General features: G+C 74.2%; 101 protein-coding genes and 1 pseudogene (1 of these 102 running past the window's edge). 51 read left to right on the top strand and 51 right to left on the bottom strand.

Annotation, left to right across the window (positions count from 1 at the left end; genetic code table 11):
* On the bottom strand, positions 1–59 hold the 5' end (the start) of the coding sequence (locus VM95_RS00515) for an alpha/beta fold hydrolase (protein WP_078859487.1). Its footprint begins 946 nt before the window's first position; only the first 59 of its 1,005 coding nucleotides appear in the window; the start codon lies at positions 57–59; the stop codon falls past the left edge of the window.
* Positions 60–579: 520 nt separating this feature from the next.
* Here VM95_RS00515 and VM95_RS00510 point away from each other — a divergent pair.
* From VM95_RS00510 to VM95_RS00500, 3 genes are all read left to right on the top strand, one after another.
* The gene (locus tag VM95_RS00510) at positions 580–1,509 is read left to right on the top strand and encodes a Gfo/Idh/MocA family protein (protein WP_045691898.1); all 930 of its coding nucleotides are present in this window, start codon (positions 580–582) and stop codon (positions 1,507–1,509) included.
* A gap of 266 nt (positions 1,510–1,775) precedes the next feature.
* Positions 1,776–3,656: an endonuclease/exonuclease/phosphatase family protein gene (locus VM95_RS00505; RefSeq protein WP_244178557.1), complete on the top strand. Its 1,881-nt coding sequence runs from the start codon at positions 1,776–1,778 to the stop codon at positions 3,654–3,656.
* Between the two features lie 70 nt (positions 3,657–3,726).
* Entirely contained in the window at positions 3,727–4,242 is a 516-nt protein-coding gene (locus VM95_RS00500; protein WP_045691897.1) for a GNAT family N-acetyltransferase, read from the top strand.
* A gap of 15 nt (positions 4,243–4,257) precedes the next feature.
* Here the strand turns inward: VM95_RS00500 and VM95_RS00495 are convergent, their stop codons facing one another.
* From VM95_RS00495 to VM95_RS00475, 5 genes are all read right to left on the bottom strand, one after another.
* On the bottom strand, positions 4,258–6,618 hold the full coding sequence (locus tag VM95_RS00495; RefSeq protein ID WP_045691896.1) for an ATP-binding cassette domain-containing protein: 2,361 nt from the start codon (positions 6,616–6,618) through the stop codon (positions 4,258–4,260).
* A gap of 165 nt (positions 6,619–6,783) precedes the next feature.
* Positions 6,784–7,197, bottom strand: a complete 414-nt coding sequence (locus VM95_RS00490; protein ID WP_045691895.1) for a VOC family protein — start codon at positions 7,195–7,197, stop codon at positions 6,784–6,786.
* An 84-nt stretch (positions 7,198–7,281) separates the two neighbouring features.
* Entirely contained in the window at positions 7,282–8,025 is a 744-nt protein-coding gene (locus VM95_RS00485) for a class I SAM-dependent methyltransferase (protein WP_045691894.1), read from the bottom strand.
* A gap of 141 nt (positions 8,026–8,166) precedes the next feature.
* The gene (locus tag VM95_RS00480; protein ID WP_045691893.1) at positions 8,167–8,661 is read right to left on the bottom strand and encodes a GNAT family N-acetyltransferase; all 495 of its coding nucleotides are present in this window, start codon (positions 8,659–8,661) and stop codon (positions 8,167–8,169) included.
* 70 nt (positions 8,662–8,731) lie between these two features.
* Positions 8,732–9,091, bottom strand: coding sequence for a hypothetical protein (locus tag VM95_RS00475; RefSeq protein WP_045691892.1), 360 nt, complete (start codon positions 9,089–9,091; stop codon positions 8,732–8,734).
* Between the two features lie 161 nt (positions 9,092–9,252).
* Here VM95_RS00475 and VM95_RS00470 point away from each other — a divergent pair, with 161 nt between their 5' ends.
* Genes VM95_RS00470 through VM95_RS00455 form a run of 4 tightly spaced genes read left to right on the top strand, consistent with a single transcriptional unit; the run spans position 9,253 to position 15,752 of the window.
* Complete coding sequence (locus VM95_RS00470) at positions 9,253–10,992, top strand: acyclic terpene utilization AtuA family protein (RefSeq protein WP_045691891.1); 1,740 nt, start codon at positions 9,253–9,255, stop codon at positions 10,990–10,992.
* Positions 10,989–12,587, top strand: coding sequence for an acyl-CoA carboxylase subunit beta (locus VM95_RS00465; protein ID WP_045691890.1), 1,599 nt, complete (start codon positions 10,989–10,991; stop codon positions 12,585–12,587). The genes VM95_RS00470 and VM95_RS00465 overlap by 4 nt, the downstream gene beginning before the upstream one ends.
* 11 nt (positions 12,588–12,598) lie before the next feature.
* Positions 12,599–14,566: an ATP-binding protein gene (locus VM95_RS00460; RefSeq protein WP_045691889.1), complete on the top strand. Its 1,968-nt coding sequence runs from the start codon at positions 12,599–12,601 to the stop codon at positions 14,564–14,566.
* A gap of 13 nt (positions 14,567–14,579) precedes the next feature.
* Entirely contained in the window at positions 14,580–15,752 is a 1,173-nt protein-coding gene (locus VM95_RS00455) for an acyl-CoA dehydrogenase family protein (protein WP_045691888.1), read from the top strand.
* 52 nt (positions 15,753–15,804) lie between these two features.
* Here the strand turns inward: VM95_RS00455 and VM95_RS00450 are convergent, their stop codons facing one another.
* Together VM95_RS00450 and VM95_RS00445 are read right to left on the bottom strand one after the other, a co-directional pair.
* Positions 15,805–16,509 (bottom strand): class F sortase, encoded by a 705-nt coding sequence (locus VM95_RS00450; protein WP_045691887.1) that lies wholly within the window; start codon positions 16,507–16,509, stop codon positions 15,805–15,807.
* Positions 16,496–17,218: a hypothetical protein gene (locus VM95_RS00445; protein ID WP_052707060.1), complete on the bottom strand. Its 723-nt coding sequence runs from the start codon at positions 17,216–17,218 to the stop codon at positions 16,496–16,498. Before VM95_RS00445 ends, VM95_RS00450 begins: the two co-directional genes overlap by 14 nt.
* Positions 17,219–17,454: 236 nt before the next feature.
* On the opposite strand from VM95_RS00445, the gene VM95_RS00440 reads away from it, so the two are divergent.
* From VM95_RS00440 to VM95_RS00430, 3 genes are all read left to right on the top strand, one after another.
* Entirely contained in the window at positions 17,455–19,056 is a 1,602-nt protein-coding gene (locus tag VM95_RS00440) for a 4-coumarate--CoA ligase family protein (RefSeq protein WP_045691886.1), read from the top strand.
* An 89-nt stretch (positions 19,057–19,145) separates the two neighbouring features.
* Positions 19,146–19,766: a TetR/AcrR family transcriptional regulator gene (locus tag VM95_RS00435; RefSeq protein ID WP_045691885.1), complete on the top strand. Its 621-nt coding sequence runs from the start codon at positions 19,146–19,148 to the stop codon at positions 19,764–19,766.
* 147 nt (positions 19,767–19,913) lie between these two features.
* Positions 19,914–22,379, top strand: a complete 2,466-nt coding sequence (locus VM95_RS00430) for a SpoIIE family protein phosphatase (RefSeq protein WP_078859486.1) — start codon at positions 19,914–19,916, stop codon at positions 22,377–22,379.
* A gap of 48 nt (positions 22,380–22,427) precedes the next feature.
* On the opposite strand, the gene VM95_RS00425 is transcribed toward VM95_RS00430, so the two are convergent.
* The 6 genes from VM95_RS00425 to VM95_RS00400 all read right to left on the bottom strand — a co-directional run bounded on the left by VM95_RS00425 (position 22,428) and on the right by VM95_RS00400 (position 28,113).
* Positions 22,428–23,987 (bottom strand): MFS transporter, encoded by a 1,560-nt coding sequence (locus VM95_RS00425; protein WP_045691883.1) that lies wholly within the window; start codon positions 23,985–23,987, stop codon positions 22,428–22,430.
* A complete protein-coding gene (locus tag VM95_RS00420) occupies positions 23,984–24,613 on the bottom strand; it encodes a TetR/AcrR family transcriptional regulator (protein ID WP_078859485.1) in 630 nt (209 codons plus the stop codon). The genes VM95_RS00425 and VM95_RS00420 overlap by 4 nt, the downstream gene beginning before the upstream one ends.
* Positions 24,614–24,767: 154 nt before the next feature.
* Complete coding sequence (locus VM95_RS41140; protein ID WP_052706523.1) at positions 24,768–25,160, bottom strand: cell division protein SepF; 393 nt, start codon at positions 25,158–25,160, stop codon at positions 24,768–24,770.
* A gap of 292 nt (positions 25,161–25,452) precedes the next feature.
* Positions 25,453–25,968, bottom strand: a complete 516-nt coding sequence (locus VM95_RS00410) for a DinB family protein (RefSeq protein WP_045691882.1) — start codon at positions 25,966–25,968, stop codon at positions 25,453–25,455.
* A gap of 75 nt (positions 25,969–26,043) precedes the next feature.
* A complete protein-coding gene (locus VM95_RS00405) occupies positions 26,044–26,778 on the bottom strand; it encodes a TVP38/TMEM64 family protein (protein WP_078859484.1) in 735 nt (244 codons plus the stop codon).
* Positions 26,779–26,859: 81 nt separating this feature from the next.
* A complete protein-coding gene (locus tag VM95_RS00400) occupies positions 26,860–28,113 on the bottom strand; it encodes an MFS transporter (protein ID WP_045691881.1) in 1,254 nt (417 codons plus the stop codon).
* 122 nt (positions 28,114–28,235) lie between these two features.
* Between VM95_RS00400 and VM95_RS00395 the strand changes: the two genes are divergently transcribed.
* From VM95_RS00395 to VM95_RS00335, 13 genes are all read left to right on the top strand, one after another.
* Positions 28,236–29,429 carry an ROK family transcriptional regulator gene (locus VM95_RS00395; RefSeq protein ID WP_045691880.1) on the top strand — a complete coding sequence of 398 codons (1,194 nt, stop codon included), beginning with the start codon at positions 28,236–28,238 and terminating at the stop codon, positions 29,427–29,429.
* Positions 29,430–29,548: 119 nt separating this feature from the next.
* Positions 29,549–29,965, top strand: a complete 417-nt coding sequence (locus VM95_RS00390) for a TOBE domain-containing protein (protein ID WP_208615374.1) — start codon at positions 29,549–29,551, stop codon at positions 29,963–29,965.
* An 85-nt stretch (positions 29,966–30,050) separates the two neighbouring features.
* Entirely contained in the window at positions 30,051–30,494 is a 444-nt protein-coding gene (locus tag VM95_RS00385) for a hypothetical protein (protein ID WP_045691879.1), read from the top strand.
* On the top strand, positions 30,491–31,231 hold the full coding sequence (locus VM95_RS00380) for a glycerophosphodiester phosphodiesterase (protein WP_045691878.1): 741 nt from the start codon (positions 30,491–30,493) through the stop codon (positions 31,229–31,231). The genes VM95_RS00385 and VM95_RS00380 overlap by 4 nt, the downstream gene beginning before the upstream one ends.
* 23 nt (positions 31,232–31,254) lie before the next feature.
* Entirely contained in the window at positions 31,255–32,457 is a 1,203-nt protein-coding gene (locus tag VM95_RS00375; RefSeq protein WP_244178556.1) for a winged helix DNA-binding domain-containing protein, read from the top strand.
* A complete protein-coding gene (locus VM95_RS00370; protein ID WP_045691877.1) occupies positions 32,436–33,320 on the top strand; it encodes a Vgb family protein in 885 nt (294 codons plus the stop codon). The genes VM95_RS00375 and VM95_RS00370 overlap by 22 nt, the downstream gene beginning before the upstream one ends.
* Positions 33,321–33,524: 204 nt before the next feature.
* A complete protein-coding gene (gene ctaD, locus VM95_RS00365) occupies positions 33,525–35,330 on the top strand; it encodes an aa3-type cytochrome oxidase subunit I (protein WP_482258397.1) in 1,806 nt (601 codons plus the stop codon).
* A gap of 125 nt (positions 35,331–35,455) precedes the next feature.
* A complete protein-coding gene (locus VM95_RS00360) occupies positions 35,456–35,989 on the top strand; it encodes a hypothetical protein (protein ID WP_045691875.1) in 534 nt (177 codons plus the stop codon).
* A 120-nt stretch (positions 35,990–36,109) separates the two neighbouring features.
* Positions 36,110–36,826, top strand: coding sequence for a response regulator (locus tag VM95_RS00355; RefSeq protein ID WP_045691874.1), 717 nt, complete (start codon positions 36,110–36,112; stop codon positions 36,824–36,826).
* A gap of 92 nt (positions 36,827–36,918) precedes the next feature.
* Complete coding sequence (locus VM95_RS00350; RefSeq protein ID WP_063773423.1) at positions 36,919–37,398, top strand: pyridoxamine 5'-phosphate oxidase family protein; 480 nt, start codon at positions 36,919–36,921, stop codon at positions 37,396–37,398.
* Positions 37,395–39,203, top strand: a complete 1,809-nt coding sequence (locus VM95_RS45550; RefSeq protein ID WP_425265264.1) for a methyltransferase domain-containing protein — start codon at positions 37,395–37,397, stop codon at positions 39,201–39,203. The genes VM95_RS00350 and VM95_RS45550 overlap by 4 nt, the downstream gene beginning before the upstream one ends.
* Positions 39,204–39,319: 116 nt before the next feature.
* Positions 39,320–39,859, top strand: a complete 540-nt coding sequence (locus VM95_RS00340) for a GNAT family N-acetyltransferase (protein ID WP_045692034.1) — start codon at positions 39,320–39,322, stop codon at positions 39,857–39,859.
* A 236-nt stretch (positions 39,860–40,095) separates the two neighbouring features.
* The gene (locus VM95_RS00335; RefSeq protein WP_045691873.1) at positions 40,096–40,965 is read left to right on the top strand and encodes a universal stress protein; all 870 of its coding nucleotides are present in this window, start codon (positions 40,096–40,098) and stop codon (positions 40,963–40,965) included.
* Between the two features lie 177 nt (positions 40,966–41,142).
* On the opposite strand, the gene VM95_RS00330 is transcribed toward VM95_RS00335, so the two are convergent.
* Both VM95_RS00330 and VM95_RS00325 read right to left on the bottom strand, forming a co-directional pair.
* Positions 41,143–41,676, bottom strand: a complete 534-nt coding sequence (locus tag VM95_RS00330) for a cupin domain-containing protein (RefSeq protein ID WP_045691872.1) — start codon at positions 41,674–41,676, stop codon at positions 41,143–41,145.
* Between the two features lie 62 nt (positions 41,677–41,738).
* Complete coding sequence (locus tag VM95_RS00325) at positions 41,739–42,656, bottom strand: LysR family transcriptional regulator (protein ID WP_045691871.1); 918 nt, start codon at positions 42,654–42,656, stop codon at positions 41,739–41,741.
* Between the two features lie 65 nt (positions 42,657–42,721).
* Here VM95_RS00325 and VM95_RS00320 point away from each other — a divergent pair, with 65 nt between their 5' ends.
* Positions 42,722–43,504 (top strand): NAD(P)-dependent oxidoreductase, encoded by a 783-nt coding sequence (locus tag VM95_RS00320; protein ID WP_045691870.1) that lies wholly within the window; start codon positions 42,722–42,724, stop codon positions 43,502–43,504.
* 103 nt (positions 43,505–43,607) lie between these two features.
* On the opposite strand, the gene VM95_RS00315 is transcribed toward VM95_RS00320, so the two are convergent.
* The 4 genes from VM95_RS00315 to VM95_RS00300 form a co-directional block, all read right to left on the bottom strand.
* Complete coding sequence (locus VM95_RS00315) at positions 43,608–44,096, bottom strand: copper chaperone PCu(A)C (protein WP_052707059.1); 489 nt, start codon at positions 44,094–44,096, stop codon at positions 43,608–43,610.
* A complete protein-coding gene (locus tag VM95_RS00310) occupies positions 44,093–46,468 on the bottom strand; it encodes a heavy metal translocating P-type ATPase (RefSeq protein ID WP_063773422.1) in 2,376 nt (791 codons plus the stop codon). The genes VM95_RS00315 and VM95_RS00310 overlap by 4 nt, the downstream gene beginning before the upstream one ends.
* Positions 46,465–46,644: a hypothetical protein gene (locus VM95_RS00305; protein WP_045691869.1), complete on the bottom strand. Its 180-nt coding sequence runs from the start codon at positions 46,642–46,644 to the stop codon at positions 46,465–46,467. Before VM95_RS00305 ends, VM95_RS00310 begins: the two co-directional genes overlap by 4 nt.
* A 75-nt stretch (positions 46,645–46,719) precedes the next feature.
* Positions 46,720–47,127: a hypothetical protein gene (locus VM95_RS00300; RefSeq protein ID WP_045692031.1), complete on the bottom strand. Its 408-nt coding sequence runs from the start codon at positions 47,125–47,127 to the stop codon at positions 46,720–46,722.
* Between the two features lie 104 nt (positions 47,128–47,231).
* Here VM95_RS00300 and VM95_RS00295 point away from each other — a divergent pair, with 104 nt between their 5' ends.
* Both VM95_RS00295 and VM95_RS00290 read left to right on the top strand, forming a co-directional pair.
* Complete coding sequence (locus VM95_RS00295) at positions 47,232–47,483, top strand: ribosomal protein L7/L12 (RefSeq protein ID WP_045691868.1); 252 nt, start codon at positions 47,232–47,234, stop codon at positions 47,481–47,483.
* Between the two features lie 7 nt (positions 47,484–47,490).
* Positions 47,491–47,889, top strand: a complete 399-nt coding sequence (locus VM95_RS00290) for a GNAT family N-acetyltransferase (RefSeq protein WP_078859483.1) — start codon at positions 47,491–47,493, stop codon at positions 47,887–47,889.
* Positions 47,890–47,916: 27 nt separating this feature from the next.
* Here the strand turns inward: VM95_RS00290 and VM95_RS00285 are convergent, their stop codons facing one another.
* From VM95_RS00285 to VM95_RS00275, 3 genes are all read right to left on the bottom strand, one after another.
* On the bottom strand, positions 47,917–48,924 hold the full coding sequence (locus VM95_RS00285; RefSeq protein ID WP_045691867.1) for a hypothetical protein: 1,008 nt from the start codon (positions 48,922–48,924) through the stop codon (positions 47,917–47,919).
* A gap of 83 nt (positions 48,925–49,007) precedes the next feature.
* Positions 49,008–50,489 (bottom strand): FAD-dependent monooxygenase, encoded by a 1,482-nt coding sequence (locus tag VM95_RS00280; protein ID WP_045691866.1) that lies wholly within the window; start codon positions 50,487–50,489, stop codon positions 49,008–49,010.
* Positions 50,486–51,115: a PadR family transcriptional regulator gene (locus tag VM95_RS00275; protein WP_045691865.1), complete on the bottom strand. Its 630-nt coding sequence runs from the start codon at positions 51,113–51,115 to the stop codon at positions 50,486–50,488. Before VM95_RS00275 ends, VM95_RS00280 begins: the two co-directional genes overlap by 4 nt.
* Before the next feature lie 385 nt (positions 51,116–51,500).
* Between VM95_RS00275 and VM95_RS45040 the strand changes: the two genes are divergently transcribed.
* A complete protein-coding gene (locus tag VM95_RS45040; protein ID WP_279616806.1) occupies positions 51,501–51,632 on the top strand; it encodes a hypothetical protein in 132 nt (43 codons plus the stop codon).
* Between the two features lie 28 nt (positions 51,633–51,660).
* On the opposite strand, the gene VM95_RS00265 is transcribed toward VM95_RS45040, so the two are convergent.
* Both VM95_RS00265 and VM95_RS00260 read right to left on the bottom strand, forming a co-directional pair.
* Positions 51,661–52,086, bottom strand: coding sequence for a PPOX class F420-dependent oxidoreductase (locus tag VM95_RS00265; RefSeq protein WP_045691864.1), 426 nt, complete (start codon positions 52,084–52,086; stop codon positions 51,661–51,663).
* 27 nt (positions 52,087–52,113) lie between these two features.
* Entirely contained in the window at positions 52,114–53,445 is a 1,332-nt protein-coding gene (locus VM95_RS00260; protein ID WP_425265263.1) for a D-alanyl-D-alanine carboxypeptidase family protein, read from the bottom strand.
* Between the two features lie 152 nt (positions 53,446–53,597).
* On the opposite strand from VM95_RS00260, the gene VM95_RS00255 reads away from it, so the two are divergent.
* A complete protein-coding gene (locus VM95_RS00255; RefSeq protein ID WP_045691863.1) occupies positions 53,598–53,795 on the top strand; it encodes a hypothetical protein in 198 nt (65 codons plus the stop codon).
* Between the two features lie 4 nt (positions 53,796–53,799).
* On the opposite strand, the gene VM95_RS00250 is transcribed toward VM95_RS00255, so the two are convergent.
* Positions 53,800–54,510: a TetR/AcrR family transcriptional regulator gene (locus tag VM95_RS00250; protein WP_045691862.1), complete on the bottom strand. Its 711-nt coding sequence runs from the start codon at positions 54,508–54,510 to the stop codon at positions 53,800–53,802.
* A 551-nt stretch (positions 54,511–55,061) separates the two neighbouring features.
* Between VM95_RS00250 and VM95_RS00245 the strand changes: the two genes are divergently transcribed.
* Together VM95_RS00245 and VM95_RS00240 are read left to right on the top strand one after the other, a co-directional pair.
* Complete coding sequence (locus VM95_RS00245) at positions 55,062–58,556, top strand: S8 family serine peptidase (RefSeq protein ID WP_107072816.1); 3,495 nt, start codon at positions 55,062–55,064, stop codon at positions 58,554–58,556.
* A gap of 141 nt (positions 58,557–58,697) precedes the next feature.
* Positions 58,698–59,666 carry an alpha/beta fold hydrolase gene (locus VM95_RS00240; protein ID WP_045691860.1) on the top strand — a complete coding sequence of 323 codons (969 nt, stop codon included), beginning with the start codon at positions 58,698–58,700 and terminating at the stop codon, positions 59,664–59,666.
* A 55-nt stretch (positions 59,667–59,721) separates the two neighbouring features.
* Here VM95_RS00240 and VM95_RS00235 read toward each other — a convergent pair whose 3' ends face one another.
* Positions 59,722–60,006: a nuclear transport factor 2 family protein gene (locus VM95_RS00235; protein ID WP_052707057.1), complete on the bottom strand. Its 285-nt coding sequence runs from the start codon at positions 60,004–60,006 to the stop codon at positions 59,722–59,724.
* Between the two features lie 178 nt (positions 60,007–60,184).
* Between VM95_RS00235 and VM95_RS00230 the strand changes: the two genes are divergently transcribed.
* On the top strand, positions 60,185–60,751 hold the full coding sequence (locus VM95_RS00230; protein WP_045691859.1) for a Uma2 family endonuclease: 567 nt from the start codon (positions 60,185–60,187) through the stop codon (positions 60,749–60,751).
* Between the two features lie 45 nt (positions 60,752–60,796).
* Here VM95_RS00230 and VM95_RS00225 read toward each other — a convergent pair whose 3' ends face one another.
* From VM95_RS00225 to VM95_RS00215, 3 genes are all read right to left on the bottom strand, one after another.
* Positions 60,797–62,290 carry a vWA domain-containing protein gene (locus VM95_RS00225; RefSeq protein ID WP_078859480.1) on the bottom strand — a complete coding sequence of 498 codons (1,494 nt, stop codon included), beginning with the start codon at positions 62,288–62,290 and terminating at the stop codon, positions 60,797–60,799.
* On the bottom strand, positions 62,287–63,171 hold the full coding sequence (locus tag VM95_RS00220; protein ID WP_045691858.1) for an AAA family ATPase: 885 nt from the start codon (positions 63,169–63,171) through the stop codon (positions 62,287–62,289). The genes VM95_RS00225 and VM95_RS00220 overlap by 4 nt, the downstream gene beginning before the upstream one ends.
* A gap of 181 nt (positions 63,172–63,352) precedes the next feature.
* On the bottom strand, positions 63,353–64,024 hold the full coding sequence (locus VM95_RS00215; protein WP_045691857.1) for a hypothetical protein: 672 nt from the start codon (positions 64,022–64,024) through the stop codon (positions 63,353–63,355).
* A gap of 473 nt (positions 64,025–64,497) precedes the next feature.
* Between VM95_RS00215 and VM95_RS00210 the strand changes: the two genes are divergently transcribed.
* The 3 genes from VM95_RS00210 (at position 64,498) to VM95_RS00200 (ending at position 66,595) form a co-directional block, all read left to right on the top strand.
* A complete protein-coding gene (locus VM95_RS00210; protein WP_078859479.1) occupies positions 64,498–65,265 on the top strand; it encodes a TetR/AcrR family transcriptional regulator in 768 nt (255 codons plus the stop codon).
* 140 nt (positions 65,266–65,405) lie between these two features.
* Positions 65,406–66,062 carry a DUF6230 family protein gene (locus VM95_RS00205; RefSeq protein WP_045691856.1) on the top strand — a complete coding sequence of 219 codons (657 nt, stop codon included), beginning with the start codon at positions 65,406–65,408 and terminating at the stop codon, positions 66,060–66,062.
* Between the two features lie 2 nt (positions 66,063–66,064).
* Positions 66,065–66,595: a DUF6114 domain-containing protein gene (locus VM95_RS00200; protein WP_279616805.1), complete on the top strand. Its 531-nt coding sequence runs from the start codon at positions 66,065–66,067 to the stop codon at positions 66,593–66,595.
* Between the two features lie 95 nt (positions 66,596–66,690).
* On the opposite strand, the gene VM95_RS00195 is transcribed toward VM95_RS00200, so the two are convergent.
* Entirely contained in the window at positions 66,691–67,800 is a 1,110-nt protein-coding gene (locus VM95_RS00195) for an NAD(P)-dependent alcohol dehydrogenase (protein WP_078859478.1), read from the bottom strand.
* A 143-nt stretch (positions 67,801–67,943) separates the two neighbouring features.
* Between VM95_RS00195 and VM95_RS00190 the strand changes: the two genes are divergently transcribed.
* Positions 67,944–68,843 carry a helix-turn-helix domain-containing protein gene (locus tag VM95_RS00190; protein WP_052707073.1) on the top strand — a complete coding sequence of 300 codons (900 nt, stop codon included), beginning with the start codon at positions 67,944–67,946 and terminating at the stop codon, positions 68,841–68,843.
* A gap of 122 nt (positions 68,844–68,965) precedes the next feature.
* Positions 68,966–70,174, top strand: coding sequence for a globin domain-containing protein (locus VM95_RS00185; protein ID WP_045691855.1), 1,209 nt, complete (start codon positions 68,966–68,968; stop codon positions 70,172–70,174).
* Positions 70,175–70,181: 7 nt separating this feature from the next.
* Here the strand turns inward: VM95_RS00185 and VM95_RS00180 are convergent, their stop codons facing one another.
* Positions 70,182–71,585, bottom strand: coding sequence for a selenium-binding protein SBP56-related protein (locus tag VM95_RS00180; protein ID WP_045691854.1), 1,404 nt, complete (start codon positions 71,583–71,585; stop codon positions 70,182–70,184).
* Positions 71,586–71,817: 232 nt separating this feature from the next.
* On the opposite strand from VM95_RS00180, the gene VM95_RS00175 reads away from it, so the two are divergent.
* From VM95_RS00175 to VM95_RS00145, 7 genes are all read left to right on the top strand, one after another.
* Positions 71,818–72,795, top strand: coding sequence for an alpha/beta hydrolase (locus VM95_RS00175; RefSeq protein ID WP_052707056.1), 978 nt, complete (start codon positions 71,818–71,820; stop codon positions 72,793–72,795).
* A 65-nt stretch (positions 72,796–72,860) separates the two neighbouring features.
* Entirely contained in the window at positions 72,861–73,667 is an 807-nt protein-coding gene (locus VM95_RS00170; RefSeq protein ID WP_045692021.1) for a spermidine synthase, read from the top strand.
* Between the two features lie 141 nt (positions 73,668–73,808).
* On the top strand, positions 73,809–74,621 hold the full coding sequence (locus tag VM95_RS00165) for a class I SAM-dependent methyltransferase (protein ID WP_045691853.1): 813 nt from the start codon (positions 73,809–73,811) through the stop codon (positions 74,619–74,621).
* A gap of 205 nt (positions 74,622–74,826) precedes the next feature.
* Positions 74,827–75,480, top strand: a complete 654-nt coding sequence (locus VM95_RS00160) for a DedA family protein (RefSeq protein ID WP_045691852.1) — start codon at positions 74,827–74,829, stop codon at positions 75,478–75,480.
* Positions 75,481–75,580: 100 nt separating this feature from the next.
* Complete coding sequence (locus tag VM95_RS00155; protein ID WP_078859477.1) at positions 75,581–76,306, top strand: O-methyltransferase; 726 nt, start codon at positions 75,581–75,583, stop codon at positions 76,304–76,306.
* A gap of 41 nt (positions 76,307–76,347) precedes the next feature.
* Positions 76,348–77,247: a Gfo/Idh/MocA family protein gene (locus tag VM95_RS00150; RefSeq protein WP_045691851.1), complete on the top strand. Its 900-nt coding sequence runs from the start codon at positions 76,348–76,350 to the stop codon at positions 77,245–77,247.
* A gap of 79 nt (positions 77,248–77,326) precedes the next feature.
* Complete coding sequence (locus tag VM95_RS00145) at positions 77,327–77,971, top strand: hypothetical protein (RefSeq protein ID WP_045691850.1); 645 nt, start codon at positions 77,327–77,329, stop codon at positions 77,969–77,971.
* Between the two features lie 18 nt (positions 77,972–77,989).
* Here VM95_RS00145 and VM95_RS00140 read toward each other — a convergent pair whose 3' ends face one another.
* From VM95_RS00140 to VM95_RS00115, 6 genes are all read right to left on the bottom strand, one after another.
* Entirely contained in the window at positions 77,990–79,099 is a 1,110-nt protein-coding gene (locus tag VM95_RS00140; protein WP_045691849.1) for a hypothetical protein, read from the bottom strand.
* A gap of 88 nt (positions 79,100–79,187) precedes the next feature.
* A complete protein-coding gene (locus tag VM95_RS00135; RefSeq protein WP_045691848.1) occupies positions 79,188–80,396 on the bottom strand; it encodes an aminotransferase class V-fold PLP-dependent enzyme in 1,209 nt (402 codons plus the stop codon).
* Positions 80,397–80,408: 12 nt separating this feature from the next.
* Complete coding sequence (locus tag VM95_RS00130) at positions 80,409–81,737, bottom strand: pyridoxal-phosphate dependent enzyme (RefSeq protein ID WP_045691847.1); 1,329 nt, start codon at positions 81,735–81,737, stop codon at positions 80,409–80,411.
* Positions 81,734–83,221: a Y4yA family PLP-dependent enzyme gene (locus VM95_RS00125; protein WP_045691846.1), complete on the bottom strand. Its 1,488-nt coding sequence runs from the start codon at positions 83,219–83,221 to the stop codon at positions 81,734–81,736. Before VM95_RS00125 ends, VM95_RS00130 begins: the two co-directional genes overlap by 4 nt.
* 182 nt (positions 83,222–83,403) lie before the next feature.
* Positions 83,404–84,162 carry a class I SAM-dependent methyltransferase gene (locus tag VM95_RS00120; protein WP_045691845.1) on the bottom strand — a complete coding sequence of 253 codons (759 nt, stop codon included), beginning with the start codon at positions 84,160–84,162 and terminating at the stop codon, positions 83,404–83,406.
* 175 nt (positions 84,163–84,337) lie between these two features.
* Positions 84,338–84,829 carry a hypothetical protein gene (locus tag VM95_RS00115; RefSeq protein ID WP_045691844.1) on the bottom strand — a complete coding sequence of 164 codons (492 nt, stop codon included), beginning with the start codon at positions 84,827–84,829 and terminating at the stop codon, positions 84,338–84,340.
* A gap of 114 nt (positions 84,830–84,943) precedes the next feature.
* On the opposite strand from VM95_RS00115, the gene VM95_RS00110 reads away from it, so the two are divergent.
* Positions 84,944–86,200, top strand: a complete 1,257-nt coding sequence (locus tag VM95_RS00110; RefSeq protein WP_244178555.1) for a cytochrome P450 family protein — start codon at positions 84,944–84,946, stop codon at positions 86,198–86,200.
* Between the two features lie 48 nt (positions 86,201–86,248).
* Here the strand turns inward: VM95_RS00110 and VM95_RS00105 are convergent.
* Both VM95_RS00105 and VM95_RS38420 read right to left on the bottom strand, forming a co-directional pair.
* Positions 86,249–86,656: pseudogene (locus tag VM95_RS00105) on the bottom strand (bifunctional ornithine acetyltransferase/N-acetylglutamate synthase); the annotation flags it as partial.
* Between the two features lie 247 nt (positions 86,657–86,903).
* A complete protein-coding gene (locus VM95_RS38420; protein ID WP_157881949.1) occupies positions 86,904–92,318 on the bottom strand; it encodes a glycosyl hydrolase family 18 protein in 5,415 nt (1,804 codons plus the stop codon).
* A 320-nt stretch (positions 92,319–92,638) separates the two neighbouring features.
* Here VM95_RS38420 and VM95_RS00095 point away from each other — a divergent pair, with 320 nt between their 5' ends.
* Complete coding sequence (locus tag VM95_RS00095) at positions 92,639–94,465, top strand: serine/threonine protein kinase (protein ID WP_052707053.1); 1,827 nt, start codon at positions 92,639–92,641, stop codon at positions 94,463–94,465.
* A gap of 103 nt (positions 94,466–94,568) precedes the next feature.
* Here the strand turns inward: VM95_RS00095 and VM95_RS00090 are convergent, their stop codons facing one another.
* A complete protein-coding gene (locus tag VM95_RS00090) occupies positions 94,569–97,706 on the bottom strand; it encodes an AfsR/SARP family transcriptional regulator (protein ID WP_167352880.1) in 3,138 nt (1,045 codons plus the stop codon).
* 492 nt (positions 97,707–98,198) lie between these two features.
* Between VM95_RS00090 and VM95_RS00085 the strand changes: the two genes are divergently transcribed.
* Together VM95_RS00085 and VM95_RS00080 are read left to right on the top strand one after the other, a co-directional pair.
* Positions 98,199–98,441, top strand: coding sequence for a DUF397 domain-containing protein (locus tag VM95_RS00085; RefSeq protein ID WP_045691842.1), 243 nt, complete (start codon positions 98,199–98,201; stop codon positions 98,439–98,441).
* A 94-nt stretch (positions 98,442–98,535) separates the two neighbouring features.
* Positions 98,536–99,480 carry a helix-turn-helix domain-containing protein gene (locus tag VM95_RS00080; RefSeq protein WP_052706316.1) on the top strand — a complete coding sequence of 315 codons (945 nt, stop codon included), beginning with the start codon at positions 98,536–98,538 and terminating at the stop codon, positions 99,478–99,480.
* 88 nt (positions 99,481–99,568) lie between these two features.
* On the opposite strand, the gene VM95_RS00075 is transcribed toward VM95_RS00080, so the two are convergent.
* The 4 genes from VM95_RS00075 to VM95_RS00055 form a co-directional block, all read right to left on the bottom strand.
* Complete coding sequence (locus tag VM95_RS00075) at positions 99,569–100,402, bottom strand: SAM-dependent methyltransferase (RefSeq protein WP_045691841.1); 834 nt, start codon at positions 100,400–100,402, stop codon at positions 99,569–99,571.
* 188 nt (positions 100,403–100,590) lie between these two features.
* The gene (locus VM95_RS38415; protein WP_157881948.1) at positions 100,591–101,034 is read right to left on the bottom strand and encodes a hypothetical protein; all 444 of its coding nucleotides are present in this window, start codon (positions 101,032–101,034) and stop codon (positions 100,591–100,593) included.
* A gap of 630 nt (positions 101,035–101,664) precedes the next feature.
* Positions 101,665–101,886 (bottom strand): hypothetical protein, encoded by a 222-nt coding sequence (locus tag VM95_RS00060; protein ID WP_157881947.1) that lies wholly within the window; start codon positions 101,884–101,886, stop codon positions 101,665–101,667.
* A 589-nt stretch (positions 101,887–102,475) separates the two neighbouring features.
* Positions 102,476–103,021 carry an MOSC domain-containing protein gene (locus VM95_RS00055; RefSeq protein ID WP_045691838.1) on the bottom strand — a complete coding sequence of 182 codons (546 nt, stop codon included), beginning with the start codon at positions 103,019–103,021 and terminating at the stop codon, positions 102,476–102,478.
* A 157-nt stretch (positions 103,022–103,178) separates the two neighbouring features.
* On the opposite strand from VM95_RS00055, the gene VM95_RS00050 reads away from it, so the two are divergent.
* Positions 103,179–104,156 carry a GlxA family transcriptional regulator gene (locus VM95_RS00050; RefSeq protein WP_045691837.1) on the top strand — a complete coding sequence of 326 codons (978 nt, stop codon included), beginning with the start codon at positions 103,179–103,181 and terminating at the stop codon, positions 104,154–104,156.
* Between the two features lies 1 nt (position 104,157).
* On the top strand, positions 104,158–104,892 hold the full coding sequence (locus VM95_RS00045) for an SDR family NAD(P)-dependent oxidoreductase (RefSeq protein ID WP_045691836.1): 735 nt from the start codon (positions 104,158–104,160) through the stop codon (positions 104,890–104,892).
* A gap of 18 nt (positions 104,893–104,910) precedes the next feature.
* On the opposite strand, the gene VM95_RS00040 is transcribed toward VM95_RS00045, so the two are convergent.
* On the bottom strand, positions 104,911–105,276 hold the full coding sequence (locus VM95_RS00040; RefSeq protein ID WP_045691835.1) for an antibiotic biosynthesis monooxygenase family protein: 366 nt from the start codon (positions 105,274–105,276) through the stop codon (positions 104,911–104,913).
* A gap of 141 nt (positions 105,277–105,417) precedes the next feature.
* Complete coding sequence (locus VM95_RS00035; protein WP_045691834.1) at positions 105,418–106,860, bottom strand: hypothetical protein; 1,443 nt, start codon at positions 106,858–106,860, stop codon at positions 105,418–105,420.
* Between the two features lie 445 nt (positions 106,861–107,305).
* Here VM95_RS00035 and VM95_RS00030 point away from each other — a divergent pair, with 445 nt between their 5' ends.
* Both VM95_RS00030 and VM95_RS00025 read left to right on the top strand, forming a co-directional pair.
* Positions 107,306–107,722, top strand: coding sequence for a hypothetical protein (locus tag VM95_RS00030; RefSeq protein ID WP_045691833.1), 417 nt, complete (start codon positions 107,306–107,308; stop codon positions 107,720–107,722).
* A complete protein-coding gene (locus VM95_RS00025; RefSeq protein ID WP_045691832.1) occupies positions 107,719–109,770 on the top strand; it encodes a P-loop NTPase family protein in 2,052 nt (683 codons plus the stop codon). The genes VM95_RS00030 and VM95_RS00025 overlap by 4 nt, the downstream gene beginning before the upstream one ends.
* A 10-nt stretch (positions 109,771–109,780) precedes the next feature.
* Here VM95_RS00025 and VM95_RS00020 read toward each other — a convergent pair whose 3' ends face one another.
* The 4 genes from VM95_RS00020 to VM95_RS00005 form a co-directional block, all read right to left on the bottom strand.
* On the bottom strand, positions 109,781–110,896 hold the full coding sequence (locus tag VM95_RS00020) for a threonine aldolase family protein (RefSeq protein ID WP_045691831.1): 1,116 nt from the start codon (positions 110,894–110,896) through the stop codon (positions 109,781–109,783).
* A 132-nt stretch (positions 110,897–111,028) separates the two neighbouring features.
* Positions 111,029–111,376 carry a hypothetical protein gene (locus VM95_RS00015; RefSeq protein ID WP_045691830.1) on the bottom strand — a complete coding sequence of 116 codons (348 nt, stop codon included), beginning with the start codon at positions 111,374–111,376 and terminating at the stop codon, positions 111,029–111,031.
* A 120-nt stretch (positions 111,377–111,496) separates the two neighbouring features.
* Entirely contained in the window at positions 111,497–111,958 is a 462-nt protein-coding gene (locus VM95_RS00010; RefSeq protein WP_045691829.1) for an I66 family serine proteinase inhibitor, read from the bottom strand.
* A gap of 105 nt (positions 111,959–112,063) precedes the next feature.
* Entirely contained in the window at positions 112,064–112,525 is a 462-nt protein-coding gene (locus tag VM95_RS00005) for an I66 family serine proteinase inhibitor (RefSeq protein WP_045691828.1), read from the bottom strand.
* Between the last annotated feature and the right edge of the window lie 364 nt (positions 112,526–112,889).

Here is a 112,889-nt window from a genome sequence, read left to right as displayed (position 1 = left end):
CGCGACGTTCCGCCGGCCTTCGCGTCGTCCCTGCGGGCACCGCGCTGCTCCTCGGCCATGGACGGCCACCTCCGTGGGTGTCGAGTGAAGCTCTTCGTGTACGGGGTTCGCACGGGAAGGAACTTACGCCTCTTAACTGACCCACCGTCACGAGGGGGTGGCCGGGGCCGGATCCGGCAGCGGGGAGCGCGCCCCCTTGGAGGGTTTCCGCGATGCGGGCCCTCGCCCGGTAGCGTTCCGTGGAGATGACATGTACGCTGCGTGTCGCTGGTTGAACAGCATGCGGGCCCGGTCGCCGCTCCGTGGGGGGAGTCGCGTCCAGGCCCGGCGCCAGCCAGGGGTCCGGTTGTGCTTCGTGGGGGAGCCACAGCCGGACCCTTCAGCAGCGCTGTCGACGGTATGCCCCGCCGGGCGGGGCTCCAGTCGTGACAACCGTCCAGCAGGGCGCCGGTTCCGGACGCGTTCGTCCAATGTCCTTCCCCCGCGGCCCCGCGGTGGGGCGGGGAGTGGTGAACGGGGACGGGAGCCCGGTGCATAGGGTGGGGGTGACGGTTCCGGCGCGTACCAGTGGAGAATCCGATGAGTTCGACCCCTGCTCCTGACGGCCTGCTCCCGGTCGGGGTGATCGGTCTCGGCGACATCGCGCAGAAGGCGTACCTGCCGGTGTTCGGCGCGCTGCCGGGCCTCGACCTGCGGCTGATGACGCGGGACGCGGCGAAGCTCGACCGGATCGGCGAGGCGTACCGGGTCGGCCCGGAGCGCCGGTTCACCGACCTGGGGGAGCTGATCGGCAGCGGGATCCGGGCGGCGTTCGTGCACGCCGCCACCGGCCAGCACGTGCCGATCGTCGAGCGGCTGCTCTCCGCCGGGGTGGACGTCTACGTCGACAAGCCGCTCGACTACACCGTGGACGGCGCCCGCCGGCTGGTGGACCTGGCCGACCGGACGGGCCGTTCGCTGATGGTGGGCTTTAACCGGCGGCACGCGCCCGGCTACGCGCAGGCCCTGGAGCGGCCGCGCGACCTGATCGTGCTGCAGAAGAACCGCGAGGGCCTGCCGGAGGCGGCCCGCTCGCTGGTCTTCGACGACTTCATCCACGTCGTCGACACCCTGCGCTTCCTCGTCCCCGGCGAGATCGAGCACTTCGACGTCCGCTCCCGGGTGCGGGACGGCCTGGTGGAGCACGTGGTGCTGACCCTGGCCGGCGAGGGCTTCACCGCGCTGGGCGTCATGAACCGGGTCTCCGGTTCGACGGAGGAGGTGCTGGAGGTCTCCGGCGGCGAGTCCAAGCGCGAGGTGCGCAACCTGGCCGAGGTGATCGACCACCGGGGCCAGCCGACCGTGCGCCGGCGCGGGGACTGGGTGTCGGTCGCCCGGCAGCGCGGGATCGAGCAGTGCGTGCTCGGGTTCCTGGGCGCCGTCCGCGACGGGAAGACCGTCGACGCGCACGACGCGCTGCGCACCCACGAGCTGTGCGAGCTGATCGTGGAGCGGATCGAGGGGAACTGAGCGCGGGGCGGGCCGAGAAGGCTGGGAGGTTCCTGGGCGGTTCGGGGAAATCCTGGGAGCCGCCTGGGAGTTGACGAAACGTCATGGCACCTGCCGGGAACCGGGAGTTCACCGACGGGGTCTTGTCGGGGCATTTTCTACGCGCGTATCTTGAGGGCTCGGCGGGGGTCGGCAGACGTCTCCCGTCCTTCTCTACGCGAGTAGCGCGCGCTCGGCGCGCGCCGCCTGTCGACGTAGCCCGTAGCCGAATCAGGAGCCATGCCCCGGTGACCACCGCTGCCGCACCCCGCCCCCGCAGAGCCGCCCTGCTGCGCGCCGCCGTCCTCCCGGCCGCCCTCGCCGCCTCCCTGGTGCTCGTCCCGCTGCCGGCCGCGTACGCCGCCGGCCCCGCGGCCGCCGTGCCGCCCGCGCCGACCGAGGCCGGCCCGCTGCGCATCCACGACATCCAGGGCACCACCCGGACGTCCCCGCAGGCCGGCAAGCCCGTCACCGGTGTGCCCGGCACCGTCACCGGCGTCCGCGCGTACGGCAGCGCCAAGGGCTTCTGGATGCAGGACCCGAACCCGGACGCCGACCCGGCGACCAGCGAGGGCATCTTCGTCTACACCGGCGCCGCCCCCACCGTGCGGGTCGGCGACTCGGTGCTGGTCAGCGGCAAGGTCACCGAGTACTACCCGAACTACGGCGGCGGCTCCCAGTCCGTCACCGAACTCACCGGCCCCGCCGTCACGGTGCTCTCCTCCGGCAACCCGCTGCCCGCCCCCGTGGTCGTGGACACCCGGAACATCCCCGGCACCTACACCCCGCTGGCCGGCCCGGACGGCACCATCGACCAGGTGCGGCTGAACCCGGAGAAGTACGCCCTGGACTTCTACGAGTCGCTGGAGGGCATGCTCGTCCAGGTCCGGGACGCCCGCGTCGTCCAGGCGACCGACAAGTACAACGAGCTGTGGGTCGCCGCCGACCGGCAGGACCAGCGCAGCAAGCGCGGCGGCGTGCTGTACGAGTCGTACCGCGAGCCCAACGTCGGCCGCCTGATGGTGCAGCAGCAGGCCCCGGCCTCGCAGCAGCCCTTCCCGGTGGCCAACGTCGGCGACGAGCTGACCGGCGCCACCACCGGCCCGCTGGACTACAACCAGTTCGGCGGCTACACCCTCGTCGCCGGCAGCGTCGGCGCGCTGCGCGACAACCACCTCCAGCGCGAGGTCACCGCCCAGGCGACCGACCGCGAACTCACCGTCGCCACCTACAACGTGGAGAACCTGGCCGCCACCAACCCGGACGCCAAGTTCGCCGCGCTGGCCCAGGGCGTCGTCACCAACCTGCGCTCGCCCGACATCGTCGCCCTGGAGGAGATCCAGGACGACAACGGCAGCAAGAACGACGGCACCGTCGGCGCGAGCCGGACCATCGCCCGGTTCGTCGACGCCGTCAAGGCCGCCGGCGGCCCCGCGTACGAGTGGCGCTCGATCGACCCGCAGGACGGCAAGGACGGCGGCGAGCCCGGCGGCAACATCCGGCAGGTCTTCCTGTTCAACCCGCAGCGCGTCTCCTTCACCGACATCCCCGGCGGCACCGCCACCACCGCGGTCGCCGTCACGGGCACCGGCGCCGCCACCGCGCTGACCGCCTCGCCCGGCCGGATCGAGCCGACCGACGAGGCCTGGACCGACAGCCGCAAGCCGCTGGTCGGCCAGTTCACCTTCCGCGGCCGGACGGTCTTCGTGATCGCCAACCACTTCAACAGCAAGGGCGGCGACCAGGGCATCGACAGCCGCTTCCAGGCCCCGACCCGCAGCTCCGAGGTGCAGCGGATCAAGCAGGCCACCGTCGAGCAGGCCTTCGTCGGCAAGCTGCTCGCCGCCGACCAGGAGGCCCGGATCGTCGCGGTCGGCGACTACAACGACTACCAGTTCTCGCCCGCCCTCGCCGCGCTCACCAAGGGCGGCGTGCTGCGCGACCTGGTGAACGAGCTGCCGGAGACCGAGCAGTACTCGTACGTCTACCAGGGCAACTCGCAGGTGCTGGACCACATCCTGGTCAGCCCCGAGCTCGGCTACGCCAAGTACGACGTGGTGCACATCAACGCCGAGTTCGCCCAGCAGGCCAGCGACCACGACCCGCAGGTGGTCCGCCTGAAGCCCTGACCCGACCTGCGGATATGCTGCTCCCGCCGCCGGTGGCCGCCGGCGGCGGGAGCGACACGGGGGCGGGAACATGCGGTACCGGATCGAGCGGATCGGCGCTGAGGACTGGCAGCGGCTGCGGGACGTCCGGCTGGCCCAGCTCCTCGACACGCCGATGGCGTTCGTCGAGACCCACGCGACCGCGCTCGGGCACCCCGAGGAGGAGTGGCGCACCCGGGCCGCCGAGGTGAACGGGCCCGGCCGGGTCGGTCTGGTGGCGGTGGACGGCGAGGGCGGCGACGAGTGGGTCGGCACGATGCTCACGCTCCCGCACCCCGAGGAGCCCACGAGCACGGTGCTGATCGGCGTCTGGGTGGCCCCGGAGCACCGCGGCCGCGAGCTCGGCGTGACGGACCTGCTGTTCGACGCCGTCGTCGAGTGGGCCCGGGCCGAGGGCAAGAAGACGATGGTGCTCCGGGTGCACGAGGCCAACGACCGCGCCGCCGCGTTCTACCGGCGGCGCGGCTTCACCTTCACCGGACATGCGGCGCCGTTCGTGCTGGACCCGACGACGAGCACGCTGCGGATGGTCCTTCCGCTGGACTGACGCACCCGGGGCGCCTCAGCCGACGTAGGCGGCCAGGTGCTCCCCGGTCAGCGTCGAGCGCGCCGCGACCAGCTCGGCCGGCGTGCCCTCGAAGACCACCCGGCCGCCGTCGTGCCCGGCGCCCGGCCCCAGGTCGATGATCCAGTCCGCGTGCGCCATCACCGCCAGGTGGTGCTCGATCACGATCACCGACTTGCCGGAGTCCACCAGCCTGTCCAGCAGGCCGAGCAGCTGCTCGACGTCGGCCAGGTGCAGGCCGGTGGTCGGCTCGTCCAGCACGTACACCCCGCCCTTGTCCGCCATGTGGGTGGCCAGCTTCAGCCGCTGCCGCTCCCCGCCGGACAGCGTGGTGAGCGGCTGCCCGAGGCTCAGGTAGCCGAGGCCGACGTCGGCGAGCCGCCGGAGGATCCGGTGCGCGGCCGGCAGGCGGGCCTCGCCGGCGCCGAAGAACTCCTCGGCCTCGGCCACCGGCATCGCCAGCACCTCGCTGATGTCCCGCCCGCCGAGCCGGTACTCCAGCACCGAGGCCTGGTAGCGGCGGCCCTCGCAGTCCTCGCAGGTGGTGGCCACGCCGGCCATCATCGCCAGGTCGGTGTAGACCACGCCCGCGCCGTTGCAGGTCGGGCAGGCGCCCTCGGAGTTGGCGCTGAACAGGGCGGGCTTCACGCCGTTGGCCTTGGCGAAGGCCTTGCGGATCGGGTCGAGCAGGCCGGTGTAGGTGGCCGGGTTGCTGCGCCGGGAGCCCTTGATCGGGCTCTGGTCGACGGAGACCACGCCCTCGTCCGCAGGGATCGAGCCGTGGATCAGCGAGCTCTTCCCGGAGCCCGCCACGCCCGTGACCACGGTCAGCACCCCGAGCGGCACGTCCACGTCCACGTCCCGCAGGTTGTGCGCGTTCGCGCCGCGGATCGCCAGCGCGCCGGTCGGCTTGCGCACGCTCGCGCGCAGCGCCGTCCGGTCGGCCAGGTGGCGGCCGGTGACGGTGCCGCTGGCGCGCAGCCCCTCCACCGTGCCCTCGAAGCACACCGCGCCGCCCGCCGTGCCGGCGCCCGGGCCGAGGTCGACCACGTGGTCGGCGATCGCGATGGTCTGCGGCTTGTGCTCGACCACCAGCACGGTGTTGCCCTTGTCGCGCAGGCGCAGCAGCAGGTCGTTCATCCGGCTGATGTCGTGCGGGTGCAGGCCGGTGGTCGGCTCGTCGAAGACGTACGTGGTGTCGGTGAGCGAGGAGCCGAGGTGGCGGATCATCTTGACGCGCTGCGCCTCGCCGCCGGACAGGGTGCCGGAGGGGCGGTCGAGCGAGAGGTAGCCGAGGCCGATCTCGACGAAGGAGTCGAGGGTGTGCCGCAGGGTGGCGAGCAGCGGCGCCACCGAGGGCTCGTCCAGCTCCCGTACCCAGGCGGCCAGATCGCTGATCTGCAGGGCGCAGGCGTCGGCGATGCTGATTCCGGCGATCTTCGACGAGCGGGCGGCCGCGCTGAGCCTGGTGCCCTCGCAGTCGGGGCAGGCGGTGAAGGTGACGGCGCGCTCGACGAAGGCCCGGATGTGCGGCTGGAGGGCGTCCTTGTCCTTGGCGAGCATGGACTTCTGGAGCTTGGGGATCAGGCCCTCGTAGGTGAGGTTGACGTTGTTGATCCGGACCTTGGTCGGCTCGCGGTACAGGAAGTCCTGCAGCTCCTTCTTCGTGTACCTGCGGATCGGCTTGTCCGGGTCGAGGAAGCCCGAGTTGGCGTACACGCCGACCGTCCACCAGCTGTCCGTCTTCCAGCCGGGGATGGTGATCGCGCCCTCGTTGAGGGACTTGCTGTCGTCGAACAGCTGGGCCAGGTCGATGTCGGAGACGGTGCCGCGGCCCTCGCAGCGCGGGCACATGCCGCCGGTGATGCTGAAGCTGCGCCGCTCCTTGACGGTCTTGCCGCCGCGCTCGACGGTGACGGCGCCGGCGCCGCTGATCGAGGGGACGTTGAAGGAGAAGGCCTTGGGGGAGCCGATGTGCGGGGTGCCGAGGCGGCTGAACAGGATGCGCAGCATCGCGTTGGCGTCGGTGGCGGTGCCGACGGTGGAGCGCGGGTCGGCGCCCATCCGCTGCTGGTCGACGATGATCGCGGTGGTCAGGCCCTCCAGGACGTCCACCTCGGGGCGGGCCAGGGCGGGCATGAAGCCCTGGACGAAGGCGCTGTAGGTCTCGTTGATCAGCCGCTGGGACTCGGCGGCGATGGTGTCGAAGACCAGCGAGCTCTTGCCCGAGCCGGAGACGCCGGTGAAGACCGTGAGCCGGCGCTTGGGGAGGTCGACGTCGACGTCCTTCAGGTTGTTCTCGCGGGCGCCGTGCACCCGGATCAGGTCGTGGCTGTCGGCGACGTGCGGGTCGGCCATCGGTGTCTTCGCTCCCTGGCTGTCGGGCGGGCTCGGCGGTGCTGGGCGGTGCTCGGCGGTGCTGGGCGGTGCTGGGCGGTGCTCGGCGGTGTTCTGCGGTGCTCTGCTGGCTGTGCGGGGGGGGGCGGGCCCGCCCCGGGGGTGTCCCGGGGCGGGCCCGGCGGGTCAGCGCACCTCGTTGAAGCGGACCATGTTGCCCGCCGGGTCGCGGAAGGCGCAGTCGCGGACGCCGTACGGCTGCTGGGTCGGCTCCTGGACGAGCTCGGCGCCGCCGGACTTCAGCCGGTCGAACACGCCGTCCAGGTCGGCGGTGGCGAGCACCACGCGGGCGTACGTCCCCTTGGCCATCATCTCGGTGATCGTACGCCGTTCCTCCTCGGTGATGCCCGGGTCGGCGAACGGCGGCTCCAGTACCAGCGAGACGTCGGGCTGCCCGGCGGGGCCGAGGGTGATCCAGCGCATCGGGCCGCCGCCGACGTCCTGGCGGACCTCGAAGCCGAGCAGGTCGCGGTAGAAGGCGAGCGAGGCCTCGGGGTCGGTGTGCGGGAGGAAGGTCCAGTGGATGGTGATCTCGTTCATGACTGCCACGCTAGGCCCGCCCCCCGCGCGGGCGCTTCTCGAAAACTGATCGGTTCGGTCGGCGTCGGCGTCGGCCTCCGGCGCTCAGGCCCGGCAGCGCAGCATCTCCAGCGGCGGGTGCGCCAGCAGGTCCGCCCAGAAGCCCTCGCCGTAGGCGCGCAGGCCCTCCTCGGACACCCGCAGCGGGACCCACTCCAGGGCGCGGAACCCGGCCGCCCGCAAGGACGCCTCGTAGACCTCGCGGCGCGGCGCCGCGCCGACGATGGTGATCGGCCGCGGGTCGAGGAGGGCGGTGACCCGCACCCGCGGACCGGTCTCGCTCTCCTCGCCGGTCGGCTCGCAGCGGAAGCCGTACGCCTCCAGGGACGGACAGTCGAAGCCGTAGTCGGGCTTCTGGGCGAGCACGAAGAACTCCCCGCCCGGCACCAGGCTCCGGTGGATGTTGCGGCACATCCGCTCCATCGCGGCGACGTCCTCGGCGTAGTTCAGGCACTGCACCGCCAGCGCGAGGTCGAACTGCCGGCCGAGCAGCCGCAGTTCGGCCACGTCGCCGACCTCGTAGGAGATCCCCAGCGGTTCCTGCCGCTCGATGTTCCGTGCGGCGGCGACCATCTCGCCGGAGATGTCGACGCCCAGCACCTCGGTGGCGCCGCGCCGCTTGAACTCCCGGCTGTAGAAGCCCGTTCCGCACGCCAGGTCCAGGACGGACCTGCCGCGCACGTCCCCGACCAGGCCGAGGAAGCTCGGCACCTCCCCGTACCGCGTCAGCGGCAGGGCCTTGAAGCCCTCGAACGCCTCGCCGATCCCGTCGTACTGCTGCACCGCCATGGCGACGACCTCCCCACGCCTGTGGCCACGCCGCCCGGATGCGCCGCGGCCTCCACCGGGGAGTCTTCCGCAGCCTGACGGACCGTCGTACTGGCGGAAGCCACAAGCGGGGTGAGGGCGTTCGGGCCGACGCCGGGGGGATCAGACGGCGGGCAGGGCCTGCCAGTCCTCCCAGGTGATGTCGCGCCCCAGGCAACGCGGCTTCTGGAACGGCCAGTCGGCGGCGATCCACTGCGGCACGAGCGCGTCCAGCGCCCGCTCCACCTCGCTGCCGACGAGCTCGGCCACCACCCACCAGGACACCTCGGCGTCCGCGCCGGCCCGCTCCGGCGGGTCGATGTAGACGCAGCCGCGGATCGCCGTCTCCGCGCGGTCGAGCAGGACGTAGTTGAAGGACTGGTGGGCGGCGATCTCCTGCTCGTGCCGCAGCAGGTCGGCCCGGTTCGCCTCGTACGTGATCGTCTCCGCGGGCCAGCCCCAGGCCGGGCCGAAGATGCTCCACAGGTGCTCGCGCGAGCCCATCACGGCCGGGTAGTCGAGCGGCGCGTCGGCCTCGCGGATCGGCCGCAGGTGGTGGGCGCCGTCCGGCAGCGGGACGCGGAGGGGGTGGACGAAGTCAGCGGGCAGCCAGGTCATGGCGCCGAGGCTAGCGGCGGCCGGGCCGTGGGCGCACGGAATTATCGGCCGGGGGCCCGGGCGGCGCCCGCTACCAGACCCACGTCCCCGTGCCGCCGTCCGTCAGCCGTGCCGCCTCGGGGCCGGGCCGCGAGGCCTCGTCCAGCGGGACGGTGAAGCGGTGCTCGCCGAGGTCCAGGACCAGGAACCGGCCCGGCGCCAGCTCGCAGGCGTCGACGACCTCGCCGACGTAGCAGCGCAGCAGCTCCACCGACCCGGGCGAGGGGAACCGCCACCCCCGGCAGCCGTACCGCCCGAAGGGGGCGCTCGACGCCCGCAGCACGGGCCCGTCGAAGTGCAGCTCGACGTGGTCGCGCCCGAAGCGCACCGCGCTCACCTCCCGGCCGAGCAGCAGCCGGAGCGGGTCCTTCGCGTCGTCGACGGTCGTCACGCGCCCATGATCCCGGACGGCGCGCGGCGCCGGGCAGGCGGGGGTGTGGGTGGGATGGAGAAACAAGCAGGCATGATTGCTTTTTTCTTCGGGCGGTGCCAGGCTGCTGCGCGACGGCGCGCGTTCCGGCGGGCCGCCAACTCTCGGGCAGGGGAGGCGCATTGGAGCGCGAACGGGCGGGCTTGCGGATCGGCAACGCCTCGGGCTTCTACGGGGACCGGTTCGCGGCGGTGCGGGAGATGCTCACCGGCGGCCCGCTGGACGTGCTCACCGGGGACTACCTGGCCGAGCTGACCATGCTCATCCTGGCCCGGGACCGGCTGAAGGACCCGTCGCTCGGGTACGCCCGGACCTTCCTGCGCCAGATGGAGGAGTGCCTGGGCCTGGCGCACGAGCGCGGGGTGCGGATCGTGGTGAACGCCGGCGGCCTCAACCCGGCCCGACTCGCCGACGAACTGCGGCAGTTGGCCGACCGGCTGGGCATCGGGGCGGCCGTGGCGCACGTGGAGGGCGACGACCTGCTCCCGCGCCGCGCCGAACTCGGGCTGCCCGAGGGCCTGCTGGCCGCCAACGCCTACCTCGGCGCGTTCGGCATCGCCGCCTGCCTGGACGGCGGCGCCGACGTGGTCGTCACCGGGCGGGTCACCGACGCCGCGCTGGTCGCCGGCCCCGGGATCGCCCGCTTCGGCTGGACGCCCGCCGACCTCGACGCCCTGGCCGGGGCGGTCGTCGCCGGGCACGTCCTGGAGTGCGGGGCCCAGGCCACCGGCGGCAACTACGCCTTCTTCCGCGAGCACGACGTCACCCGCCCCGGCTTCCCGATCGCCGAGCTGCACCCGGACGGCTCCAGCGTGATCACCAAGCACCCGGGCACCGGCGGGGCCGTCACCACCGGCACCGTCACCGCCCAACTCCTGTACGAGACCAGCGGAGCGCACTACCTCGGCCCGGACGTCACCGCCCGGCTGGACACCGTGCGGCTCACCCCGGAGGGCCCGGACCGGGTGCGGATCGACGGCGTGCGCGGCGAGGCCCCGCCCGCCACCCTCAAGGTCGGGCTCAACCGGCTCGGCGGCCACCGCAACGAGCTCGCCTTCGTCCTCACCGGCCTGGACATCGAGGCCAAGGCCGCCCTGGTGCGGCGGCAGTTCGAGGCCGCCCTGCCGCCCGGGGCCCGCCCGGCCGAGCTGCGCTGGACGCTCGCCCGCACCGACCACCCTGACGCCGACACCGAGGAAGCCGCCTCGGCGTACCTGCGGCTCACCGCCCGGGACCGGGACCCGGCCAAGGTCGGCCGCGAACTCGGCAAGGCCGCCGTCGAGTCGGGCCTGGCCGGCTACCCGGGTTTCCACCTCACCGCCCCGCCCGGCCCGGGGGCGCCGTACGGGGTGTTCACCGCCGCGTACGTCGACGCGAAGGCCGTCGAGCACACCGCCGTCCTGCCGGACGGGCGCCGGATCGCCGTCCCGCCGGCGCCGGTCACCTCCGAACCCGCCCACGCGGAACAGCGGTTGCCCGAGCCGCTGCCCGAGCCGCTGCCCGCCGGGCCGACCCGCCGCGCCCCGTTCGGCCTGGTCGTCGGCGCCCGCAGCGGCGACAAGGGCGGCGACGCCAATCTCGGCGTGTGGGCCCGCGGCGAGGACGGCTGGCGCTGGCTCGCGCACACCCTCACCGTCCATCGGCTGCGCGAACTCCTCCCCGAGACCGCCGAGTTGCCCGTCGTCCGGCACCTGCTGCCGAACCTGCGCGCGGTCAACTTCACCGTCACCGGCCTGCTCGGCGAGGGCGTCGCGGCGCAGCACCGCTTCGACCCGCAGGCCAAGGCGCTCGGGGAGTGGCTGCGCTCCCGCCACCTCGACATCCCTACCCGTCTGCTCGACAGTCCGGAGGCCACGCAGTGACCGTCCTGCCCACCCGCCTCGACCCGGCCGGGCCCGAGTACGCCGAGCACCGCGCCGCGATGCTCGGCAAGCTCGCCGAGCTGGACGAGGAGCACGCCAAGGCGCTGGCCGGCGGCGGCCCCTCGTACGTGGAGCGCCACCGGGGGCGCGGCAAGCTGCTGGCCCGCGAGCGGATCGAGCTGCTGCTCGACCAGGACGCGCCGTTCCTGGAGCTGTCCCCGCTGGCCGCCTGGGGCAGCGAGTACCCGGTCGGCGCGGCCCTGGTCACCGGCATCGGGGTGGTCGAGGGCGTCGAGTGCGTGATCACCGCCAACGACCCGACCGTGCGCGGCGGCGCCAGCAACCCGTGGACGCTGCGCAAGGCGCTGCGCGCCAACGAGGTCGCGCTGGCGAACCGGCTGCCGCTGATCAACCTGGTCGAGTCCGGCGGCGCCGACCTGCCGAGCCAGAAGGAGATCTTCATCCCCGGCGGCGCGCTGTTCCGCGACCTCACCCGGCTGTCCGCCGCCCGCATCCCGACCGTGGCCGTGGTGTTCGGCAACTCGACGGCCGGCGGCGCCTACGTGCCCGGCATGTCGGACCACACCGTGCTGGTCAAGGAGCGCGCCAAGGTGTTCCTCGGCGGCCCGCCGCTGGTCAGGATGGCCACCGGTGAGGAGGCCGACGACGAGTCGCTGGGCGGCGCCGAGATGCACGCCCGCACCTCGGGCCTGGCGGACCACTTCGCCGTCGACGAGGCGGACGCGCTGCGGATCGCCCGCCGGATCGTCGCCCGGCTCGACCACCGCAAGCCCGGCCCGCACCCGGACCGGCTCGCCGCGCCGCCGAAGTACGCCGAGGAGGAGCTGCTGGGCATCGTCCCCGGCGACCTCAAGGTGCCCTTCGACCCGCGCGAGGTGATCGCCCGGATCGTCGACGGCTCCGACTTCGACGAGTTCAAGCCGCGCTACGGCGCCAGCCTGGCCACCGGCTGGGCGCGCCTGCACGGCTACCCGGTCGGCATCCTGGCGAACGCGCAGGGGGTGCTGTTCAGCGCGGAGTCCCAGAAGGCCGCCCAGTTCATCCAGCTGGCCAACCAGCGGGACACCCCGCTGCTGTTCCTGCACAACACCACCGGCTACATGGTCGGCAAGGACTACGAGCAGGGCGGCATCATCAAGCACGGCGCGATGATGATCAACGCCGTCGCCAACTCCCGGGTGCCGCACCTGTCGGTGCTGATGGGCGCCTCGTACGGGGCCGGCCACTACGGCATGTGCGGGCGGGCGTACGAGCCGCGCTTCCTGTTCTCCTGGCCGAGCGCCAAGTCCGCCGTGATGGGCCCGCAGCAGCTCGCCGGGGTGCTCTCGATCGTGGCCCGCCAGTCGGCGGCGGCCAAGGGCCGGCCGTACGACGAGGACGCCGACGCGGCGATCCGGGCGATGGTCGAGCAGCAGATCGAGGCCGAGTCGCTGCCGGTGTTCCTGTCCGGCCGGCTCTACGACGACGGCGTGATCGACCCGCGCGACACCCGAACGGTGCTCGGCCTGTGCCTGTCCGCGATCCACAACGCGCCGGTCGAGGGCGCGCGCGGCTACGGCGTCTTCCGGATGTGAGGGACCACCACATGATCACTAACCTGCTGGTCGCCAACCGGGGCGAGATCGCCCGCCGGGTCTTCCGGACCTGCCGCGACCTCGGCATCGCCACCACCGCCGTGCACTCGGACCCGGACGCCGCCGCCCCGCACGTGCGCGAGGCCGACGCCGCCGTCCGCCTGCCCGGCGCCGCGCCCGCCGACACCTACCTGCGGGCCGACCTGATCGTCGCCGCCGCGCTCGCCGCCGGGGCCGACGCCGTCCACCCGGGGTACGGATTCCTGTCCGAGAGCGCCGAGTTCGCCCGCGCCGTGCTGGACGCGGGCCTCACCTGGGTCGGCCCGCCGCCGGAGGCGATCGCCGCGATGGGTTCCAAGACCGCCGCCAAGCGCCTGATGGCCGAGGCCGGGGTGCCCGTCCTCGGCGCGCTGACCGAGCCGACCGAGGCCGACCTGCCGCTGCTGGTCAAGGCGGCGGCGGGCGGCGGCGGGCGCGGCATGCGGGTCGTGCGCACCCTCGCCGAGCTGCCGGAGGCGCTGGCGGCCGCCGGCGCCGAGGCGGCGAGCGCCTTCGGCTCGGCGGAGGTGTTCTGCGAGCGCTACCTGCCGAGCGGCCGGCACGTCGAGGTGCAGCTGCTGGCCGACGCGCACGGCACGGTCTGGGCGGTCGGCGACCGCGACTGCTCGCTGCAGCGGCGCCACCAGAAGGTGGTCGAGGAGGCGCCCGCGCCCGGCCTGTCGCCCGCCGTGCGGGCCGGGCTGCACGCGGCGGCCGCCGACGCGGCCAAGGCGATCGGTTACGTCGGCGCCGGCACCGCCGAGTTCCTGCTCGGCGAGGACGGCCGGTTCTGGTTCCTGGAGATGAACACCCGCCTCCAGGTCGAGCACCCGGTCACCGAGGCGGTCACCGGGCTCGACCTGGTCGCGCTCCAACTCGCCGTCGCCGAGGGCGAGCTGCTGCCCGGCCCGACCCCGCCGCCGAGCACCGGCCACGCGATCGAGGCCCGGCTCTACGCGGAGGACCCGGCGAACGGCTGGAGGCCCGCCACCGGCACCCTGCACCGGCTCGAACTCGCCCATCCGTACCAGGAGTTCGGCGGATCCGGTGCGGCAGGGCTGCGGCTGGACGCCGGTGTCGAGGCCGGCAGCGTGATCACCCCGCACTACGACCCGATGCTCGCCAAGGTGATCGCCTGGGCGCCGACCCGGGCCGCCGCCGCCCGCCGGCTGGCCGACGCGCTCGCCCGCGCCCGCGTCCACGGCCCGGCCACCAACCGGGAGTTGCTGGTCCGCGCGGTGCGGCACCCGGCCTTCCTGGCCGGCCGTCTGCACACCGGCTTCCTGGCCGAGCACGCCGCCGAGCTCACCGCCCCGGACGGCGCGGGCGCCGAGCGGGCCGCGCTGGCCGCCGCGCTCGCCGACGCCGCCGCCCGGAGCGCCGGGCCGCGGGGCGCCGTCCACCGCGCCCTGCCGTCCGGCTGGCGCAACCTGCCCTCCCAGCCCCAGGTCAAGCGCTACCGCACCGACGCCGGCGCCGAGGTGGAGGCCCGCTACCGGCTCACCCGGGACGGCCTGCGGGCCGAGGCCCACCCCGGCACCGAGCTGGTCGAGGCCGCCCCCGACCGGGTCGTGCTGCGCGAGGACGGCATCCGGCGCACCTACCGGGTCGCCCGCCACGGCGACCGGGTGTACGTCGACACCCCGGCCGGCGGCCTCGCGCTCACCGCCCTGCCCCGCTTCCCCGACCCCACGGAACAGGCCGACCCCGGCGCCCTGCTCGCCCCGATGCCCGGCACCGTGGTGCGCGTCACCGCCGCCGTGGGCGACACCGTCACCGCCGGGCAGCCGCTGCTCGTGCTGGAGGCGATGAAGATGGAGCACCGCGTCGCCGCCCCGGCGGACGGCGTGCTGACCGAACTGCGCGCCGCCCCCGGCCGCCAGGTCGAGCTGGGCGCCCTGCTCGCCGTCGTCAAAACCACAACCTCCGAAGAAGCCTGAGGAAGGACCGCACATGCCCGCCACCGGCAGCCAGCTCCTCGAAACCCCCGAACGCCGCGCCCTGCGCCAGGCCGTGGCCGACCTCGCCCGCCGCTACGGCTCCGACTACTTCCTCGCCAAGTCCCGCGCCGGCGAGCCCGTCGACGAACTGTGGGCGGAGGCCGGCAAGGCCGGATACCTGGGCGTCAACCTGCCCGTCGAGTACGGCGGCGGAGGCGGCGGCATCACCGATCTGGCCATCGTGCTGGAGGAGTTGGGCGCGGCGGGCTGCCCGCTGCTGCTCATGGTGGTCTCCCCGGCGATCTCCGGCACGGTGATAGCCCGCTTCGGCACCGAGGAGCAGAAGCGCCGCTGGCTGCCCGGACTGGCGGACGGCAGCCGCAGGTTCGCGTTCGGCATCACCGAGCCGGACGCCGGCTCCAACTCGCACCGGATCACCACCGTCGCCCGCCGGGACGGCGAGGACTGGCTGCTGACCGGCCGGAAGGTGTTCATCTCGGGCATCGACCAGTGCGACGCCGTGCTGTTCGTGGCCCGCACCGAGGACTCTCGCACGGGCAAGCTCAAGCCCTGCCTGTTCGTCGTCCCGCGTGACACCCCCGGCTTCGAGTACCGGCCGATCCCGATGGAGATCGTCGCCCCCGAGCGGCAGTTCCAGGTGTTCCTGGACGACGTCCGACTGCCCGCCGACGCCCTGGTCGGCGACGAGAACGCCGGCCTGCTCCAGCTCTTCGCGGGCCTCAACCCCGAGCGGATCCTCACCGCCGCCTTCGCGCTCGGACTGGCCCGGCACGCCCTCGGCCGGGCCGTCGACTACGCCAAGGAGCGCACCGTCTGGTCCACCCCGATCGGCGCCCACCAGGGCCTGGCGCACCCGCTCGCCCAGTGCGCGGTGGAGATCGAGCTGGCCCGGCTGATGGCCCAGAAGGCCGGGCTGCTCTACGACGCGGGCGAGGATGTCGCCGCCGGGGAGGCCGCCAACATGGCCAAGTACGCGGCGGGCGAGGCCGCCGCCCACGCCGTCGACCAGGCGGTGCAGACCCTCGGCGGCAACGGCCTCACCCAGGAGTACGGGCTGGGTGCGCTGCTGGTCGCCTCCCGGGTGGCCCGGGTCGCGCCGGTCAGCCGCGAGATGGTGCTCAACTACGTGGCCCAGCACACCCTCGGCCTGCCGAAGTCGTACTGACCGACCGAACTGACCGCCGGGCGGAGCTACCGAACCGAGCTACCGGACCGAGCTACCGGACCGAGCTGAGGTGCGCGAACACCACCGTGTTGGCCTCGTACCCGGTGTGCCGGTCGAACTTCCCGCCGCAGGTGATCAGCCGCAGCTCGGCCCGCGCGGCGGAGCCGTACACCAGGGCGTCCGGGAAGTCCTTCTTCGGGAACACCTGGACGGAGTCCACGGTGAACACCGCGGTGCGCCGGTCCTTGCGGGCCACCTCCACGGTGTCGCCGGGCCGTAGCAGCCCGAGCCGGTAGAACACCGCAGGCCCGCTGCGGTTGTCGGCGTGCCCGACCACGAGCGCGCCGCCGGCGGCCCCGGGCGTTGTGCCGTCCCGGTACCAGCCGACCAGGTTGCGCTGGTCCATCGGCGGGGTGGCCAGCTGGTGGGAGGCGGTCAGCCCGAGGCCGGTGACCGGGGCGTCGACCTTGATCGAGGGGATCCGGATCCGGGTCGGCGCCGAGGCCGGCAGCGGCGGCACCTCGGGCACCGGCGGCGGGGTCGGCGCCGCCGCGGAGGGGACGGCGGCGGGCTTCGCGGCCGGTGCGGGGGCGGCCGACGCGGACGGCGCGGCGGGCAGCGGCGGCCCGTCCCGGCCGCTGGTGCCGTCGCGGACCAGCCAGACGCCGCCCGCCGCAAGGGCCAGCGCGACGACCCCGGCCGTCAACGGGCCGGGGCCGACGCGCGGGGCGCGGGTGGGACGGTCAGGACTCGGCATTGCGCCCGGAGCGGCGGCGCAGCGCGCGCACGGCGATCCCGCCGGCACCGACGATCAGGACGGCGCCGCCGAGCACCTCGGTGGTGTCCGGCCCGGAGGTGCCGCCGCCGCCGGTGCCCACCCCGCCGTGCGGGCCGGTCGGCGAGGCGCTCGGCGAGGCGCCGGGGGAGTGCGAGGGGCTGGGGGAGACGCCCGGCGAGGGGGACGGGGAGGAGGACGGCGACGGCGAGGAGGAGGGCGAGGGTGAGGAGGACGGCGAGGACGACGGGGACGGCGAGGGCGACGGGGAGGGCGACACGCAGGAGACCTGGAAGACCTTGTGCTTGGCCGAGCCGTTCTCGCCCACGAACGTCCAGTCGAGCTTGTAGTGCCCGTCCGGAAGGGTGAAGTTGCCGGTGTGCCCGGTCCCGTTGGTCAGGGTGATCGATCCGGCGAGCACCTGGGCGGTGCCGGTCGGCGGCTGCTGCTCGATCGTCCAGTTGACCTGCTGGATGGTGTCGAAGTTGAAGGCGTCCAGGTAGAAGACGCAGACCTTGGGCTCGTCGCGGGTGTCGTCGACGGGCGTGGTGCTCTCGTGGATCTTCACGTCGCCGTTGTCGCCCGGCGCGGCGAAGGCCGCCGGGGCGGCGCCGAGGGCGAGGACGGCCGCCGCGGCGGCGGTGGCGAGCAGACGGCGGGCGGCGGGCAGGGGAGGGGCGAGGGGTCGCACGGCGGGGCGCTCCAGGGGTCGGGGGCCGCACCCGGGGCGGGCGGCCATGGTGCACCACCGTCCTGTCGGGCGCCCCGCGCGGCAACGCGCCACGCACAGTCTCGGCCGGGTTCCCCACAATGGCCCAGCGGCGGCCCCGGGGATCCGTATGCTCCTGAACGCGCCCCGGGCCGGTGGTCGTCCCGACCCTCCGCCGGCTCTCGTTTCAGCTTCAACTTCCGTAGTGGAGGCTTACCTTGGTGTTCCGAAGCGAGTTCCCCGACGTCGAGACGATCGACCTGCCGATCCATCAGGCGGTCCTCGGCCACGCCGCCCGGTACGGCGACCGCCCGGCCCTGGTCGACGGCATCACGGGCGAGCGCACCAGCTACGCGCGGCTCGCCGCCGCCGTCGAGCGGATCGCCGCCGGACTGGCCGGGGCCGGGGTGCGCCAGGGCGACGTGCTGGCCCTGTTCAGCCCGAACAGCACCGCCTACCCGATGGCCTTCTACGGCGCCACCCGGGCCGGCGCCACCGTCACCACCGTCTCCTCCCTCGCCACCCCCGGTGAACTCGCCGGCCAGCTCGCCGACGCCGGCACCCGCTGGCTGGTCACCGTCTCCCCGTTCCTGCCGACCGCCCTGCGGGCGGCCGAACTAATGGTCGAACGGGGCCGGCCGCTGGCCGAGGTCATCGTCCTGGACGGCGCCGAGGGCCACCGCTCACTCGCCGACCTGCTGGCCGCCACCGGCCCCGCCCCCGAGGTCGCCATCGACCCCGGCCGGGACATCGCCGTCCTGCCCTACTCCAGCGGCACCACCGGCCTGCCCAAGGGCGTGATGCTCACCCACCGCTCGGTCTCCACCAACCTCGCCCAGTGCGACCCCCTCTTCCGCCCCGAGGAGGGCGAGCGGATGCTCGCCGTGCTGCCCTTCTTCCACATCTACGGCCTCACCGCGCTGATGAACCAGCCGCTGCGCTGCGGCGCCACCGTCGTCGTGCTGCCCCGCTTCGACCTGGAGCAGTTCTGCCGCACCATCGAGGAGCAGCGCGTCCAGGGCCTGGTGATCGCCCCGCCGATCGCCCTCGCCCTGGCCAAGCACCCGGTCGTCGACCGCTACGACCTCTCCTCCGTCGAGTACCTGCTGTGCGCGGCCGCCCCGCTCGACCCGGAGCTCGCCGACGCCTGCGCCCGCCGCCTCGGCCTGCCGCACCTGCTCCAGGGCTACGGCATGACCGAGCTGTCCCCGACCACCCACGTCGTCTGCCCCAAGGAGACCGACCCCTCGCCCGGCTCGGTCGGCCGGATGGTCCCCTCCACCGAACTGCGCGTCGCCGCCCTCGACGGCAGCGACGACGACCTCGGCCCCGGCGAGCGCGGCGAGCTGCTGATCCGCGGCCCGCAGGTGATGAAGGGCTACTTCGGCCGCCCGTCCGACACCGCCGCGATGATCGACGCCGAGGGCTGGCTGCACACCGGCGACGTCGGCTACGTCGACGAGCGCGGCTACCTGTACATCGTCGACCGGGTCAAGGAACTGATCAAGTACAAGGGCTACCAGGTCGCCCCCGCCGAGCTGGAGGCCGTCCTGCTCGCCCACCCGCAGATCGCCGACGCCGCCGTGATCGGCGTCCCGGACGCGGACGGCACCGAGTGCCCCAAGGCCTTCGTGGTGCGCACCCCCGGCAGCTCGCTGACCGAGCAGGAAGTCACCTGGTACGTCGCCGGCCAGGTCGCCCCCTACAAGAAGATCCGTGCCGTGGAGTTCGTCGACGCCGTCCCCAAGTCCGCCGCCGGCAAGATCCTGCGCCGCGAACTGCGCGCCCGGGAGGCCGAGCGCGCCGGGGCGACGACCTGACCACCCCCGCCCCCGGCGGCCGGAGCCCGCGGCCCGTCTGTGAGGATCGACCCGCCGCACCTCGACCGGAACGGGAACCAGCACCAGCCATGACCAGCCACCCCGCCGCCAGAACCCCCCAGCAGGACCGCAGCCGCGCCACCCGGGCCCGGCTGCTCGCGGCGGCCGTCGAGTGCCTGGCCGAACTCGGCTGGCAGGGCTCCACCGTCACCGTGGTCGCCGAGCGGGCCGGCGTCTCCCGGGGCGCCGCCCAGCACCACTTCCCGACCCGCGAGGACCTGTTCACCGCGGCCGTCGAGCACGTCACCGCCGAGCGGCTGGCAGCCGTCCGCGCCCACGCGGGCCGACTGCCGGCCGCCGGCCCCGACCGCACCCTGGCCGTCGTCGACATGATCGTCCGGCTCTACACCGGCCCGCTGTTCCGCGCCGCCCTGCACCTGTGGACGGCCGCCGCCACCGAGGACGCGCTGCGCGAGCGGATCGTCGCCCTGGAGGGCCGCGTCGGCCGGGAGGCCCACCGGGCCGCCGTCGAGTTCCTGGACGCCGACGAGACCCGCCCCGGCGTGCGCGAATCGGTGCAGGCCACCCTCGACCTCGCCCGCGGCCTCGGCCTCGCCAACCTGCTCACCGACGACAGTCATCGACGTTCCGGAGTGATCCGGCAGTGGGCGGGCCTCCTGCAGAGTACGCTGCGCCCGGTACGCCCATGACGCCCGTACACCGTCAGCGGCCGGACAACCCCTGACAAGGGGTCGCCGGGCGGCCGATGTCCGTGCAGTCTGGAGAAGAACCCCGGCCGGCACGGACCGCGAGGCCCACCCGGCCGGGCACGAGCCGAACCGGGGTGCTGCCTGATCATGCACGGACACGACTGGGACGCGACCGACGCCGCCGGCCTCGCACCGAGCGGTGCCCCGGTACGCGCCGAAGGCCATCGACTCGTCCCGCTCGCGACGGCCCTGCTCCAGGGCGACGGACTGATCCTGCACTGGAGCGAGGACGCCGAGGCCCTGCTCGGCTACACCTCCGAGGAGGCCGTCGGCAGCTACGCCGCGCAACTGCTCACCGTCGAGACCGAACGCTCCGCCGTCCTGGGACTCTTCCAACGGATCATGGCCGGCGGCGGCACCTCCTTCGTCTTCCCGGTCCGCCACCGCGACGGCCACACGGTCGAGCTGGAGTTCCGCACCTACCCGATAGCCGGCCCGAACGGCACCCTGCTGCTGCTCGCCACCGCCTCCGACACCCGCGCCCTGCACGCCGTCGAGGCCGACCTGGCCGTCCTCGACGGCATCTTCGGCCGCTCCCCGATCGGCATGGCCGTCTATGACACCGACCTGCGCTACGTCCGGATAAACGAGGCACTGGCCCGGATGAACGGCGTCCCCGCCTCCGCCCACCTGGGCCGCCGGATATCGGCGGTGCTGCCCGGGATCAACACCGGCGAGATCGAGCAGATCCTGCGTCAGGTGCTCAGGAGCGGCAAGCCCGTCGTCGACGCCCGCTCGCACGGCCGCGTCCCCGGCGACCCCCGGCGCGACCGCGCCTGGTCCGCCTCCTACTTCCGGCTGGAGGACTCCACCGGCAAGGTCTTCGGCGTCGCCTCCTCGATCATCGACGTCACCGAGCGCTTCCAGGCCGAGGCCCGCGCCGCCCGCGCGCAGGAACGTCTCGCCACCATCGCCGAGGCCACCGCCCGGATCGGCACCACCCTCGACCTCACCCGCACCGCCGAGGAACTGATCGAGGCGGTCGTCCCCCGGTTCGCCGACTTCGCCACCGTCGACCTGCTGGAGCCGGTGCTGCGCGGCGCCGAGCCCAGCCCGATCCCCACCGACCGGCCGATCACCCTGCGCGCCGTCGCGGTCGGCGAGTCCTACGAGTCCGGCCTCGGAGGCGCCGTCGACGTCGTCGGCGAGGCCTCCGAGTACGCCCCCGAGCGCAGCTACATCCAGTGCCTGCGCAGCGGCCGCCCGCTGCTGCGCTCCCACGTCACCGAGGACGTGCTGCGCGGCCTGGTCTCCAGCGACGACCGGGTCGCCCCCGGCATGGCGGCCGGCATCCACTCGTACATGATGGTGCCGCTGATCGCCCGGGGCATGGTGCTCGGCGGCTCCGAGTTCATCCGCATGCGCAACCCCGAGCCGTTCACCGACGCCGACGTCGCCCTCGCCGAGGAACTCGTCGCCCGCACCGCGCTGGCCCTCGACAACGCCCGCCTCTACCGCCGCGAACGGGAGACCGCCCTCACCCTGCAGCGCAGCCTGCTCCCGCAGGAGATCCACCGCACCCTCGGGCTGGAGATCGCCTACCGCTACCTGCCCAGCAGCGTGACCAGCGAGGTCGGCGGCGACTGGTTCGACGTGGTGCCGCTGTCCTGCGGCCGGGTCGCCCTGGTCGTCGGCGACGTGATGGGCCACGGCATCCGGGCTGCCGCCACCATGGGCCAGCTGCGCACCGTCGCCCGCACCCTGGCCACCCTCGACATGCCGCCCGAGCAGGTGCTCACCCGGCTGGACGAAACGGCCTCCGGAATCGGCGAGGGCCAGTTCGCCACCTGCATCTGCGCGGTCTACGACCCGCTGGACCGCACCGTGCAGGTCGCCTCGGCCGGCCACCTGCCGCCCGTCTGGGTCGGCCCGGACGGCGTCGCCCGGCGGGTCACGGTCCCGCCCGGGGTGCCGCTGGGCGTCGGCGGGGTCGCCTTCGAGTCGATCGAGTTCACCATCCCCGAGGGCGGCCTGGTCGCCCTGTACACCGACGGCCTGGTCGAACGGCGCGGCGAGGACCTGGACAAGGGCATCGACCTGCTCGCCGCCACCCTCGCCCAGCCCGGCCGGACCCTGGAGGAGAGCTGCGACGCGGTGCTCTCCGCCCTGGTCACCGACGGCACCGAGGACGACATCGCGATGATCATGGGCCGGGTGCTGCCGCTGCCCGCCGACCGGATCGCCACCCTCCCGCTCACCGGCGGCGGCCGGGTCCCCGGCCAGGCCCGCCGCTTCACCCGCGCCACCCTGGACAGCTGGGGCCTGGGCGCCCTCGCCGACTACGCCGAGCTGCTGGTCAGCGAACTCGTCACGAACGCCCTGCTGCACGCCGACGCGCCGCGCCGGCTGCGGCTGTTCCGCGACCGGGTGCTCACCGTCGAGGTCTCCGACGCGGGCGGCCAGACGCCGCAGCTGCGCCCCTTCGCCGAGCAGGACGAGGGCGGGCGCGGGATGTTCCTGGTCAGTGAGCTGGCCCAGCGCTGGGGCAGCCGGCTCACCCGGGACGGCAAGGTGGTCTGGGCCGAGCTGGAACTGCCCTTCGGCGTGTCCTGAGCACGGCGCGGGCCCCCGCGGTGATCACCGCGGGGGCCCGCGTTCGCGCTAGGCGCGGATCTTCTCGGGCGCCGGAGCGGCGTCCTCGGTCGCCTCGCCCTCGGTGGGCCGGTTCTCGCCGCGCAGCAGCCGCCAGGCCATCGCCGCCGCGCCGAGCAGCAGCAGGGTGGCCAGCAGGCCGGCGCTGTTCATGCCCTGCACGAACACGTCCTTCGCGCTCGCCAGCAGCGACCCGGCGACCTCGGCCGGCAGCCCCTGCGCCGTCTCGACGGCGGCGCCCAGCGACTCCCCGGCCCGGGCGGCCGAGGCCGGGTCCACCCCGGCCGGGACGGCGAGCCCGCTGGTGTAGATCGAGCCGACCACCGAACCGACCAGCGCGATGCCGAGCGCGGTGCCCAGCTCGTAGGCCGTCTCCGAGACCGCCGAGGCGGCCCCCGCCTTGTCGGCCGGCGCGGCCGTGAGCACCAGGCCGGCGCCGAGGGTGTAGGCGACGCCCTCGGCCGTACCGACCACCAGGAAGGAGGCGGCCAGCACCAGGTAGGCGGTGTCCTGCTGGAGGAAGCCGAGCACGGCCATGCCCAGGCCCATCGCCAGCAGGCAGCCGGCCAGCAGCGCCCGGGCGCCGAAGCGCCGGGCCAGCCGGGCGGTCAGCAGACCGCCGGCCACCGAGCCGACGAAGGCCGGCAGCTCCGCCAGGCCCGCGTGCAGCGGCCCGAAGCCGCGCACCAGCTGCAGGTACTGCGAGCTGACGAAGACCACCCCGGACACGCCGACCAGCGAGATCAGCGAAGCCGTGACGGCGGCGGTGAACCGCCGGTCGGCGAACAGCCGCACGTCCAGCAGCGGGGTCTCCAGCCGCAGCTGGCGGCGGACGAAGACGGTCAGCGCGGCCGCGCCCGCCACGAAGGCGACGGGGACGTCCCAGCGGGCGACGCCGTGCGCCGCGGCCTCCTTGACGGCGTAGACCACGCCGATCACCCCGGCCATCGACAGCGCGACGCTCAGCACGTCCCAGCGGCCCGGCCGCGGGTCCCGCGATTCCGGCAGCAGCCGGGCGCCCAGCACCAGCAGCAGGAGCAGCACCGGGATGTTCAGCAGGAACACCGAGCCCCACCAGAAGTGCTCCAGCAGCGCCCCGCCGACGATCGGCCCGAGCGCGGCGCCGGCCGTGGCCGCGGCGCCCCAGATGCCGATCGCGGTGGCGCGCTCCCGGTCGTCCGGGAAGAGGCCGCGGATCAGCGACAGGGTCGAGGGCATGATCGTCGCCCCGGCCACGCCGAGCAGCGCCCGGGCCAGGATCAGCCAGCCGGCGCTCGGGGCGTAGGCGGCCAGCAGCGAGGCGGCGCCGAACGCGGCGGAGCCGGTGAGCAGCAGCTTCTTGCGGCCGATCCGGTCGCTGAGCGCGCCCATGCTGACCAGCAGGCCGGCCAGGACGAAGGAGTAGGAGTCGCCGATCCAGAGCAGCTGGGTGCCGCTGGGGCGCAGCGTCTCGCTGATGGAGGGGATGGCGAGGGACAGCACGGTCGCGTCGAGGGCGACGACGGTGACGGCCAGGACGAGGACGGCGAGGCCGGTCCAGCGCTGGCGGGTGGTCAGGGCGGTGCTCATGGCGTATCGGTTTCCGGTTTCCGGTCCGGGTCGTTCTGGACGGCGGGGGCGGTGTCGGTGGATTCGGGGGTGCCGGTGGTGTCGGGGCGGCGCAGGGCCCCGCCGAGGAACAGCTCGGCGAGCGAGAAGGCGGCGTCGCGCGGGGCGAGCCGGCCGTCCTGGACGGCCCAGCCGATGCCGGCGACCAGGTCGAAGAAGGCCTCGCTCAGCCAGGCGGCGCTCAGCTCGATCCGGAAGACGCCCTGCTGCTGGCCGCGCAGGAAGAGCGCGTGCAGCCGGGCGATCTGGACTTCCCAGAGGTCGTTCAGCCGGTCGTCGTCGTAGAGCTGGTTCTCGCCGGCCAGGAAGGCGCAGAGCGCGGCGTCCGGGACGGCGGCGTCCACCAGGCGGCGCAGCGCGGCGCGGGCGTCGCCGTCCTCGACGGCGGCGGTGTCCAGGGCGGCGGCGAAGCGCCGCAGGCCGAGCATCCCGACCTCCAGGATCAGCGCCTCGCGGCCCGGGAAGAGCCGGTGCAGGGTGGCGCGGCTGATGCCGGCGGCGCGCGCGATCTCGTCCAGGTGGGCGGTCGGGCGGCGGGAGAGCACGCCCACGGCGGCTTCCAGGACGGTGTCGCGATCGGTGGCCATGAGACAAGTGTAAGCCGAATGAGACACGGATGTCTCAGAATAGGTTCGGGGGTCTCAGTCGGGCCGTTGCCGTCCGGGTGTGCGGACAGCAAAAACCGGGGACGGCGGGTGCGCCGTCCCCGGTCCGGGGTGCTGCTGCGGCCGTACGGCCCGGTCAGCTCTGGTTGTAGAAGCCGGTGTCGTCCAGCGGGCGGTCGATCACCATCACCTCGACGTCCGCCGGGGTGAGCAGGAACACCCGGCGGGCGATCCGCTCGATGCCGCCCCGGGTGCCGAAGATCAGCCCGGAGGCGAAGTCGACCATGCGCTTGGCCTCGGCCTCGTCCATCTCGGTGAGGTCCATGACCACGGGGGTGCTCGCCCGGATGTGCTCGCCGACCGTCCGCGCGGCCTCGAATCCGGTCGGCCGCAGGGAGACGATCTTCGCGGGCGCGGGGACGGACGGCACCGTCTCCTGATCGACCCACTCGTCGTCGTACACCGCGGCCGGGTAGTTCCCCGAGGGCATCAGCCACCCGTTGTGGTGCTCGTCGCGAAGTGCTCCCATGCCGCGCCTCCCTGCCTCGTCCCGTCCTGGTCCCCCGGGGGTGGGTGTCGTTCTTGACACGTCATCCACTCGTCGGAACTGTCCGAGTATCGCACTGTTCACCGGTCCCGTGCCCGCTCGCGACCTCCGTACGAGTCGTGCCGCGCCGGAACCCCGGGCGAGCCCGGGCACCATCACCGACGCGAAGGCGCACCGTACGGTTGCGCGCGTAGACCATATCGGTCGCGGTCACCGCACAATTGACCTTCTGTCAACAATGCGGAAACGATTTCGCCCCGGTTCGGTCCCGGGCTCAGTCCCCGGTCGAACCGTCCACCAATTCGCGCAGCAGATCCGCGTGTCCGTTGTGCCGGGCGTACTCCTCGATCATGTGGACCATGATCCAGCGGAGCGTCACCTCCTGCCCCCGGCGCGGCCGCTCGGCCACGGTGTCCAGCGGCAGGCCCTCGGCGGCGCGGCGGGCGGCGTCGATCTCGGCGCGCCAGGCGGCGAAGTCGTGGGCGACGTCCGCCGTGTCGACGTTGTTGAAGTCCCCGTCCTCGTCCTCCTCCGTCCAGAAGATGCCCCCGGGCAGCTCGGTGCCGAGCAGGACGCGCTGGAACCAGTGCTGCTCGACCTCGGCCATGTGCCGGACCAGGCCGAGCAGGGAGAGGTTGGACGGCGGGGCGGAGCGCAGGCGCAGCTGGTCGTCGGCCAGGCCCTGGCACTTCAGGGCGAGGGTGCTGCGGTGGAAGTCGAGCCAGGCGGTGAGCATCGTGGCTTCGTCGGCCACCATCGGCGGGTCGATGCGCGGGGCGAGTTCAGTCATATCGGCCATCCTCGCGGGCCCGGGCGGCGGGCGGCCAGCGGATTTCCGCCGGCGGTCACCGCCGGCGGTGACCCGTCAGACCGTGCGCGGCCGGCGGCGGGCCCGGGCGGCCCGCCAGAGCCCCACCAGGCTGCCCAGCACCAGCACCGCCACGCCCCCGGCCGACACCAGGAAGGCCGCCGAACCGGGCTTGCCCGCGCTGGCCGCCGCCGTGACGTACACCGCCGTGGTCGGCACCACGCCGATCGCCGTCGCCGTCAGGAACGGCAGGAAGCCCACCCCGGAGAAGGCCGCGCCGTAGTTGCCCGCCTGGAACGGCATCCCCGGCAGCAGCCGCAGCACCAGCACGCTGCGGAAGCCCTGCTCGGTGAACCGCCGGTCCAGCGCGCCCAGCACCTTGCCGCGCAGAAACGGGCGCATCGCGTCCCGGCCCAGCCAGCGGGCCAGCCCGAACGCCAGCACCGCGCCCAGCGTCGTGCCGAGCACCGCCAGCGCCACGCCCTCCCGGATGCCGAGCAGCAGCCCGGCGGCGGCGTTCAGCGCGGGGCGGGGGACGAAGGCCAGCGTGCCGACCGCGTAGACGGCGGCGAACAGCGGCGCGAACCAGTAGCCGGGCAGCCGGTCCGCGAGGCCGCCGTTCAGCAGCGCGGTCGGGCTCCACAGCAGCAGCGAGCCGGCGGCGGCGCCGAGCAGCAGCACGAGGACGGCGAACCGCCACCACGGCGAGGCGGCCGGGGCGGGCGTCTCGGTAACCGGGGTGTGGCCGTCCTGGTCGGCGTCGGACGGTGCGGCGGCGGTGGTGGCGGGCACCGGCCGAGCCTAACCCGGACGGCGGAGCGGACGGCCGGGCGGGGGAGGGCGAGGGCACCGGGCCCGGTGACGAGAATCGGCTCATATCGGGCTGAGGTTCTTCCCGGAGGGGTTCTCCGGAGCCGCGCCGGTCGGGACGTCCTTCGTGGAACCCGGTTCGCCGAGGCGCAGCGCGCCGGCGCCCGGCAGGAGGGCGCAGCACAGGACGGTGACCAGGCCGAAGGAGACGGTCAGCGAGGTGGCCTGGGCGAGGGTGCCGATGACGGCGGGGGCGATCAGGCCGGAGGTGTAGGTGACGGTGGCGACGCCCGCGATGGCCTGGCTGGCGTTGGTGCCGATCCGGCCGGCGGCGGCGAAGGCGAGCGGGACGATCACCGCGACGCCGATGCCGATCAGCGCGAAACCGGGGATGGCCAGGGCCGGGCGGTCGGCGGCGACCACGAGCAGGCCGCCGGCGGTGGCGACGGCGCCGCCGAGCCGGGTGGTGCGGGCGGCGCCGAGGCGGCGGATCACCGCGTCCCCGGCGAGGCGGCTGGCGGCCATGGTGAGCGAGAAGGCGGTGTACGAGGCGGCGGCGACGGTGGCCGTGGAGCCGGTGACGTCGCGCAGGTAGACGCCGCTCCAGTCCATCGAGGCGCCCTCGGCGAACACCGCGCAGAAGCCGACCAGGCCGATCACCAGTGAACTGCGCGGCGGCAGGGCGAAGCGCGGCGGCGCCTCGGCCTCCTCGGCGGCCCGCAGCTCGGGCAGGAGGCGGCAGACGGGCTGGGCGAGGGCGAGCAGCACGAGCGCGGTGAGGGCGAGTTGGAGCCGGGCGTCGAGGTCGAGGTGGGCGGCGAGGATGCCGAAGCCGGAGGCGAGCAGCCCGCCGGCGCTCCACATGCCGTGCAGTCCGGACATGATCGAGCGGCCGAGGCGCTGCTCGATCTCCACGCCCTGCGCGTTCATCGCGACGTCCGCCATGCCCGCCGTGGCGCCGTACAGCAGCAGGGCGGCGCACAGCACGGGCAGGCCGGGGGCGAGCGCGGGGAGGGCGAGGGCGAGGCACCAGAGCGAGAGGAGCCCGCGGACGGCGGCCCGGCCGCCGTACCGGTGCACGAACCGCCCGGCCAGCGGCATCGCCAGGGAGGAGCCGATGGCGGGCATGACCAGGGCGAGGCCGAGCAGGCCGGAGGAGAGGTCGAGGCGCTCCTGCAGCCAGGGGATGCGGGTGACGAAGGTGCCGCCGACGGCGCCGTGCACGGCGAAGACGAGCGCGATGCCGGTCCGGGCGCGGCGCGGGTCGGCGAGCGGTTCGTGTGCTGGTGGTGCCGATGGTGCGGTGGGGTGTGCCATCCGGCGTTCCCTCCCGGTCGCGGGCGGACAGGGTCCGCGCGGTGGCGCAGCACACGGGCGGACGGTTCGATAAATTATCAGGAAGGGACCCTGATAGAAACCGTCTGGAAGGATGAGCCGCCATGACCACCGCGCGTACGGCCACGCCGAGCACCGCCCGGGCGATCAACGACCGGCTGGCACTCAACCTGCTCCTGGAGCAGGGCCCCCTGACCGCGACCGAGCTGCGCGGCCTCACCGGCCTGTCCCGGCCCACCGTCGCCGACCTGCTCGACCGCCTCCAGCGCACCGGCCTGGTCGCCGTGGTCGGCGAGCGCGGCGAACAGCGGCGCGGCCCCAACGCCCGGGTCTACGCGCTCGTCGCCTCCCGCGCCCACCTCGGCGCCGTCGACGTCCGCTCCGGCGGCGTCAGCCTGATCGTCGCCGACCTCGCCGGGCGCACCCTCGCCACCGCCGAGGCCCCCGTCGACGGCGGCGGCGGGCCCGGGACGGCCGCCCGGATCGTCGACGTCCTGCGGGAGACCGCGCGCGGCGCCGGCGTCGAGCGGCTGCACACCATCGCGGTCGGCGCCCCCGGGCTGGTCGACCCGGCCACCGGGCGGCTCCACAGCACCGGCGACCTGCCCGGCTGGCACACCGAACTCCTCACCGCACTGCGGGAGTTGCCGGGCGTCGAGGTGATCCTGGAGAACGAGGTCAACCTCGCCGGGCGGGCCGAGTACCGGATCGGCGCCGCCCGCGACCGCGAGACCTTCGTGCTGCTCTGGCTCGGCCACAGCGTCGGCGCCGCCGTCGTCCTGGACGGGCGGCTGCGCCGCGGCTTCTCCGGCGGCACCGGCGAGATCTGCTTCCTGCCCGTCCCCGGCGCCGTCGGCCTGCCCAGCGCCGACAGCTGCGAGGGCGGCTTCCACGGCCTGGTCGGCAGCGCCGCCGTCTGCGCACTCGCCCGTGCCCACGGCCTGCCCGCCGACCCGGCCGGGGACGCGCCCGCCGCCGAGGCCGCCGTACGCGCCGCACTGGCCGCGTCCGGGCCCGGCGAGCCCGGCGGCGCGTTCCTCGACGAGCTGGCGGAGCGGATCGCGCTCGGCGCCGCCGCCGTGTGCGTCGTCCTCGACCCCGGCTGCGTGGTGCTCGGCGGCGAACTCGGCCGGGCCGGCGGGGACGAGCTGGCCGCGCGGGTCGAACGGCGGCTCGCCCTGCTCTCCCCGCTGCGCACCGAAGTGCGGGCCGGTACGGCGGGCGGCGGCGCGGTGCTCGCCGGGGCCGTGCTCACCGCCGGGGACGCCGCCCGGCGGGACCTCTTCGGCGAGCCGTGAGGCCCCTCGCGGGAGGACCCGAGGGCGACCGCGGCGGCTCCGGTGCGGCAGGATGGCCGGGGGCGCGGCGGCACGCTCCCCGCCCCTCCCGCCCCTCGAACCAGCGTCAGGAGTCGCACATGGGCCAGGCCGACCAGCCGGTCAACCCCTACCGGATCGGCGAGGCCGCGGCGCTGCTCGGCGTCAGCACCGACACGATGCGGCGCTGGGTGGACGCCGGGCGGGTCGCCGCCACCCGCGACGAGCACGGGCACCGGATCGTTCCCGGCGCCGAACTGGCCGCGTTCGCCCGCGAGTTGGCCCGCACCGAGGCCGCCGAGGCGGAGGGCCGGCCGTCCTCGGCACGCAACCGCTTCCCCGGGATCGTCACCGACGTGCTGCTCGGCGACGTGGCCGCGCGGGTGGAGATCCAGGCCGGGCCGTTCCGGGTGGTGTCGCTGATCAGCCGGGAGTCGGCGGAGGAGCTGAACCTGGTGCCCGGCGCGCCCGCCACGGCGGTTATCAAGTCCACCAATGTGATGATCGAGCGGCGCTAGGTCCCCAAGGTCCCCAAGGTCCCTGAGGTCCCCAGGTCCCGGCCGCCGCGCCGTCAGTGAACGCCGAACGAGAGGCCCGCCCCGGATGCCACCCCCGAAGCTGCCGACCACCCAGGCCGCCGTGCTCGCGATCGAAGCCGTGGCCGCGCGGCACGGCCGCGAGGTCCGCGCCCAGCACGACATCGGCCGCGACCGGACTTTCGCCGGACTGGTTGGCGCGGTCGGGCCCGGCGAGCTGGACGCCGTCCCGCACGAGGCGCTGCTGGAGTTCGGCGGCCGCCCGGCCGTCGGCGTCCGGCTGTTCACCCACGACGAGGCCGTGGTCACCGTCGAGGGCATCCCCTTCGACGTCGCGCGGGACGGCGTCCCCGCGTTCCTCGACGCGGTCTGGAAGGACCTCGTCCAGGTCAAGGTGCGCGCCTTCCCGCCGTCCAGCACCCTGATCGTCACCGTCCCCGGCGAGCCGAGCCACCGCGAGGGCATCGGCGTGCACGACCTCACCCCCTGGCTCGCGGGGAGGATCCGATGACCACGGCCCGAAGCACCACCGGGTGGAAGCCGCTCGCCGTCGCCCACCGCGGCGACCCGTACCGGTACCGCGAGAACACCCTGCCCTCGATCGAGTCCGCCCTCGCCGCCGGCGCCGACGCCGTCGAGGTCGACGTCCAGCTCACCCGCGACCAGGTGCCCGTCCTGCTGCACGACCGCACCCTGGAGCGGCTCTGGGGCGACACCCGTGCCGTCGACCGGGTCACCGCCGAGCAGCTCGACGAGCTGCGCCGGGGCGCACTCGCCGTCCCCACCCTCGCCGAGGCCGTCAAGGCGGTGGCCGCCGCGCACGACCCCCGGGCGGAGCAGCCGGGCCCCCGGCTGCTGATCGACCTCGACGACCCCGGCCCGGCCGCCGCCACCTGGTCCGTCGTCACCGGCCTCGGCGCCGAACGGCAGGTCGCCTTCTGCGGCCCCGCCACCGCCATGCTCGCCGTGCGCGCCCTCAGCCCCACCGCCGACATCGCGCTCACCTGGAAGCAGCCCCGGCTGCCCGGGCGGGCCCTGCTCGACGACCTGCGCCCGCGCTACCTCAACCCGCCGTTCGGCCTGGTCACCGCCGAGTTCGTGCTCGGCGCCGCCGACGCCGGACTCTCCGTCTCCACCTGGACGGCCGACCTGCGGCGCACCATGCGCCGGCTGCGCGACACCGGCGTCGCCGCCATCACCAGCAACCGGATCGGCGTGCTGCGCTCCGTCCTGGACGGCCGGCGGTGAACGCTCCTCCGGGTGGCCAACAGGTGCTGACCACCCGGGCGTTGGGGCGCGCCCTGCTCGCCCGCCAGCACCTGCTGGAGCGCACCGACCGGCCGCCCGCCGAGCTGATCCGCCACCTCGGCGGGCTGCAGGCCCAGGCCGCGCCGCAGCCCCCGTACCTCGGCCTGCTCTCCCGGCTGGACGGCTTCACCCCGGACCGGCTCAGCACGCTCATCGAGCAGCGGGCCGTCGTCCGGATCGCCCTGCAGCGCGGCACCATCCACCTGGTCACCGCCGAGGACTGCCTGACCCTGCGGCCGCTGCTCCAGCCCGTCCTGGACCAGGCGCTGCGCACCACCTACGGCAAGCGGCTGGCCGGCCTCGACCTCGCCGCCCTGGCCGCCGAGGCCCGGAGCCTGGTCGAGGAGCGGCCGCGCACCTTCCAGCAGCTCGGCCCGCTGCTGGCGGCCAGCCGCCCGGACCGCGACCCGGCCGCACTGGCCCAGGCCGCGCGCTGCCTGCTGCCGCTCGTCCAGGTGCCGCCGCGCGGGCTGTGGGGGCGCGGCGGCCCGGCCGCCCACACCACCGCCGAGGCCTGGCTCGGCCGCCCGCTCGACCCCGCGCCCGCGCTGGACGACCTCGTCCTGCGCTACCTCGCCGCGTTCGGCCCGGCCGGCCCGGCCGACCTGAAGAAGTGGTCCGGCCTCAGCGGCCTCGGCCCGGTGCTGGCCAGGCTCGCGCCGCGGCTGCGCACCTTCCGCGACGAACAGGGCCGGCTGCTCCACGACCTGCCGCAGGCACCCCGGCCGGCCGAGGACGTCCCGGCGCCGGTGCGGCTGCTCGCGCCCTTCGACAACCTGCTGCTCTCGCACGCCGACCGGGGCCGGGTGCTGCCGGAGCGGTACCGGGGGCGGGTGATGACGCAGAACGGCATCGTGCTCGGCACGCTGCTGGTCGACGGGCTGGTCGCCGGGACGTGGCGGCTGACGGCGGAGCAGGACGTGGTGGTGCAGCCGTTCGGCCCGCTCGCCCCGGGCCGACCGGGAGGGCGCCGAGGCCGAGGCGCGGCGGGTGCTGGCCTTCGCGGGCGGCGAAGGGTCCGTCCGGGTGGAGGCGCCGGCGTAGCGCCCCGGCGTGGCGCCCCGGCCCGGTGCCGGACAACTCGCTGGCGGCGGCGGGGCGGGAATGTGATCATGACCGACGCCACTGCTACGAGGGGACGCGGATGCGACGGGACATGGAACTGATCGACGCGGCGCCGGAGGGTGCCGGGCCGTACGGCATCACCGTGGCGCCCGGCGGGGACGTCTGGTTCACGCTGGTGCACAGCGGCGAGGTCGGACGGCTGACGGCGGACGGCTCGGTGCGGCGGTACGGCCTCGGCGCGCCGGACTGCGGCCCGGCCGTCATCACCGCCGGCCCGGACGGGGCGCTCTGGTTCAGCCGGATGCGCGACCACCGGATCGGGCGGATCACGGCGGCCGGGGAGGCGAGCTCGTTCCCCGTCCGCACCGAGGGCGCCGGGCCGTACGGCATCGCCGCCGGGCCGGACGGCGCGCTCTGGTTCACCGAGCTGGGCGCCGGCCGGGTGGGGCGGATCGGCGTGGACGGCGAGGTCGAGGAGTACCCGCTCCCGCTCGCCGGGGCGTTCCCGTCGATGATCACGGCCGGGCCGGACGACGCGCTGTGGTGCACGCTCAACCAGGCCGACGCGGTGGCCCGGATCGGCCTCGACGGCGAGGTGGCCGTCCACCGGCTGCCCACCGAGGGCACCGCGCCGGTCGGCATCACCGCGGGCGCGGACGGCGCGCTCTGGTACGTCGGGATCGGCGGCGGGCTGGTCGGGCGGATCACCGTCGACGGGCAGGTCACCGAACAGCCGCTGGCCGACCGGGCGGCCAAACCGCACGCGATCGCCGCCGGGCCGGACGGCGCGCTCTGGTTCTCCGAGTGGGGCGCCGGCCGGATCGGGGTGCTCCACCCGGACGGGCGGCTGGACGGGTACCCGATCCCCGGCCCGGGCGCCGAGCCGCACGGCATCGCGGTCGGGGCGGACGGCGTGGTGTACGCGGCGCTGGAGCGGGGTCAGATCCTGCGGCTGGGCGCCTGACGCACCCGGGCCGGCGGGGCCGGGGCCGGGGCTGCGGGCGCGAGGCCCGGGTGGGAGGGCCCGGGGCGGGAGGGCCCGGGCCGGGGTCCGGAAGACGGGCCCAGCGGCCCCGGGGGCCCGGGCCCAACGGCCCTGGGGCGCGGCGGTGGTGCGTTCGGATCATGGAACGCCATCATCCGCACGACGTTCCGAAGGAGTGCGTCCTTGAGCGCCACCCAGGCACAGGGCGACCCCACCCTCCCGCCAACACCCCGGCCGGTCAAGGCGGTTCGGGCCAGGCAGCCCGGCTCGGCCATGGTCAGGCTGTTGACCACCACCAACCACAAGACGATCGGCACCATGTACCTGGTGTCCTCGTTCGCGTTCTTCCTGATCGGCGGCGTCCTCGCCCTGGTCATGCGCGCCGAACTCGCCCGGCCCGGTAACCAGATCCTGTCGAACGAGCAGTTCAACCAGGCCTTCACCATGCACGGCTCGATCATGCTGCTGCTGTTCGCGATGCCGCTGTTCACCGGCTTCGCGAACTGGATCATGCCGCTGCAGATCGGCGCCCCCGACGTGGCCTTCCCACGGCTCAACGCGCTGGCCTACTGGCTGTTCATGGGCGGCTCGCTGATCGCGGCGGCGGGCTTCCTCACCCCGCAGGGCGCCGCCGACTTCGGCTGGTTCCTCTACGCGCCGCTGTCCGACGCCGTCCACTCGCCGGGCATCGGCGCCGACCTGTGGATCATGGGCGTCGCGCTGTCCGGCTTCGGCAGCATCTTCGGCGCGGTCAACTTCATCACCACCATCATCTGCATGCGCGCCCCCGGACTGACCATGTTCCGGATGTCCATCTTCTGCTGGAACGTGCTGCTCACCTCGGTGCTGGTGCTGCTGGTCTTCCCGGTGCTCGCGGCCGCGCTGTTCGCGCTGGAGGCGGACCGCAAGTTCGGTGCCCACGTCTTCGACCCGGCCAACGGCGGGGCGATGCTCTGGCAGCACCTGTTCTGGTTCTTCGGCCACCCCGAGGTGTACATCCTGGCGCTGCCCTTCTTCGGCATCGTGTCGGAGATCATCCCGGTCTTCAGCCGCAAGCCGATGTTCGGCTACTCCGGCCTGATCGCCGCCACCGTCGCCATCGCCGGCCTGTCGGTCACGGTCTGGGCGCACCACATGTACGTCACCGGGCAGGTGCTGCTGCCCTTCTTCTCCTTCATGACCTTCCTGATCGCCGTCCCGACCGGGGTGAAGTTCTTCAACTGGGTCGGCACCATGTGGCGCGGCTCGCTCAGCTTCGAGACGCCGATGCTGTGGACGGTCGGCTTCCTGGTCACCTTCCTCTTCGGCGGCCTCACCGGGGTGCTGCTGGCCGCCCCGCCGATCGACTTCCACGTCTCCGACTCGTACTTCGTCGTCGCGCACTTCCACTACACGCTGTTCGGCACCGTGGTGTACGCGATGTTCGCCGGATTCCACTTCTGGTGGCCCAAGATGACCGGCCGGATGCTCGACGAACGGCTCGGCAGGATCACCTTCTGGACGCTCACCGTGGGCTTCCACGCCACCTTCCTGGTGCAGCACTGGCTCGGCGCGGAAGGGATGCCGCGGCGGTACGCCGACTACCTGGAGTCGGACGGCTTCACCACGCTGAACACGGTGTCGACGATCGGTTCGTTCCTGCTCGGGCTGTCCGTCCTGCCGTTCCTGTACAACGTCTGGAAGACCGCCAAGTACGGCGAGAAGGTCGAACAGGACGACCCGTGGGGCTGGGGCCGCTCGCTGGAGTGGGCCACCTCCTGCCCGCCGCCGCGGCACAACTTCACGACGCTGCCCCGGATCCGCTCCGAATCCCCGGCGTTCGACCTGCACCACCCCGACATCGCCGCGCGGGACGCCCTGGAGAACACCGGCAGTCCGGCCCCCCACCTGGCGGACGTCGAGCCGGCGAAGTACGACCGGCCGCTCGGCCGGGCGGCGGTCCGGGCCGCCGCGCGGTCGGCGGCGGGCTCGGACGGCTCCCGGCCGTGAGGTGCCGCCCCGCCCGGGCTCGGCCGCGGGCGGGGGCGGTCCTCCGCATTCCATCTCCCCGCCCGCATCCGTCCGTTCGCATCCGTCCGTCCGTTCGCATCGCTTCGCCCCGGAAGGCCCGGCCCATGAACCACAGCGTCCTCGCCATCGCCACCGCCGCCCTCACCGCCGGCGGCTGCGTCTGGTACCTGCCCGCCATCGCCGACCTCCAGGCCGGCGCCGACCGGCCCCGCTCCACCCGTACGGCCGCTGCCGCCTGCGTGCTCGGGTGGGCGACCCTCGCCCTCGCGGGCGGGCTGCTGCTCGCCCTGGGGGACTGGCGGCCCGCCGCCCAGCTCGCCCTCGCCGGGCTGGTCGGCGGCGTGGCGCTGTGGCTGCGGGCACTGCGGGAGCGTCGCGTCGAGCAGCGGGAGGCGGACGAGCGGTGGATCGCCCTGGACGCCGGGCCCGCGCCGCGCCCGCCGCGCAGCGGCCGGTCCTCGGCGGTCGGCCTGGCCGGGTGGCTGGTCGTCGGCGCGGCCGTCGCCTCGCTCGGGGCGGCGGCCGTCCTCCTCTCCGGGGGCGGGACGGCCGGGACGCGGGCCGCGCTGGCGGCGGGCAGCGGGGTGGGGGTGGCGCTGCTGTTCCTGGCGATGGGGCTGAGGAGCGTGCGGCGGTGACGGTCCCGCGGATGTCCTCCCGAATGGGGTCGTTGGGCCCTGGGCCGGGCGGGGGTGGTGGGTGATGATGACCTGGGCCCCGCCGGCCGGGCGCGGGGGTGATGAAGGTGGAGCCGCGTGATGGCGACCAAGGCGGAGGGTGCCGGGGCTTCGGCGCCGGTGCGGGTGTTCCTGCTGGACGACCACGAGGTGGTGCGCCGGGGCGTGCACGACCTGCTGGACGGCGAGCCGGACCTGACGGTGGTCGGCGAGGCCGCGACCGCGGAGCAGGCGCTCGTCCGGGTGCCGGCGCTGCGGCCCGACGTCGCGGTGCTGGACGTCCGGCTGGGGGACGGCGACGGCGTCTCGGTCTGCCGTGAACTGCGCTCGCGGATGCCCGACCTGGCCTGCCTGATGCTCACCTCCTTCGACGACGAGGAGGCGCTGCTGGACGCCGTGATGGCGGGCGCCGCCGGTTACGTGCTCAAGCAGATCAGCGGCACCGACCTGGTCGCCGCCGTCCGCACCGTCGCCTCCGGCCGCTCGATGCTCGACCCGGGCGCCGCGACCCGCCTGCTGAACCGGCTGCGCAGCGACGCCGAACCGGCCCGGCCGGCCACCGCCGGGCCGGCGCTGACCGCGCGCGAGGAGGAGGTGCTGGCGCTGATCGGCGAGGGCCTGACCAACCGGCAGATCGGCGAGCGGCTCTACCTCGCCGAGAAGACGGTGAAGAACCACGTCTCCCGGCTGCTCGCCAAGCTCGGCGTCGAGCGGCGGGTGCAGGCCGCCCTGATCGCCACCGAGCTGCGCCAGGCCGCCGCCGCGACGCCGTCGTCGCTGCGGCGGGGCCGGGTCTGACGGCGGCGCGATCCTGGCGGCGGGCCCGGTGGCGGGCCGGGTGGGACCATCGGCCCTCGCCGCGGCGGCCGGGGGCGGGTGACCATCCCGGTATGAACCGCGATCGCGACCTGTACGAGGAAGAAGACGGCCTGCGGGACCTCGGCCCCGAGCGGGCGCTGGACCTGCTGGGCCGGGCGGCGGTCGGGCGGGTGGTCTACACCATCGGCGCCCTGCCGGCCGTCCTGCCGGTCCCGTTCCGGCTCGTCCCCGGCGGCGTGCTGCTCGCCGCCGGAGCCGACGCCGACCTGGTCCGCGCGGTCGACGGCGCCGTGATCGCCTTCGAGGCCGACGAGGTCGACGCGGCGGACGGCTCCGGCTGGTGCGTCACCGTCCTCGGCCGCGCCCGGGCCCACCCGGCCGATCCTGCCGATGCCGCCGATGCGGCCGATCCCGCCGCTGCCGCCGACGTCCGGATCCTGATCCGCCCCGAGCTCGTCACCGGGCGGCGGCTTCCGTCGAGCCGCTTGCCCGGCCCGGGCCCGGTCCGGTTCACTGCCGGGGGGAAGCGGGCGGGCGGGGAGGAACCGTGATCGACTACGACGCCGAGGCGCGCGCGTACGATGCCTCGCGCGGCGGGGAACCCCGGGCCCGGGCCGCCGCCGAAGCCGTCGAACGGCTGCTGCCGCCGCAGGCCCGTACGGTGCTGGACGTCGCCTGCGGCACGGGCATCGTCACCGCCCTGCTGCGCCGCCCGGGCCGTACCGTCCTCGGCGTCGACCGCTCGCCGGGGATGCTCCGGCTCGCCGGGCAGCGCCTGCCCAGCGCCGTCCTGTGCGGGGACGCCACCCGGCTGCCGGTCCGGGCCGGCAGCGTGGACGCCGTGGTGCTGGTCTGGTTGCTCCACCTGCTCCCGGACGCCGCGCCCGTCCTCGCCGAGGCCCGCCGGGTGCTGCGGCCCGGCGGGGTGCTGGTCACCACCGTCGACAAGAACGACGCGTCGTTCACCGAGCCCGGCGACCTCGCCGAGGCCACGCGGCCGTGGCGGCGCCGGCACGCCCCGCAGGTCACCGACCGGCTCGACCGGGTGACGGCCCAGGCCGCCGCCCTCGGCCTCCGCCCGGCGGGCGCGACCACCTTCCCCGGCCACGGCCAGGGCCGCAGCCCCCGCGCCTGGCGGGCGCAGATCGAGCGCGGCCGCATCGGCTGGTGCGCCGACCCGGCCACCGCCGGGGCCGCCCTCCGGGCCCTCGCCGCCCTCCCCGACCAGGACGCCCCGCGCCGCGCCCCGACCCGCGGTACCGCCTGGCGGCCTTCCGCGCTTGACGGAACGTCACCGGGCGGGCGTTGTCAGACCCGTGTGCCATCGTGTACGGACGAGTGGGCGCACGGGCTCCCGCTCTCCGGCGGTGAGGGGTTGGGGGAAGCGATGACGGGCTGGGTCGGTGTCGGCTGGGAGGGTGTGGGCTGGGACGGTTGGCGGGACGTCGGCGGGATCCGGGCGTTGCTCGACGCGGGCGCCGACCCGGAGGGCGCGGGCTGGGGGTGGCGCCCCCTGCACCGGGCGGCGAGGTACGGCTCGCCCGAGGTGGTGGCCGAACTGGCGCGCCGCGTCCCGGACGTGGACGCGGTGGAGGAGGGGGCGACCGCGCTGTGGGAGGCCGTGCTCGCGGACCGGCCGGACAACGCCCGCGCCCTGGTCGCCGCCGGTGCCGACCCCTGGCGGCCCCAGCTCGGCGGCTGGTCGCCGGGCCGGCTCGCCCTGGCCGGTCCGGTTCCCGACCTGTTCCCCGTGCCCCTGGGGCAGCCGGGCCTGACGGCGGCGGAGCGGGCCGCCGCCGAGCGCGGCCACCGACTCGTCGCGGCGCTCGGGGACTTCTACTACGACGGCACGGGGCTCGCCTGCGTCGCCGGCATCGACGCCGCGGAGGCGATCCGCTGGCTGGGCGCGGTGCGGGCGGAGGAGGAGTTCATGGCCGACTACCTCGACGACCCGCTGGCGTTCTCGATGGACGAATGCCTGCTCATCGCGGGCGTCACGACCGTGCCCGGCGGGTGCGTCGTCACCCAGCCCTGGGGCTACACCCCGTTCACCCCGGGGGCGATGGCCCGGCTGACGGCCGGGACCGTCGGCTACGGCCTCTACGCCAATCCCAAGAGCGGCAACCAGGGGAACGTCTTCCGCGACGGCGCCGAGGAGGGCTGGGACCTCCACCCCGGCGGCGGCCCCCACCCCGGCGGCAGCGCGGAGGAGGTCCTGACCGGCTACCTCTACCGGCACCGGGCCGTCGCCGAGGCGTGCGCCTTCGCGGGCCTCGACCCGGCCGACGCCCGCGCCGTCACGGGGCCCGCCGACGTCTGGATACGGCTGCCCGACGTCGACTGGTGGGCGCGCTGACCGGCCCGGCCCGACGGCGGGCTGCTCCCGCGTCGGGGCAAGCGGCAGGACGCCGCGCCCGTACCCCGGACGAAAACGGATTGCCTCGTGGCCAGAGCTCACGTTTGCTGGGCAGCATGGCTGAACTGCGTACCGATCGTCTCATCCTCCGTCGATGGGAAGACTCCGACCTCGAACCGTGGGCTGCGATGAACGCTGATCCCGAGGTTCGCGAGCACTTGGGCGACCCGCTCACCCGTGAACAGAGCGATGCCTCCGTGGCGCGGTTCCAGGCCGGGTTCGCCCAGCGGGGCTACGGATGGTGGGCGGTCGAAGTGCGGGCCACGGGCGAGTTCATCGGCTTCGCGGGCTTGGACCAGGTGGATGACGGTCTGCCGTTCACCGGGATCGAGATCGGTTGGAGGCTCGCCCGCTCGGCCTGGGGCCACGGCTACGCCACCGAGGCCGCCCTGGCCGGCCTGGCCTTCGGCTTCGAAACGCTCGACCTCCCCGAGATCCTCGCGGTGACGACTGCCACCAACCTCCGCTCCCAGGCAGTGATGCGCCGCATCGGCATGACCCGGGACCCGGCTGACGATTTCGACGACCCCACCGCGCCCGAAGGGCCCCTGCGCCCGAACGTGCTGTACCGAATCGCCCGTAGCGCGAGGATCTGACGCTCTCCCGCAGGTCCGGGTGTCGGCGGGGGTGGGGGCGTGGCCGGGCCGTAGGCTGCGGCGGGCGGGGCTTTCGTCCCGCGTGCGGGGGCCTTGCGGCTCTGGTGGCAGCGCGGCGGGGACGCCAGGGTTGGGGGCAGCAGCGGACGGGCCGTCAGGGCGGGCCGGGCCGCGGCGGACCGGGACGACCGTGGCGTTCGAGACGCGCGGAACACGTGGAACAGGTGGAGGAAGTCATGACGTCGATCGTTGCGGCCGGAGTCGACGGATCGCCGGCGAGCGTCGCCGCCGCCCACTGGGCCGCCGAGGAGGCGCTGCGGCGCGGGGCCGTGCTGCGGCTGCTGCACGCCTGGCCGTGGCTGACCGACGGCGTCGCCTCCTACGCCGAGCCCGACGACCTGCCCGCCGCCGCGCAGCGCCTCCTCGCCGCGGCCGCCGAGGAGGTCCGTGGGCGCCACCCCGGTCTGGACGTGCGGACCGACGTGGTGCTGGACGCTCCGGTGGACGGCCTGGTCGCGGCCGCGGGCGACAGCGAGTTGCTGGTGCTCGGCTCGCGCGGCCTCGGCGGCTTCGCCGGGCTGCTGCTCGGCTCGGTCGGCATGGCGGTCGCCGGGCGCAGCGCGGCGCCGGTCGTCGTGGTGCGGGAGCCCGGGAGCGACGGCGGTGACGGTGCGAGCGCGGGCGGCGAGGTGGTCGTCGGCGTGGACGCGCACGGCCCCGAGGCGGAGGTGCTCGCCTTCGCCTTCCGCGAGGCCGCCCTGCGCGGTGCCCGGCTCCGGGCCGTGCACGGCTGGGACCTGCCGCCGGTGTTCGGGTACGCGGGCGGCGCCGTGCCGGCGGGCGAGGTCGGCCAGCTGGAGGCGCTGGAGGCCAAGCTGCTGTCGCTGGCCCTGGCCGGGCCGCGCGAGCAGCATCCGGAGGTCGAGGTGGTCGAGGACGTCCGGCTCGGCGCGGCGCGCGGCCTGGTCGAGGCCTCGGCCGGGGCCGCGCTGGTGGTCGTCGGTCGGGGGCACCGCCCGGTGGAATTCGGGCCGCGGCTCGGGCGGGTCGCGCACGCGGTGCTGCACCACGCCGGGGCGCCGGTCGCGGTCGTACCGCACTGGTGACCGGCCGCACCGGCGGGGAGTGACCAACGGCCCGGGGTGGGCCGGGCCCTGGGCCCTGCCCGCCCCGGAGGGGCGCGGCGCTCGGCGTCCTGGAGGAGGTGCCCGCTCCCCGGCACGTCGAGGTGCTGCCGCAGCTGTGCCCGCTCGGAGCCCGGGGCGGCGGCCGGTCAGCTCCGGTCAGCTCCGGTCGGCGAAGGCGGTGCGCCAGGCGGGGCTGTCGACGTAGTGGTTGTCGAAGCGGTCGGCGGAGGTGGCGATCGCGGTCGGGCTGGTTTCGCCGCGCATGACGCTGCCGAGCAGGCGCAGGTAGTCGAAGCGGTCCATGCCGGGGTGCTTCGGGTCGGGGTGCCGGTCGGTGCCGGGGGTGAACAGGAACAGGACGTCGGCTCCGCCGCCCGGGGCGGCGGCGAAGGCGTGCGGGGTGTGCGGGGGGACGGCGAGGAAGTCGCCGGCGTCCAGGACGGTGACCTGCTCGCCGATCAGGACGCGCAGGGAGCCGCTGATGACGAAGAACAGCTCCCAGGCCCGGGTGTGGAAGTGGGCGGGGGCTCCGGCGGCGCCCTCGGTGAAGACGGAGCGGTAGACGGTGAAGCCGCCCTCGGCGGGGGAGGGTTCGGCGAGGAGGGTCATGGTGGCGCTCGGGTCGGCGCAGGTCTCGGCCTCGGTGCGGCGGGCCAGGATCGGGGTGGCGGAGTTCGGCTTCGTCGTCATGGGACCAGGCTAGGGTCGGAAAGACCCATGATCATGGGGCAATCGATCATCGTTTTGATGGGTCAATTCGAGGGCGGGGTGCCGGCTGCGACCCCCGCCCGCAGGAAGCCCGTGAACGCCGTCACCGCCGGTGGCACCCGCTGCCCCCGCCGCACCGCCGTGTACACGTGCCGGACCGGGGTGTCGTCCGGGTGCAGCGGGACGAGGGCGATGTCCGGGCGGGCGGCGCGGGCGGCCAGGGACGGGATGAGGGTGGTGCCCAACCCGGCGGCGACCAGGCCGAGTTTGGCGGTCCAGTTGGCGACGGCGTACTCGATCCGGGGCTGGAAGCCGCTGCGCACGCAGGACGCGAGCAGGGTGGACTCCGGCTGGCGGCGGGCCGCGATCCACGCCTCGTCGGCGAGCTCGGCCAGGCGCAGGCGCCGGCGCCCGGCCAGTCGGTGGCTGCGGGACAGGGCGACCAGCACCGGGTCCTCGGCCAGCGGTGAGAGGTCGAACTGGCCCGTGTCGTCGATGAGTTCGGCGTCGGCGTGGTAGGTGGCGAGGAGTGCGAGGTCGATCGCGCCGTCGGCCAGCAGGCCGAGCAGGGGTGCGGACAGCCCCTCGGTCAGGCTGATCGCCACCTGCGGGTGGGCGGCGCGGAAGGCGGCCAGTGCGCTGGGAACGAGCGCCACGTTGGCGCTGTCGAAGGCGCCGACCCGCAGCCGTCCGGCGGTCAGTTCGGTGAGGGCGGCCAGGTCCCGCCGGGTGGTGTCCAGGCGCTCCAGCATCGCCTCGGCGTGCGGCAGCAGCGCGCGCCCGTGCTCGGTCAGCCGCACCCCGCGCGCCAGCCGGTCGAACAGCGGCGTGCCCAACTCGGCTTCCAGGGTGGCGATCTGACGGGAAATCGCGGACTGGGTGTAGCCCAGGCGCTCCCCGGCGGCGGTGAAGGAGCCCAGGTGGGCGACGGTGCGGAAGACGTCCAGCCAAGCCATGTCCATTCCGCATGGATACCATGCCGGACATTCGCTTGTCGCGTGGCTCGGGCCTGCCTAGCGTGAGGGCCATGAAGAAGATCGCATTTCTCGGGCTGGGCCGCATGGGCCGGCCGATGGCCCGTCGCCTCGCCGCCACCGGCCACGCGCTGACCGTCTGGAACCGCTCCCCGGGCCGGGCCGACGGCCTCACCGAGGCCGCGACCGCGGCCGAGGCCGTGCGGGGCGCCGAACTCGTCATCACCATGCTGTCCGACCCGGCCGCCGTGGCCGAGGTGGCCGGGCAGTTCGTCCCCGCGCTGGCGCCGGGCGCGCTGTGGATCGACATGTCCTCGATCGGCCCGCGTGCGGTCGCCGAGCTGCGCGACGGGCTGCCGGACGGCGTGCGCATGGTGGACGCCCCGGTGCTCGGCAGCGTCGGCCCGGCGGCCACCGGCGGCCTGACCGTCCTCGCCGGCGGCGAGGAGGCCGACCTCGACCGCGCGCAGCCCGTCCTGGAACAGCTCGGCACGGTGCTGCGCTGCGGCGGCCCGGGCACGGGTGCGGCGCTGAAGGTCGTGGTGATCGGCGGCATCGTGGCATCGGTCACCGTGATCGGTGAAGTCCTGGCGGTGGCCGAGGAGTTGGGCGTGCCGCAGGAGCAGGCCCTGCAGGCGCTGTCGACCACGCCGCTGGCCGGGGCGCTCGCCCGGGCGCGCAGCACGGAGTCGGACTTCCCGGTCCGGCTGGCGGCCAAGGACCTCGCCCTGGCGGGCGGCGGGCCGGTGCTGACGGCGGCCCGTGAGGTGCTGCTCGCGGACCCGTCGATCGCCGACCTGGACCTGGCGTCGGTGGTGACCGCGCTGCGGCGGTAGTCGTCCCACGGGGCCCGGATCGCTTGGGGCCCGGACTGCTTGGGGCCCGGATCGCCCGGCTCGGGGGAGCGGACGATCCGGGCCCCGGGCCCGTGGCGTGCCGTCAGCGCGGCCGCGCGCCCGGCGGGAGGACCTGGGCGGACACGCGCAGGGGCGGGCTGTGCCGGAAGGTGAGGGTGAACTCCACCCACTGGCCGGCCGTCAGCGGCGGCGGGTCGGCGATCATCAGGTCGGCGTCCTCCGGAGTGAGGACGAGCTCGCCGCCCGGCGGGACCGGGAGGGCGGGGGTCGGCTCCCAGCGGCCGGCGGCGCCCTGGTGCAGGTGCCGCTTCAGAGTGATGCGGCTGCCGAACTGCCAGTCCGCGGCCACGAGTTCGTCGGGGACGTCGCCCGGGTTGCGGACCGTGAAGAACGCCGCCGTCGCCGGCGCGGCGCCGGCCGTCGGCAGGAGCATCCAGCCCGGGCCGGCGGCCTCCACCGGCCGGGGGCGGCCGGCGCCGCCGACCGCCGTCCAGCCGGTGAGCAGCACGAGGGCGAGGGCGGCCGCGCCGAGCGTGGGGGCGACGACCTTGAGCCGCTGGAGGATCGTCATCGCCGCACCGCCCCGTCCCGTACGGCCGTACCCCGTACCGTCCCGCCCCGTACCGCTCCGCCTCGTGCCGCGCCACGCCGTACCGCGCCACGCCGTTCGGCCCCGCCCCGCGCCGGCTGCCAGGTGCGCAGCCGCAGGCTGTTGCCGACCACGAGCAGCGAGCTGAGCGACATCGCGACCGCCGCCAGCATCGGGTTCAGCAGGCCGACCGCCGCGAGCGGGATCAGCACCAGGTTGTAGCCGAACGCCCACAGCAGGTTCGCCCGGATCGTACTGAGGGTGCGCCGCGCCAGCCGGACGGCGTCCACCACCGCCTCGATGTCCCCGCGCACCAGCGTCAGCCCGGCCGCGCCGATCGCCGCGTCGCTGCCGGAGGCGAGCGCCACCCCGAGGTCCGCCCCGGCGAGCGCGACCGCGTCGTTGACGCCGTCGCCGACCACCGCCACCGTCCGCCCGGCGGCCCGCAGTTCGGCCACCACCTCGGCCTTGCGCTGCGGCGAGGCGGCGGCGTGCACCCGCTCGATGCCGAGCTCCGCCGCCACGGCGCGGGCCGCGCCCGGCCCGTCCCCGGTCGCCAGGACCGGCTCCAGGCCGAGGCCGCGCAGCCGGTGCAGCGCCCGCCAACTGCCCGCGCGCACCGTGTCGCCGACCGCGAGGACGGCCGCGCCCCGCCCGTCCAGCTCCACCAGGACGGCGGTGCGGCCCGCGTCCCCGGCCGCTGCCACCGCGCGCGCCAGCTCGGCGGGCAGCGGCCCGGCCGCCGCGTCCGGGCGCACCAGCCGGACGGCCCGGCCCTCGACCGTCCCGGACACCCCGAGCCCGGCGGTGGCCGCGAAGCCCGCCACGGCCGGGAGCTCGCCGCAGCGCTCGCGCGCGGCCGCCGCGACGGCCCGTCCGATCGGGTGCTCGGAGCGGTGCTCGACCGCCCCGGCCAGCCGCAGCACGTCCTCCTCGGTCAGGCCGTCGTCCTCGCTCGGGCCGTCCACGTCGGGCAGGCCGCTCACGTCGACGGCGGTGACGGCGGTGAGCGCCATCCGGCCGGTGGTCAGCGTCCCCGTCTTGTCCAGCACCACGGTGTCCACCCGGCGCAGGCTCTCCAGCACCTCCGGACCGCGCACCAGCACGCCCAGTTCGGCGCCCCGGCCGGTGGCCGCGAGCAGCGCGGTCGGCGTCGCCAGGCCCAGCGCGCACGGGCACGCCACCACCAGCACCGCGACCGCCGCCGTCACCGCCGCCTGCGGGGCCGCGCCCGCGCCCAGCCAGAAGCCCAGCACGCACACCGCGACCGCCAGCACGCACGGCACGAACACCCCGGCCACCGCGTCCGCCAGCCGCTGCGCCCGCGCCTTGCCGGCCTGCGCCTCGGCCACCAGCGCGGTGATCCGCGCCAGCTGGGTGTCGGCGCCGACCGCCGTCGCCCGCACCACCAGCGCGCCGCCGACGTTCACCGTCGCGCCCGCCACCGCGTCCCCCGGGCCCACCTCCACCGGCACGCTCTCGCCGGTCAGCAGGCTCAGGTCGAGCGCCGAACCGCCCTCGACGACCACCCCGTCGGTCGCCACCCGCTCGCCCGGACGCACCACGAACTCCTGCCCCGGCAGGAGCAGTTCGACCGGCAGCAGACGCTCGGAGCCGTCCGCCGACCGGACGCACACCTCCTTGGCGCCCAGCTCGGCCAGCGCCCGCAGCGCGGACCCGCCGCTGCGCCGCACCCGGGCCTCCAGCAGCCGCCCGGCGAGGACGAACAGCGGCACGCCGACCGCCGCCTCCAGGTACACGTGCGCGGCGCCGCCGGACGCCGTCAGCGAGAACGGCATCCGCATGCCCGGATCCCCGGCACCGCCGAGGAAAAGGGCGTACGCGGACCAGCCGAAGGAGGCCACCACGCCCAGGCTGACCAGGGTGTCCATGGTCGCCGTGGCATGCCGCAGGCCGCGCCAGGCCCGGCGGTGGAAGCCCGCCGAACCCCAGGTCACCACCGGGACGGCGAGTGCGAAGCAGACCCACTGCCAGGCCGTGAACTGCAGCGACGGCACCATCGACAGCACCAGCACCGGGACGGCCGGCAGCGCGGTGAGCAGCAGCCGTCGGCGTTCGTCCGGCTCCTCGGCGGGGAGCGTCAGCGGGGCATCGGCCGGCGCCAACTCGGCGGTGTAGCCCGCCCGTTCGACGGCCGCGACGAGCTCGGCGACCGGCACCCCGGCGGGGTGCAGCACCCGCGCCCGGCCGGTCGCCAGGTTCACCCCGGCGCTCACGCCGTCGATCCGCGCCAGCCGCTTCTCCACCCGGCCCACGCAGGCCGCACAGGTCATCCCGCCGACCGCCAAGTCCGTGCTCACCAGCGCGGGCCCGGGCTCCGCGAGCGCGCTCACTTCATCCCGCCCATGTCGTGCCCGTCCATCCCCGGCGACACCCCGCCACCGCCACCCGCCGGCCGCAGGCCCGGCGCCACCGGGCCCACCTGACGGCCCACGGCGTAGGCGGTGCCGAACACCGCGACCAGGAGGAGGGCGAACCCCACCAGCACACTCAACGACTTCGCATTCACGGTCCAACAGTCGGACGGCGGCGGGGTGTGGTTCCCGTACGGTCGAAAGTCGTTCGTGGGGAGCCCGGCCGGTGGTCAGGGGCGGACACTGCGGGGGCCGGTGACGGCGGCGCCGAGGGCGGTGACGCGGGCCCGCAGCTCGCGGTCGGCGGTGGCCGCCAGGCAGCTGCGGCCCGGGTGTTCGGCGCGGGCGGCGTCGACGAGCTGCACGATCCGGTCGTCGCCGCTGCCGCTCGCCTCCACGACCCGGACCTCGGGCAGGCCCGCGACGCCCCGGGCGGCGCCCTCGACCACCAGCACCACGTCGAGCGGCCCCGGCAGGTCCGCCAGACCGTGCTCCGCGACGGCCACCAGGGCGTCCCGCAGCCGCTCGGCGGCGCCGCGCCGGTCCCGCCACCAGCCGTCCGGCACCGACCCGACCACGTTCGCGCCGTCCACGACCAGCAGCGGCCGCTCGGCGGCATCCCGTTCCTCGTGCTCCATGGCGGCCAAGCCTGCCACCTGCGGGCCGCGCCGGGCGATTTTCGGTGGAGCGGTCGGCGGGGCGGCGCCTACGCTCCGGGGAGCCGGCGGTCGGAGGAGCGGTCATGGAGGGCGAGTACTTCGCACTGGTCTGCGACGGGGTGCCCATCCTCGTCGTGCTGACCGACACCGGCCCGAACCTGCTGGAAGCGGTGAAGGTGGTCAGTCGGCACACCGGGCTCAGCCTGTGGCACAGCAAGCTCTTGCTCGGCGATCTGCCGGCCACGCTCCTGGACGATGTGACGGGGGACCGCGCCGAGCGGCTGATCACGGACCTGCGAACGGTGGGCGCCGCCGCCGAGATCCGGTACCGGTAGCGGTGAAATCCCTTGGCAGGAACGGTGGTTGGAGCGCCGGGAGCTCGGCGGGAACCTCAGCTACGCGATCGTGCAGGACGGCGTGCTGGTCGGCGCCTGCTGCCTCTTCCGCCGCGACGACGAGCGCGACGACATCCGCGAGATCGGCTACTGGCTGCACCCCGCCGCGACCGGCCGGGGCCTGGCGACCAGGGCCTCCCGTGCCCTGGTCGCCGAGGCCTTCCGGATCCCGGGTGTCGGGCACGTCGAGATCAGCCACGACCGCGCGAACCACCGCAGCGGCGCCGTCCCGGCCCGGCTCGGCTTCACCGAGCTCGGCCCCCGCCCCGCCGAGCGGCTCGCCCCGGCCGACACCGGCGAGGACCGGGTCTGGCGCCTCAGCCGCGCGGACGGGACGGTCGACTGACCGGGGGCGGCGCCGAGGCCGCTGACGTCACGCCGCGCCGCCCCCTGCGTAGGCGCGGGCGACGGCGGTGTGGGCGGCCTTGGGGGTGGTGCGGCCGTCCGGCCAGGAGCGGACCAGGCCGTAGCCGACCGTGTCGAGGTCGGCCCGCGGGTCCTCGGAGGCCGGGTAGGCGGGGGTGACGTACGTGAAGACGAAGGCGCCGGCGAGCCCTGCGGCGGTGAACAGGTCGATCAGGGAGGTGAGTTCGCCGGCCTGGACCTCCTCGTCGCGGACCAGGCCGGCGCGCGGGCGGCGGGTGCCGTCCGCGCGGTCGACCAGTGTCCAGGCCGAACCGCCGTGCTCGGCCGCGCCGGTGAACGTGGCGCAGCCGAACTCGGTGGCGACCACGGGCTTTTCGTGCTGGTGCAGTGCTTCGAGGTCGGCCCGGAGGGTGGCGGCGTTGCCGGAGTCCCGGTAGGCGTCGACGGCGACGAGGTCGAACGGCGTCCAGTCGATGTCCTCCCAGAGCCCGGCGGCGTAGGTGACGGGGCCGGAGAAGTGTCGGCGCGCGGTGGTGACGGCGGTGGACAGCAGGGCGTTGAGCCGGACCGGCGGCGGGCCGGCCGCGAAGAACTCCGGGGCCCAGCTCATCGGGTCGGCGAGCGCGGCCAGCCGGGTGCCGATGTCGGCGCCGGGGACCAGGCCGGTCAGGAAGAGGCTCCATTCGCAGCCGACGACCAGGGTGACGTCGGCGCCGGAGCGGTGGAGGTCGCCGGCGATCCGGGCCGCCGCCTCGACCGCCGCCAGGGCCGTCGCCTCGTCGGCGTTGGGCAGCACGGGGGAGAGCCAGACGGCGAGGCCCAGCCGGGCGGCCGTCTCGGCGGCGAGCCGCAGCCGGTCGAGGTCGTTGCCGGTGAGGCGGACGGCGGTGCAGTGCAGTTCGCCTGCGATGGCGGCGAGTTCGCGTTCCACGGTGTTCGCGGTGAGGTGCGGTCGGGTGACCGAGCCGTCGACGGTGGGAGTGCCCGTGTCGTAGGTGACGCCCTTGATCTTCACGGGTTCGTTCTACCGCATGGGTGATCGTCCCGGACCGCGAGGGCCGGGCGGCGTGCGCCGGTGCACGCCGCCCGCCCCCGTGTTCAGGCGGGTGCCCCCGCGCCGTGCCAGTGCCGCAGTGCCTGGTGGAGGTCGTTGAGGTGGCCGTCGTCCGAGGTCCGTACCCAGGCGGTGTGTCCGTCCGGCCGGAGCAGGACGGCCCGGAGCTCGGGGTGGTCGGGGCTGGTCGCGGTGACGACGTCCACCCGGTCCGTCCACCCGGCCGCCGCCTCGCGCAGGGTGCCGTCGTCCGTCAGGTCGAGCAGCACGCCGCGCCCCGGGGCGAGCAGCTCGGTGAGGCGGGTGGGGCCGTCTGCGGTGGTGAGGGGGAGGTCGGGGGTGAGGCGGCCGAGCCAGGGGTGGTCGGTGTCGGGGTGCATGGGGTAACGGGTGTCGAGACCGGTGATGGTTTCGGTGAAGGCGCGGTTGCCGTCCGGGTGTCGGGCGACGCGGGTGAGCAGGTCGGTCACGGGCCCGAGGCGGACGTCGGCGTCGGCGTCGGCGAGCAGGGCCAGCGCCTGGGTGCTCGCCAGCACGTGCGCGCCGGCGGGGTGGCGTTCGGCGTGGTAGCTGTCGAGCAGGTGGGCGGGTGCGGTGCCGCGGACGGTGGCGGCGAGTTTCCAGCCGAGGTTGAACACGTCGTCGAGGGCGACGTTGACGCCGATGGCCCCGGACGGCGGGTGGATGTGCGCGGCGTCCCCGGCGAGCACGATCCGGCCGCGCACGTAGGCGGCCGCTTGCCGGGCGGCGTTGCCGAAGCGCGACAGCCAGCGCGGGCTGTGCAGGTGGACGGGCCGGCCGAGCGCGTCGTCGACGGCGCGCTGGAGCAGGTCCAGCGTGACCGGGGTGTCCTGGTCGGCGGGGGGACGCGGGTCGGTGGTGAGGATCCGGACGTAGCCGGGGCGGGGGACGACGAAGACGCCGCCGCCGGGGCCGGTGGTCGGGCCGATCGGCAGCGCGTCCGGGTCGGCGAGTTCGACGTCTCCGAGCAGGGTGAAGCGGGTCGACGCGGTGCCGGGGAAGTCGATGCCGGCCTGTTTGCGGACGGTGCTGCGGCCGCCGTCGCAGCCGACCAGGTAGTCCGCCCGGATGCGGTACTCGGTGCCGTCCGCCGTGCTGACGGTGGCGGTGACCGACGCGGAGTCCTGGGTCAGCGTGCGCAGTTGGTGTCCGCGCCGGAGGTCGGCGCCCAGGGCGAGGGCGTGCGCCTCGAGGACCTCCTCGACCCGGGTCTGTGCGATGCCGAGCGTGTACGGGTGGTCGGTGCGGGTGCCGGCGAGGGTGAGGGTGGCCGGCAGGCCGGCGAACGCGGCGTGCGGGACCTGCCAGCCCTCGCTGACCAGCCGTTCGGCGAGGCCGCGCCGGGCCAGCAGGTCCAGGGCGCGGGCGTTGAGGTTGAAGCCCCGGCAGTAGCCGGGCCGTTGCGGGTGGCGTTCGAGCACGACGGTGTCGATGCCGGCGAGGCGGAGCTCGGCGGCGAGTAACAGGCCGGCCGGGCCGGCTCCGACGATCAGCACCTCGGTCATCGGACGGGCTCCTCTCCGGGGGCGGACCAGGTCCAGCCCTGTTCGGTGCGTTCGGCCCGGGGCCAGAACAGGCTTCCGTCGCGGATCTCGGCGACGGTCCGTCGCGTCCAGGCCAGTTCGGCCTCCCAGGCGTGCACGGCGCACTCGGCCTCGATCATGAACAGCCGGGGGACCTGGCCGGAGCCGACCGTGTCGGCCAGCACCGTGTTCGTCTCCTCGATCCGCCGGGCCAGGTGGCCGGCCCGTTCGAGCAGGGCCTCGGCGGCCCGCTCCGGGCCGAGTGCGCCGAGGTAGGACACCGCGGCCATGAACTTGGGGTACTCGGCGACGGGCGTGCGGAGCAGTTCGTCGATCCACCGCACGAACTCGTCCTGGCCGAGCCCGGTCGGCGCGTACACCGTCCGTTCGGGCCGCCGGCCGTCGCGCGCGGTCTCGACCGGCTCGATCCAGCCGTGCCGGACCAGCGACTCGACGGTGTCGTACAGCGACCCTGAGTTGACCTTGAAGCTGCTGTCCTTGTGGCGTTCCCGCAGGGTGGTCGCCATCTCGTAGGGGTGCATCGGCTGTTCCTGCAGCAGGCCGAGGACGGCCAGCGCCAGGGTGTTGGAGATCTTCCGCTTCGCCATGCGTGCTGTGCTCCGATCGACGATCGATATAGTCGGATCCTAGTAGCCGGATCCGACTATACGACACCGATGGCGGGGCCGTGGCGGTCCGGCAAGCCGCGGACACCGCCGAACCGGGGACCCGCCCGGCATGCCCCGCGAGGGCTGACCCGGCGGCAGACCGGCGCTCGGGTGGGCATCGGCGGGCCGATGGACGACGGGGAGCTGCTGGACCTCGGCGGGCGGCAGGTGCGCCGGCGGGTGCGCAACGTCAACACCCCGCACGTGCCGCACGGTTGGGAGGCGCGGGTGCTGTTCGAGGAGGAGACCCGGACGCTGTTCTGCGAGGACCTCTTCACCCGCCCTGCGCTCACTCGCCGAGCTGCGTCCGCGCACGCTCGCGGTCATGCACGGCTCGTCGTTCCACGGGGACGGCGCGGCCGCGCTGAACGCGCTCGCGGACGCGATGCTGGAGCGGTTCGGGCCCGAGGCGGAGTTCGCGGCCCGGCCGAGCGTGCTGGCGGGCCCGCACCCGTAGCGGGCCCGCACCCCTGACGGGCCGGCGGTCAGGCCAGGGTGATCCGGATGCCGATCGTGCCGCGGTCGCCGCGGCGCAGCCGGCTGCCGAGCAGGGTGAGCACGCCGAGCAGGCCGTACTTCTGGCGCAGCAGGGTGCGGTACGCGGCGGTGCGCTCGGGGGTGAGCAGCTCGGCGGTGGCCGGGTACTGCTCGCCGGTCGGGCGGCCCTTGACGTCGCACGGGCCGACCAGCACGTCGGCGCGGTTGCGGATCCGCTTGACCTTCCAGGAGTCGGCGACGGTCCAGATGCCCAGCGCCTCCCCGTCGCGGACCACCCACACGGGGGTCGGCACCGGGGTGCCGTCCTTCTTGTAGGTGGTGACGAGCAGGTAGCTGCCGGCGGAGAGCCGGACGATCCGGGCGAGCCGGTCCGAGGCGGCGGGGTCGACGGGGCCGGTGGGGTCGGGGGTCATGCCGGAGAGTCTAGAGGGCGGCTCGGCTCACCGGCGGCGGACGGAGTGCAGCCGGGCGCGCAGGCGGCGGGAGAGCCGGGGGCCGGTGCGGCCGCCGACCGCGGTGGCGCCGATGGCGGTGGTGCTCGAAGGCGCGGCGGCCGCGGCGGCCCGGCGGCGTGCGACCGTACGGGCGGCGGCCCAGAGGGCGAGGGCGCCGGCCAGCGCGGCGCCCGTCCAGACGGCGGGGGTGAGGCCCGGGTCGTTGGACGGGCCGCCGAGCGGCGGCTGGGCCCAGGCCGGCAGGTCGGTGGCGGCCTGCGGGGCGGCGGCAGAGGACGCGCCGCCGGCGGGGGCGGCGGTGTCCTCGGCCAGCTGCCCTACCGGCTGGACCTTCCCGGCGGCCGCGAAGCCCCAGTCCAGCAGGCTGGCCGCCTCGTCGTAGACCTTGCCCTGGGCCTCCGGGTGCATGACCGTCACCAGCAGGGTGCGGCCGTCGCGCTCGGCGGCGCCGGTGAAGGTGGCGCCCGCGTTGGTGGTGTAGCCGTTCTTGACGCCGATCAGGCCGGGGTACTTGCCGAGCAGCCGGTCGGTGTTGGCGATGTCGAAGCTGGTGCGCTGCCCGGTGAGCTTGTCGAGTCCGCCGGGGAAGCGGGCGGTGCGGGTGGAGCAGTAGGAGCGGAAGTCGGCGTTGCGCAGCCCGGCGCGGGCGAACAGGGTGAGGTCGTAGGCGGAGGAGACCTGGCCGTCCATGTCGTAGCCGTCCGGGGTGACGACCTTGGTGTCCCTGGCCTGGAGGGCCTGGGCCCGGGCCTGCATCTCGGTGACGGTGCGCTGGACGCCGCCGTTCATGTGCGCGAGGACGTGCACGGCGTCGTTGCCGGAGCTGAGGAAGACGCCCCGCCAGAGGTCCTCGACCCGGTACGGCAGGTTCTCCTTGACGCCGACGAGGCTGCTGCCGGCGCCGAGGCCGGCCAGTTCGGCGGGGGTGACCTGGTGCTCCAGGGCGCGGTCGAACTTGGGCAGCACGGTGTCGGCGAACAGCATCTTGAGCGTGCTGGCGGGCGGCAGCGGCAGGTGGGCGTCGCGGGCGGCGAGCACCTCGCCGGTGGTGGCGTCGGCGACCAGCCAGGAGCGGCCGGTGAGGGTGGCCGGCAGGGCGGGGGCGCCGGCCAGCGGCGCGATCTGGACGGCCGGGCGGCCGAGCCGTTCGCCGCCGACCGCGGCCCCGGCGTCCTGGGCGACGGCGGCGGGGGCGGCCGGTGGCAGGGCGGTCAGTGGCAGGGTGGTCAGGGCCAGGGCGGTGAGGGCCAGGGCCGAGGCGGCGGCCGCCTGGGCGGTCTGCCGGGTTCGTCTGCGCTGCACATGCTTCGACTGCACACGGCGAACGTAACCGGGCGGCCGCCGGGGCGCCGGGGCTGCTGCTCCGTCCGGTGGGCCGGGCGGCACGGGCTCGGGCCGCGACTTTGGTGGTCCCGGCGCGCGCCGAAAGTCGGATTACCGGACGCCGGCGCCTTCCTAGGCTGACGGACATGAAGACTCTGCTCGGCTACCTCGGTTTCGTGCTGATCCTCGGCGGCGGCACCGGCCTGCTGGCCGACCGGCTCGGGGGGTTCCGGCTGTTCGGCTTCGTCCGCTACCTGGTGCCGGACGGCCACGAGACGGTCGGCTACGCGGCGCTGCTGGCGCTCGGCGTGCTGCTCTCGATTCCCGCCGCCCGGCGGGGCTGATCGCTCAGGAGGCCGCGATGCCGTCCAGCAGGACGGCCAGTCCGGCGCGGAAGGCCTCCCCGTCCTCGTTCCCGGGTGCGCCGCCGGGGTCCCGCCGCAGCGCCGTCAGCAGGGGGAAGTGCTCGGCGAAGTCCGGTGCGAAACCGTCGAGTTGGTCACCGCTGGCGTCGGCGGTGGCGGCGGCCGCGCCGCGGACGTACTGCCGGAGGGCGGCGACGGCTCCGCGCAGTCGGGCGGGCGCGAGTGCGGCGGGTGCGAGGGCGCTCAACAGGCTCTCCAGCGCGGCGAGTTCGGCCGGGCCGAGGGCGGGCCGGGCCGGCGGGAGCCGGAGCACCCAGGGGTGGCGCAGGTAACAGGCGTACAGCTGCTCGGCCCAGTCGGTGGCGGCGGCCCGCCAGTCGTCCGACCGCGGTGCGGGGGGCGGGAGTTCGGCGAGTGCGCGGTCGTGCATCAGGGCCAGGAGCTCGTCCTTGCCGGGCACGTAGGTGTAGAGCGCCATCGCCGTGCGGCCGAGGCGTTCGCCGACCGCGCGCATGGAGAAGGCGGCCATGCCCTCGGCGTCGGCCACCGCGATGGCGGCGGAGACGATCGCGTCCACGCTGAGGCCCGGCTTGGGGCCGCTGCGGGCGCCCCGCCCGGCGCGCGACGGTTCGGGCGCGTCCCAGCGCGGGGCGCGTGGGCGGTGGGGGTCGCCCGGCCCGGCGTGGACGGTCATCCCAAGTCTCCTTATGGCGTAAAGCATTCCTGCGGGCACCGCCGTGGCGGCAACTCTTTATGGCGTAAGGATATCCGGCCCGTCCGCGCCGCCCGCCTCGCCCGTCCGCGCCGCCCGTCCCGCCGGCCCCCCTCCCCACCTCCGCCGGAGCGGCGCTCCGGCGGAAACAGCGGAGCCCGGTTTTGGATCGGGTCGACGGGGAAGGAATGTCGCGGTGTCGACAAAGAGTCGACCGACTGGCGACATTCCGCCACTGTCGAGAGTCCGCCACTGGCGTTTTCGGGGCGGCATCGCTCGGTTTCGACCGTGACTGACCGGTCCTGATCGGCGAAAAAGGGACACCTCCGGCGCGATTTATACGGTGTATTTTACTTTCTGATGGTCATTTTTACTTTCTGATGGGGATTTCACCCCTTGTCGTGGTCGTGTCGGATGCGCTGGAATGCGACCGCTGTCGGGACGCGCGGTCCGGACCAACCACGCGGCCGATCCGGACTCGCGTACGCTGGGCTGTGCGCAACCTGACGTCTCATCAGACGAAAGGATGTCCATTGATCAGCTGGCGGAAAGCCCAGCTAGCAGCTGCCGTCACGGTCACCTCCGCGTCCATGGTCCTGACCTTCGGGACCTGCGCGAACGCCACCCCCGCCCCCACCCCCTCGAACGCCCCCACGGCGGCCGAGGGCGGGGCGCCGGCGCCGGTGATCGTGATCCTGAAGGACCAGATTGCGGACGCCCCGGCCGACCACGGTCACCTGGGCGCCCGCCAGCAGAAGACGGCCAACGCACAGGCCCCGCTGCTGGACAAGGTCAAGGCCCACGGCGGCACCAACATCAAGAGCTTCGTCGTCGGCAACGCCTTCTCGGCCACCGTCGACCCGGCTCTGCGTGCCTCCCTGCAGGCCGACCCGGCCGTCGCCGCCGTGGTGGCCGACACCCAGGTCAAGGTCGCCCCGGTCGCCGCCTCGACGGCGAAGACGGGCAAGGACGCCGTCGACGCCAAGGCGGCCGGCAACGGTGACGCCAAGGCCGCCGCCCCGGGCAGTGACGGCAGCCAGGGCTCGGAGGAGAACGCGACCAACACGGTCTGCCCCTCCGACCCGAGCAAGCCGCTGCTGGAGCCCGAGGGCCTCTACTCGGTGCGCGCCCAGACCGGCAACGGCCACCCCGGTGTCGAGAACCTGGCCACCGGCAAGGGCGTCAAGGTCGCCTACATCGCGGACGGCCTCGACCCGAACAACCCGGACTTCATCCGGGCCGACGGCTCGCACGCCGTCGTCGACTACCAGGACTTCGCCGGTGACGGCTGGGCCGCGCCCACCGGTGCGGCCGAGGCCTTCGGCGACGCCTCGGCGGTCATCGCCCAGGGCCGCCAGGTCTACGACGTCTCGCAGTTCGTCAACGCCTCGCACCCGCTGCCGGCCGGCTGCAACATCCGGATCAAGGGCCTCGCCCCGGACGCCGACCTGGTCGCGCTGAAGGCCGGCGGCGAGATGATGTCCAACTCGTCGATCCTGCAGTCCATCGACTACGCGGTGCGGGTCGCCCACGTCGACGTGCTGAACGAGTCCTTCGGTGGCAACGTCACCCCGGACAGCGGCGCGCACGACACCATCTCGCTGTTCAACGACCAGGCCGTCAAGGCCGGTGTCACCGTCTCCGTCTCCTCCGGTGACGCGGGCATCAGCGGGACCATCGGCACCCCGGCCACCGACCCGAACGTGATCGCGGTCGGCGCGTCGACGGACAACCAGAACTACCAGCAGACCGGTTACGCGGCCTCCCAGTTCTCCAACAAGAAGTGGAGCAACAGCCGCATCTCCGCGCTGTCCTCGGGTGGCTTCACCCAGGCCGGCCGGACCGTCGACCTGGTCGCGCCGGGTGAGTCGGACTGGGCGCTGTGCACCCCCGACGTCACCAAGTACACCGACTGCACGGGCTACAACGGCAAGCCGTCGGCGATCCAGCCGTTCGGTGGCACCAGCCAGGCCGCCCCGTTCGTCACCGGCGCCGCGGCCCTGGTCATCCAGGCCTACCGCGACACCCACGGCGGCGACTCGCCGTCCCCCGCCCTGGTGAAGAAGTTCCTCACCGGCACCGCCCAGGACCTCGGCGTTCCGGCCGAGGAGCAGGGCGCCGGTCTGCTGAACGTCCGGGCCGCCGTCGAGGCCGCCCGCGGCTACGACGACGGCGACGGCACCGAGGGTGCCAACACCGTGGTCGTCAACACCGGCCAGCTCGACATCGCGGGCGCCCCGGGCTCGACCCACACCGCCGACGTGTCCGTCACCAACACCAGTGACAGCCCGCAGACGGTGAGCGCCGCCACCCGCGCCTTCGTGCCGCTGGCGAGCAACACCCAGACCGTCCAGATGGACACGTCCTCGAAGGACACCTTCAAGTACGCGACCAACGGCTCGGACTGGGTCCAGAAGCAGGTCAAGTTCACCGTCCCGGCCGGCGCCGACCGCCTCGCGGCCTCGATCGCCTGGCACGGTGCGGCCAACCCGGTCGTCAACGGCCCGGTCGTGCGCCTGACGCTGCTCGACCCGTCCGGCAAGTTCGAGACGAACACCCGCCCGCAGGGCGGCGCCACCCCGGCCAACTTCGGTCTGGTGGACGTCCCGCACCCGGTCGCCGGCGAGTGGACCGCCGTCTTCTACACCCCGGCCGGCGCCAAGGGCTTCAACGGCCCCGTCCAGTTCGGCACCTCGACCCAGCGGGCCGTCCCGGCCGGTTCGGTCGGCCCGAACACCGCCGAGCTGCAGCCCGGTGAGACCAAGAACCTGAAGGTCCAGCTCACCACCCCGGCCACCAGCGGCGACTCGAGCGAGGCCGTCACGGTCTCCAGCTCGAACGGCAGCACCACCAGCGTTCCGGTCGTGCTCCGCAGCCTCGTCCCGGTCAAGGACGGCAAGGGCACCTTCACCGGCACCATCACCGGTGGCAACGGCCGCGGCTCCTCGCCGACGCAGAGCTTCACCTACGGCTTCGACGTCCCGAAGGGCCAGAAGGACCTGCGGGTCGGCCTGACCGTCGCCAAGGACGCCAACCTGCTCATGCAGGGCGCGCTGATCAGCCCGAACGGCACCCCGATCGACATCGAGGGCAACGGTCTGTTCGACGACAAGGGCAACCTGACCGGCACCAACCCGGGCGTCTCGGCCACCACCGTCAACCCGGCCGAGGGCCACTGGCGGTTCGTCCTGAACGTGCTCGGCCCGATCAGCGGCCAGCAGCTGTCGCAGGACTTCACCGGCACCATCGCGTTCAACCAGAACCAGGCCACCGCGGCCGGTCTGCCGAACGACGCGAAGACCAAGCTGGCGGCCGGCAAGCCGGTCACCGTCACGGTGAACTACACCAACAACACCGTCGCCACCCAGAAGATCTCGGCGGACGGCCGCCTGGACAACCGGGTCGACGTGCCGCTGGTCCCGCAGGGCGCCTCGGCCTCGGTCACCCTGCCGCTGAGCCTCAGCTCCGCGGTGCCGGGCTTCCTGGTCCCCCCGGGCACCGACCAGCTCAAGGGCGTCGCGGCCTCCTCGACCCCGGCTCAGCTGGAGCTGGCCGCCACCACCTCGTCGCCGGACCTGTTCGGTGACCTGAAGAAGGCGCAGAACGGCTCGACCATCTCGACCGTGACCGACAAGGGCACCGCCGAGCAGCCGATCGTCCCGGGCAACTGGGGCACCTTCGTCCAGCAGATCGGCCCGTTCAGCAACGCGGGCGCGCCGGCCGGCACCGCCACCATCACCGCCACCGCGCACACCCTGGCGTTCGACCCGGCGCTGACCTCCAGCACCGGTGACCCGTACGCCGCCTCGGTGAACGCCACGGCCCCGGCCGCCACCCCGGTGACCGTCCAGCCGGGCGCCAGCGGCTCGCTGCAGGTGACCGTGACCCCGACCGGCCCGAAGGGCAGCACGGTCAAGGGTCTGCTGTACCTGGTGTCCGCCCCGACCTCGGTGGCGACCGCCAACAACAGCCTGAGCACCACCGGTGCGGTGCTCGCGGCGATCCCGTACAGCTACACCGTGAGCTGACGCTTCGTCGGTCTGACCGCAGGAAGCACCAACTGGCCGAGGCCGTCCCGGAGTTCCGGGGCGGCCTCGGTCGCGTTTCAACCGCTCGGGGGTGGGCAGGGACCAGGCATCAGGACATGTCGGCCCAATCGGGGAGCGGATTTGTACGAGGCGATCAAACACAGCGACGTCGAGGTCAACGGCGTCCGGCTGCACGTGGCCGAGCAGGGGGAGGGCCCGCTGGTCCTGCTGCTGCACGGCTTCCCGGAGAGCTGGTACTCCTGGCGCCACCAGTTCGCCCCGCTCGCCGCGGCCGGCTACCGGGTCGTCGCCCCGGACCAGCGCGGTTACGCGCGCAGCGAGCAGCCGGAGAGCGTCGACGCGTACACCCTGCTGCACCTGGTCGGGGACGTCACCGCGCTGATCGGGGCCCTCGGCGAGGAGCGGGCCGTCGTGGTCGGGCACGACTGGGGCGCGCCGGTGGCCTGGACCACCGCGGCGCTGCGGCCCGACCTGGTGCGCGGCGTCGCCGGGCTGAGCGTGCCGCCGGTGCCGGTCGGCGGGCCGCCGCCGCTGCAGACCTACCGGGAGAACTACGGCGAGGGCTTCTACCAGATCTACTTCCAGGAGCCCGGCCGGGCGGACGCCGAGCTCGCCGCCGACGTCAAGGCCAGCCTGCGGCGGATCCTGGCGGGCACCACGCCGGACGGCAAGCCGCGGCCCTGGGTGGTGCCCGAGGGGAAGACCCTCCTGGACACCATCCCGGAGCCGGAGCGGCTGCCCGGCTGGCTGACCGACGCGGACCTCGACGTCTTCGCCGCCGACTACGCCCGGCACGGCGAGCGGGCCTTCACCGGCGGGCTCAACTGGTACCGCAACGTCGACCGCAGCGCCGAGCTGCTGGCGCCGTTCATCGGGGTGACGGTCGAGGTGCCGGCGCTGTACATGGCCGGCGAGCAGGACCTGGTGAACGCGATGCTCCCGCCCGGCGCGCTGGAGTACCTGCTCGGCCGATTGCCCCGGCTGCACCGCTCCGTCCGGCTGCCGGACACCGGGCACTGGACGCAGCAGGAGCGGCCGGCGGAGGTCACCGAGGCGCTGCTGGACTTCCTGAAGCACCTGGATTCGTAGGTAGTTGACGGCTGTCCGGGCGCGGCCCCGCAGCGGGGCCGCGCCCGGTTGCGCGTTACTCGATCGGGACCGCGAGGGCGGTGCGCAGCGTGAGGGACTCCTGCGGGTTGCCGAAGTCGCGGGAGGAGACGATCAGCCCGTGGACGACCCGGATCACGTTGATGTACGTGAGGGCGAAGGGCTCGCCGGTCGCGGTGATCCGCCCGTGCACCCGGAACTCGGCGATGGCGACTTCGGGGTCGGCGGTCTCGTGCAGGGTGACCTCGTCGACGGTGTGGAAGCTCCACAGGCCTGCCGTCGCCTTCATCCGGGCCCGCATGGTCTCCCGGCCGGTGGTCACGGGTGGAGCCGACCCGAGGCCGCACCTAGTAACGTTACTGGGTGCCCCGGCCGCCGCTTCCACCGCTGTGCGCCGGGGCCGGCCCAGCAAGCCCGCCTTGACGGCCGGACCGCAGCCGACCGATCCCCACCGTCACCGGTCCGTTCCGAGGACCGAGATCCGGACAGGAGAGCAGCAGGTGAGCACGGCACATGCCAGCCCGGGTGACTACAGCCAGGTGCCGAATCCGGAGCAGGCGCTGAAGTACGCGATTCAGCACATCGCGGGCGACCGCGTGGAGATCGTCGAGGGAGTCATCACCCCCGTGTCACCGTCCTGGGCACACGAAACCGCAGTCGACCTGATCCGCGAGCAGATCGGGCCTCGCATGCGGGAGCTCGGCCTGCGCGCCGGCTCCGGAAACCTCGACCTGCCCGGTACGGAGAACTTCTACGTCCCCGACCTCGCCGTCGTACCCGCCGAGCTCGCGAAGACCGAGGGAGCCCTCCTGCCCGACCAGACCGTGCTCGTCGTCGAGGTGACCTCGCCGTCGAACGGCGACACCGACCGGACCTCCAAGCGCCGGCGCTACTCCCAGTTCGGCGCGCCCGTGTACCTCCTGGTCGACCGTCAGGAACGCACGTGCACCCTGTTCTCCCGACCGGGCCGGCTCGGCTACACCCGGGTCGAAGGCCCCCACCCCTTCGGCACGCCGCTGCAGCTCCCGCCGCCGCTGGACCTCGAACTCGACACGGCGGGTTTCTGAGCGGACGGCCCGGTCACGGCTCGTGCCGGCCACTTCTCGATGGAGCTAGACCGGCAGGAGGCGGGTGATCAGGTCGGCGAGGCGGCGGGCGTTGCGGCAGGAGTGCATGTCGACGACGGCCGCGTAGGCGGGGGCGGCCGAGTCGCCGGTGGTCCAGAGGGAGGGTTGCTCGGGGTTGAGCCAGAGGACCCGGCGGGCGCGGGCGGCGATCCGGTGCAGGGCGGGGAGGTTGGGGTCGCGGTGGTTGTTGCGGGCGTCGCCGAGGATCAGGACGGTGGTGCGCGGGCCGACGGCGTCCAGGTGGTCCTCGGCGAAGCCGGCGAGGGCCGAGCCGTAGTCGCTGTTGCCGTGGTAGCCCATCACCCGGGCCTCGGCGAGGATGCGGGCGGCGAGCCGGCCGGGGTCGTCGGCGCCGTCCGCGCGGAGCAGGTCGGTGACCTCGGCGGTGCGGTTGACGAAGGCGAACACCCGGACCTTGCTGAACTGTTCGCTCATCGCCCGGACCAGCAGCATGGTGAAGTCGGCGAAGCCCGCCACCGAGCCGGAGACGTCGCACAGCAGCACCAGCTCCGGCCGGGCCGGGCGGCGCAGCCGGTACGCGGGGCGCAGCGGCACCCCGCCGGTGGCGAGCGAGCGGCGCAGGGTGCGGCGCAGGTCGATGTGGCCGCGGGCGGCGCGGCGGCGCCGGGCGGCCAGGCGGGTGGCCAGCTTGCGGGCCAAGGGGTGGACGGTGCGGCGCAGTTCGGCGATCTGGTCGCGGCCGGCGGCGAGGAAGTCGATCCGGTCGGTGGTGGGGGCGAGGGCGCGTTCGGCGATCCGCTCGGCGCCGCGCAGTTCGGCGACCCGGCGGCGGGCCTCGGTGGCGACCAGGCCGCGGAAGCCCTGGATGCGGCGGCGGATCTCGTCGGCGAGGACGCGGTCGGCGACGTCGGCGTCCTCGGGGCCGCCCTCGGGGCCGCGCTCGCGCAGGGCGGCGAGGATGCGGGCGAGCAGCGTCTCGGGGGAGAGCCGGCCGAGCGCCTGGTGGGCGGACCAGCCGTCCGAGCCGGGGGTGGCGCCGGTGCCGTACCGGCCGAAGGCCTCGATCACCTCGCCGGCCAGCCGGGCCTGGGCGGCGCGGTCGTCGGCGGCGAGCGCGGCGGCGAGGCGTTCGCGCAGGTCGTCGCGGAGCGGGTCGGGCCGGCCGAAGCGGGGCGGCTCCGGGTCCTCCGGCACCGGCGGCGGATCGGCGCGGACGGCCTCGGGGGTGCCGATGCCGAGCGGGAAGAACAGGTCGAAGGAGGCGTCGAAGACGGCCCGTTGGCCGTCCGAGCGGAGCAGGGCGGCGGCCAGGCCGGCGCGCATCTGCTCGCGGTCGTCGAGGCCGAGGACGTCGAGGACGGCGGCGGCGTCCACCGTCTCGGCCGGGCCGATCCGCAGGCCGTGCCCGCGCAGCGCGCGGACCAGGCCGGTGAGCCGGGCGGCGGTGTCCTGCGCGGCGGTGTCCTGTACTGCGGTGTCCTCGGGCCCCGGCTCGGTCGGTCGCGGCGCGGTGGTCATGCGAGGGTGAGCTTCCGGGCGGCTTTGCGGACGTCGTCCTGGTGCTTGAGGATCACCCCGAGGGTGTCCCGGACGACGGCGTCGTCCAGGGTGTCCGCGCCGAGGGCGAGCAGGGTGCGGGCCCAGTCGACGGTCTCCGCGACGGACGGCGCCTTGCGCAGCTCCATCGCCCGCAGCGCGCCGACCACCCGGACCAGCGAGGCGGCCAGCGTCTCATCCAGGCCGGGCACCTGGAGGCGGACGATCCGGTGTTCCAACTCGGCGTCCGGGTAGTCGAGGTGGAGGAAGAGGCAGCGGCGGCGCAGCGCCTCGGAGAGCTCCCGGGTGGCGTTGGAGGTGAGCAGCACGAACGGGCGGCGGCTCGCGGTGATGGTGCCGAGCTCGGGGACGGTCACCTGGAAGTCGCTCAGCAGCTCCAGCAGCAGGGCCTCGACCTCGACGTCGGCCTTGTCCAGCTCGTCGATCAGCAGCACGGTGGGCTCGTCGCCGCGGATGGCGGTGAGCAGCGGCCGGGTGAGCAGGAACTCCTCGCCGAAGATGTCGGTGCGGGCGGCGTCCCAGCCCTCGTCGCGGCCGGCGGTGATCCGCAGCAGCTGCTTGGCGTGGTTCCACTCGTAGAGCGCGCGGGCCTCGTCGATGCCCTCGTAGCACTGCAGCCGGACCAGCCGGGCGGCGCCGATCCGGGCCACGGCCTTGGCGAGTTCGGTCTTGCCGACGCCGGCGGGGCCTTCGACGAGCAGCGGCTTGCCGAGCCGGTCGGCGAGGTAGACGGTGGTGGCGACGGCCGTGGAGGCCAGGTAGCCGACGGCGGCGAGCCGGTCGACGGTGTCCGCCACCGACGTGAAGAACCCCGTGCCGTCGCCGTTGCCGTTCTCGGTCATCCGTCCGCCCCGTTCCGGTCCGCCGTGCCAGTCGGGCGCCACCCTACCGGCCGGTCACTTGCTTGTCTCGGGTCCGCTGCGGCGGGGGTCCGGACGGGCGCGCGGGCCCGGGCGTGGTGGAGCGGCGTACGGCGGGCCGGGCCCGTCGTACGCCGCTGCGCTGTGTCCGCTGCCCGGCGCGTCAGTTGACGTACAGGACCGGGCTGCCGGCGGCGGAGGTGTCGTGGACCGGGCCGTAGGTGGCGCTGAAGTAGCCGGTGGAGAAGCACAGGCTGGGGCCGGAGACCAGGGCGAACGGCTGGCCCGAGAAGCCGATGCTGTTGCCGGTGTTGGAGGCGGTGCCGGCGATGCCGGTGCTGTTCGCGTAGTTGCAGGTCACGCTGCCCAGGAGGGTGCTGAGCACGACGGTGGTGCCCATCGTGCCGGCCGCGCCGGGGGTGAGCGCGACGGGGAAGCCGGGGCCGTCGCTGACGGTGTTGGTGAACGGCAGGTTGGTGACGGTGATGCTCCGCACGCCCATGACGCCGATGACGTTCGAGGTACAGGAGCCGAAGGTCTGGGAGTTGAGCTGTTCGACGGCGCTGCCCGGGGCGGCCGGGTTGGCCGTCACGGTGGCGGAGAAGGCGGAGGCGGCACACTTGATGCCGCTCGTCCCGGTGGCGCTGTTGTAGAAGGTCGCGTAGGTGCCGGCGGCCAGGTTGGCGGTGAGCGTGTCGCCCACCGCGACGTTCGGGCCGGTCGGGCCGCCGGTGGTGAGGACGGCGGTGGCGTCGGCCTGGGCGGGGGCGACGGCCGCGCCGGTGAGGGCGAGCGCGCCGAGCGCGGCGGTGGCGAGAGTGCGGCGGATGCGCATGAGGGTGCCTCTCTCCGTCCGGAGACGGGTGGGGGAATCCCCGCCGGCGGGTGTGGTGGTGTGCGCGACGGGGGAGGTGCGTGGCATGGCGCACCGGGAGCTGCGACGGGCCGCGGTACGGCGTGGCCGGGCACGACGGCGGGCCCGGCGCCACGGGCCCGATCGTGTGCTGTGGTGGTGCGGCCGCGGGTACGGCGGTGCGGAGGCGGGACGGTGCGGTCGCGGCGGCACCGGGAGGTGCGGAGCCGTCCGCGCCGCTGTGCGGACGCGTGGTGTGAGGGGTGCGCGTCGGCGGCTGCCACCGCCGCGCGCCGCGTCGGCCGTGCTCCCGCTCCCGGGGCGGTCGCCCGGGGTCGTCGGAGCACCTGGGGGTTGTCCGCCCTGGTGGCGACTGCTCCGCCACCGGTTGGAAACCTGCCAGTGTTGTAAACCCGGCGTTCCGTCAATGTCAATACAGGACACAGGAGTTGGCGATGAAAGGAAAACTCCCGAGGGCCGACGTGATCCTGCTGCCGGGCGCCCGGACCGGCCGCGATCCGGCCCGGTCGATCAAGCCCGGCCCGCGCCGGCTGCCGGCCGGGGTGATCGCCGCGACCCAGCGCGAGCGGCTGCTGGACGGGCTGGTGCGCACCGTCGCCGAACGCGGCTACCAGCACGCCACGGTGAGCGACATCTGCCGGGAGGCGGGCGTGACCAGGCCGGTCTTCTACGAGCTGTTCAGCGGCAAGGAGGACGCCTTCCTGGCCGCGCACCGGTACGGCACCGGGGTGGTGCTGCGGCGGATGGCCGCGGCCTTCGCGGCCGAATCCGACTGGTGCGCCGGCATCCGCCAGGCGCTCGGCGCGATGCTCCAACTGCTCGCCGGGACACCGGCCTTCGCCGCCATGGCGGTGGTCGAGATCGATGCGGTCGGCCCGGCCGGGCGGCGTGAGAGGGACCAACTCCTCACCCGCTTCCGGGCGTTCTTCGCCGAGGTGCCGCAACTGCCGGGCGGTGTAACGGTGGAGGAGATGGTGGACGCCGTGGTGGCCGGCGTCTACGGCGCGCTCCACCGCCGGATCGACTCCGGCCGGACTGATCAACTCAACGATCTGCTCCCGGTGTTGAGCCTGTTCTGCCTGGCGCCCTTCCTCGGCCCGGCCGAGGCGGCCCGGCGGCTGGGACTGGCGTCGGGGGGCGGGTCGCCGATCGGTGAAGATCCTTCGTGCACCCGTATTGACCCCGCCGATACCCGGCAGTAGCTTCTCGGATACTCATCGTGCGCCGACCGGACCCGCCCCGCTGCCGAGGGGCGGACGGTCCGGCCGGTGCGCGGGAACGCTGTCCGCGCCAGGTCAACGTGCCAGTGCCTGCCCATCCCATCCACTCCGAGGGAGCACACATGGCCATGTCCGAGGACGCCGCCACGGCGGCGGAGACACCCGAGACGCCGATCACGCCCAGAAGAGGCCGGGTCCGGTTCAAGCGCAGCGCCCTGATGGCCGTACCGGCCGTCGCCCTCGGCGGCGTGCTGATGACGCTCACCGCGCAGGGCGTGCTCGCCGCCCAGTTCTCCATCTCCGGCATGCCGTTCACCATCACCGCGGACAGCCTCGAAGGTGACGGCTTCGCCCAGTACGGCAGCCTGGACTCGATGATCCCGGACAGCCCCAACCAGGGGAACACCGGCGGCCAGGTGCTGGTCGCGGTGTCCGCGATCAAGTCCGCCAAGATCACCAACCTGTGCCAGAGCGTCGACCTCGGCGGCATCAACCTGGTGATCCACGCCGGTGACGGCGGCACCCCGGTCAGCGCCACCAACCTCACCACCGACTCCGACCTGCTGTCCGCCGACGCGGAGTTCACCAACATGGAGATCGGCGGCGACGCCAGCACCTACACCAAGGCCGGGCCGAGCGGGAAGGGCAACCCGGGCGTGTTCGGCCAGCAGGCCGACACCGTCAAGCTGAACCACCTCAAGCAGCACAACTACGCCAGCACCGCGGCCGGCTTCAAGTTCCCCAACCTGCGGCTGAGCTTCAGCTCGCAGGGCTGCTGAGCATGGCGGAGGCCGTAGGGGAGCCGGAGCCCGGGGCGAACGACGGTTCGGGTGGCGGGAGCGACGCGGCGGCCAGTGGGACGGCCGCCGCGACCGCGGCTCCCGCCGGCCGGGCGGGAACCGCCGTCCGCCGCGCCGACTGGCGGGGCCGGCGGCCGTTCTGGGGCGGCCTGCTGGTGCTGCTCGGCGGCTCGGAGGTGCTGTTCACCGAGAAGGCCCCGCTGCCCATCGTCCTGCACATCGGGATGCAGGGGCTGGCCGGGTACCTGGTGCCCGCGGTGATGGTGATCTGCGGCCTGCTGATCCTCTTCAACCCGGCCCAGCGGCTGTTCTACTCCATCCTCGCCGTGCTCGCCTCGCTGGGCACCTGGGTGACGTCCAACCTCGGCGGCTTCCTGCTCGGGATGCTGCTCGGGGTGGTCGGCGCCAGCCTCACCTTCGGCTGGGTGCCCGACCAGCCGCTGCGCCGCGGGCGGCAGCGCCGGTGGGACCGGCGCGAGCAGCGGCGGGCGGCCAAGGCGGCCGGGGTGTGACACCGTTCCCCGCGCGCCGGTGATGGGAGAGCACCGGCGCGCGGTACGGCGGGCCGTCACGGCGGGCTGTCGCGACGGCCCGCCGTGACGGGTCGTCAGATGGTCGCGGCGTCGATCACGAACCGGTACCGGACGTCGCCCTCCTCCAGGCGCCGGAAGGCCTCGTTGATCTGCTCGGCCCGGATCAGTTCGATGTCGGCGGTGATGCCGTGCTCGCCGCAGAAGTCCAGCATCTCCTGGGTCTGCGGCAGCCCGCCGATCTGCGAGCCGGCCAGCGAGCGGCGGGCGCTGAGCAGCGCGCCCGCGTTCAGCCGGACCGGCTCCGCCGGCGCGCCGAGCTGCACCAGGGTGCCGTCGACGCGCAGCAGCCCGAGGTACGCGGTCAGGTCCAGGTCGGCCGAGACGGTGTTGACGATCAGGTCGAAGGCGCCCGCCAGCTCGGTGAAGGTCGCCGGGTCGGAGGTGGCCCGGTAGTCGTCCGCGCCGAACCGCAGGCCGTCCTCGCGCTTGCGCAGCGACTGGCTGAGCACGGTGACCTCCGCGCCCATGGCGTGCGCCAGCTTCACGCCCAGGTGGCCGAGGCCGCCGAGGCCGACGACCGCGACCTTCGTGCCGGGGCCCGCACCCCAGTGGGCGAGCGGCGAGTACAGGGTGATGCCGGCGCACAGCAGCGGCGCGGCGGCGTCCAGCGGCAGGCTGTCGGGGATGCGCAGCGCGTAGGCCTCGTCCACCACCAGCTCGGCGGAGTAGCCGCCGTAGGTCGGCAGGCCGTCCCGGCCGGTGTTGTTGTACGTGAAGACGGTGCCGCCCTCGCCGGTGCAGTACTGCTGGAGGCCGGCGCGGCAGTTGTCGCAGGTGCGGCAGGAGTCGACGAAGCAGCCGACGCCGACCCGGTCGCCGACCTGCCAGCGCGTCACGCCCGGGCCGACCTCGCCGACCACTCCGGCGATCTCGTGGCCCGGGACCATCGGGAACGTCCCGGCGCCCCAGTCCTCGGCGACCTGGTGCAGGTCGGTGTGGCAGATGCCCGTGTACTTGATGTCGATCACGATGTCGTGCTCGCCGAGGGCGCGGCGCCGGACCGTGGTCTTCACCAGCGGGCCGTTCGGCCGCTCGGCCGCGTAGGCGGGGACGGCGCGCAGGGTGGTGTCGGCGTGCGGGGCGGTGGCGGTGGCGGCGGTGCTGTCGGGCGTCTCGTTCGTCATGGTCCCAAGACTGCGCCCGGGCCGGGGCGCCAACCAGACCAGAGATCGTCCTAGGTTCGCCCAACGTACGACTGCCGAAGGTACGCACGGCAGTGGCACCCTGGCGCACCCTCCGGCGGGCGGCCGCCCGCATACTGCTGGGCATGGACCAGCGCACCGAACTCAGCGAGTTCCTCCGTTCCCGCCGCGCCCGGCTGCGACCCGAGGACGTCGGCCTGCCCGGCACCACCACCCGGCGCCGGGTGCCCGGCCTGCGCCGCGAGGAGCTGGCCCAGCTCGCCGGGGTCAGCACCGCCTACTACACCCGGCTCGAACAGGGCCACGGCGAGAACGTCTCCGCCGCCGTCCTGGACGCCATCGCCCGGGTGCTGCGGCTCAGCCCCGCCGAACGCGAGCACCTGCTGCGGCTCACCCGGCCCGCCCGCCGCGGCGCCGGGCGCCCCGCCGCCCGCCCGCAGCGGGTGCGGCCCGCGCTCCAGCAGCTCCTGGACGCGATGGAGGGCGTGCCCGCGTACGTGCTCGGCCGCCGGATGGACGTCATCGCCTGGAACCGGCTCGGCGCCGCCCTGCTCGGCGACCTCGGCGCGCTGCCGCCCGAGCGGCGCAACATGGCCTGGCTGGTGTTCCTCGACCCGGCCTCCCGCGACCTTTACCTCGACTGGGAGGGCAAGGCCACCGACGTCGTCGGCAGCCTGCGGCTGGACGCCGGACGCGACCCGGACGACCCCCGGCTCGCCTCGCTGATCGGCGAACTCTCCCTCAAGAGCGCCGACTTCCGCCGACTGTGGGCCGCGCACGGCATCCAGGACAAGGGCCACGGCGGCAAGGAGCTGCACCACCCGGTGGTCGGCCGGCTCAGCCTGCGGTACGAGACGTTCACGCCGACCGTGGAGGCCGACCAGCAGCTGGTCACCTACCACGCCGAGCCCGGCACCGCCTCCGCCGAGTCGCTGCGGCTGCTGGCCAGTTGGGCGGCGAGCGAGGTGCGGCCGGAGCCGGCGCCGGAGCCGTCGCCCGAGCCGGAGTCGGCTGCCGGACGGTAGCCGAGCGGTAGCCGGCGCGGCCAGCCGGCGTCCGGGCGGCGACGGAGGGCCGATGGTCCCGGGTGCGTGCGGGGCCATCGACCCTTCTCGCCTGCGGCGGCAGGCAGTTGACTGGGCGGGACATGGACACCAGCGACACGCTCGAGTACGACCGCCTGATCGCCCGCCACCACGCGATGCGACTGCGGCGTCAACTCCTCGGCCCGACACCGCAGTCCGGGCCGACACCGGCGCCCTCGGACTACCCCGGCGGCGCCGACCAGCGGCTGATCCGGCGCGACCTGCCGCTGGTCGCCCCGCTCGCCGCCCTGATCGACCACCTCTACGCCGAGATGTTCCGCCGCCGCCCGTACCTGCGGCCGCTGTTCCCCGCCTCGATGGAGTTCCAACAGGCCCACCTGGAAAGGGCCTTCCAGCACCTCATCGACCACCTCGACCGGCCCGCCGAACTCGACCGGCGGCTGCGCCGGCTCGGCCGCGACCACCGGAAGCTGGGCGTCCGGCCGGTGCACTACGAGGCCTTCGAGGAGGCCCTGTGCGCGGCGATCCGGCACCGGGCGGGCGCGCGGTGGAGCGAGGAGCTGGAGGCCGCCTGGGTGCGGATGATCCGCTTCGCCGTCACCGCGATGGTGGCCGGCGCCGACTCCGCGCTCACCGAACCCCCGTACTGGCACGCGGTGGTGACCGGCCACGAGCGGCGCCGGCCCGACCTCGCCGTGCTGCGGGTGCGCACCGGCGAGCCGTACCCGTACCGGGCCGGGCAGTACGGCACCGTCGAGCACCCGCTGCTCCCGCACACCTGGCGGCAGTACTCGATGGGCTGCGCCCCGCGCGGCGACAACGAGGTGGAGTTCCACGTCCGCCGCACCGGCCCCGGCGGGGTCAGCGCCGCCCTGGTCGAGCACACCGTCGTGGGCGAGCGACTGCGGCTCGGCCCGCCGCGCGGCAGCCTGCTGCCCGACGAGGACACCCGGGACCTGCTGCTGGTCGCGGGCGGCACCGGCCTGGCCCCGATGAAGGCGATCGTCGAGCAGCAGGCCGCGCACCGCCCGCCCGGCCGCCGGGTAGACCTGTTCGTCGGCGCGCGCGACCGCGGCGACCTGTACGACTGGTCGGCGATCGCCGAACTCGGCCTGCACAAGCCGTGGTTGACGATCGCCCCGGTGACCGCCGGACAGCTCGCCGAGGCGGTCGCCCGGGCCGGCGACTGGCGCCGGCACCTGGCCTGCGTCAGCGGGCCGGCCGGCATGGTCGCCGCCGTCCGCACCGGGCTGCTGGCCGCCGGGATGCCGCCCGCGCAGGTGCGGTACGACCAGCAGCTGCGCGGATGAGCGGGGCTCAGCGGTAGCAGTACGAGTCCGAGGAGGCGTCGCCGCCCGCCAGGTGGGTCTGGTGCACCCGCAGGCCCCGGAAGTCGGCGCCGTGCGGGAAGAAGCGCCGGTCGACGACCAGGCCGCCGGCCTGCGGGTCGGCGTCCAGCTTGACCATCCAGGGCTCGATGCCGTCCGGGTAGAACTGGTCGTCCCAGGAGCCGTACAGGGAGTTCGTCAGGTAGAGCCGCCGGCCGTCCCGGCTGATCTCCACCATCTGCGGCGCCCCGCTCAGCGGCCGGTCCGGCTCGGCCGGGTGCGGGGTGCGGTCGACCACCCCGCCCAGGCGGACGGAGGCGGTGCGGCGCGGGTGGAACGGGTCCGACACGTCGAACTGGAACAGCTCGCCGGTGCCCCACGCCGAGACGTACAGCCAGCGGTCGTCCACCGACAGGTTGATGTCGGTGACCAGCGGCGGCACCGCGCCGAACGGCCGCAGCGCGGGCGGCAGGTCCTCGGCCTTGGCCGGCTCCGCCGGGATCTCGATCACCTTGCGCGCCGTGAACGCCGCTCCGTCCCGGTACCAGAGCCACACCGAGGCGGACAGGTCCTCGACGTTCGTCACCACGCCGACGAAGCCCCACTCCGCGTGCGGGTCGTGCGCCGGGCGCAGCTCCAGCACCATCTGGTACTGGTCGCCCAGGTCCACCCGCTGCAGGTGGCGGCCGGTCTGCAGCTCCCAGAAGTGCAGCGCGTGCCCGTACTTGCGGCCCAGCAGCTGCTCCGGCAGCACCCCGTCCTCGACCATCCACGGCGTGCCCCACTCGCTGGTGACGCCGACGCCCGTCCCCAGGTGCCACCACACGTCGTACGCGAAGTTCTGCGACCCGCGCTCCGTCTCCCACGGGCGCAGCACCTCGAAGGTGGTGTGGTCCAGCAGCGCCACCCCGCCCGGCCCGTCGTCGCCGCTGGCGCTGCCCAGGCAGGACAGGAACACGCCGTCCGGCCCGCAGTGCAGGGTGTGCGGGCGCGAGTAGCCGGCTCTGGCGGCCAGCTCGGCCGCCTCCACGGTCTTCACCAGCCGGGGGCGGACCGGGTCGGGGCGGGTGTCCATCACGTGCAGCCGCGAGGAGCGCAGCCCGGGCAGCAGCAGGTAGCGCCGCTCCGGGTTCTCGTGGCAGGCGTGGGCGAGGGCGCTGGAGCAGGCGTTCCAGCCGAAGTGGTGCAACTCGTCTCCCAGCGTGGGCAGTTCGGCGAAGTTCAGGACCGTCCCGTAGCTCTCGGACGCCGGATCGGTGTCGACCGTGAGCAGCGCGTCCGGCCGCCGGCCCGACCGGTCGAAGCCGGCGACGTACGCCAGCTCCTCCGGTGGCGCGGCCATCGCCTCGGCGGCGGACCGGTACAGCGACGGATCGGTGTGCCCCTGCGGCATGCGAACTCCCCAACTCGCCCGTTGTGTGCCGGAAGCGTTCCACAGGACCACCGGCGCACTGCAGGCGCACGCGGGGCGGTGGGGAGGTGCGGCGGAGGCACCGGCGGGTCGCACGGCCCGAACGCCCCGCGGGCACCGCCGCGCGCGGCCCGGCTACCGGCCGGTATGGTCGGGGGCGGAACGGTGGTACCTGCCGTGGGGCAGGCGGAACAGAGGACAGGTGCGGCGGGCGATGGAGTTTCGCGAAGACATCCTGGGTGCCCCCTACGAGGCGGCCGAACTGACGCTGCGGCCCGACGACGAGGGCGCCGTCTGCGCCACCCTCGTCCGGCGGCTCGTCCCCGGCGCCCAGCGGGCCGTGCTCTACATCCACGGCTACAACGACTACTTCTTCCAGACCAACCTCGCCGACCACTACACCGCGCTCGGCTTCTCCTTCTACGCCCTCGACCTGCGCAAGTACGGCCGCTCGCTGCGCCCGCACCAGTCGCCGAACTTCGTCCGCGACCTCGCCGAGTACGACGAGGAGATCGACGAGGCGGTGCGCGTCATCCGCGAGGTCGACGGCCACACCCGGCTGCTCGTCAACGGGCACTCCACCGGCGGGCTGGTCGCCGCGCTGTGGGCCGGGAAGCGCGCGGGGCGCGGGCTCGTCGACGGGCTGTTCCTCAACAGCCCCTTCCTGTCCATGCCGGCCGGCGAGGCCGTGCGCACCTTCGGCGGCCCGGTGGTCACGGCGGTCGGCCGGCTCGCCCCCACCCGGGTGCTGCCCACCGGGCTCAACCCGCACTACACCCACAGCCTGCACAAGGACCACCACGGCGAGTGGGAGTTCGACCTCACCCTCAAGCGCCCCGAGGGCTTCCCGCTGTTCGCCGGCTGGCTCGCCGCCATCCACCAGGGCCACCGGCGGCTGCGGCACGGGCTCGGCATCGACGTGCCGGTGCTGCTGATGGCCTCCACCCGCTCCATCTCCACCACCAAGTGGCACAGCGCCCTGCACCACGCCGACGCCGTGCTGCGCGCCGACGACATCGCCGCCGAGGGCCCGCGGCTCGGCCGGCACGTCACCGTCGTCCGGATCGAGGGCGGCATGCACGACCTGGTCCTCTCCGGCGAGGCCGCCCGCGCCCGCACCTTCGCCGAGCTCGACCGCTGGCTCGCCGCGTACCTGGACGTCGAGACCGCGGCGGCGGGGGAGCGCGCGTGAGTGACGCGCCCGAGCCCGAGCCGGTGCCGGTCGGGCGGCAGACCGACCTCGGCTTCGCCAAGCTCATGCCGGACATCGACCGGGACGGCGGCTGGCTGCTCACCCTCGACGGCACGCCGCAGTCGTACGTCGACCTCGCCGACCCGACGCACCTGGAGTTCGAGTACACCCGGCGGCTCGGCCACCTCGCCGACGCCCTCGCCCCCGCCGGGCAGCCGCTGGACGTCCTCCACCTCGGCGGCGGCGCCCTCACCCTGCCCCGGTACGTCGCGGCCACCCGGCCCGGCTCGCGCCAGCGCGTGGTGGAGGTCGACGGGCCGCTGCTCGAACTCGTCGCCGAGCGGCTGCCGTGGCAGCGGGAAGGGGCGGACGTCGCCGCGGACATCACCGCGGAGGTCGGGGACGCGCGGGCAGCGCTGGCGGCGGTGCCGGCGGGCTCGCAGGACCTGGTGATCGCGGACGTCTTCCACGGCTCCCGCACGCCGGCCCATCTCACCTCGGTGGAGTTCCTGCGCCTGGCGGCGGCCGCACTGCGGCCCGGCGGCTGCTACGCCGCCAACCTGGCGGACGGCCCGCCGCTCGCCTTCGCCCGCGCCCAGGCGGCGACGGTCCGGGCGGTGTTCCCGCACGTCTGCCTGGTCGCCGAGGCCCCGGTGCTGAGGGGCCGCCGCTACGGCAACATCCTGCTCGCCGGCTCCACCGCGCCCCTGCCGACCGCGGACCTGGCCCGCCTCCTGGCCGGCGACATCTTCCCGGCCCGGCTCACGGACGGCGACGACCTGGCCGCCCTGATCGGCCGCACCCCACCGGTCACGGATGCCGACGCCACCGATTCCCCACCCCCACCGGACGGCGCCTTCAGCGTCGGCTGACCCGCGCCAAGGACCAGGAAGTCGGCCGGGCCGACTTCCTGTGCGGGGGCCGGGTGGCCGGGGCGGCGCGTCGGGGGTGGGGTGGGTGGGGGGTGGGTGCCAGAATCGGCGGGTTCGGGGCGCGGCGCGAAGGAGTGGGCGATGAGCGGGGTCGAGCGGCCGGAGTTGGGGCCGGTGCCGGAGACGGCGCTGTGGACGCTGTGGCACCGGGCGTTGGAGGCGCGGCGCCCGGACGGTGTGCTGGTGGACCCGAAGGCCGTCGAGCTGGTCGACCGGATCGACTTCCCGTTCGCCGAGCGCTTCGGGAGCGGGGAGCTGGTCGGCCAGCTGCAGGGGCTGCGGGCGGCCTGCTTCGACCGGGAGGTGGCCGACTTCCTGGCCCGCTGCCCGCGCGGCACCGTCGTCAACCTCGGCGACGGGCTGGAGACGCAGGCCTGGCGGGTGGACAACGGCCGGGCGCGCTGGCTGTCGGTGGACCTGCCGGAGGCGGCCGCGCTGCGCCGGCGCCTGCTGCCGCCGGACGAGCGGCGCCGGATCCTCGACTGCTCGGCCACCGACCCGCGCTGGATGGACGAGGTGGACCCGGCGGACGGCGTGCTGATCACCGCCGAGGGCCTGCTGATGTACCTGCGGCCGTCCGAGGCCCGCGCGCTGATCGGGGCGTGCGCCGAGCGCTTCCCGGGCGGGGCGATGGTGCTGGACACGGTGCCGCGCTGGTTCAGCAGGCGGGCCGTCCAGGGGAAGCTGCGGGACCGGCACTACCTGGCGCCGCCGATGCCGTTCGGCATGGACGCGGACCAGCGCGGCCAGCTCGCCACCGCCCACCCGGCCGTCACGGAGGTGCGCGAGGTGTACCCGGAGGGCGGGCGGGGCCTGGTGCGCGCCCTGCTGCCGTTCGCGCGCCGGGTCAAGCAGCGCCCGTCCGTGGTCGCACTGGGTTTTGCCGAATCTTGAGAAAACGCCGGTCGAGCTGGAACCATGGCACCGGAGCGTTCGTCGTAACGACGGGTAATCGGCCAGGGGGACGGGCCGACCCGGCACGTTAGGCTGCGCTGAGGGGGGAGCGGCCGAGGTGCCGCCATCGGACGACCGCCGGGACCGGCGAGCTGCGCGGCCGCGTGCCGCCGCCGGTCCCGACCTGCCACGGAGGTATCTGGCCTTGCACATCGACGCCTGGATCGAGAGCGTCCCACCGACCGCGGTGTACGCCCTGATCGGTCTGATCATCGGGCTGGAGTCGCTGGGCATTCCGCTTCCCGGCGAGATCGCCCTGGTCACGGCGTCGCTGATGGCCGTCAAGGGCGTGGTGAGCCCGTGGGGGGTCGCCGCGTGCGCGATCGCGGGCGCGATCATCGGCGACTCGATCGGGTACTCGATCGGCCGCAAGGGCGGCAAACCGCTCTTCGAGAAGCTGGGACGGAAGTTCCCCAAGCACTTCGGCCCCTCGCACCTGGCCACCGCCGAGCGCTCCTTCCAGAAGTGGGGCATGTGGGCGGTCTTCTTCGGCCGGTTCATCGCCCTGCTGCGCATCTTCGCCGGGCCGCTCGCGGGCGCGCTGAAGATGCCGTACTGGAAGTTCCTGATCGCCAACGTCCTCGGCGGCGTGGTCTGGGCCGGCGGTACGACGCTGCTGGTCTACAAGGTCGGCAAGAGCATCGAGCCGTGGCTGGCCCGGTTCTCCTACGTCGGCCTGGGTGCGGCGGTCGTGGTCGGCCTGACCTCGGCGTGGGTGATGAAGCGCCGGGCGGCGAAGGCCCACGCCAAGATGGAGGCCGAGGAGGCGGCGGCCGGCCAGGCCGCGCCCGCGGAGTGACGGAGCGTAGCCGGTAGCCCGGGCCGGGCCCCCGGCGCAGTCGGGCCCCCGGAGTAGAGTCGGCGGCGTATCCGCCGATCTTGTCCCGCCGGAGGGCCCGATGTCGCCGCAGTCCGTGCCGCAGCCCGACCAGTCCACCGATCAGTCCGACCAGTCCACCGACCAGTCCACCTGGAACGCGGTGGACGCGTACTTCGCCGAGCAGCTGATCGGGCCCGACCCGGTGCTCGACGCGGCGACCGCCGCCGCCGACGCGGCCGGCCTGCCGCGGATCGCGGTCGCCCCCACCCAGGGCAAGCTGCTGCACCTGCTGGCGCTGACCCAGGGCGCCCGGCGGATCCTGGAGGTCGGCACGCTCGGCGGCTACAGCACCATCTGGCTGGGCCGGGCGCTGCCCGAGGACGGCACCCTGCTCACCCTGGAGATCGACCCGGCGCACGCCGAGGTCGCCCGGGCCAACCTCACCCACGCGGGCCTGGAGAAGATCGCCGAGGTCCGGCTCGGCCGCGCCGCCGACACCCTGGCCGAGCTGGTCGAGCAGGGCACCGAGCCCTTCGACCTGGTGTTCATCGACGCCGACAAGCCCAGCAACCCCGAGTACTTCCGCCGGGCCCTGCAGCTGACCCGGCCGGGCTCGCTGATCGTCGTCGACAACGTGGTGCGCGGCGGCCGGGTCGCCGACGCCGACAGCACCGACCCGGCGATCACCGGCACCCGCGCGCTGCACGCGCTGATCGCCGCCGAGCCGAGGGTCAGCGCGACCTCGGTGCAGACGGTCGGCAGCAAGGGCTACGACGGCTTCACGCTGGCCCGCGTGCAGGCCTGAGCCGCCCTCGACACCTGGAACCACCGAGGAACGGAGACGACGTGCGGATCGGACTGCTGGGCACCGGCCCCTGGGCGGAGCGGGTGCACGCGCCCGTCCTCGCCGCGCACCCCGGGCTGGAGTTCGCCGGGGTCTGGGGCCGCCGCCCGGAGGCCGCCGAGGCCCTGGGCGCGGCGCACGGCGTGCCGGCCCACCACGACCTCGACAAGCTGCTCGGCGAGGTCGACGCGGTCTCCATCGCCCTGCCGCCGTCCGTGCAGGCCGGCCTCGCGGTGCGGGCCGCCGAGGCGGGCTGCCACCTGCTGCTGGACAAGCCGGTGGCGCTGACCGTGCCGGACGCGCGGGCGGTGGCCGACGCCGCCCGGCGGCACGGCGTCGCCTCGGTGGTGTTCTTCACCGTGCGCTTCGGCGGGGACCAGATCCCGTGGATCGCCCGGCAGGCCGAGCTGGGCGGCTGGTTCACCGGCCGCTCGGACTGGCTCGGCTCGGTGTTCGCCCCCGGCAGCGGCAGCCCGTACGCGGCCTCGCCGTGGCGGGTGGAGAAGGGCGCGCTGTGGGACGTCGGCCCGCACGCGCTGTCCGTGCTGCTGCCGGTGCTGGGCGACGCCACGCGGGTGACGGCCGTCGCCGGGCCGCTGGACACCGTCCACCTGGTGCTGCGGCACGCCGCCGGGGCCTCCAGCACGCTCGCGCTCAGCCTCACCGCCCCCGTCGCGGGCGGCGGCACCGGCATGGAGATCCGCGGCGAGCACGGTGTCGCCCACCTTCCCGAGCGCGGCGAGGGCCCGATCGCCGCCCTGCACCGCGCGCTGTCCGCCCTGCAGTCGGCCGCCGCCACCGGCGAACCCCACGCCTGCGACGCGGAGTTCGGCCTGCGGGTGGTGGAGATCCTGGCGGGCGCCGAGCGTTCGCTGGCGTCCGGCGGTCCGGTCGAGGTCTGAGCGGCACCGGCCTCGCCGGACGGGATGTCAGCGGCACGGTCTACCGTCCTCCTCACCAACGAGTTGTGAGGAAGACCGGATGGACGACTACGCGTACATGCCCGCCCTGACCACGGCCGCGGCCGACCCGTCCGCGCAGAGCTGGTCGATCGACGGCTGGCGGATCGAGCGCGCCGTGATCCAGGGGACGTCGGAGTACGTCACGATGAACGACCCGCTGGGGCCGGAGAGCTCGGACGTTCCGATGCGTTCCGGTGGCACGCCGGTCTACCTGGTCTTCGGCGAGGACGACCCGGACGAGCCGGTGGCCGCCCTGGTGCACCCGATGGACGGCCTGCCGGTCCGGACGGAGGACTGGGGCGACGGGCTGATGACCCCGTCCGGGCTGGCCGTCCTGCACGCGCACCCCGGCAACGACCACCTGGGGCCGGCCGGCGAGATGGTCCGGCGAACCTGGGCCGTGCTGCACGCGCGCGCCGCGGAAGGCGACGACTGGATGCTGGAGAACTTCCGCGAGCAGCTCAGGAGGGTCCACATCGACCCGACCGACTGGCCGGTGGAGCCGGTCGAGGGCGACTTCACGAACAACTGGCTGTTGATCCCGGACGAGGCCGGCACCGGCACCGTGCTGGGCATCCTGGTCGACCCGGACGGCTCCAGCACGACCACGTGCCTGGACGAGGACGGCGAGCCGGTGGGGACCCTGCTCACCTTCGGCCTCTGACCCACGGTCGGCTTCCGATCAGCCGCCGTCCGGGGCCTGGGTGGTGGGGTCCGGACGGCGGTCGGTGGGGCGGGCCGGGGGGATGACGGGGGCGTGGAAGTCGCGCGGGCCGGTCCACAGGGCGGGCACGGCGTCGCTGCGCCGGGCGAGCTCGTAGGCCACCGACTCGTAGTTGACGCGCCAGCCGTTGAAGTGCCGCCAGCCGTCCTCCACCGGTCGCTCGCGGGGGAAGCCGGCGGCCGTGACCATGGCGACGGCGCCCAGGTACTCGGCGTAGCTGAGGCGGATCGGGGCGGCCGGGTCCGGGTCGGGGTCGAAGTCGATGCGCAGCGAGCGGGCGATGTCGCGCATCGCGGTGAAGCCGGCCCGGATCACCAGCCGGGCCTCGGGCGGGGCCGAGCGCGGGCACAGGGCCAGGTGGAGGGCGGCGGCGTCCATGACGGCGATCAGGCCGACCACCCAGCTGCGGTTGGGCTGGGGGGAGCGGAAGGACAGCAGCACCGGGTAGTTGGAGTGGCTCTCGCCGATGTCGGCGGCCAGCCGCTCCCAGTCGCGGTAGAGCTGGGGGAGGGCCGTGTCGGTGTCGACGAGGGACTGCCGGGCGAGCAGTTCCGGCCCCCAGGCGGGCTCGCCGGCCCGGGACTGGAGCAGGGTGACCTCGGTCTCGCGCCGCTGGTAGGCGCCGTAGAGGGTGGGCAGGTAGGCGATCTGCAGGGCGGTCACCAGCGGTCCGCTGGCGGCGGCCATGAAGTCGATCGCGGACAGCTGCAGCCGCTCGCCGCTGGCGTAGCCGAGGGTGAAGAGGCTGGATCCGGCCTCGCGGATGGCCACCGACCAGCTGAGGTCGGACGTCCCGTGGAGCAGCAGGGTGTAGGCGATCAGCATGCCGCTGAGCCACACCGTGAGCATGCCGAGCAGGACGAGCGGTGCCAGCCAGGTCAGTGCGCGGTCCTGCGCCCGGTAGGTGCCGAACGGCGCCGCGGAGAGCCGCAGGACGGTCCGCAGCACCACCCAGAGCCGGTTGACCAGCGCCGAGTAGAGCCCGCGCGGGACGACCAGCGTCCTCAGGATGCTGCCGACGACCAGCAGGAGCAGGAGCACCCCGAGCAGGGTGTGGATCAACCTCATGCCGCCATTCTGGCGGTCGACCGGGCCGGGTGCGGCACCGGCCACCGGCCCGGCCGCCCGTCGCCGGTTCGCCGGTGCCGCGGCGGCGTCAGAGCGCGAGCAGGACGGCGAGCAGCCGGTCGACCTCCTCCGGGGTGTTGTAGACGTGCAGGCTGACCCGGACCGAGCTGTCCGCCTCCCCGGCCCGGGCCTGGCAGTGCCCGTCCGCACGCACCATCAGGCCGTGGCTGGCGAGGACGAAGCCGAGGTCGTTGGAGCCGATCGCGCGGTGGCGGAAGGTGACGATGCCTTCGCGCCGCTGGACGGCGGAGTCGGCGGCGAGGCTGAGCTGGCAGCCGAGGACCTGGTACGACGCGGACCGGCGCAGCCCGTCGGTGAGCCGGGCGGCGAGTGCGGTGTTCCAGCGGCGGATGCGGTCCGTCCCGGCGGCGTCGAGCCAGTCGAGGGCGGCCTCCAGGCCGGCGATCCCGCAGGTGTTGGGGGTGCCCGCCCAGCCGCCGGGCCGGAACCGCGGGCCCCGGGTGTTGCGGGCCCAGACCGCGCCGGTGCCGGGCAGGGCCATCGCCTTGTGCCCGGAGAAGACCACGAAGTCGACGTCGAGGGCGCCGACGTCCACCGGCAGGTGGCCGACGCTCTGCGCCGCGTCCAGGCAGATCGGCACGTCCGGGCCGACCGCGGCGCGGATGCGGTGGACGTTCATGTCGGCGCCGTACACGTGGTGCACGTGGGTGGCGGCGACGAACGCGGTGCGCGGGGTGACGAGGCGGGCCAGCGCGGCCGGGTCGTAGTCGTGCGAGGCCGGGTCGTAGGGCAGTTCGCGCACGGTGACGTGCACGCCGCGGTCCGCGAGCAGGTCGCGGGCCTCCAGCCAGGGCAGCAGGTTCGCCTGGTGGTCGGCGAACGGGACGACGATCTCGTCGCCGTCCCGCAGGTGCCCGGGCAGCCAGTCCCGGGCCACCGTGCGCAGGCCCTCGGTGGCGCCGCTGGTGAAGTGGACGCCGGAGTGCTCCAGCGGCGCCGGGTCGCCGAGGAACCGGGCGACCCGGGCGCGGGTGCGCTCGACCAGGGCGGTGGTGGCGTTGGCCCAGGTGTACGTCCCGCGCCCGGCGTTGGCGTTGGCGGTGGTCAGGTAGCGCAGGACGGCGTCGAGTACGGCCTGCGGCTTCTGCGAGGTGGCCGCGCTGTCCAGGTAGGCCTGGCCCGGGCTGTTCGCGACGATGGGGAACTGGGCCCGCAACTCCCGGTGCCAGGGGAGGAGTTCGTTGAGCTCGCCGCAGTCTTCGAGGGTGGTGGCCATGGTTGCCTCCGCTCAGTCCCGGACCAGGGGCGCGCCGGCGTCGCGCCAACCGATGATGCCGCCGGCGAGGCTGCGCGCGTCCCGGTGGCCCATCCGGGTGAGCAGCGCCGCGTACCGTTCGGACTTCTCGCCGACCGGGCAGGCCAGCAGGACGGGCTGCCGGGGGCCGAACGGCAGGCCGCCGTGCAGGAGTTCGTCGAAGAGCTCGTCGACGATGTTGATCGAGCCCTCGATGTGCAGGGCCGCGTAGGCGAAGGGGCCGCGCAGGTCGACGACCAGCGGGCGCTCCTCGGCGATCCACTTGCGGGCGGCGTCGACGTCCACGGACCTGGCGGCGGCCAGGTCGGCCGGGGTGAGCGAGCCGAGGGAGTTGGGGCGGGCGGGCTGGTTGAACAGCTCGGGCCGGCGCTGGCGGAGGTAGCCGAGGTAGCTCTCCACCCGGTCGCAGACGATGAAGACGGCGGTCCTGCGGTCGGCGGAGTCGGCCAGCCCGGCGTCCACGGTGCGCAGGTGGCGCAGCGCGCCGTGGAAGGCGCCGCCGCCGGTGGGGCCGGCGAGCAGGCCGCAGCGGCGGATCAGGGTGAGCATGCCGTCGATGGCCTGGTCGGCGGTCACCGATTGGAGGGTGTCGTAGGTGCCGGGGTCGAACAGGCCGACCTCGTGGACCTCGTCGATGGTGCGGATGCCGGGGATGAAGTCGGACTTGTCGGCGACCAGGCCGACCACCTCGACGGCCGGGTCGTGGGCGCGCAGCACCGCGGCCACGCCGGTGGAGGAGCCGGCGGTGCCGACGCAGGCGATGAAGTGGTCGGGGGCGCGGCCGTCGAGGTCGCGGACGATCTCCGGCCCGGTGCCGGTGACGTGCGCCTCGACGTTGAGCGGGCTGAAGTACTGGTCGGTGTGCAGGTAGCCGGAGTCCGCCGCGGAGAGCATCCGGTGGATGCGGGTGAGCGGGTCGTCGGTGTCGGTCGGGTCCAGGCACTCGGTGCGGCCGGGCAGTTCCTCGATCTCGGCGCCGAGCAGCAGGAGCAGGTCCTTGACCTCGGGGACCTTCATCCGGTTGGTGACGCTCTTGAACGGCAGTCCGTGCATGCCGGCGATCAGGGCGAGGGCCTTGGCGGTGTTGCCGCTGGAGAGCTCGACGACGGTGTCGCCGCGTTCGACGGCGGCGGGCAGCGCGTCGCGGGTCATGTTCCAGGCGGCGCGGTCCTTGACCGAGCCGAACGGGTTGAGCAGTTCCAGCTTGGCGTACAGGTCGATGTGCCGCAGGCCGGTCACCGCCGGGTCGATCCGGACCAGCGGGGTGTCGCCGATCGCGTCCGTGATGCTGTCGTACCTCATGCCTGTCGCTCCCCCTGTGGTTCGGCGGTCCCCGTCCCGTCGACGGGCCAGTACTGCTCGTCGAGGCGCCAGTGCCAGGCGCCGTCCTGGCGGAAGGCGGCGACCTTGCGGGCGGCGGGCTGCTGGATGGCCCGGCCGGCGGTGAAGTCCATGAGGTAGCCGGCGGTGTTGGCGAAGGCGAGCAGGTCGCCGGGGGCGGGGAGGCGGGGCAGGAAGACCTTCCGGCGGGTGATCAGGTCGGACTCCAGGCAGAGGTTGCCGAGCAGGTAGGCGCCGACCGGCTCTCCCGGCGGGGTGGAGGGGGCGCCGGGCCGGGGGAGGAGCACCGGGTCCATCAGCACCCCGTGCTCCTCCAGGCCGACGTCCCGGGCGTTCATCCCCAGCCGCAGCAGGACGTCGCCGTCCGGGGTGGGCCGGACCTCCAGGACGCGGGCGAGCGTCGCCCCGCACTGGTCGACCAGCGCCCGGCCGGGTTCCACGGCCAGGTCGTACAGGTTCTCCAGCAGCAGGGTGGCGAGCGGGCGCCCGAGCGAGGGCGCCCGGGTGGACAGCAGCGCGTCCAGGTACGTCTCGGCGGCCGTGGCGCGGTGCGCCGGGTACAGGGTGAGCGCGCCGCGCAGGGTGCCGTGCTCGCCGCGCAGCCCGTAGCCGTGCCCGTGCCAGGTGAGCGGGGGCCGGTTGCCGAGGACGGCGTTGGTGAGCTCGGTGGTGTAGCGCTCCCACTGGGCGGCGTGGGCCAGGTAGTTGACGCCGAAGCCGCCGCCGATGTCGATGGTGCGGGGCCGCAGGCCGCGGCGGTGGCACGCGTTCATCGCCCGGATGCAGCCCTCCAGGGCGACGGCCTTCTCGGGGATGCCGGTGGTGTCCAGGTGGTAGGCGAGGCCGGTGAGGTCGACGGCGTCCCGGTGGCGTTCGACGGCGTCGAGCAGGTCGTCGAGTCCGGCGGCCGCGGTGCCGAAGCGGCTGGGGCGGCTCAGCACCCTGGCGCCCGGCGCCTCGAAGCCCGACAGCCGGGGCATGATGCGCACCCGGGGCAGGGTGTGCTTGCGGACGAGCTCGGCGAGTTCGTCGAGTTCGGCGCGGGAGTCGAGGCTGACGGTGACGCCGGTGCGGGCGGCGAGCCACAGGAACTCGCGGTTCTTGGGGCCGGTCGCGATGATCCGCTCGGGGGTGCAGCCGGCGCCGAGGGCGTGCTGGAGTTCGGCGAGCGAGGCGACGTCCAGGCCGGCCTCGGTGGCGGCGAGGCGGCGCACGATCGCGCGGGAGCGGTTCGCCTTGTGGGCGTAGTGGATCGGGCCGCTGAGGTGGTGCTTGCGGTAGACGGCGCGGAAGCGGGCCAGGTTGTCCGCGAGCTGTTCGGGCAGGAGCACGTTGAGCGGCGACCCGAGGGCGTCGACCAGCGGGTGCAGGAAGTCGCCTGCTGCGAGGAGGGACCGGAGCCGGGGCTCCAGCCGTGGTTCGAGGAAGAGAGGTAAGGGCCGCATTGGCGAAAACAGCTCCCCGTCATCGGAAGTCGGCAGGTCGGGCGCCGGGTGCGGGACTCACCGCGCGGGGCGTCGGACACCGAGGCAAACGGTAACTGTTTTCATCTTTTCGCAACAGGACTTTCTGTCACGCGATCGCAAAGTCTGTGCCAATGTGGAGAGTTGGGCTCCGGATGGCGGGATCAGCGCAGCGCCACCAGCACCGCGCTGGTGCCGTACTGCCACACCGGGCCGGCCTGCCGGAAGCCCGCCCGCAGCAGCAGCTCGGCGTGCCGGGCGGCGGACAGGCCGTTCCCGTCGCCGTCGCACGGCGGCACCTGGCGGGCCCGTGCCGCCAGCAGCTCGGCGAACTCGGGGATCCGGGCGGCGGCGGCCCACCACTGCGACCAGTCCTCGGCGGTGTCGGCGCCCCGCCGCTGCGAGCGGCGCCGCTCGACCGCCCGGGCGAGCTCCGCGAGCGGCGGCTCCTCGGGGACGAGGTGGTCGGCGTTGACCAGGACGGCTCCCGGCCGCATCACCTCCGCGAGGTCGCGGTAGATCCCGAGCAGCGTCCGCGGCGGCGGGTAGTGCAGTGCGGTGGACGACACCACGGCGTCCAGCGGACGGTCCAGGCCGAGCGCGTCGAGCCAGCCGGGGCGGCCGATCAGGGTCTCGACCCAGCGGGCGACCCGGGGGTGCCGGGCCCGGCCGAGGGCGAGCAGCAGCGGGTCGATGTCCACGGCCAGCACCTCGGCCTCCGGCAGCCGCGCGGCGATCCGGGCCGACAGTGATCCGGGCCCGCTGCCGAGGTCCGCGACGAGCGGCCGCGGCCGGTGGCCGGCGACCTGCTCGACCACGTCGGCGACCACGGTGAAGCGCTCCTCGCGCTCCACCGCGTACCGCTCCTGCTGGCGCTCCCAGCGTTCGATCCAGGTCTCGGCCAGGGCCGCATCGACCGGCATGTCCACTCCCGCCGTGCTCGCGCGCATTCGAGGGCTCCGCTCGGTGCCAGTGTTTGTCATGTTCACCCTGTCCGCAATGCTCGGCGGGCGGGGAGGCGCGGATGAGCGCGAGTGAAACGATATCCGTTTTCATGTGGAGTCGCACGCCGCCCCGATGGACAGGCCGCCCGACCGGCTACCCCGCGGCGGGCGGGGCGACGGGCGCGGGGGCGGGGCCGGCCGCGACGGCCACGGAGAGGACGACCGGCAGCTCCTTGTCCTCCTGGCCGACCGCGAGGCCCAGCCAGCGCCCGCCGCCCGGCAGCGGCCACACGTGCAGGGCGGTGGCCCGGCCGCTGAGCAGGCCGATCGGCTCGGGCGCCTCCCGGCCCGGCTGCTCCCCGTCGAAGCTCGCCACCAGGTACGACCACAGGTCGACGGTGAACGGCTCGCCCCAGCGTGCCGTCAGGGCCCGCGCGAGGGCGTCGAAGTGGCCCGCCGCCTCCTCGTCCGCCCGCTGCAGCGCCTCGCCGTCCTCGTCGTCCCAGAACTCGCCGCTGACGTACAGGTCCTGGACCCACCAGCCCGGACCGCCGTACCCCGTGGCGTCGCCGGTCTCCGCCGCCGGGTACGGCCGGGCCAGCAGGTCGTCGAGTGCCGCGAGGTGCGCGGCCGGATCGTCGGTCATGGGGGCCACCGTACGGCCCGGATCGGACAGGCGGTCTCGACGGGGGCGGGGGCGTGGGCCATCCTCGTTCCCGGCTGATGCCGTACCAACCCGACCCCGTATGAAGGAGCCGTTGTGGACGACCAGTTGGCGCACCCCGCGGGATGCCCGCGACTCGTGCTGGACCCGACCGGGCGCAACCGGGACGCCGAGAGCGCCGAGCTGTTCGCGCGGGGGCCGGCGACGCCCGTGGACATCCTCGGGGTGCACGCCTGGGCGGTGGCCGACCCGGAGCTGCTGGAGGAGCTGACCAAGGACCCGCGGGTGTCCAAGGACGGCCTCCAGCACTGGCCGGGATTCGAGGAGGCCCTGCGCACCTGGCCGCTGGCGCTGTGGGTCAACGCGCGCAACATGTTCACCGCGCACGGCGCCGAGCACCGGCGGCTGCGCCGGCTCGTCGGGTCCGCGTTCTCCACCCGCCAGGTCAACGCCCTCGGCGAGCGGATCGAGGAGCTGACCGCCGCCCTGCTCGACGGGATCGCGGCCACCCCGCCCGGCACGGCGGTGGACCTGCGCGAGCACCTGGCCTACCCGCTGCCCATCCAGGTGATCGGCCAACTGCTCGGCCTGCCCGAGGAGTTGCGCGACCAGTTCCGCTACTACGTCGACCGGGTCTTCTCCACCGTGCTGAGCCCCGAGGAGGCCGCCGCCAACGCGGCGGCGTTCTACGCGATGCTGGACGAACTGATCGCGCTGAAGCGCGAGCGGCCCGGCGAGGACATGACCTCGCTGCTGATCGCCGCCCGCGACACCGAGGGCGACGGCAGCGCCCTCACCGAGGAGGAGCTGCGGGACACCCTGCTGCTGATCGTCTCGGCCGGCTACGAGACCACCGTCAACCTGATCGACAACGCCGTCGCGCTGCTGCTCACCCATCCCGAGCAGCTCGACCTCGTCCGGACGGGCAAGGCGGGCTGGGACGACGTCGTCGAGGAGGCGCTGCGCCGGGACGCGCCGGTGGCGCACCTGCCGCTGCGCTACGCGGTGGAGGACGTCGAGCTGCCCGGCGGGCTGACGATCCGCCGGGGCGAGGCCATCCTGGCCTCCTACGCCGCCGCCGGGCGGCACCCGGTGCGCTACGGCGAGGACGGCGGCGTCTTCGACGTCACCCGGCCGGTCAAGGACCACCTCGCCTTCGGGCACGGCCCGCACTTCTGCCTCGGCGCGCCGCTGGCCCGCCTGGAGGCGCGTACGGCGCTGCGCGCGCTGTTCGAGCGCTTCCCGCGCCTGGCCCTGCTGCCCGGCGTGGAGCTGGAGCCGGTCGACTCGCTGATCTCCAACGGGCACCGCACGCTGCCGGTGCTGCTCGACGGCGGCCCGGCGGCCGAGTAGTGGCGAGGGGCCCCGCACCCCCGCGTCCGGTGCGGGGCCCCGCCGCCTTCAGCTGGTGTAGTCCGCGTTGATCTTCACGTAGCCCTCGGTGAGGTCGCAGCCGTGGACGGTGAACGCGCCCTCGGCGAGGCCCAGGTCGATCCGGATGACCACCTCCTCGCCGCCCAGGTACCGGGCGGCCTCGGCGAGCAGGGCGGGGCTCGGCTCCTCCGGGTACATCGGGAGGTCGCCGTACCCGATGCGGACGGCGGCCGGATCGAGGTCGGCGTCGTCCTGGACCTTGCCGATGGCCATGGCGATGCGCCCCCAGTTCGGGTCGCAGCCGTGGACGGCCGTCTTGACCAGCGGGGAGTTGACCACCGCCTTGCCGACCCGCTTGGCCTGGGCGGCGTCGCGGGCGCCCGTCACCCGGACCTCGATCAGCTTCGAGGCGCCCTCGCCGTCCGAGGCGATGTCGCTGGTGGACGTGTTCGCGGTGACGGAGCGGAAGCCCTGCGGGACCACGGGGTGCATGGCCGATCCTTCCTAGGGGTGGATAGAGTTGCAGAGCATTGAATACATTGCCAATCGACGAGGGGTTAACTCTGTTTCCCGTGGGCCCGGTGACTGCATGACTATGCAGAAGAGCCGGGGGCGGTCCAGTGACCGCCCCCGGCTCGGGGCCCCCTGCCGTGCTGCGGGGCGCTACGGCATCGCGGCAGGATCAGCCGGTCGGGCCGAGGCGCGACCAGTTGTCGGAGGGGTCGTCGGTGCTCGGGGTGCCGCGGCCGTCGGCGCCCTTGGTCCACCACCTCGCCTTCCAGTAGTAGCCGTTGTACGACACCACGCTGCGGGTGACGCCGCTCGGGTCACCGGCGACGACGGCGGTGCCGGGGGCGACGCCGCTGTTCTTCGGCTCGGCGACGAAGCCCGCGTACGAGCGCATCGTGAACGCGGCGCCGTCCTTCGGCGGGCCGCCGGTGAAGGCCTTGCCGTCGGCGTCGAGCAGCTGCCACCACTGGCCGTTGCTCCCGTCGCAGTCGCGCACCGAGAGACTGGCCAACTGCTGGTCGGCGCCCAGGCACTGGTCGTGCCCGGCGGTCGAGCTCTTGATCCGGAACCAGCCGGGGCCGCCCTCCTCGACCACGTTCCAGAGCTGGTTCGCGTTGCCGTTCTGCGAATCCACCAGGTGGGCGGTGTTCCAGTCGCCCGGGTGGTCGATCACGTTGGCGCTGACCGTGTCCTGGACCTTCCAGAGGTCACCGGTCTTCCACAGCGCGAACGGCGCCATCGCCGGGTTGTAGGTACGGGCCGCGTCCCACGGCTCGGCCTGGCAGCCCGAGGCGCTGGTGGCGCCCAGGGCGGCCGGGGTGGTGCCCTTGCGGGCGTCCTGCGCGAGCCCGTACTCGGTGCCGTTCACCTTGATCTTGAAGTTCGCGGGGCCGGTGATCGGCAGGTAGTACTTGATCCCGATGTCCCGGACCTTCCCGGCCGGCAGGTCCTCGCAGTACCCGAGCCTGATCGTCACCCGGTGGAAGTCCGCCTTCAGCCCGCCCGCGTTCGGGCCGCTGCGGCCGGGCGCCACCGCGCCGGTCATCTCGTGCCAGCCCTCGTCCTTGAGCAGCGGGGGCGTGGAGGTCGGGATGTCGAAGGAGATCTCGGTGCCGGCCGGCAGGGTCTGGCCGGTGTTGTTGGTGATCCGCAGCTTCGGCTGCATCGGCCACAGCTGCTTGTTGTCGGACGGGTAGTCGGCCAGCTCCACCTTGACGTCCAGGGTCTGCTGCGGCAGCGCCTGGTCGCTGCGCACCGCGCCCGGCGCGCCGGAGCCGCGCAGGGTCCGGTCGATGAGCGTGGTCATGTCGTAGCCCATGCCCCACTCGCCGTTGGCGCGCTTGGTGTAGTCCCCGCCGAGCTCCCAGATCATCGCGCCGCCGATCCCGTTGTCGGCGATGTACTGGGCCTTGGCCTTGATCGACTGGTCGTCCTCGGTGGAGATGAACACCTTCTTGGCGTCGTTCCACAGCCAGGTCGACTGGGTGGCCGGGTCGAAGTTCCGCTCGTAGCCGGTGGGCTGCTGAGCCGGGTTCAGCTTGTAGTCCGGCAGGTAGCCGGGCCGGATGCCGTCCTGCAGGTTCTTGGCGTGCCACAGCGGGTTGGACCCGGCGCCGACCTCGTTGCCCATGACGTCGGAGTCGTGCCACAGGTTGTCGATGCCGACCGCGCCGTTGCCGCACTTCTGCGCCGTCCCGGTGCCGGGCTGGCACTTGGACTGGTCGCCCTCGGCCGTCCCCCACAGGCCCTTGGTGCCGCCGGTGACGCCCTGCCAGCCGCGGGTGTAGAACGGCACGCCGATGTTGATCCGGCCGGCCTGCAGCGCGCCCCGGTAGTAGTGGTACGCCCAGTCGGTGTTGAAGTAGCCGGTCTTCTGGTAGTCCTTCGTGTTCGGGTCGGTGTCGTTGTAGATCCCGGCCGCCGCCAGCTCGTTGTCCTGGCCGCTGTCGTACAGCGGCGCCTGCGGGCCGACGTAGCTGTTCCACGAGCCGTGCATGTCGTAGGACATCACGTTGACGAAGTCCTGGTACTGCAGCGCCTGCTGGTTCTCCTCGCCGCGCACCAGGTAGCCGGAGGAGGAGGCCGCCGAGGTGAGCAGGAAGTAGCGGCCGCCGGCCGAGCCGGACTGGTCGAGCTTGGCGCGCAGCGTCTTCATCAGCGCCACGTACCCGGCCTGCAGGCCGGCCCGGCGCGGGTTGGCGACGCCCTGGTCGTTCGGGTTGCCGGCGCCCTGGAGCGAGGCCGGGTACTCGTAGTCGATGTCGACGCCGTCGAAGCCGTACTGGTTGAGGAAGGCGACGACCGAGTCCGCGAAGGTGTTGATGCCGCCCTGGTTGACGCTGCCGTCGGCGTTGGTCGCCATGCTGTAGAAGCCCTGGGTCTGGGCCCAGCCGCCGACCGAGATCAGGGTCTTCACCTGCGGGTGCATCCGCTTGTAGCGGGTCAGCAGGTTGAAGTGGCCCTGGTAGGGCAGCGACGGGTCCATCTCGGCGCCCGCCACGCCCGGCCAGGTCATCTTCGTGGCCTCGTCACCGACGGTGATCCTGTTGTCGGAACCGACCGAGGCGAAGGCGTAGTTGACGTGGCTGACCTTCGACCACGGGATGTTCTTGACCAGGTAGCGGGACTCGCCGTTGGCGCCGGTGCGCCAGCCGGAGAAGTACCCGATCACGCGCTTGTCCCGGCCGCCCAGCCACTCCCGGCCGTTGCCGTCGTACACGTCGCAGTAGCGGGCGCCCGGGCTGGGCGCCATGCCGTCCGGCCGGCAGTCGCCGGAGGCGGCGGGCTTGGCCGTGCGGTCGTCCGGGGTGTTGTCGTACGGGTCGCCGGCGTCGGTGGGGGAGCCCACCGGTGACTCGCCGCAGTCGACCTGGACGGCGCGCGAGCCGTCGTTGGCGTCGGTGACCGCCAGGCACTTCTGGGTGGCCTGGTTGCGCAGCCACGTCCCGGCGCGGACCCACTTCTGGTTCGGGTTCGGGCCGCAGCCCCACTGCTGCACGGTGCCCTTGGGGACGTCGACGTCCAGGCACTTGCCGCTGTTGGCGTTGACCACGCGGGACTGGTCGTCCAGGGTCCACTGCTGGTTCCGGGTGCCGCCGCAGCCCCACTGCTGCACCTTGGCGGCGTCGCCCTGGCCGTTGTCGGCACCCAGGTCGACGTCGAGGCACTTGTTGGTCACCATGCTGCGGATCTCGCCGGGGCCGATGCTCCAGTCCCGGTTGTCCTTGCTGCGCCCTCCGGTCTCGCCGCTGGTGGGGGTGAGCGTGACGGACGTGTTGTGGCCGATGATCTGCGAGATCAGCTCGCCGCCCGGGTAGTCCATCATCAGGACGCCGGTGCGCCCGCCGGTGTCGCCGTTCTTGAAGTAGTCCCAGGCCCAGTGGTTGACGCCCCAGGTGCCCCCGGCGCCGCCGGCGACGGCGTTCGGGTAGGCGCCGGCGCTGGCGCCGGACAGGTAGTTGACGTAGAGGGCGGTGTTGTCGGTGTCCGCGCGGGTCTTGGTCAGATGGGCGAGGACCTTGTCCCACTTGGGCTTGATGTCGGCGACGGTGGGGATGTCGTAGTCGTTCTGGACCCGGGCGTCGACCGAGGCCGTGTTCAGGCCCCACTCGTACAGACCGCCGTGCGGGCCGCGGAAGGAGTTCAGCACGATCCGGCCCCGGACCTGGCCGAGCAGCGGGGTGTCCGCCGACTGGCCGCGGGTGACCGAGGGCGCCCAGAAGTACTGCTTGTAGCGGTCCACGTACTTCTGGAACTCGTCGCCCATCAGCTGCTGCGTCTCGGCGCTCGACAGCTCCGTCTTCTGCGGCAGGCGCGGGCCGCAGGGGCGGTGCGCGCCGACGATCCCGCAGTCGTCCGGGAGGTCCGGCCACACGGTCTTGTAGACGGTGTTCTCGGTCTTGAGGTTGAGCAGCACGGTCTCGGTGGGGTGGGCGTCGAGCCACTTGGTCAGCGGGTCGAGGACGCCGAAGCCGAGCGCCGCGTGCTGGCCCATGATGCCGTGCCACAGCCAGAGCTTGTCGTCCGCGCTGTCGCCGTCCGGGTCGACCCGGATGTCGATGGCGCGGATGCCGGCGTTCAACTGGTCGACCAGGGAGGTCTGTTGGTCGGTGTCCCACTCCTGGGTGGTGACGGCGTCACCGCCGTAGTGGGACATCGTCTCGTGCGAGCCGGGGATCGACATCGAGCCGAGCGGGGCGGAGTCCTGGACGTTGTTCATCCACATCGGGTTCGAGGTGGTCTTCAGGCTCTCGTAGTACGGCCAGCCGTAGGAGTTGTTCGCAGGCGTGCTGGGGGTGGTGCGGTACCCGTTCACCCCGTCGTTGCCGGGGCCGGCCGCGACGCACCCGAAGGACTGCGGCCCCGAGGGCGGCGCGTTCGGGTCGAGGAGCTGGGCGGCGACGTAGTTGAGGCACTTCTGCTGGGCCTGCTGCCCGAACGTGTTCGGGTGGATGGCCTCCTGGAGGTCACCCCGCCTCGGACTCGTCCAGAAGGGCAGGTACGGGATGAACCGGACCCACTCGGCGTCGCGTGCGGCGAGGGGGGTCGCCGCGTTGTCCTTGGTGGCCTGCTTGGCGTCCCTGCTGCACAGTTCGTGCCCCTGGAAGAGCCGGCCGAGATCCAGGAAGGAAGCCTGCTGGTCGGCTGCCGCCGTGCTCAGCACCGAGGCCAGGGACTGGATGACCCCTTCCCGCGCCCAGTCGACGTCCTTGTCCTTGAACGGGCAGCCGCCGTTGGTCCAACGCGGCCAACTGGCGGTCGTGCCCTCGATGTCACGCATCATGCCCGAGGGGGGCAGGATGCTGGGGTAGGACTGGAGCACGATCTGGTATGAGCCCGCGGAGTAGTTGCCGCCGGCCGTCATGGCCCGCTTGATCGCGGTCAGGGCGTTCTCGACCTTGCCCTGGAGCTGAGCGAGGTCGCTCTGGAACTTCTTGTAGGTGCTCTCGTCCGGTGTGCTGCAGGGATCATGGAGGACGTTCGTCGCGTAGGCGATGACGCAGTCGTTGATGATCTGGGAGAAGTGGATGTCGTTCCCGCCGATCGACAGCACGATCATCTTGATCCGCCGGTTCTTGTCCGCCGCGATCGTGGCCAGCTGATCCGCCTGTGCAGTGGGCTCCTTCCAACCCGGTACCGCCGAGATGATGTTGTCCGTCACCGCACCGGAGCAGGCGAGGTTGATGCGCTCCGGATCAGGGCTGTTCGGGATCCGGACGCCGGTGATCTCGGCCATCGTGGAACGGTCGCACTTGTTCCCGGTGTCGTACGAGGTGTCGGCGGTGCTGCCGTCCGCCCGGGGGATGTTTTTGTAGACGGAGGTGGACTGGTCCGTCCCCCAGAAGCCCGCGTCGTCCGTGTTCGCGTTGCCGGCCCAGCGGCCGCCCTCGCCGGAGATGAAGCTGTCGCCCATGGAGATCACCACGGGGTGGGCGTCCGCGTTCGGGCCGGCGGCGGCGAGCTGTGCGGGGGCCGCCACGGTCTGGATAGCCGCGGCGAGCAGGGCCGTCGACAGCAGGGTGGCCAGGGTGCGGCGGAGGCCGGGTGGCCTGCGGCGTGATCGTGGTGGTGAGGCGGAGATGAGCACGGGCGGTTCCCTTGTCCGGCGGCCCCCGTTCGGAGCCGGTCGGGGCGCATCGCACCGCAGGGGCGTGTACGGGGCGTAGACGTGGCGTCAACGGCGGCGTTGACGGGGGCGGGGGCGGGGCGGGGGTGGGAACGACGTGGACGAAGCGTCATTCATGTGACGGCAAGTCAGCGATTATTCGCAGGTGTCATGATCTTCGGAGGGCGCCCCCGGACCGCGGCGCCCCGGACCGAGTGAACCCGGAACGGCGGCGCGCCCGTGGAACCGGGTGGGCCCCCCTCGGATCCACTCCGGTCTTCGGGTTTTATTCAGGGAGAACCATGCAGGACACCGTGCTCGCCGACCGTTACCGGCTGGTGGATTGGCTGGGCGGCGGGTCGATGGGCGACGTGTGGCTCGCCGAGGACGAGGTCCTGGGCCGCCGGGTGGCCGTCAAGGTGGTCAAGCCGGCGCTGTTGGACGAGTCCGGCTTCGCCGAGCGCTTCCACGCCGAGGCCCGCGTCATGGCGCAGCTGCGCCACCCCGGCATCGTCGGCGTGTACGACTACGGGCACAGCGCCGCGGACGGGCGGTCCTCGGTCGGCTACCTGGTGATGGAGCTGATCGACGGGGAACCGCTCAGCGCCGTGCTGGAGCGGCGCGGCACCCTGCCGGTGGCCGAGGCGCTGCGGATGGCGCTCCAGGTGCTGGAGGCACTGGAGGCCGCGCACCGGTCCGGCATCGTCCACCGGGACATCAAGCCGGCCAACCTGATGGTCCGCGGCGACCAGGCGGGCGCGGGCCGGACGGTCATCGCGGACTTCGGCATCGCCCGCCCCGGCTGCGACGCCCGGCTGACCGTCCCGGGCATGGTGCTCGGCACGGCCGCCTACCAGGCGCCGGAACAGGCCTCCAGCGGGACGGTCACCGCCTCGGCGGACCTGTACGCGCTCGGCGTCGTCCTCTACGAGTGCCTGGCCGGCCGGCTGCCGTTCGACGGGGAGACCGCGCTGGAGGTGATCCTCAAGCACCTGACCGAGCCCGTGCCGCCGCTGCCCGAGGGCGTGCCGGCGCCGGTGGAGGCGCTGGTCGCGCGGGCGATGGCCAAGGAGCCCGGGGAGCGCTGGCCGGACGCGGCGACGATGGCCGCGGCGGTGCGGGCGGCGCTCGCGCCCGGCGCGGCGGGGCCCGGTGCGGAGAGCTTCGGCGCGGCGAGCGTCGGAGCCGGGCTGGCGTCGACGGCCCCGGACCGGCCCCGGACGCCCGCCCGGCACGCCCGGCGGCCCGGGTACCGGGTGCGCACGCTGGCCGGGGTGACGGCACTGACGCTGCTCTGCGTGGGCGGCGCCGCCGGCGCGACGGTGATCCGGACGGACCGGGACGGCGTCTCGGACGCCGCCGCCGTCGCCCGGCCCTCGGCCGACCTCCTGGCGCCGCCCCTCACCGCGTCGGCGGCGGCCGACCACCCGCTCGCCGGGCAGCCGTCCGCCCCGGCGCAGACGGCCGCGCCGACGGCCGGGGCGGGGGAGAGCCCCACGCCGTCGCCCGAGCCCGTCCCGTCCGGCACCGCGCCCGACCGTCCCGACGCGTCGCCCCAGGCCCCCGCCGCGCCGCTGCCGCCCCCGGCCACCGGGGTCGGCCCGGCACCGGCCCCCGCGCCGAGCTCGGCCGCGCCCGCCCAGCCCACGCCCCGGGAGCAGCCCTCGCCCACGGCCACCGCGACGGCGACGCAGCCCGCGACGCCCACCGCGAAGCCGAAGCCGCAGCCGCCCGCGCAGGCGAAGATCACCAGCCTCGGCGCCGCGCTGGACAACTACTACTCCAAGGACGTGGACGGCAACGGGATCAACACCTACATCGTCAACGGCTCGGAAGCGCAGAACTGGCGGCTGGAGAAGGTCTCCGAGGGCAACTACTACCTGCGCAACGGCTCCACCAACTACCAGCGGGTGCTGGACCTGGACGTGAAGACCGGGAAGGTGCAGATCTGGGCGAACCCGCCGGGCGCGGACAACCAGATCTGGTCCCTGGTGCCGGTCACCGACGGCGCCTACCAGATCGTGAACCACGCCACCAAGGAGTGCCTGACCTCCGCCGGGGTCGGCTACTGGGCCAGCGTGGCGACCTGCACGCCGGGCCGGGAGGGCCAGGTGTGGACGTTCTCCTGACCGTCCGCCCGGTCCGCCGGGTCCTGCGGGCAGTCCGAACGGTCCGCGCGCCCCGCTGCGGCCCGGCGGGCCCGCCCGGCCCGCCGGGGCGCCTGAACGGCCGTCAGGCCGGCAGCCAGGACGGCCACTGCCGGCGGGGCGGGTCGGCGGGCCGGCCGGGGGCGATCAGGGCGCGCAGCCGGTCGGCCTCGGGGGAGCCGATGGCGGCCAGGATGTCGTAGGCCTCCGACCGGCAGGCCCGGGCCGCGTCCAGGTCGGCCTGCGGGCCGGCCTCCGAGTCGGCCGCCGGGTCGGATGTGGGGCCCGCCGCCGGGTCGGACGCCGGGCCTGCCGCCGGGCCGGACGCCGGGCCTGCCGCCGGGCCGGACGCCGGGTCCTGCGGGTCGGCCGCCCGGCCCGTGCCGCGGTCGGCGAGCGCGTCGCCGAGGGCCGCCAGGGCCAGCCCGCGGCCGCGGCGGTCGCCGTCGAGTGTCAGCACCTCGACCGCCCGCCCGGCCGCCTCCACCGCCTCGTCGGCGCGGCCGACCGCGCGCAGCGACTCGGTGAGCCGCAGCAGCGCGCGGCCGGTGCGGCGCCGGTCGTCCGGCCGCAGCAGGGCGAGGGCGGCGCGGTGGTGGCGCAGGGCCGGCTCGAACTCGCCGCGGTCGTGGGCGATGGTGCCCAGGGAGTCGAGGGCGAGCGCCTGGAGCTCGCGGTCGGCGAGCTGGTGGCAGATCAGCAGGGACTGGTCGACCACCCGGACCGCCGCGTCGAACCGGCCGAGCTCGGTGAACGCCCCGGCCAGGTTGAGCAGTTCGGCGGCCACCGAGCGCCGGTCGCCGAGCCGTTCCCAGACCGCGATCGCCGCCGTGAGGCCGTCCACCGCGTCGCCCGGCCGGCCGACCTGGACGAACAGGGCGGCGAGCGAGGCGTGGGCCAGGGCGAGCAGCGGCCCGGGCAGGTGGTGGACGGTGCACAGGTCGCGGGCCCGGAGCAGTTCGCCGAGGGCCGCGGGCTCGGAGCCGACCTCGGTCAGCAGCCGTCCGAGCACCAGCCGGGCCCGGACCTCGGCCGTCCGGTCGCCCTGCCGCAGGGCGGCCTGGAGCAGCACCTTGGCGGCGTGCCCGAGCGGCCGGGTGGCCTGGCCGGTCTCGCACAACAGGTCGCAGGCGAGCAGGAGTTCGGCCACCAGGTCGAGCCGGCCGGGCTCGGGGAGCGCGGCGTACTGGCCGACCAGGGCGGCGATGCCGGGGAACTCGGCGCGGCCCCGGGCCACCGCGCGGGCGTCCGGGGCGTGGGGCGCCCCGGTGCCGGGCAGGGCCGCGCGGGTGGCGGCCGGGCCGAGGGCCGCGACGGTCTCGGCGTGGAGGCGGACGGCCAGGCGGGTGAGCACGGCGGCCGGGCGGTCGGCGTCCGTCGCCCGCTCGCCGTCCGTCGCCCGCTCGCCGTCCGTCGCCCGCTCGCCGTCCGGCGCCTGCTCGCCGTCCGGCGCGAGCCGCTGGGCGAAGGCGCGCAGCAGGTCGTGGTAGCGGTAGCGGTCCGGCGGCACGGTCTCCAGCATCGAGCAGTCCACCAGCGACTCGGCCAGCTCCTCGGCCTCGTCCTCGGGCAGGTCCAGCACCGCGGCGACCCCGCCCGGTGACAGGTCGGGCACCTCCGGCACCGCCAACAGCCGGAAGGCGCGGGCCTGTTCGGGCGCCAGCTGGTCGTAGCCGAAGCGGAACGCCGACTCGACGGCGAGGTCCCCGGTGCGCAGCACGTCCAGCCGGCGGCGGTTCTCGGACAGCTTGTCGAGCAGCCGGGCCAGCGTCCAGCCCGGCCGGCAGGCGAGCCGGGCGGCGAGGATGCGTACGGCCAGCGGGAGGTGGCCGCAGAGCCGGACGAGCTCCCCGGCGGTGTCCGCCTCGGCGGTCAGCCGCTGCTCGCCGACCACCCGGCCGAGCAGGTCGAGGGCCTCCTCGGGGGCGAAGGCGGGCAGTTCGACGACGTGCGCGTTGGGCAGCGAGCCGAGCCTGGCCCGGCTGGTGACCAGCACGGCGCAGCCGGGCCGGCCGGGCAGCAGCGGCCGGATCTGCTCGGCGTCCCGGGCGTTGTCGAGGACGACCAGCACGCGCCGGCCGGAGAGCAGCGACCGGAACTGCGCGGAGCGTTCGGCGAGCCCGGGGCCCAGCCCATCCACCGGCACGCCGAGGGAGCGCAGGAAGGCGCCCAGCGCCTCCTCGGGCCGGGTCGGGCGGCCGTCGACGCCGTGCAGGTCGGCGTAGAGCTGGCCGTCCGGGAAGTCCGCGGCGAGCCCGTGCGCGACGTGCACGGCCAGGGCCGTCTTGCCGACGCCGCCCAGGCCCGACACCGTCGCCACCGGCACGGCGCCGGGCGCGAGCAGGGCGGCCCGCAGCTCGGCGGTCTGCGCCTCGCGGCCGGTGAAGTCGGCGAGGTCGGCCGGGACCTGGGTCGGCCGCACCGGCGCCTTGTACGGCGGACGGTTCGCGGCCGCGCTCGGCCGGGCCGGCGCGGACGCCAGCAGGGCGGCGTCGGCGGCCAGGATCCGGCGTTGCAGCTCCCGCAGCCCCGGCCCGGCGGCGACGCCGAGCTCGGCCCGCAGCCGCCCGTCCGTGGTGCGGTACACGCCCAGGGCCTCGGCCTGCCGGCCGGTCCGGTACAGGGCGAGCATCAGCAGCTCGGCGAACCGCTCCCGCAGCGGGAACTCGGCGGCGACGGCCGTCAGTTCGGCGACGGCCTCGCCGGACGGGCCGGCCTCGACCTCGGCCTCCAGGCAGGCCTCCAGGACGGTCACCCGGCGCTCGGCCCACTCGCCGCGCTGCCGCTCGGCGTACGGGCCGGGCAGCCCGGACATCGGCTCGCCCTGCCACAGGGCCAGCGCCGAGCGGAGCACGGCGGCGGCCTGGGCGTGCTCCCCGGCCGCGCCCAACTCCCGGGCCTCGCCGAGCAGTTCCTCGCCGCGGTGGGTGTCCAGTTCGCCGGGGTCGACGGTCAGCAGGTAGCCGCCGCCGAGCGAGGTGAGCGCGTCCGGCCCGAGGATGCGGCGCAGGCGGTGGACGTAGGTGCGGATCACCGCGGTCGCCTTGGCGGGCGGCTCCTCGCCCCACAGGTCGTCCACGAGCTGACCGGCCGACACCGGGTGGTTGGCCCTCAGCAGCAGCGAGAGCAGCAGGCTCCGCTGCTGCGGCGACCCGAGCACCAGCTCCCCGCCGTCCCGCCAGCCCCGCACCGGCCCCAGCACCGCGAACCGCAATCCACCCACCGGCCGCCCCCTCCGTCCGCAAACCAACCGCCCGGCGCATGATACCGAGTGCATCGCCGCTGGTCAGGCCGTCCGACAGGCTGCTCCCGGCGGACCGGGCGGCAGCCGGCCGCCCGGCGGCGACCGCAACGCCGCGACCTGCGGCGGTACGGCGGCGCGGCGGACGGCGGAACCGACGGACCCGGCGACGAGAACACCTGGTGGTTCAACTTCACCGCGGCCGGGGCCTCGCGACTTCAACACCAGGATCGGGACGGAGACGGGACTGCCCGACGAGCTGCTGACCGAACGTACGGCCGCCGAACTCGACACCGTTTTCCGGGAACACCTGAACTCGTGCGACTGACCGGTCGGACGCAGTGACACCCGTTTGGAGGACACCGTGTTCGAATGATTCGCGGCTAGCATTTCCGTGGTCGGCCCGTTGCAATTGCATATGGGATTGCAGTGGCCCGACCCATTCGCACATCAATGCGAGAAAGGGGAATGTGAATGAGTGCTGGAATTCCGGAGAACGGGGTCTCCGCCGGGTCGCTGGCGGTGGCGTGGGTGAAGGCTCCGCAGAGTCGAGAGGTGGGGAACTGCGTGGAGCTGGGGGCCCTGCCGGGTGGTTCGTTGGCGGTCCGCAACTCCCGGGACCCGCTCGGGCCGGCGCTGATCTTCACGCGTCACGAGGCGCAGGCGTTCGCCGCGGGAATGAAGGACGGCGCGTTCGATCACTTGTTCCTCGACTGATCCGTTCGAGTCGATGGGATCTATAGAGTGGCGGGCGTGCGGGGCGGGTGCCGTGGGATAGTAATCCCCGAACCCGTGCCGTCAGGAGCCCTGCATGCCCGCCCACCCGGATCATCCCGCGCAGCGCGAGCCGGACGGGGAGGATGCGCTCAGGTTCGAGTGGGCCGGTCCCGTGGGAGCGGCGAAGCTCCTCGGCACCATTCTGCGGAAGCTGAGGGAGGCGCGTCACCTGCGACTGTCCGACGCCGCCCCGGAGATTCGCGCGTCGGTGTCGAAGCTGAGCCGGATGGAGCGCGGCGAAAGCACGCCCTCTGCGCGTGACGTGAACGACCTGATCGACCTTTACGACGCCTCGCCCGAGGACCGCGAGGACGTGCGCGTCCTTCTTGAACGCGTGAAGGCCGGGCCGTTCGCGCCGGAGTACGCGGACATCACTCCCGGCTGGTTCAGGCGGCTGATCGGGCTGGAGGGGGAATCGGCCCGACTCGAGTACTGGGAGGGGATCCTGGTGCCCGGGCCGTTCCAGACGCGTGACTACGCGAAGGCGATCATCCAGGCGGGCCGCCCTCGGGCACCCCTGCACGACATCGAGCGTCGGGTGCACCAGCGGATGGACAGGAAGCGGCTTCTGCACGACGACCCGAGGCGGCAGGTCGTGGCGCTGCTGGACGAGAGCGTCCTGTATCGCAGCATCGGCGGCCCCGAGGTGATGATCGATCAGCTGAAACACCTGCAGTTCCTCACCGAGCTGCCGACCGTGAACATCAGGATCCTCCCCTACACCACGAGGCTCACGCCGCCTCCGATGGCATTCACCCGCATCAGGTTCCAGTACACCGGCCCCGGCGACATCGTCTATGTGGAGGGCCCGGTCGGTGGCGCGACCTATGTGAGCAAGAGCGACGAGGTGGAGCGCTACGCCGATCTGATCTGGATGCTGCATGCCCATTCGGTCGACCGGGAGGACGTCGTCAAGCTCATCGACAAGGCGGTCGCCGTCCAGCACGAGCGTTCTCTCAGTCGGAAGGGCGGGTCGTAGCGAAGGTGGCCGGTGCCGCCTGCGCGGTCCGGCGCCTGGGGTGTCGGGTCGGTGCGCCGTGCGGCCGCCCGGACGGCACCCGGCCGCGTCACCTGTGCACTCGTGCGAGACCGCCGTATTCCTCCCACTCGGCCGTGGCCTGCTTCGGTCCGCTGATCGGGCCGGGCCGCCACCGGGACACCTCGACCACACCGGGGGGCAGGATCTCCATGCCGTTGAACAGACCGGAAACCTCCTCCTTCGTGCGTACCTCCCCCCAGCGGTCGTCGGTCAACTCGGCCATCAGGCCGGTGATGTCGGCGCGGACCTGCGGATCGTCGCTGACCAGCTGGGAGACGGCCAGGTAGGCGGGCGCTCCACCGGGGAGGCGCCGACACACCTGATCCACCAGGTCGGCCGGCGGAACCGGGCCGCGCTGCGGGATGCAATGCAGAACGGAGACGAACAACGCGGCCGTGGGAACGCGGGGTTTGATGAGCCGCCGGACCGCCTCGTCGGCGAAGATCCTGTCGGTGTCGCGCATGTCGGCGTAGACGACCGCCGTCCTGTCGTTCTCGGCGAACAGGGTGCGGCCGAGGTGCCAGACGTGGGGATCGTTGTCGACGTAGACGACCCGGCACTCTTCGTTGATCTCCTGCGCCACCTGGTGCACGTTGCGGTGCGTCGGCAGCCCCGAGCCGTGGTCGATGATCTGGAGCACGTCGTAGTCACGGACCAACGTCTCGACCACCCGGATGAGGAAGGCGCGGTTGATCTTCGCAACCTCCGGACTGCTCGGCGCCACCTCCATCAGCCGACTGACCATGTCGCGATCGGCCGCGAAGTGGTCCTTGCCTCCGAGGAGACAGTCGTAGGCGCGGGCGACACTCGGCCGGTTCGGATCGTATGTGTAAGGATCGACGGATTCCGAATCCGGCTGCACGCGGCCACCTCTCACCTGGACTGCAAGATCGAAGTGCCCATGCTAGAAGCAAATATGACGCTGCGCCAGACGCGTGAGCGGCCCGAAGGGCTGAACATGACGTGGATTTCTGGCGCATGTGAGCGAAGGGGTGGCGCGGGTACGAAAACCCGCGCCACCCCTTCGCGCCAGTCCACGCCGGCCCCGCCTCACGCCCCCACGGGGCCGAAGCCGAGCTCGCGCGCTATCGACTGCGGCAACTGCCGCTCGGCCGCCAGCACCAGGCCCGCCGCTGCGGCGGGCTCGATTCCCATCAGTTCGGCAGTCTCGGTCAGCCGCATGCCCAACCGGTAGTGCAGAACGGCGGCGTCGGCCGTGGCGGTCGGTAGGCAATCGTGCAGGATGTCGGCCTCCTCCGACCCGTACGGTCCCCGGCAGCGCACGGACACCGCCTCACGCACCAAGGCCCACGCTCCGGCCGAGAGGTTGTGTCCGCGCACCAGACGGGGCCAGTACGTCGCCAGCGACTCCAGCGCCTGCTCGACAGCCTCCGCCGCCGCCGACGTGCGCCCGAGCCGGGCCACCGCGTAGCCCCGGTACCGGGCCCGATGTCGAAGGAGGAACGCGTCAAGACCTGCCTCCTCAATCGACACGATGGGCACCCCCGTCCGGCGCCGCCCCACCCGTGAAACCCCCGGCCGGTCCACATCCCTGATCACACACGGCCACGCCCGCCACTCCCTGACGTGAACGCAGGCCCAGCTGCCGTGACACCCGCTGAGGAGCCCACCGGCGCCGAGCCGAGTCGGCCTCGATTCCCAGCGCCGCCCCGATCTCGGCCCACGACCCACCACCGGCCCGCGCGTCGTGAACGGCCGCCGCCACGTAGCGGCCCACCTCCTCCTGCAGAGCCCGAGCGCCGGCCATCCGCACACCCAGCGGCGCCTGACGCGCCTGCGCCTCCAACAGCTTGCCCGCCGCCGCGTGCACGTCCTCCGCCGCCGGCAGACCCCAGCCGCCGCGGCCCCGGCCGGCCCGCTGGGCATCGGCCTTCTCTTTGGCGCGCAGCCTTTTCGCCCTCGTCCGGCACTCCGCTTGGTGGTACTGCCGCGGCCGCCCGGCGCGTACCGGCCGCTCGAACGACTGCCCGCAATCCGCCAGCGCGCACGTCGCGGTAACCCATTCCACCATTCCCGCTGCCCTTTCCGTCTCTCGCCAGCGGTATTCCCGATCCCGGAGGGAGAGGGCCGAGGGCGCTCTTGCGCCCCCGGCCCGCAGCGCGGCTACTCCAGCCGCAGCTTCTGGTACCGGTACCGGGTCTGGTCGGCGACGGTGACCAGCCAGCCGACCTCGACGAACTGCCACCACGGCAGCCCGTTGGCACACGCCAGCGGCACCATCGCGGCCGCAATGACCGAGCCGAGGGAGACGGAGACCTCCCGCGACTCGAAAGCGCGCAGTCCGAGGGCCGGCCGCAGTCGGCTGGTAGCGTCGGAGGTGATCACGGGCCGATATGCGCGCCCCGTGAGGGCGTAGTTGTGCACATGCACTCCTCGCTCGGGCCCCAGCCGCGGTGGCCAGACCACGGCTGGGGCAACGAATTTCTTGATGTCCGCAACGTACTCGCCCAGCGGATTGCTTGCATCCCTGCTGTATTTATCGAGCCGCGCACAAGCAGATGGGAACGAGCTCCTTCGGCCTGCAGCTGACGGCCCCATGGCCCCCGACTGCGGGAAGGTTCTTCTGTCAGGTCCGCGCCCTGTTTGAAGCATCAACTAGCAACAATCGATCATGTATTGGCATAATGTCGCCTTATTTGATCGAAATTGATCGAGTCGACGTGAAGTCGCGTCAGGAGCTGACAAATAAGAGGTCGTGCCGAACGTTAGGGTGAATTTCTCAGGGAGCCCCTGAGGCCTTTGCCGCCGCTCTCCCGAGTTGCAGATGCAAATGAGTGGAACTCGGTATTCCGGATAATCCCTCAGTGGGCGTGTCGTAGATCACAGGGGATTCTTGTGGGGAGAAGACGGCGACGGCCTCGGTGTGCTCGTGCCACCTCGCGTACCCGGCCCGGCCTTTTCCCGGGCGGTGTGGTCAGACCCGTTCCATCGGCCGGTGCGGCTCGGCCGGCAGCTCCACGCGGATCGGGTCGCCCGGGCGGACCACGCCGCCGCGGCGCACCACGCTCATGATCCCCGCCTTGCGCACGACCGCACCGGTTTCCTCGTCCCGGTGGAGCACCTCCTTGAGCAGGCCGGGCTGGAAGGCGTTGATCTGCGGGCAGGGGTTGCGCAGGCCGGTCACCTCGACGACGGCCTCCTCGCCCAGGTGCAGCAGGGTGCCGGTGGGGAGGGCGAGCAGGTCGATGCCGCTGGTGAGGACGTTCTCGCCCAGGTCGCCGGGCCGGACGGTGAAGCCCCTGGCGTCGAGCTCGGCGAACAGCTCCCGGTGGATCAGGTGCACCTGGCGCAGGTTGGGCACGGTCGGGTCCTTGGCGACCCGGGAGCGGTGCTTGACGGTCACCCCCGCGTGCACGTCCCCCTCGACGCCGAGGCCGGCGAGCAGGGTGATGCTCTCGCAGGTCGGCTTGGTGAAGGTGTACTCGGCGCTGCGGCTGACCGAGGTGACCGTTCCGTGCATGGGGATCCTCCACAACGGGTGCGATGATCGGATGATCGCCTTTGATCGTCCCGGAGCCTACGGGAGTTCGGTGAAGCGCCCCGCCCGGGGCGCGGTGGCGCGATCCGTGGGGTGCCCGTCGTTGACGCCGTTCGCGCAGGTCAGGCAGCCTGCTGCCATGCGTCGGGTGGTGTTCGTGGTGTTCGAGGGGTTCCAGGCGGTCGACCTGGTGGGCCCGCATGCGGTGTTCCACTACGCCCAGCAGGCGGCCGGTGGCTACGACTGCCGGGTGGTGGCGCCGCAGGCCGGCCCGGTCCGCTCCTCCAGCGGCCTGCCGATGCTGGCCGAGCACGGCATCGGCGACCTCGCCCCCGAAGGGCTGGACACCCTCGTCGTGGTCGGCGGCGCGGGCGTGGCCGAGGCGCGCCGCGACCCCGGGCTCGTCGCCTGGATCGCCGCGGCGGCGGCCGGCGCCCGGCGGGTCGCCTCGGTGTGCAGCGGCGCGCTGCTGCTCGCCGCCACCGGGGCCCTCGCCGGGCGGCGGGTCACCACGCACTGGGCCAGGGCGCGGCAACTCGCCGAGGAGCACCCCGAGTTGACGGTCGACTGCGACCCGATCTTCCTCCGGGACGGCCGGGTGTGGACCTCGGCCGGGGTCAGCGCCGGGATGGACCTCGCGCTCGCCCTGGTCGAGGACGACCACGGCCCGGAGCTCGCGCTCGCCGCCGCGCGCGAGATGGTGCTGTACCTGCGGCGCCCGGGCAACCAGTCGCAGTTCAGCGTGCCGCTGTGGTCGGCGCAGCCGGCCAGCGACCCGGTGCGCACCGCCGTCCGGGCCGTCCAGGACGAGCCCGGCGCCCGGCACACCGTCGCCTCCCTGGCCGACCGGGCCGGCCTCAGTCCGCGCCACCTGCAACGCCGCTTCACCGCCGAACTCGGCATGGGGCCAGCCGCCTACGTCGAGCGCGTCCGGGTGGAGGCGGCCCGGCGGGCGCTCACCGAGGGCGACGAGCCGGTCGCCGCCCTCGCCCGCCGCCTCGGCTTCGGCACCGCCGAGACCCTGCGGCGCACCTTCCACCGCCGCGTCGGCATCGCCCCCGGCGAGTACCGCGAGCGCTTCGGCGCGGCGAACACCCGTACAGATCTGGAGGATTGACGTGGAAACGCAGCAACTGGTCACGGTGGTCACGGGCGGCAGCCGCGGGATCGGCGCGGCGATCTGCCGGCGCCTCGCCGCGGAGGGGCACGACATCGCGCTCGGCTACCACTCCGACGCCGAGGCGGCCGAGTCGGTCGCCGAGTCGGTCCGGCAGGCCGGCCGCAGGTGCGTCACCGTCCGCGCGGACACCGCCGAGGAGACGGACGTCGACGGCCTCTTCGACCGCGCCGCCGAACTCGGGCCGGTCACCGGTCTGGTGAACAACGCCGGGACGGGCGGCCCGGTCGGCCCGCTGGCGGACGCGGACCCGGCCGGCATCCGCCGGGCGCTCGACGTCAACGTCCTCGGCTACCTGCTGTGCGCCCGGCGCGCCGTCCGGGAGATGGCCGGCAGCGGCGGCGGCGCGATCGTCAACATCTCCTCGGCCGCCGCCACGCTCGGCAGCCCGGGGCAGTACGTCCACTACGCCGCCGCCAAGGCCGCCGTGGACGCGCTGACGGTGGGCCTGTCCAAGGAGGTCGCCGCCCAGGGCATCCGGGTCAACTGCGTCGCCCCCGGCACCATTTGGACGGACTTCCACCAGGACCCGGAGCGCCCCCGCAAGGTCGCCTCCGCCATCCCGATGGGCCGCGCCGGGCAGCCCGAGGAGATCGCCGCAGCCGTCTCCTGGCTGCTCTCCGCCGACGCCTCGTACGCGACGGGGGCGATCCTCCGGGTGGCCGGGGGGATGTAGGCCGCCGAGCGGTGCCGGCTACGCGCCCGCCGGGCGGGTGAAGGCGTGGGCGCGCTCGACCCTGGCGACGTGCAGCGCGTACGAGGCGTACCACTGCTCGCGGCCGTCCGCGCGGGCCAGGGTGTGCTCGGCGTCCTCGCGCCAGGCGGCGATCGACTCCTCGTCGCGCCAGTAGGACACGGTGATCCCGAGGCCGTCCGCGCCGCGGGCGGAGTCGATCCCGAGGAACCCCGGCCGGGCGGTGGCCAGTTCCATCATCCGCTCGTTGCGGGCCGCGTAGCCGTGGTCGCCCTCCGTCCGGACGGCGGTGAACACCACGGCGTAGTAGGGCGGTTCGGGCAGCGAGGCGGGACAGGCGGGCGAGGCGGGCGCGGCGTCGGTCACGAAGGTCCTCCGGCGGGCTGGCGGGCTGGCGGGCAGTACCTCCCCGAACGATCCCGCGCGCCCGCCCGTCCTGACAACCCCGCCTCCGGAGCCGTCCCGGAGCCGTCCCGGCCGGTCCCGGGACGGCTCCGCGGTCCGCGGTCAGCCGCGGGTCACCCGCAGCACCCCGGTCTCGGTGCCCTGGTAGAGCGTCCCGTCCGCCCCGGTGGTGCCGGTCATCTGCAGCGGGTTGTAGAGCAGCCCGAGGCCGATCCAGGAGCTGGAGAGCTGGGCGCCGGTGGCGGGGTCGACGGTGGCGTAGGAGTAGGACGCGAAGGTCTGCGCGCCCACGGAGCCGGTCGGGCCGCTGACGGTGACGGTGTAGATCTTCCCGTCCGCGAGCGAGAGCCGCGGCAGCGCGGCCGACTTGACGTCGCTGTTCCAGACCGGGTGGCAGCCGTTGCCGTCGGCGTCCAGGTCGACGCGGCTGAGGCCGCCGTCGAACCCGGCCGAGGCCGGCACGCTGGCGGGGGCGCCGGCCGGGAGGGCGGGGTACGGGTAGCCGTAGGTGTTGGTGACGAAGACGCTGCGGCCGGAGGCGATGACGGCGTCCTCGGTCCCGCTCGCCGGGTACTGGGTGAGCACGGGCGTGGTGCAGACGGGGGTCGGGCCGCCCGCCACCCGGTAGACGAGCAGGTTCTCGTGCGGCGCGGCGTTGTCGGTGATGGTGACGTACTCCGTGCCGGTGCTGGGCCCGAAGAAGCTGGGAGTCGCGCCGGTTCCCCAGCTCAACTGGCCGGGCTTGCGGCCGGGACCGCGGTCGTAGGGGGCGCGCCATTCGACGGTCGGGGTGCCGTCCGGCGCCTCGGCGAGCAGGTAGAGCGCGTGATCGGTGGCGACGGCGGTGTGGCCGGGGACGGTGGAGATGCTGTTCTGCACGCCCTCTCCGGTGCTGATGGTCCGCACCGAGCCGGTGGAGGTGTCGGCCGTGCCGATGACTCCGCTCGCGGTGGCGAACCACACCCGGCCGTCCCAGCCGGGGCTGAGGCCGACGATGCTGTCCCCGGACGGGATCGACGCGACGAGCGGCGTCGACTGGTCGACCGTCAACGTCCAGCCGGCGGCGGTGGGGTGGTGGCCGATGCGCAGGAGGTTGGCGTCGCCGTCCACGACGACCAGGGCGTCGGTGTTGTCGAGGTAGGCGTAGACCCCGCCGAACAGGCTGCCCTTGGGCAGTTCCAGCGCGGCGAGGTCGGCGCCGGTGGCGGGGTCGAGCAGGTGCACGGTCGGGGTCCGCCCGAAGATCGTGGTGCAGAGGGCCACCGGACGGCGGTCGCTGCCGATCACCACGGTCGGGCAGGCCGAGGCGAGGGCCGTGCGGCTCCAGTGGACAGTGCCGCTGCCCGGTCCGGCATAGGGCGTGGTGTCGCTGGAGGCGCTGTCCCCGTGCATCGTCGCGGTGCCGTTCGCGGCGGTGGCGGGGTTCTGGGGCGGCAGCGGCCCGAAGTCGCCGCTCGCGCTGCGGGCGGCGGTGGCGGGCAGGCAGAGCGCCGTCACGGTGGCGAGGATCAGGGCACGGAGGGCACGTGTGGTGCGCACAGGCATGAAGGGTCCCGTTCCAGGGGTCGAGGGGAGGGGGAGCCCAGCGGCCGGTCGCCGTCCTCCGCGGGCGCGCGGGAACGGGGGCCGCTCGGCTTGGATCCGGAGCGGCCGGCCCCGCGCGACGGACGAGGTGTCGGCGGAGTGCGGGCCGCGTCAGCCGACGCGGCGACAGCCTGTGGTGGTGGCGAGGCCATGGTCGACATGGCGGCGGCTCACGAGCAGGGTCATGCCGGGGACTTTAGCCGAGCCCGCGGCCGGGCACGAGCGCCTGACCACACCGTGGACCGCTCCGGCCCGCCATCGGCACCCGGCGGCCGGGGCGGTCCGGCTGCCGATCAGTTCCCTTCCGTCAACATCCCTACTGGTGCGGCGAGTTCATGACTCGCGAGCGGTGGGTAACCTCCTGAGGTGCACCCGACACGGACGTGCCGCTGCCCCTGGGAGAGCCATGCTGGAACTGGACGCGCTGCTCGGTCAGGTCGTGCCCGCCGTGAGCGCCGCGGTGGGCGCCTACGGCGCGGGAGTGCTCACCAGGGCGGAGGACGAGGCCGCCGACGCGACCGTACGGCTCGGGCAGCGGCTGCTGAACCGGATCCTGCGCCGGAGCCCGCGGCCCGAGCCCGTGGTGGCCGCCGTGACCGACCTCGCGGAGGCCGCCGAGGACCCGGACACGGTGGTCGTGCTGCGCCGCCAGCTGCGGCGACTGCTCACCGAAGACCCCGGGCTGGCCGCCGAGTTGGCGGCGCTGCTGCCGGCCTCCGGCCCGAGCGTGCAGGCCTCCGGCGAGCGGAGCATCGCGGTGGGCGGCGCGAACAGCGGCATCGTCTCCAGCGGCGACAACGCCGTGAACGTCCAGCGCCGGTGAGGACGCCCGAGGGGAGACGGCCCGAGGGGGACCGGCCCGAGGGGAGACGCCCCGAGGGGGACCGCCCCGAGGGGGACCGCCCCGGTCACCGGCCGATCGTCAGCCACGGCGACAACCAGGGCGTCATCAGCTCCGGCGACCACGCGATGAACGTCGTCTACATCGACAACCGCTTCACCGGCACGCCCGGCCTGCTGGAGCTCCCCCTCCGCCGACTCGACGTCCTGAAGCCCCCGTTGCGGCGCCCGTTGTTCGGCCGGGAGGAGCTGGTCCGGCAGGTCACCGACCAGCTCCGCAGCGGCCGGAGCGTGCAGCTGTACGGCGTGCCGGGCGTCGGCAGACAGGCGATCGCGCTGGAGGTGACCGGCCGCCTGGGCGCGCACGGCCGGCGCGGCGCGGTGCTGCTGCCGCAGGCCGGCCCGGCCGACACCCTGGCCGCCGTCTACGACCGGCTGGCGCGGCAGGTCTTCGGCAAGGAGTTCCTGCGCGGCGTCGAGGAGGACCTGCTGCGCGCCGCCGTCGCCAAGGTGTCCGCCCACTTCACCCTCGTCGACTGCGCGTTGAGCGGAGCGGAGCTCGCCCGGCTGCAGCAGACGTTCCCGCGCTGCACCTTCCTGCTCACCTCGCCGTACCGCACCCTGACGAACAGCCCCGACACGGTCCACCACGTCCAGCCGCTCGGCCGGGCCGCCGCCGCCGAGCTGCTCGGCGCCGAACTCGGCCTCCCGCTCGGCCCGGTGGGGCTGCAGAACCTGCAGTTCGACCAGGCCTACCGGATGGCCGAGGGCCGGCCGCAGCGCCTGCTCCAGTACGCCGCGTTCATCCGCGGCTCCGACGACTGGCGCGCCCGGGCGGCCGAAGCGCCCTTCGACCGCCCCGGCCCGGTCGACCCCGGGCAGGTCAGCCCCCTTCAGCAGGCCGAGATCCTCGCGGTGGCCCTGAGCGAACCGGCCCGGCAGGTCCTGGTCGCGCTCGCCACCTTCGGATCGCCGCTGCACGTCGCCTGGTTCGCCGCCGTCACCGGCAACCCGTACACCACGGCCTGCGGCGCGGAACTGTACGACCGGCGCCTCGTCACCCTCCACGGCCACGGGTACGAGTACCGGATCACTGCGGACGCGGACGCCGCCGTCCGGGCCCAGGGGTGGCCGCCCACCCCGGCGACCACCGCCGCCGAGGGCATCCTCGCCCTGCTCGCCCGTGTCGCCGGGCCCGGGCTGCCCCCGCCCGACCCGCAGCTGCTGCTCGCCGTCGCGCACGGGCTCGACGCGGCCGGCAAACGGGCGGAGGCCTCCCGGTTCGTCCGCGCCACCACCCCGCTCGCCCTGCGCGCCGGCCACCGGCGCGCGGCGGTCCAGCTGTACGCCCTCGGGCGGGTGGCGGCCTCCCAGGCCGGGCTGACCGAGGACCTGGACTTCTACCTGCGGACCGGCGAGCAGACCCGCCGGCTCCTGGACGGCGACCGGATCGCGGCGGCCGCCGCCCTGGCCTTCCTCGCCTCCACCGCCGGGCAGGCCGCCGTGACGGCCGCGACCGGCGCCGGGCAGGCGGCCTCGGCCGGGCAGATCGGCCGGCACGTCGGCCGGATCGGCCGCAAGCTGCTGCATCTCGCGCAGGCGAAGCCGGCCGTCGCGGTGGTGACGGCGGTCGCGGTGGCCGGGGGCGCGACGACGGTGGCGGTGGTGGCGGCCAGCAGCCCCGGCAGCCCGGCGGGATGCTCCACGGCGTACCACTCGCTCGATGGCCGGAACCCGAACGGCGTGATGACACCCCAGGAACTCGCGGCCCACTACCGGCGGGCCGCCACGGGCCTGGGCGACGCGGCCGCCGAGGCCACCGATCCCCACGTGAAGTCGGTGCTGCAGAACCGGGCCGACGAACTGAGCAGCCAGGCCGACGCCCAGGAACGCGCGGGCAACAGGCTCGCCAGCGACGGCACCGACTACGACGAGAACCCGACCGCGGTCGGCCTACTTGCCGGAATCGAAGCGTATCGAAGCGACCTCGCCAGCCTGCAGGTGATCCTCCCGGTGTGCCCCGACGAGTGAACGGACCGCCTCACCGCCCGTGCGCGGCCGCCAGGTCCAGGAAGCGGAGGCCGGTGCGGGTGACCTCCTCCGGGGTCCAGTCGAGCGCCGACGCGCCCAGGCGGACCTCGGCCATCGCCAGCCCCGGGGCGGCGTCGGCCCAGGGGCCGATGAACCAGGTGCCGTCCTGCTCGGCGAGGGCCACGACGGCCGCGTTCAGCGCCTCGGCCGGGTGCGGGAGCCAGAGCTGGAAGTCGTGGGTCGGCGGCGCGACCGGGTTGATCCGGGCGCCCGGGAGGGCGGCCAGGGCGGGCACGAGGGTGGCGGCGTGCTCGGTGAAGCTCGGGATGCGGGGCAGGACGGTGTCCAGGCCGTGCAGCGCGGCCAGGGCGGCGGGCCACTGCTGGAACACCGTGCCGCCCATCCGGTGGCGCCAGGCGCGGGCGTAGGCGGCCAGTTCCGCGGTGCCGGCCAGCGCGGCGCCGCTGATGCCGCCGAGGTCCTTGTAGAAGGAGACGTAGACGCTGTCGGCGAGCGCCGCGATCTCGGCCAGGGAGCGGCCGAAGTGGGTGGTGGTGTTCCACAGCCGGGCGCCGTCGAAGTGGACCCGGGCGCCGAGGGCGCGGGCGGCGTCGGTCAGCTCGACGAGTTCGTCCCAGCTCGGCAGCAGGAACCCGGCGTCGCGCAGCGGGAGTTCGACGGTCAGGGTGCCCAGCGGCTCGCCCAGGGCGGCCAGTTCGGCGGGGGTGGGCTGGCGGTGCTCGGTGGTGGGCCAGAGCGCGCGCAGGCCGGTGAGCTGGTGGTAGGCCTGCCGCTCGTGCTGCTCCAGGTGGCACAGCGGGTGCATGGCGACGGTCCGGTGCCCGGTCAGCTCGGCGCCGTAGCGCAGGGCGACCTGCTGGGCCATGGTGCCGGTGGGGAAGAAGACGGCGTCCTCGGTGCCGAGCAACTCGGCGGTGCGCTGCTCCAGTTCGCGCACGGGCCCGTCGGTGGCGTAGAAGTCCGGCAGCTCGTCGAGCCCGTCCGCGCCGACGATGGCGTCGAGCCGGTCGCGCATGGTGAGGAGGGGGCCGTCCGAGAGGAAGCGCTTGCTGGCACGGCGGGCGGCGCGGCGGCGCTGGGCGGGGGTGAGATCGTCATGGGTCACCCGGCGATTGTGCGGGCAACCGGTCGGCCGGGCCAGGGATTTTCGTCGCCGGGGCGCCCGGGCCGGGCCGCCTCGCGGGCGGTCACCGGCCCGGACCGGCCGGTCGGCCGCCTCGGCCGTGCCGGCGCGGGATCACCGGGTCAGCAGCTCCGGTGCCCGGTGGGCCACCGTGGCCTCGGCCTCGCGCCGGGCCCACGGGGTCAGCCGGGACAGGAGGTCGTGGTCGACGGCGCCGCGGTGGACCCAGATCCCCGCGATCGACTCGGCGCACAGGGCGACGAAGGTCTCGTCCGGCTGGGTCGGATCACAGGCGAACTCGGCCAGGGCCGCCACCACCGCGTCGGAGGGGAACTCCTCCAGGTCCGAGGCCGCGTCGTACCGCTCGTGCCACTGGACGTCGTCGGGCGTGCCGCGCAGGATCCCGATCATCAGGGCTTCCTGCTCGCCGGGCGCGTACTCGCGCCGGACCTTCTGGCACACGCGCTCCGGGCGCGGCTTCCGTCCCCATCGCGAGAAGATCTTCAACGCCGTTTCCCCCTGCTCCTGTCGATGCCGCCGACCCTATCGTCGGCAGGACCGCTGAGCTGGAGGAAGGGGGGCTCAGCTCCCGACGGGCACGGCGACGACGAAGGCGTCGCGGTCGTCGGTGTCCGAGAAGACGGCCTTGGGCAACAGGGACTTGTCCTCGGCCAGCCGGCGGCCGACCAGCCCGTCGTCGGCCGCGGACCGGACGGTGAAGGCGCCTTCGGGGCCCTCGCCGTAGAGGGGCTTGAGTCGGAAGACCTCCTCCGTGGGGAAGGTCGGCGGGAGCGAGTCGAGGGCGATCAGCGGGCGGATCTCGATCTGCTCCCGCGCGCCGGGCTTGGGGTTCACCCACCCCGAGGACTCGTTCTCGGTGGAGATGACGAAGGCGTCGGGGCCGTTGAGCTTGGCGGGCTGGATCCGCCAGATCACGGCCAGCCGCTGGTCGTGTTCGCCGAGCAGCGCGACGAGCTTGTCGTCGACGACACTGAGCGGCGCCCCGCCGATGTAGAGCTTGAAGAGCCCGTTCAACTGGTCCATGGTGCTTGTCTCCTTGGTCGGATCGCGGCGGCACGGGCGCGTCGGTGTTCGTGCCGGTGCGTGCGTGGTCGGTGGCTTCAGGTGGTGGAGGGGTGGGTGGGCCGCTCAGGTCTCTACGGCCACGGCGACCACGAACGCGTCGCGGTCATCGGTGTTCGAGTAGACGGCCTTGGGCCTCGCCAAGGTGTCCTCGATCTTGTTGCGGCCGACCAGCCCGTCGTCGGCCGCGGACCGCAGGGTGAAGGCGCCCTTCGGGCCGTCGTAGAGGGGCTTGGCCAGGAAGACCTCGTCGGTGGGGAAGGTCGGCGGGAAGGTCTCGAAGGTGACCAGCGGGCGGATCTCGATCTGCTTCTGCTCGCCGGGCTTGGCGTTGACCCACCCCGATGCCTCGTCCTCGGTGGAGATGACGACGGCGTTGCGGCCGGCGAGCTCGGCGGGCTGGATCTTCCAGATCACGGGGTTCGGGTTGTCGGGGCCGCCGCCGACCAGCGCGACGAGCTTGTCGTCGATGACGCTGAGCGGCGCCCCGCCGATGAACAGCTGGTAGAGACCGTTCAACTGGTCCATGGTGCTTGTCTCCTTGGTCGGATCGCGGCGGCACGGGTGCGTGGGTGTTCGTGCCGGTACGTGAGCGGTCGGTGACGTCAGGCTATGGCGGGGTGGGTGGGGCCGCCCGCTCGGTGCGACCCGGGGGCGGCCGGGACGGCCGGTGGGGCGGGCCGTTCGCAGTGGTCCGGCGCGCGGACCACTCGAACGGGGCGTCGTCCGGATGGAGCTCTAGGCGGGAGTGTGGAGGAGGTGGAGGGTGAGGAGGTGGGCCTGGGCGGCGGCGAGGGTGTAGAAGCGGCGGATGCGGTGGGTGGAGCCGGGGGCGCGGAGGTAGTCGTGGCGGGTGCGGTCCCAGATGCCCCAGCACTCCAGGAGGAGGAAG

It is taken from the genome of Streptomyces rubellomurinus (assembly GCF_000961885.1).
Classification (GTDB): Bacteria; Actinomycetota; Actinomycetes; order Streptomycetales; family Streptomycetaceae; genus Kitasatospora; species Kitasatospora rubellomurina.
Note: the sequence above shows the minus strand (reverse complement) of the source record. Positions and strands in the feature narration are given on the sequence as shown.

Coding starts and splice junctions, on each gene's coding strand:
- VM95_RS00115 (WP_045691844.1), bottom strand. CDS start 84,829: ATGACCGACGATCCGGCCGCGCACCTCGCGGCACTCGACGACCTGCTG.
- VM95_RS00460 (WP_045691889.1), top strand. CDS start 12,599: ATGATCACTAACCTGCTGGTCGCCAACCGGGGCGAGATCGCCCGCCGG.
- VM95_RS00385 (WP_045691879.1), top strand. CDS start 30,051: ATGCCACCCCCGAAGCTGCCGACCACCCAGGCCGCCGTGCTCGCGATC.
- VM95_RS00195 (WP_078859478.1), bottom strand. CDS start 67,800: ATGACGAACGAGACGCCCGACAGCACCGCCGCCACCGCCACCGCCCCG.
- VM95_RS00280 (WP_045691866.1), bottom strand. CDS start 50,489: ATGACCGAGGTGCTGATCGTCGGAGCCGGCCCGGCCGGCCTGTTACTC.
- VM95_RS00185 (WP_045691855.1), top strand. CDS start 68,966: ATGGACACCAGCGACACGCTCGAGTACGACCGCCTGATCGCCCGCCAC.
- VM95_RS00080 (WP_052706316.1), top strand. CDS start 98,536: ATGCCCGCCCACCCGGATCATCCCGCGCAGCGCGAGCCGGACGGGGAG.
- VM95_RS00145 (WP_045691850.1), top strand. CDS start 77,327: ATGGACGACTACGCGTACATGCCCGCCCTGACCACGGCCGCGGCCGAC.
- VM95_RS00130 (WP_045691847.1), bottom strand. CDS start 81,737: ATGAGGTACGACAGCATCACGGACGCGATCGGCGACACCCCGCTGGTC.
- VM95_RS00055 (WP_045691838.1), bottom strand. CDS start 103,021: ATGCACGGAACGGTCACCTCGGTCAGCCGCAGCGCCGAGTACACCTTC.
- VM95_RS00295 (WP_045691868.1), top strand. CDS start 47,232: ATGGAGGGCGAGTACTTCGCACTGGTCTGCGACGGGGTGCCCATCCTC.
- VM95_RS00430 (WP_078859486.1), top strand. CDS start 19,914: ATGCACGGACACGACTGGGACGCGACCGACGCCGCCGGCCTCGCACCG.
- VM95_RS00210 (WP_078859479.1), top strand. CDS start 64,498: ATGAAAGGAAAACTCCCGAGGGCCGACGTGATCCTGCTGCCGGGCGCC.
- VM95_RS00500 (WP_045691897.1), top strand. CDS start 3,727: ATGCGGTACCGGATCGAGCGGATCGGCGCTGAGGACTGGCAGCGGCTG.
- VM95_RS00370 (WP_045691877.1), top strand. CDS start 32,436: ATGCGACGGGACATGGAACTGATCGACGCGGCGCCGGAGGGTGCCGGG.
- VM95_RS00435 (WP_045691885.1), top strand. CDS start 19,146: ATGACCAGCCACCCCGCCGCCAGAACCCCCCAGCAGGACCGCAGCCGC.
- VM95_RS00030 (WP_045691833.1), top strand. CDS start 107,306: ATGCTGGAACTGGACGCGCTGCTCGGTCAGGTCGTGCCCGCCGTGAGC.
- VM95_RS00350 (WP_063773423.1), top strand. CDS start 36,919: ATGAACCGCGATCGCGACCTGTACGAGGAAGAAGACGGCCTGCGGGAC.
- VM95_RS00220 (WP_045691858.1), bottom strand. CDS start 63,171: ATGACCGAGAACGGCAACGGCGACGGCACGGGGTTCTTCACGTCGGTG.
- VM95_RS00035 (WP_045691834.1), bottom strand. CDS start 106,860: ATGCCTGTGCGCACCACACGTGCCCTCCGTGCCCTGATCCTCGCCACC.
- VM95_RS00170 (WP_045692021.1), top strand. CDS start 72,861: ATGCCGGACATCGACCGGGACGGCGGCTGGCTGCTCACCCTCGACGGC.
- VM95_RS00340 (WP_045692034.1), top strand. CDS start 39,320: ATGGCTGAACTGCGTACCGATCGTCTCATCCTCCGTCGATGGGAAGAC.
- VM95_RS00300 (WP_045692031.1), bottom strand. CDS start 47,127: ATGGAGCACGAGGAACGGGATGCCGCCGAGCGGCCGCTGCTGGTCGTG.
- VM95_RS00275 (WP_045691865.1), bottom strand. CDS start 51,115: ATGGCGAAGCGGAAGATCTCCAACACCCTGGCGCTGGCCGTCCTCGGC.
- VM95_RS00495 (WP_045691896.1), bottom strand. CDS start 6,618: ATGGCCGACCCGCACGTCGCCGACAGCCACGACCTGATCCGGGTGCAC.
- VM95_RS00200 (WP_279616805.1), top strand. CDS start 66,065: ATGGCGGAGGCCGTAGGGGAGCCGGAGCCCGGGGCGAACGACGGTTCG.
- VM95_RS00320 (WP_045691870.1), top strand. CDS start 42,722: ATGAAGAAGATCGCATTTCTCGGGCTGGGCCGCATGGGCCGGCCGATG.
- VM95_RS00335 (WP_045691873.1), top strand. CDS start 40,096: ATGACGTCGATCGTTGCGGCCGGAGTCGACGGATCGCCGGCGAGCGTC.
- VM95_RS00135 (WP_045691848.1), bottom strand. CDS start 80,396: ATGGCCACCACCCTCGAAGACTGCGGCGAGCTCAACGAACTCCTCCCC.
- VM95_RS00010 (WP_045691829.1), bottom strand. CDS start 111,958: ATGGACCAGTTGAACGGGCTCTTCAAGCTCTACATCGGCGGGGCGCCG.
- VM95_RS00410 (WP_045691882.1), bottom strand. CDS start 25,968: ATGACTGAACTCGCCCCGCGCATCGACCCGCCGATGGTGGCCGACGAA.
- VM95_RS00485 (WP_045691894.1), bottom strand. CDS start 8,025: ATGGCGGTGCAGCAGTACGACGGGATCGGCGAGGCGTTCGAGGGCTTC.
- VM95_RS00140 (WP_045691849.1), bottom strand. CDS start 79,099: ATGAGGTTGATCCACACCCTGCTCGGGGTGCTCCTGCTCCTGCTGGTC.
- VM95_RS00125 (WP_045691846.1), bottom strand. CDS start 83,221: ATGCGGCCCTTACCTCTCTTCCTCGAACCACGGCTGGAGCCCCGGCTC.
- VM95_RS00250 (WP_045691862.1), bottom strand. CDS start 54,510: ATGACCGTCCACGCCGGGCCGGGCGACCCCCACCGCCCACGCGCCCCG.
- VM95_RS00450 (WP_045691887.1), bottom strand. CDS start 16,509: ATGCCGAGTCCTGACCGTCCCACCCGCGCCCCGCGCGTCGGCCCCGGC.
- VM95_RS00175 (WP_052707056.1), top strand. CDS start 71,818: ATGGAGTTTCGCGAAGACATCCTGGGTGCCCCCTACGAGGCGGCCGAA.
- VM95_RS00215 (WP_045691857.1), bottom strand. CDS start 64,024: ATGCGCATCCGCCGCACTCTCGCCACCGCCGCGCTCGGCGCGCTCGCC.
- VM95_RS00425 (WP_045691883.1), bottom strand. CDS start 23,987: ATGAGCACCGCCCTGACCACCCGCCAGCGCTGGACCGGCCTCGCCGTC.
- VM95_RS00360 (WP_045691875.1), top strand. CDS start 35,456: ATGAACCACAGCGTCCTCGCCATCGCCACCGCCGCCCTCACCGCCGGC.
- VM95_RS00510 (WP_045691898.1), top strand. CDS start 580: ATGAGTTCGACCCCTGCTCCTGACGGCCTGCTCCCGGTCGGGGTGATC.
- VM95_RS45040 (WP_279616806.1), top strand. CDS start 51,501: ATGCACGGCTCGTCGTTCCACGGGGACGGCGCGGCCGCGCTGAACGCG.
- VM95_RS00050 (WP_045691837.1), top strand. CDS start 103,179: ATGCGTCGGGTGGTGTTCGTGGTGTTCGAGGGGTTCCAGGCGGTCGAC.
- VM95_RS00165 (WP_045691853.1), top strand. CDS start 73,809: ATGAGCGGGGTCGAGCGGCCGGAGTTGGGGCCGGTGCCGGAGACGGCG.
- VM95_RS00095 (WP_052707053.1), top strand. CDS start 92,639: ATGCAGGACACCGTGCTCGCCGACCGTTACCGGCTGGTGGATTGGCTG.
- VM95_RS00085 (WP_045691842.1), top strand. CDS start 98,199: ATGAGTGCTGGAATTCCGGAGAACGGGGTCTCCGCCGGGTCGCTGGCG.
- VM95_RS00380 (WP_045691878.1), top strand. CDS start 30,491: ATGACCACGGCCCGAAGCACCACCGGGTGGAAGCCGCTCGCCGTCGCC.
- VM95_RS00455 (WP_045691888.1), top strand. CDS start 14,580: ATGCCCGCCACCGGCAGCCAGCTCCTCGAAACCCCCGAACGCCGCGCC.
- VM95_RS00155 (WP_078859477.1), top strand. CDS start 75,581: ATGTCGCCGCAGTCCGTGCCGCAGCCCGACCAGTCCACCGATCAGTCC.
- VM95_RS00480 (WP_045691893.1), bottom strand. CDS start 8,661: ATGACCTGGCTGCCCGCTGACTTCGTCCACCCCCTCCGCGTCCCGCTG.
- VM95_RS00005 (WP_045691828.1), bottom strand. CDS start 112,525: ATGGACCAGTTGAACGGTCTCTACCAGCTGTTCATCGGCGGGGCGCCG.
- VM95_RS00355 (WP_045691874.1), top strand. CDS start 36,110: ATGGCGACCAAGGCGGAGGGTGCCGGGGCTTCGGCGCCGGTGCGGGTG.
- VM95_RS00315 (WP_052707059.1), bottom strand. CDS start 44,096: ATGACGATCCTCCAGCGGCTCAAGGTCGTCGCCCCCACGCTCGGCGCG.
- VM95_RS00325 (WP_045691871.1), bottom strand. CDS start 42,656: ATGGACATGGCTTGGCTGGACGTCTTCCGCACCGTCGCCCACCTGGGC.
- VM95_RS00255 (WP_045691863.1), top strand. CDS start 53,598: ATGAAGACTCTGCTCGGCTACCTCGGTTTCGTGCTGATCCTCGGCGGC.
- VM95_RS00190 (WP_052707073.1), top strand. CDS start 67,944: ATGGACCAGCGCACCGAACTCAGCGAGTTCCTCCGTTCCCGCCGCGCC.
- VM95_RS00395 (WP_045691880.1), top strand. CDS start 28,236: ATGACCACCGCGCGTACGGCCACGCCGAGCACCGCCCGGGCGATCAAC.
- VM95_RS41140 (WP_052706523.1), bottom strand. CDS start 25,160: ATGGGAGCACTTCGCGACGAGCACCACAACGGGTGGCTGATGCCCTCG.
- VM95_RS00390 (WP_208615374.1), top strand. CDS start 29,549: ATGGGCCAGGCCGACCAGCCGGTCAACCCCTACCGGATCGGCGAGGCC.
- VM95_RS00180 (WP_045691854.1), bottom strand. CDS start 71,585: ATGCCGCAGGGGCACACCGATCCGTCGCTGTACCGGTCCGCCGCCGAG.
- VM95_RS00225 (WP_078859480.1), bottom strand. CDS start 62,290: ATGACCACCGCGCCGCGACCGACCGAGCCGGGGCCCGAGGACACCGCA.
- VM95_RS00330 (WP_045691872.1), bottom strand. CDS start 41,676: ATGACGACGAAGCCGAACTCCGCCACCCCGATCCTGGCCCGCCGCACC.
- VM95_RS00205 (WP_045691856.1), top strand. CDS start 65,406: ATGGCCATGTCCGAGGACGCCGCCACGGCGGCGGAGACACCCGAGACG.
- VM95_RS00420 (WP_078859485.1), bottom strand. CDS start 24,613: ATGGCCACCGATCGCGACACCGTCCTGGAAGCCGCCGTGGGCGTGCTC.
- VM95_RS00265 (WP_045691864.1), bottom strand. CDS start 52,086: ATGACCCCCGACCCCACCGGCCCCGTCGACCCCGCCGCCTCGGACCGG.
- VM95_RS00490 (WP_045691895.1), bottom strand. CDS start 7,197: ATGAACGAGATCACCATCCACTGGACCTTCCTCCCGCACACCGACCCC.
- VM95_RS00120 (WP_045691845.1), bottom strand. CDS start 84,162: ATGCCGGTCGATGCGGCCCTGGCCGAGACCTGGATCGAACGCTGGGAG.
- VM95_RS00400 (WP_045691881.1), bottom strand. CDS start 28,113: ATGGCACACCCCACCGCACCATCGGCACCACCAGCACACGAACCGCTC.